74 protein-coding genes and 4 tRNA genes (1 of these 78 running past the window's edge) are annotated in these 84,030 nt (G+C 66.2%); 49 read left to right on the forward strand and 29 right to left on the reverse strand.

Annotated elements, in window-relative coordinates; translation table 11 throughout:
- Positions 1 to 92 carry the 3' end of a DUF4224 domain-containing protein gene (locus tag NMQ16_RS12215; protein WP_257080976.1) on the forward strand. It extends 142 nt beyond the left edge of the window, so only the last 92 of its 234 coding nucleotides appear in the window; the start codon falls outside the window, past its left edge; it ends in the stop codon at positions 90 to 92.
- A gap of 5 nt (positions 93 to 97) precedes the next feature.
- On the forward strand, positions 98 to 1,096 hold the full coding sequence (locus tag NMQ16_RS12220) for a tyrosine-type recombinase/integrase (RefSeq protein ID WP_257080977.1): 999 nt from the start codon (positions 98 to 100) through the stop codon (positions 1,094 to 1,096).
- Between the two features lie 75 nt (positions 1,097 to 1,171).
- Here NMQ16_RS12220 and NMQ16_RS12225 read toward each other — a convergent pair.
- Positions 1,172 to 1,250, reverse strand: a tRNA-Ile gene (locus NMQ16_RS12225).
- An 87-nt stretch (positions 1,251 to 1,337) separates the two neighbouring features.
- Here NMQ16_RS12225 and NMQ16_RS12230 point away from each other — a divergent pair.
- Entirely contained in the window at positions 1,338 to 2,507 is a 1,170-nt protein-coding gene (locus NMQ16_RS12230; RefSeq protein ID WP_257080978.1) for an alkaline phosphatase family protein, read from the forward strand.
- Here NMQ16_RS12230 and NMQ16_RS12235 read toward each other — a convergent pair.
- The 5 genes from NMQ16_RS12235 to rpsU form a co-directional block, all read right to left on the reverse strand.
- On the reverse strand, positions 2,492 to 2,923 hold the full coding sequence (locus NMQ16_RS12235; RefSeq protein WP_257080979.1) for a CBS domain-containing protein: 432 nt from the start codon (positions 2,921 to 2,923) through the stop codon (positions 2,492 to 2,494). The two genes, NMQ16_RS12230 and NMQ16_RS12235, sit on opposite strands and share 16 nt — an antisense overlap.
- A gap of 52 nt (positions 2,924 to 2,975) precedes the next feature.
- Positions 2,976 to 5,030 carry an RNA polymerase sigma factor RpoD gene (gene rpoD, locus NMQ16_RS12240; RefSeq protein ID WP_257080980.1) on the reverse strand — a complete coding sequence of 685 codons (2,055 nt, stop codon included), beginning with the start codon at positions 5,028 to 5,030 and terminating at the stop codon, positions 2,976 to 2,978.
- A gap of 277 nt (positions 5,031 to 5,307) precedes the next feature.
- The gene (gene dnaG / locus NMQ16_RS12245; RefSeq protein ID WP_257080981.1) at positions 5,308 to 7,074 is read right to left on the reverse strand and encodes a DNA primase; all 1,767 of its coding nucleotides are present in this window, start codon (positions 7,072 to 7,074) and stop codon (positions 5,308 to 5,310) included.
- A 12-nt stretch (positions 7,075 to 7,086) separates the two neighbouring features.
- Positions 7,087 to 7,542: a GatB/YqeY domain-containing protein gene (locus NMQ16_RS12250; protein ID WP_257080983.1), complete on the reverse strand. Its 456-nt coding sequence runs from the start codon at positions 7,540 to 7,542 to the stop codon at positions 7,087 to 7,089.
- A 118-nt stretch (positions 7,543 to 7,660) separates the two neighbouring features.
- Positions 7,661 to 7,873: a 30S ribosomal protein S21 gene (rpsU, locus tag NMQ16_RS12255; protein ID WP_008061479.1), complete on the reverse strand. Its 213-nt coding sequence runs from the start codon at positions 7,871 to 7,873 to the stop codon at positions 7,661 to 7,663.
- Between the two features lie 129 nt (positions 7,874 to 8,002).
- On the opposite strand from rpsU, the gene tsaD reads away from it, so the two are divergent.
- Complete coding sequence (gene tsaD / locus NMQ16_RS12260) at positions 8,003 to 9,013, forward strand: tRNA (adenosine(37)-N6)-threonylcarbamoyltransferase complex transferase subunit TsaD (protein ID WP_257080987.1); 1,011 nt, start codon at positions 8,003 to 8,005, stop codon at positions 9,011 to 9,013.
- 10 nt (positions 9,014 to 9,023) lie between these two features.
- On the opposite strand, the gene plsY is transcribed toward tsaD, so the two are convergent.
- Complete coding sequence (gene plsY, locus NMQ16_RS12265) at positions 9,024 to 9,638, reverse strand: glycerol-3-phosphate 1-O-acyltransferase PlsY (RefSeq protein WP_257080988.1); 615 nt, start codon at positions 9,636 to 9,638, stop codon at positions 9,024 to 9,026.
- A gap of 63 nt (positions 9,639 to 9,701) precedes the next feature.
- On the opposite strand from plsY, the gene NMQ16_RS12270 reads away from it, so the two are divergent.
- Positions 9,702 to 10,061 (forward strand): dihydroneopterin aldolase, encoded by a 360-nt coding sequence (locus NMQ16_RS12270; protein WP_069039234.1) that lies wholly within the window; start codon positions 9,702 to 9,704, stop codon positions 10,059 to 10,061.
- On the opposite strand, the gene NMQ16_RS12275 is transcribed toward NMQ16_RS12270, so the two are convergent.
- The gene (locus NMQ16_RS12275; protein ID WP_257080990.1) at positions 10,000 to 10,545 is read right to left on the reverse strand and encodes a methylated-DNA--[protein]-cysteine S-methyltransferase; all 546 of its coding nucleotides are present in this window, start codon (positions 10,543 to 10,545) and stop codon (positions 10,000 to 10,002) included. The two genes, NMQ16_RS12270 and NMQ16_RS12275, sit on opposite strands and share 62 nt — an antisense overlap.
- On the reverse strand, positions 10,542 to 11,123 hold the full coding sequence (locus NMQ16_RS12280) for a chalcone isomerase family protein (protein ID WP_257080991.1): 582 nt from the start codon (positions 11,121 to 11,123) through the stop codon (positions 10,542 to 10,544). The genes NMQ16_RS12275 and NMQ16_RS12280 overlap by 4 nt, the downstream gene beginning before the upstream one ends.
- 198 nt (positions 11,124 to 11,321) lie before the next feature.
- On the opposite strand from NMQ16_RS12280, the gene NMQ16_RS12285 reads away from it, so the two are divergent.
- The 3 genes from NMQ16_RS12285 (at position 11,322) to ybaL (ending at position 15,927) form a co-directional block, all read left to right on the forward strand.
- Positions 11,322 to 12,695 carry a tetratricopeptide repeat protein gene (locus tag NMQ16_RS12285; RefSeq protein WP_257080992.1) on the forward strand — a complete coding sequence of 458 codons (1,374 nt, stop codon included), beginning with the start codon at positions 11,322 to 11,324 and terminating at the stop codon, positions 12,693 to 12,695.
- A gap of 9 nt (positions 12,696 to 12,704) precedes the next feature.
- Positions 12,705 to 14,105 (forward strand): FecR family protein, encoded by a 1,401-nt coding sequence (locus tag NMQ16_RS12290; RefSeq protein WP_257080993.1) that lies wholly within the window; start codon positions 12,705 to 12,707, stop codon positions 14,103 to 14,105.
- Positions 14,106 to 14,268: 163 nt separating this feature from the next.
- A complete protein-coding gene (gene ybaL, locus NMQ16_RS12295) occupies positions 14,269 to 15,927 on the forward strand; it encodes a YbaL family putative K(+) efflux transporter (RefSeq protein ID WP_257080995.1) in 1,659 nt (552 codons plus the stop codon).
- A gap of 13 nt (positions 15,928 to 15,940) precedes the next feature.
- On the opposite strand, the gene NMQ16_RS12300 is transcribed toward ybaL, so the two are convergent.
- The 6 genes from NMQ16_RS12300 to NMQ16_RS12325 form a co-directional block, all read right to left on the reverse strand.
- Positions 15,941 to 16,537 (reverse strand): MarC family protein, encoded by a 597-nt coding sequence (locus NMQ16_RS12300; RefSeq protein ID WP_257080996.1) that lies wholly within the window; start codon positions 16,535 to 16,537, stop codon positions 15,941 to 15,943.
- A 227-nt stretch (positions 16,538 to 16,764) separates the two neighbouring features.
- Entirely contained in the window at positions 16,765 to 18,021 is a 1,257-nt protein-coding gene (locus tag NMQ16_RS12305) for a glutamate-5-semialdehyde dehydrogenase (RefSeq protein WP_257080997.1), read from the reverse strand.
- A 290-nt stretch (positions 18,022 to 18,311) separates the two neighbouring features.
- A complete protein-coding gene (holA, locus tag NMQ16_RS12310) occupies positions 18,312 to 19,316 on the reverse strand; it encodes a DNA polymerase III subunit delta (RefSeq protein ID WP_257080998.1) in 1,005 nt (334 codons plus the stop codon).
- 5 nt (positions 19,317 to 19,321) lie between these two features.
- The gene (gene lptE, locus NMQ16_RS12315; protein WP_257080999.1) at positions 19,322 to 19,837 is read right to left on the reverse strand and encodes an LPS assembly lipoprotein LptE; all 516 of its coding nucleotides are present in this window, start codon (positions 19,835 to 19,837) and stop codon (positions 19,322 to 19,324) included.
- A gap of 14 nt (positions 19,838 to 19,851) precedes the next feature.
- Entirely contained in the window at positions 19,852 to 22,488 is a 2,637-nt protein-coding gene (leuS, locus tag NMQ16_RS12320; protein ID WP_257081000.1) for a leucine--tRNA ligase, read from the reverse strand.
- A gap of 143 nt (positions 22,489 to 22,631) precedes the next feature.
- Complete coding sequence (locus tag NMQ16_RS12325) at positions 22,632 to 23,561, reverse strand: mechanosensitive ion channel family protein (RefSeq protein WP_257081001.1); 930 nt, start codon at positions 23,559 to 23,561, stop codon at positions 22,632 to 22,634.
- Positions 23,562 to 23,716: 155 nt separating this feature from the next.
- Here NMQ16_RS12325 and uvrD point away from each other — a divergent pair, with 155 nt between their 5' ends.
- The 3 genes from uvrD to NMQ16_RS12340 are packed head-to-tail and all read left to right on the forward strand — an operon-like array spanning position 23,717 to position 27,442.
- Positions 23,717 to 25,942 (forward strand): DNA helicase II, encoded by a 2,226-nt coding sequence (gene uvrD / locus NMQ16_RS12330; RefSeq protein ID WP_257081002.1) that lies wholly within the window; start codon positions 23,717 to 23,719, stop codon positions 25,940 to 25,942.
- 1 nt (position 25,943) lies between these two features.
- Positions 25,944 to 26,846 (forward strand): tetratricopeptide repeat protein, encoded by a 903-nt coding sequence (locus NMQ16_RS12335; RefSeq protein WP_257081003.1) that lies wholly within the window; start codon positions 25,944 to 25,946, stop codon positions 26,844 to 26,846.
- Positions 26,843 to 27,442: a poly-gamma-glutamate hydrolase family protein gene (locus tag NMQ16_RS12340; RefSeq protein ID WP_257081004.1), complete on the forward strand. Its 600-nt coding sequence runs from the start codon at positions 26,843 to 26,845 to the stop codon at positions 27,440 to 27,442. The genes NMQ16_RS12335 and NMQ16_RS12340 overlap by 4 nt, the downstream gene beginning before the upstream one ends.
- On the opposite strand, the gene NMQ16_RS12345 is transcribed toward NMQ16_RS12340, so the two are convergent.
- Both NMQ16_RS12345 and NMQ16_RS12350 read right to left on the reverse strand, forming a co-directional pair.
- Positions 27,439 to 27,936: a hypothetical protein gene (locus NMQ16_RS12345; protein WP_257081005.1), complete on the reverse strand. Its 498-nt coding sequence runs from the start codon at positions 27,934 to 27,936 to the stop codon at positions 27,439 to 27,441. The genes NMQ16_RS12340 and NMQ16_RS12345 overlap by 4 nt on opposite strands.
- A 109-nt stretch (positions 27,937 to 28,045) precedes the next feature.
- Complete coding sequence (locus tag NMQ16_RS12350; RefSeq protein ID WP_257081007.1) at positions 28,046 to 28,813, reverse strand: ParA family protein; 768 nt, start codon at positions 28,811 to 28,813, stop codon at positions 28,046 to 28,048.
- Positions 28,814 to 28,921: 108 nt separating this feature from the next.
- Here NMQ16_RS12350 and NMQ16_RS12355 point away from each other — a divergent pair, with 108 nt between their 5' ends.
- The 7 genes from NMQ16_RS12355 (at position 28,922) to NMQ16_RS12385 (ending at position 34,994) form a co-directional block, all read left to right on the forward strand.
- Positions 28,922 to 29,905 (forward strand): quinone oxidoreductase, encoded by a 984-nt coding sequence (locus NMQ16_RS12355; RefSeq protein WP_257081008.1) that lies wholly within the window; start codon positions 28,922 to 28,924, stop codon positions 29,903 to 29,905.
- A gap of 80 nt (positions 29,906 to 29,985) precedes the next feature.
- The gene (locus NMQ16_RS12360) at positions 29,986 to 30,324 is read left to right on the forward strand and encodes a hypothetical protein (RefSeq protein WP_257081009.1); all 339 of its coding nucleotides are present in this window, start codon (positions 29,986 to 29,988) and stop codon (positions 30,322 to 30,324) included.
- 114 nt (positions 30,325 to 30,438) lie between these two features.
- On the forward strand, positions 30,439 to 31,098 hold the full coding sequence (locus NMQ16_RS12365) for an SDR family NAD(P)-dependent oxidoreductase (RefSeq protein ID WP_069039250.1): 660 nt from the start codon (positions 30,439 to 30,441) through the stop codon (positions 31,096 to 31,098).
- Between the two features lie 37 nt (positions 31,099 to 31,135).
- A complete protein-coding gene (locus NMQ16_RS12370; RefSeq protein ID WP_257081010.1) occupies positions 31,136 to 31,762 on the forward strand; it encodes a ParA family protein in 627 nt (208 codons plus the stop codon).
- Entirely contained in the window at positions 31,759 to 32,394 is a 636-nt protein-coding gene (locus NMQ16_RS12375; protein WP_257081011.1) for an NADPH-dependent FMN reductase, read from the forward strand. Before NMQ16_RS12370 ends, NMQ16_RS12375 begins: the two co-directional genes overlap by 4 nt.
- Positions 32,395 to 32,435: 41 nt before the next feature.
- Positions 32,436 to 33,209 carry a fumarylacetoacetate hydrolase family protein gene (locus NMQ16_RS12380; protein WP_257081013.1) on the forward strand — a complete coding sequence of 258 codons (774 nt, stop codon included), beginning with the start codon at positions 32,436 to 32,438 and terminating at the stop codon, positions 33,207 to 33,209.
- A 48-nt stretch (positions 33,210 to 33,257) separates the two neighbouring features.
- Entirely contained in the window at positions 33,258 to 34,994 is a 1,737-nt protein-coding gene (locus tag NMQ16_RS12385; protein ID WP_257081014.1) for a cation:proton antiporter, read from the forward strand.
- 16 nt (positions 34,995 to 35,010) lie between these two features.
- On the opposite strand, the gene NMQ16_RS12390 is transcribed toward NMQ16_RS12385, so the two are convergent.
- Positions 35,011 to 35,514, reverse strand: coding sequence for a hypothetical protein (locus NMQ16_RS12390; protein ID WP_257081015.1), 504 nt, complete (start codon positions 35,512 to 35,514; stop codon positions 35,011 to 35,013).
- A gap of 142 nt (positions 35,515 to 35,656) precedes the next feature.
- Between NMQ16_RS12390 and NMQ16_RS12395 the strand changes: the two genes are divergently transcribed.
- Positions 35,657 to 36,454 (forward strand): alpha/beta fold hydrolase, encoded by a 798-nt coding sequence (locus tag NMQ16_RS12395; RefSeq protein WP_257081016.1) that lies wholly within the window; start codon positions 35,657 to 35,659, stop codon positions 36,452 to 36,454.
- A gap of 69 nt (positions 36,455 to 36,523) precedes the next feature.
- Here NMQ16_RS12395 and NMQ16_RS12400 read toward each other — a convergent pair whose 3' ends face one another.
- The gene (locus NMQ16_RS12400) at positions 36,524 to 38,392 is read right to left on the reverse strand and encodes a PAS domain-containing protein (RefSeq protein ID WP_257081017.1); all 1,869 of its coding nucleotides are present in this window, start codon (positions 38,390 to 38,392) and stop codon (positions 36,524 to 36,526) included.
- 1 nt (position 38,393) lies between these two features.
- On the opposite strand from NMQ16_RS12400, the gene NMQ16_RS12405 reads away from it, so the two are divergent.
- Both NMQ16_RS12405 and narL read left to right on the forward strand, forming a co-directional pair.
- Complete coding sequence (locus NMQ16_RS12405) at positions 38,394 to 39,992, forward strand: ATP-binding protein (RefSeq protein ID WP_257081018.1); 1,599 nt, start codon at positions 38,394 to 38,396, stop codon at positions 39,990 to 39,992.
- Positions 39,989 to 40,639, forward strand: a complete 651-nt coding sequence (gene narL / locus NMQ16_RS12410; RefSeq protein WP_257081019.1) for a two-component system response regulator NarL — start codon at positions 39,989 to 39,991, stop codon at positions 40,637 to 40,639. Before NMQ16_RS12405 ends, narL begins: the two co-directional genes overlap by 4 nt.
- Positions 40,640 to 40,745: 106 nt before the next feature.
- Here narL and NMQ16_RS12415 read toward each other — a convergent pair whose 3' ends face one another.
- Both NMQ16_RS12415 and NMQ16_RS12420 read right to left on the reverse strand, forming a co-directional pair.
- Entirely contained in the window at positions 40,746 to 42,446 is a 1,701-nt protein-coding gene (locus tag NMQ16_RS12415; protein WP_257081020.1) for an APC family permease, read from the reverse strand.
- Between the two features lie 50 nt (positions 42,447 to 42,496).
- Entirely contained in the window at positions 42,497 to 43,288 is a 792-nt protein-coding gene (locus tag NMQ16_RS12420) for a TorF family putative porin (protein WP_257081023.1), read from the reverse strand.
- A 566-nt stretch (positions 43,289 to 43,854) separates the two neighbouring features.
- Between NMQ16_RS12420 and NMQ16_RS12425 the strand changes: the two genes are divergently transcribed.
- From NMQ16_RS12425 to NMQ16_RS12460, 8 genes are all read left to right on the forward strand, one after another.
- Entirely contained in the window at positions 43,855 to 45,216 is a 1,362-nt protein-coding gene (locus tag NMQ16_RS12425; protein ID WP_257081025.1) for an NAD(P)/FAD-dependent oxidoreductase, read from the forward strand.
- Between the two features lie 112 nt (positions 45,217 to 45,328).
- On the forward strand, positions 45,329 to 47,611 hold the full coding sequence (locus NMQ16_RS12430; protein ID WP_257081027.1) for a DUF1989 domain-containing protein: 2,283 nt from the start codon (positions 45,329 to 45,331) through the stop codon (positions 47,609 to 47,611).
- Positions 47,612 to 47,961: 350 nt separating this feature from the next.
- A complete protein-coding gene (locus NMQ16_RS12435; RefSeq protein ID WP_257081028.1) occupies positions 47,962 to 49,080 on the forward strand; it encodes an aminomethyltransferase family protein in 1,119 nt (372 codons plus the stop codon).
- Positions 49,081 to 49,156: 76 nt separating this feature from the next.
- Positions 49,157 to 49,750 (forward strand): dimethylamine monooxygenase subunit DmmA family protein, encoded by a 594-nt coding sequence (locus NMQ16_RS12440; protein WP_257081029.1) that lies wholly within the window; start codon positions 49,157 to 49,159, stop codon positions 49,748 to 49,750.
- Complete coding sequence (locus tag NMQ16_RS12445; RefSeq protein ID WP_257081031.1) at positions 49,747 to 50,706, forward strand: PDR/VanB family oxidoreductase; 960 nt, start codon at positions 49,747 to 49,749, stop codon at positions 50,704 to 50,706. The genes NMQ16_RS12440 and NMQ16_RS12445 overlap by 4 nt, the downstream gene beginning before the upstream one ends.
- Before the next feature lie 10 nt (positions 50,707 to 50,716).
- Positions 50,717 to 51,760 (forward strand): DUF3445 domain-containing protein, encoded by a 1,044-nt coding sequence (locus tag NMQ16_RS12450; protein WP_257081033.1) that lies wholly within the window; start codon positions 50,717 to 50,719, stop codon positions 51,758 to 51,760.
- Between the two features lie 200 nt (positions 51,761 to 51,960).
- Positions 51,961 to 54,759, forward strand: a complete 2,799-nt coding sequence (locus NMQ16_RS12455; protein WP_257081035.1) for an autotransporter-associated beta strand repeat-containing protein — start codon at positions 51,961 to 51,963, stop codon at positions 54,757 to 54,759.
- 25 nt (positions 54,760 to 54,784) lie between these two features.
- Positions 54,785 to 55,489 carry a PEP-CTERM sorting domain-containing protein gene (locus tag NMQ16_RS12460; protein WP_257081037.1) on the forward strand — a complete coding sequence of 235 codons (705 nt, stop codon included), beginning with the start codon at positions 54,785 to 54,787 and terminating at the stop codon, positions 55,487 to 55,489.
- Between the two features lie 80 nt (positions 55,490 to 55,569).
- Here NMQ16_RS12460 and NMQ16_RS12465 read toward each other — a convergent pair whose 3' ends face one another.
- Positions 55,570 to 57,231, reverse strand: coding sequence for a TRAP transporter large permease subunit (locus NMQ16_RS12465; protein ID WP_257081038.1), 1,662 nt, complete (start codon positions 57,229 to 57,231; stop codon positions 55,570 to 55,572).
- Positions 57,228 to 57,734 carry a TRAP transporter small permease subunit gene (locus tag NMQ16_RS12470; RefSeq protein WP_257081040.1) on the reverse strand — a complete coding sequence of 169 codons (507 nt, stop codon included), beginning with the start codon at positions 57,732 to 57,734 and terminating at the stop codon, positions 57,228 to 57,230. Before NMQ16_RS12470 ends, NMQ16_RS12465 begins: the two co-directional genes overlap by 4 nt.
- Positions 57,735 to 58,011: 277 nt before the next feature.
- Between NMQ16_RS12470 and NMQ16_RS12475 the strand changes: the two genes are divergently transcribed.
- The 4 genes from NMQ16_RS12475 (at position 58,012) to NMQ16_RS12490 (ending at position 62,105) form a co-directional block, all read left to right on the forward strand.
- Complete coding sequence (locus NMQ16_RS12475) at positions 58,012 to 58,656, forward strand: histidine phosphatase family protein (protein ID WP_257081043.1); 645 nt, start codon at positions 58,012 to 58,014, stop codon at positions 58,654 to 58,656.
- A 64-nt stretch (positions 58,657 to 58,720) separates the two neighbouring features.
- The gene (locus tag NMQ16_RS12480; RefSeq protein WP_257081044.1) at positions 58,721 to 60,472 is read left to right on the forward strand and encodes a tetratricopeptide repeat protein; all 1,752 of its coding nucleotides are present in this window, start codon (positions 58,721 to 58,723) and stop codon (positions 60,470 to 60,472) included.
- A 104-nt stretch (positions 60,473 to 60,576) separates the two neighbouring features.
- Entirely contained in the window at positions 60,577 to 61,233 is a 657-nt protein-coding gene (locus NMQ16_RS12485) for a GNAT family N-acetyltransferase (protein ID WP_257081045.1), read from the forward strand.
- Positions 61,230 to 62,105: a carbon-nitrogen hydrolase family protein gene (locus tag NMQ16_RS12490; RefSeq protein ID WP_257081046.1), complete on the forward strand. Its 876-nt coding sequence runs from the start codon at positions 61,230 to 61,232 to the stop codon at positions 62,103 to 62,105. Before NMQ16_RS12485 ends, NMQ16_RS12490 begins: the two co-directional genes overlap by 4 nt.
- A 120-nt stretch (positions 62,106 to 62,225) precedes the next feature.
- Here NMQ16_RS12490 and NMQ16_RS12495 read toward each other — a convergent pair whose 3' ends face one another.
- The 4 genes from NMQ16_RS12495 to NMQ16_RS12510 form a co-directional block, all read right to left on the reverse strand.
- Positions 62,226 to 62,963, reverse strand: a complete 738-nt coding sequence (locus NMQ16_RS12495) for an AbiV family abortive infection protein (RefSeq protein ID WP_257081047.1) — start codon at positions 62,961 to 62,963, stop codon at positions 62,226 to 62,228.
- A gap of 198 nt (positions 62,964 to 63,161) precedes the next feature.
- Entirely contained in the window at positions 63,162 to 64,553 is a 1,392-nt protein-coding gene (locus NMQ16_RS12500; protein WP_257081049.1) for a HAMP domain-containing sensor histidine kinase, read from the reverse strand.
- A complete protein-coding gene (locus NMQ16_RS12505; RefSeq protein WP_257081050.1) occupies positions 64,546 to 65,355 on the reverse strand; it encodes a transferase in 810 nt (269 codons plus the stop codon). The genes NMQ16_RS12500 and NMQ16_RS12505 overlap by 8 nt, the downstream gene beginning before the upstream one ends.
- A complete protein-coding gene (locus tag NMQ16_RS12510) occupies positions 65,352 to 66,029 on the reverse strand; it encodes a response regulator transcription factor (RefSeq protein ID WP_257081052.1) in 678 nt (225 codons plus the stop codon). Before NMQ16_RS12510 ends, NMQ16_RS12505 begins: the two co-directional genes overlap by 4 nt.
- Positions 66,030 to 66,204: 175 nt before the next feature.
- Here NMQ16_RS12510 and NMQ16_RS12515 point away from each other — a divergent pair, with 175 nt between their 5' ends.
- Genes NMQ16_RS12515 through NMQ16_RS12535 form a run of 5 tightly spaced genes read left to right on the forward strand, consistent with a single transcriptional unit; the run spans position 66,205 to position 74,207 of the window.
- On the forward strand, positions 66,205 to 67,479 hold the full coding sequence (locus tag NMQ16_RS12515; protein WP_257081053.1) for a TolC family protein: 1,275 nt from the start codon (positions 66,205 to 66,207) through the stop codon (positions 67,477 to 67,479).
- Positions 67,476 to 68,534 carry an efflux RND transporter periplasmic adaptor subunit gene (locus NMQ16_RS12520; RefSeq protein WP_257081054.1) on the forward strand — a complete coding sequence of 353 codons (1,059 nt, stop codon included), beginning with the start codon at positions 67,476 to 67,478 and terminating at the stop codon, positions 68,532 to 68,534. Before NMQ16_RS12515 ends, NMQ16_RS12520 begins: the two co-directional genes overlap by 4 nt.
- On the forward strand, positions 68,534 to 71,596 hold the full coding sequence (locus NMQ16_RS12525) for an efflux RND transporter permease subunit (protein WP_257081056.1): 3,063 nt from the start codon (positions 68,534 to 68,536) through the stop codon (positions 71,594 to 71,596). Before NMQ16_RS12520 ends, NMQ16_RS12525 begins: the two co-directional genes overlap by 1 nt.
- Positions 71,593 to 73,524: an LTA synthase family protein gene (locus tag NMQ16_RS12530; protein ID WP_257081057.1), complete on the forward strand. Its 1,932-nt coding sequence runs from the start codon at positions 71,593 to 71,595 to the stop codon at positions 73,522 to 73,524. Before NMQ16_RS12525 ends, NMQ16_RS12530 begins: the two co-directional genes overlap by 4 nt.
- Positions 73,521 to 74,207 carry a phosphatase PAP2 family protein gene (locus NMQ16_RS12535; RefSeq protein ID WP_257081058.1) on the forward strand — a complete coding sequence of 229 codons (687 nt, stop codon included), beginning with the start codon at positions 73,521 to 73,523 and terminating at the stop codon, positions 74,205 to 74,207. The genes NMQ16_RS12530 and NMQ16_RS12535 overlap by 4 nt, the downstream gene beginning before the upstream one ends.
- A 422-nt stretch (positions 74,208 to 74,629) precedes the next feature.
- Here the strand turns inward: NMQ16_RS12535 and NMQ16_RS12540 are convergent, their stop codons facing one another.
- Together NMQ16_RS12540 and NMQ16_RS12545 are read right to left on the reverse strand one after the other, a co-directional pair.
- On the reverse strand, positions 74,630 to 75,103 hold the full coding sequence (locus tag NMQ16_RS12540; protein ID WP_069039280.1) for a Dps family protein: 474 nt from the start codon (positions 75,101 to 75,103) through the stop codon (positions 74,630 to 74,632).
- Positions 75,100 to 76,086 carry a hydrogen peroxide-inducible genes activator gene (locus tag NMQ16_RS12545; RefSeq protein ID WP_257081059.1) on the reverse strand — a complete coding sequence of 329 codons (987 nt, stop codon included), beginning with the start codon at positions 76,084 to 76,086 and terminating at the stop codon, positions 75,100 to 75,102. The genes NMQ16_RS12540 and NMQ16_RS12545 overlap by 4 nt, the downstream gene beginning before the upstream one ends.
- A 197-nt stretch (positions 76,087 to 76,283) precedes the next feature.
- Here NMQ16_RS12545 and NMQ16_RS12550 point away from each other — a divergent pair, with 197 nt between their 5' ends.
- The 11 genes from NMQ16_RS12550 to NMQ16_RS12600 all read left to right on the forward strand — a co-directional run.
- On the forward strand, positions 76,284 to 77,018 hold the full coding sequence (locus NMQ16_RS12550) for a glutathione peroxidase (protein ID WP_257081060.1): 735 nt from the start codon (positions 76,284 to 76,286) through the stop codon (positions 77,016 to 77,018).
- 104 nt (positions 77,019 to 77,122) lie between these two features.
- The gene (locus tag NMQ16_RS12555; protein ID WP_257081062.1) at positions 77,123 to 78,517 is read left to right on the forward strand and encodes a dihydrolipoyl dehydrogenase; all 1,395 of its coding nucleotides are present in this window, start codon (positions 77,123 to 77,125) and stop codon (positions 78,515 to 78,517) included.
- A 107-nt stretch (positions 78,518 to 78,624) separates the two neighbouring features.
- Positions 78,625 to 79,935 (forward strand): adenosylmethionine--8-amino-7-oxononanoate transaminase, encoded by a 1,311-nt coding sequence (locus NMQ16_RS12560; protein ID WP_257081063.1) that lies wholly within the window; start codon positions 78,625 to 78,627, stop codon positions 79,933 to 79,935.
- Positions 79,932 to 81,086 (forward strand): 8-amino-7-oxononanoate synthase, encoded by a 1,155-nt coding sequence (gene bioF, locus NMQ16_RS12565; RefSeq protein ID WP_257081065.1) that lies wholly within the window; start codon positions 79,932 to 79,934, stop codon positions 81,084 to 81,086. The genes NMQ16_RS12560 and bioF overlap by 4 nt, the downstream gene beginning before the upstream one ends.
- Entirely contained in the window at positions 81,079 to 81,840 is a 762-nt protein-coding gene (locus NMQ16_RS12570) for an alpha/beta fold hydrolase (protein WP_257081066.1), read from the forward strand. Before bioF ends, NMQ16_RS12570 begins: the two co-directional genes overlap by 8 nt.
- Positions 81,833 to 82,618, forward strand: a complete 786-nt coding sequence (locus NMQ16_RS12575) for a methyltransferase domain-containing protein (RefSeq protein ID WP_257081069.1) — start codon at positions 81,833 to 81,835, stop codon at positions 82,616 to 82,618. The genes NMQ16_RS12570 and NMQ16_RS12575 overlap by 8 nt, the downstream gene beginning before the upstream one ends.
- The gene (gene bioD, locus NMQ16_RS12580) at positions 82,612 to 83,310 is read left to right on the forward strand and encodes a dethiobiotin synthase (protein ID WP_257081070.1); all 699 of its coding nucleotides are present in this window, start codon (positions 82,612 to 82,614) and stop codon (positions 83,308 to 83,310) included. The genes NMQ16_RS12575 and bioD overlap by 7 nt, the downstream gene beginning before the upstream one ends.
- 66 nt (positions 83,311 to 83,376) lie before the next feature.
- Positions 83,377 to 83,461, forward strand: a tRNA-Tyr gene (locus NMQ16_RS12585).
- Between the two features lie 109 nt (positions 83,462 to 83,570).
- Positions 83,571 to 83,644, forward strand: a tRNA-Gly gene (locus NMQ16_RS12590).
- A gap of 75 nt (positions 83,645 to 83,719) precedes the next feature.
- Positions 83,720 to 83,794 (forward strand) — tRNA-Thr (locus NMQ16_RS12595).
- Between the two features lie 90 nt (positions 83,795 to 83,884).
- Positions 83,885 to 84,030: GTP-binding protein (locus NMQ16_RS12600; protein ID WP_019915264.1), on the forward strand; the 146-nt coding region annotated here is incomplete at its 3' end.

Here is an 84,030-nt window from a genome sequence, read left to right on the forward strand (position 1 = left end):
AGTATTGGCACGCGAGGATGACCGGAGCAAAATCCACAGCCCCGACCGTGCACGCCGGTACGAAGCACAACTTTTCGGCCATCGCAGCCTGAACCCTATGGGACGTCGTCGCACCGTCAATCGTGGCCTGCCCGAACGCCTCTACCTGAAGCGCGACGGCTACTACTACCGCGACCTGAACCGTCGCGAGACGAAGGTCGCTCCGGCCGACGATCTGCCGAAAGCCTTGATCGAGTGGGCGCAGCGCGAAGGCGTGCGCCTGAACCCTGACGCCGTCACGTTCGGCGCCGTCGCCGGCAAATTCCGCGAGCAGTACATCCCGAGCAAGGCCGCGAAGACGCAGCGCGACTACCTGCGCCAGCTCGATAACCTGATATCGGTGTTCGGGCAGTCGGCTCTGGATAGCGTCACCCCCTCGGACGTCGCCGAGTATCGGCGGGTGCGGTCCGAGAAAGCGCCCATCCAGGCAAACAGGGAGATCGCGCTCCTTTCGGTGCTCTGGAACTGGTCGCGCGAGCACGGCTACACGTCACAGACGAACCCGTGCCAGGGCGTGCGGAAGAACAGGGAGACCGGCCGCAGCGTCTACATGACGGACGCCGTCTACAGCGCCATCCTGCTGGCAGGCGACCAGTCGGTGAAAGACGCGATGCGGATCGGCAAGATGACGGCGGCGGACATCGGGGTCATCCTCGCCGCGACCACGCGGCAGATCGACGGCGACATCCTGCGCATGCAGCGCACGAAGACCGGCACAGCGGTTCGCTTCCGACTGCGCGACGAAGCAGGCGCGCTCAACGAGCTGGGGGCGCTGCTCGAGGAAATCAGGACGCGCAAGCGCACGGCAACGTCCATCTATCTCGTTCAGGACGACGATGGCCAGGCGCTGACGTACGACACCTTCGTGCGGCGCTTCTCGGCTGCCCGCACGCTGTCAGGTGTGGGCAAGGCCTACCAGTTCAGGGACATCCGGCCGAAGGTGGCGACCGACATGGACGACATCAACCGGGCGCAGGCCATGCTCGGACACAAGCAGATTGCGACGACACAGCGCCACTACATCCGACGCGGGAAGCTGGTCGATCCCGCGAAATAGTGCGCTGATAGTGCGCTTAGTGCGCACCTCAGCTTTCCGCCGAAGCCCTGAAACCCGCGTCAGGACTGAGTGTTTTGGTGGGCCCCCCGAGAGTCGAACTCGGCACCAACGGATTATGAGTCCGCTGCTCTAACCAAGCATGAGCTAGAGGCCCGGCAAGGGCGCGTACTATATCAAAGCGCCCTGGGGTTCGGACAACCGGACATCCAGACGGCGTCCCTTGTGGAGGATGCAGCGCGGCATGTGGCCGGATTTCGAAGGCGGGTCGATCGTCGATCTTATGGACAGCGTGGTGCGTGCGCGGGGTGGCATGGCTGCCGGGCAGGGTTTGCGCGAGGTCGTGACGTCGGATTGGCGCGACGCACGCACTATCGTGCTGCTGGTGCTCGATGGCGTCGGCATGAAGCAGCTTGACCTGCTGCCGGACGACAGCTTTCTGCGGCGCCACTGTGCACACGCACTGACATCGGTTTTTCCCTCCACCACGGCGGCAGCGATCACGACCTTCATGACCGCGCGCGCGCCTGCGGTGCACGGATTGACGGGCTGGCACGTACGCTTCGACGAACCGGGGGTCGATGGGCGGGTGCTGGCCATCCTGCCGGTCACGCCACGCGGTTCGCACGACGTTTCTGAGCTGACGCTGACGCCTGACGAAATATTGGCACGGGTGTGCTGCACGCCGTCGATGTTCGCTTCGCTGCCCGGCGACAGCTGCCTCGTTTCCCCGGCCGACATCGTCGATTCGCCGTTCAACCGGCGCCACAGCGCAGGGGCGCGGCGCATCGGCCACAATGGTTTTCCGGACATGCTGGACCAGATCGACTGCGCGCTGCGAGCGCCGTCCCCACCGTCCTACGTCTATGCCTATTGGCCGGATTTCGATCATTGCGCCCATCAGCGCGGCGCGGCGTCTGACGAGGCGGGTGCCCTGCTGCGCGCTGCCGACGCTGCGCTGGGCCGCTGGGTGCAAGCGCAGCCACGACGCGACTCGTTGCTGCTGGTGACTGCCGATCACGGTTTCATCGATGGTCCGCCGCAGCGCTTGATCGACATGGAGGACTTGCCGCCGCTCGCCGATTGTCTCGCCGGTCCGCTGTCCGGCGAACGACGGACGGTGTTCTGTCACGTGAAGCCGGGGCGCGGGCTCGATTTCGAGCGCGCGGTGCAGGCGCTTGATCACGCCTGTACCGTGTGGCGCTCGGCCGATCTGCAGGCGGCCGGGCGCTTCGGGCCCGGTGCGCCCCATCCGAAGCTACTGTCGCGCGTCGGCGACTTCACGCTGGAAATGCGGGATGACTGGACGCTGCGCGACACCATGCCAGGCGAGCGCAGGCACCGTCTTGCAGGCGTCCACGGCGGTACGCACGCCGACGAAATGGGGGTGCCGCTGGTTCAGCTGGTGATATAGCTTTCGAGTTGCCGGATCAGGAACTGCTGGTAAGCGATGGTTTCCTTGACCATGTCGCCGATGGACACGACGCCGACCAGCGTACCGGCTTCGTCGAGCACCGGGAGGTGACGTATGCGCTTGTCGGTCATGAGCTGCATCGCGTCGTCCACCGTATTGACTGGCGTCACGTGGATGAGCTTGCTCGTCATCACCTCGCGCAGTGGTGTCGTCGAAGAGCTTTTTCCTTCGAGTACCACGCGCCGGGCGTAGTCGCGTTCCGAAAAAATGCCGGCAAGCCTGCCGTCATCGGTGATCAGCACCGCGCCGATGCCGTGCTCCGCAAGGAGGCGCAATGCGTCGAGCACCGTGCGATCCGCCTCCATCGTCGCGATCGGGGCGGCTTTTCCTTCAAGTACCTGGGCTATCGTTTTCACGGTGCATCCTCCCTGTTGTCGATCAAGACTCCGGGTGAGGATGCACCCGAAATCAGGTCTCCGTGTCGAGGAAGCTGCGCAGCTTCTCCGAACGCGACGGATGACGCAGCTTGCGCAGCGCCTTGGCTTCGATCTGGCGGATGCGCTCGCGCGTCACGTCGAACTGTTTGCCGACCTCTTCCAGAGTATGGTCGGTATTCATTTCAATGCCGAAGCGCATGCGCAGCACCTTGGCTTCACGTGGCGTCAGGCTGTCCAGCACTTCCTTCGTGATGTCGCGCAGGCTGGCAAACAGCGCGGCGTCTGTCGGCGCCAGCGTTGCGGTATCTTCGATGAAGTCGCCGAGATGGGAATCGTCATCGTCGCCGATCGGCGTTTCCATCGAGATCGGCTCCTTGCTGATTTTCAGGATTTTCCGGATCTTCTCTTCCGGCATTTCCATGCGGATCGCCAGCGTCGCCGGGTCCGGCTCGGCACCGGTTTCCTGCAGGATCTGGCGGGAGATACGGTTCATCTTGTTGATCGTTTCGATCATGTGCACCGGAATGCGGATGGTGCGCGCCTGATCGGCGATGGAACGCGTGATCGCCTGGCGGATCCACCAGGTCGCATAGGTCGAGAATTTGTAGCCGCGACGGTATTCGAACTTGTCCACCGCCTTCATCAGGCCGATGTTGCCTTCCTGGATCAGGTCAAGGAACTGCAGGCCGCGGTTGGTGTACTTCTTCGCGATCGAAATGACCAGACGCAGGTTGGCTTCGGTCATTTCGCGCTTGGCGCGGCGCATCTTGGCTTCACCGGTGGACATCTGCTTGTTGATGTCCTTCAGTTCCTTCAGCGGCAGACCGATGCGGTCCTGGATGTCGATCAGCTTGCCCTGTTCCTCGATGATGGCCGGCGCGGCGCGAAGCAATTGCGCGCCGTTCGACTTGGCAGCGGTGATTTCACCCTTCAGCCAGTCGATATTGACCTCGTTGCCGGGGAACACCTTGATGAAGTGCGAACGCGGCATGTTGCCCTTGTCCACGCACAGTTCCAGAATCTTGCGCTCGTGCTTGCGTGCCGACTCGACCATGCCACGTACCGAATCGCACAACTTTTCGATCATGCGGGCGGTGAAGCGGATGTTCATCAGTTCGTCGGACAGCTGCTTCTGCAGCTTCAGGTAGATCTTGTCCTGCGAGCCCTTCTTGTCCAGCGTGGCCTGCATCTTCGTGTAGAACGCGCGGATGTTCTCGAAGCGTTCGAGTGCGTCGGCCTTGAGCTGGATCAGCGAGGCGCTCATCGCGCCGGCTTCGTCCTCTTCTTCCTCGTCGTCCTCTTCGCTGTCCTCGTCGACGGCCGGCTCCGGCGCCGCCGCGGCTTCTTCCTCGACCGCATTCGGATCGATGAGGCCGTCGATCAGCTCGTCGATGCGCATTTCCTCGCGCGCGACCTTGTCGGCCATGTCGAGGATTTCGGCAATCGTCGTCGGGCAGGCTGAGATGGCCTGGATCATGTGGCGCAGGCCGTCTTCGATGCGCTTGGCGATCTCGATCTCGCCCTCGCGCGTCAGCAGCTCGACCGTACCCATCTCGCGCATGTACATGCGCACCGGATCGGTCGTGCGGCCGAATTCCGATTCCACCGTGGACAGCGCCTGTTCGGCTTCCTCCTCGACTTCCGACGCGTCGACCACAGCCGGGGCGTTTTCGCCCATCAGCAGGTCTTCCGATGCGGGGGCTTCATCAAAGACACGGATGCCCATGTCGTTGAAGGTCGAAATGATCGACTCTATCTGCTCGGCATCGACGATGTCGTCCGGCAGGTGGTCGTTGATTTCGGCGTAGGTCAGGTAGCCACGTTCCTTGCCGAGCGCGATAAGCGTCTTCAGGCGCAGGCGGCGCTGGTCGGCGTCCATCGGCAGTGCATTTGCGACGGCGCCGGCTGCCTTGGCAGCTTTCAGTTCCTTCGCCTTGCTGGCGGCGGTGGCGGCCTTTGCGGGCTTTGCGGCGCGTGCCGCGGTGGGCTTCGGTGCGGCTGCTTCAGTCGGGTTGGCGGCGGCAACAGGTGTTTCTTCGACCGCTACCTGCTTGCGTGTATCCTTCGACTTGTCCTTGGCGACCATGTAATTCCTCAGATCTGCGTGTTACCAACGATCTTCCGACCATCGGAATATCGTCCGCCGGCATCGATGTGACACCCCGCGATGTGGCGGCCCGGAATGCTGCAAGGGCATCCGGCTAACGTTTTTGCGATTCGCTCTACGGTTCGGCTTGCGCTACGGTTCGAGTACGTTGCGCCCGACGAGTTCGGCGATGCCCGGAAGGGCGCCAGCGCCGCCGGCGAACGTTCAATAGGGGAACCCGTCATTATACGTGTTTTAGGGGGCACGTCGGCCTGTTTCAAGTGCCGGCCTTTTCCTTCAGCAGACGATGCAGCTCTTCCTGCTGCGCCGGGGTCAGCCCGGACTGCCGGCTCAGCTCAGTCAAGCGCTTGATCGCATTCGATATTCCGGCACGTCGCAGATGCAGGATGGTGTCGTCGAACATGTGCGGCAGCGCACCTTCGTCGGCTACATCCTCCAGCGAGCTGGCTGCAGCTTCGGTCATCAGGGCTCCGTGCGGGCTGTCCCGGAAGAATTCCATCAGCGCGGCGGCGTTCGGCGATTCGATGTCGCCATGTTCCAGGCAGTCCGCCACGGCCTGCACCGCCTGCAGCCAGCTGTCTTCCTCCACGAATTCCAGATGACCCAGCCGCAGGCTCAGTTCCGGGCGCTGCATCACGATGCACAGCAACTTGCGGGCGGGTGAGGACGGCGCGGTGCGTGGCGCCGCTGCCGGCGCGCGCGCCGGATAGCTGCCGCGCCGAGGCATGCGCAGCCCGCACGCCTCGGCCAGTTCGGCCGCTGACAGGCCGACCGCCGGCGCAAGCAGATGGAGCAACTGCGTGCGCAGTGCGCCGGCCGGCACCTGCGTGACCAACGGCTTCGCCTCCGTCACCAGCTGTGCGCGCCCTTCGGCGCTGTGCGTATCGCAGCGCGCCTCTAGCTCGTGCAGCAGGTATTCGCTCAGCGGCTGAGCCGACAGCGCAAGCTGGCGGAAGCGGTCGGCGCCCTGTTCGCGCACGAAGCTGTCCGGATCGTGTTCTGGCGGCAGGAACAGAAACGATGCCGATCGACCGTCGGCGAGTTCGGTCAGCGCCGATTCGAGCGCACGCCAGGCGGCCTTGCGACCGGCGCGATCTCCATCGAAGCAGAACACGATGCGGTCGGTCTGGCGGAACAGCTTGTGGATATGCTCGGCTGTGGTGGCGGTACCGAGCGTGGCGACCGCGTTGCCGACGCCGAACTGCGCAAGCGCGACGACGTCCATATAGCCTTCGACCACCAGAACGAAGCCGTCGTCGCGGATCGCCGTGCGCGCCTGCGTCAGGCCGTACAGCTCGCGGCCCTTCGAGAACAGGGGGGTTTCAGGGGAGTTCAGGTACTTCGGCTCACCCTTGTCGAGCACGCGACCGCCGAAGCCGATCACGTTGTTGCGGGCGTCGAAGATGGGAAACATGATCCGGTCGCGGAAGCGGTCATAGCGCCGTCCTTTTTCCTGGCCGTCTGACGCCTCGGCGTCGATGACCAGGCCGCACTCGTTCAGCCCGGGCGCCTCGTAGTCGTCAAAGGCGTCACGCAGACCTTGCCAGCCATCGGGTGCATAACCGATGCCGAAACGCGCAGCGACCTCGCCCGACAGACCACGCCCCTTGAGGTAGTCGATGGCGCGCGGCGTCTTCTTGAGCTGCTGCTTGTAGTGATTCGCGGCGCGCGCCATCAGTTCGGTCAGCGAAGCGGCCTGCTGGCGGCGCTGCGCCATTTCGGGCGTGAAATCCTCCCGTGGCACGGTCATGCCGGCCTGGCGCGCCAGTTCCTCTATCGCTTCCGGATACGGCAGGCCGGAATATTCCATCAGGAAACCGATGGCGCTGCCGTGGGCGCCGCAGCCGAAGCAGTGATAGAACTGCTTGGTCGGGCTGACCGTGAAGGAGGGCGACTTCTCGCTGTGGAACGGGCAGCAGGCCTGGTAGTTGGCGCCGGCCTTCTTCAGCGGCACGTGGCGCTCCACCACATCGACGATGTCGACCCGATTGAGCAGTTCCTGGATGAAGGACTGCGGGATCATGCCCGCGCCCGGTCAGCCGCCAGCGCCGCCGAGCGCGGACTTCACGAGTGCCGATGCGGCGGTCATGTCGGTCCTGCCGGCCAGCTTCGCCTTCAACGGACCCATGACCTTTCCCATGTCGGCCGGACCGGTTGCTCCGACCGCCGCAATCACCTCGGCGATGACGGCGCGCACCTCGTCGGCGCCCAGTTGCTGCGGCATGTAGGCAGTCAGGATTTCGAGTTCGGCCTTTTCCGCGTCGACCAGATCCTGCCGGCCTGCGCTTTCGAACTGACTGATCGAATCGCGCCGCTGCTTGAGCATCTTGTCGATGACCGCGGTGACCTGTGCATCGTCGAGCACGATGCGTTCATCGACTTCCTTCTGCTTGATCGCCGCAAGCAGCAGGCGAATCGTGCCCAGACGCGCACTGTCCTTGGCGCGCATCGCCGATTTCATGTCTTCGGTGATCTGGTCCTTCAGGCTCATGGTCGGGTGCTCGCAGCGAAAACGGTTGAAGGGGCGCAAGAAACACAAAAAGCCGAAGGCGCTGTGGAGCGCATCCGGCTTTTTGATTCAAGCCCTGCAGCCTTGCAGGGCCCGGCGATCAGTACAGCTTCGGCGGCAGGGTCTGGCTGCGCAGCCGCTTGTGATGGCGCTTGACCGCGGCAGCCAGCTTGCGCTTGCGCTCGGCGGTGGGCTTCTCGTAGAACTCGCGTGAGCGCAGTTCGGTCAGCGTGCCTGCTTTTTCGATGGTGCGCTTGAAGCGACGGATCGCCACTTCGAACGGTTCGTTTTCCTTGACGCGAATACCCGGCATGCAACAGCCCTCAATGGCGCGCCCACTTCTCTGGATGGAAGCAAACGCATAACGGAAAGCCGGTGAGTATATCGCCTAGTTGGCGGTGTGCCAAGCCTGACCGACGTTGCGCCCCTTACAATATCGGTCATGTGGATACTTGGCATCGAATCGTCGTGCGACGAAACCGGTCTGGCGCTTTACCACGACGTGCGCGGGTTGGCGGCGCACGTCGTGCATTCGCAGATCGATCTGCACCAGGCCTACGGCGGCGTGGTGCCCGAACTTGCGTCACGCGACCACGTGCGGCGCATCGTGCCGCTGTACCGTCAGGTAGTGGCCGAGGCAGGTATCTCCGCAGGCGACATCAGCGCGGTGGCCTATACCGCAGGACCGGGTCTGGCCGGGGCGTTGCTGGTCGGTGCAGCGTTTGCGGAGTCGCTCGCACTTTCGCTGGGTCGGCCCGCGATCCCCATCCATCACCTCGAAGGGCATCTGCTGTCGCCACTGCTGTCGGCCGACCCGCCGGCGTTTCCGTTCGTGGCGCTGCTGGTGTCGGGCGGTCATACGCAGCTGATGCGGGTAACCGGCGTCGGTGCGTATGAGTTGCTTGGCGAAACGCTGGACGACGCGGCAGGCGAGGCGTTCGACAAGACCGCCAAGCTGCTCGGCCTGCCCTATCCGGGTGGTCCGGCGCTCGCGGCACTGGCCGAGCATGGCGTGGCGGGCCGCATCAAGCTGCCGCGCCCGATGCTGGGCAGCGGGGATTTCGACTTCAGTTTTTCAGGCCTGAAGACAGCCGTGCTCAACACGGTCAACAAGGGGGTCGAAGACGCTGCCCGGGCAGACCTCGCGGCTGAATTCCAGGAGGCTGTGGTCGACGTGCTGGTCGCAAAATGTCTTGCCACACTGCGCCACACCCGCCTGAACCAGTTGGTCGTGGCCGGAGGCGTCGGTGCCAACCGGCGCCTGCGCAGCCGGCTCGATGTCGAACTGGCGCAGCGGCGCGGCCGTGTGTTCTACCCGGAGCTGGCGTTGTGCACTGACAACGGCGCAATGATCGCCTTTGCAGGCGCGTTGCGGCTGGCGGCCGGTCTGGTACAGACATCGACGGGCGGCGAAATAACCGTGCGGCCGCGCTGGGCGCTCGATACGATCTGAACGTGTCGCGTCAGCCGGCGGCGGTTTTCTTGCGCCCGATACGGCTTTCGCTGCCATTCATCAGACGGCGGATGTTTTCGGCGTGGCGCCAGATCAGCAGTCCGGCCATCGCGGCGAATGCACCGCACACCACAGCTGAGCCGGTGTAGAGCAGGCCCGTGATCGGTGCGCTGCATGCGGCAAGCAGAGCAGCAAGCGATGAGTAGCGGGTGACTGCCGCGATGGCTATCCAGATGCCGAGTGCGATCATGCCTGCCTGGGGAACAGCAACCAGCATGACACCGGCCGCCGTGGCAACCCCCTTGCCGCCGCGAAAGCTCAGCGTGGCAGGAAAGACGTGGCCGACAAAAGCTGCAACGCCGGCCAGCAGGGCCATGGTGTCGCCCATGCCCAGTGCGCGCACCACCCATACGGCAACGCACCCCTTCAGCGCGTCACCGAGCAGCGTGAGAATTGCTGCCTTCTTGTTGCCGGAGCGCAGCACGTTGGTGGCACCGGGATTGCCCGAGCCGTAGGTGCGCGGATCGGCGAGTCCGAAGATCCTGCTGGTGATGACGGCGAAGGGGATGCATCCGAAGGCGTAGCCGATGACGAGAGCGAGGGCGATGCTTGAAGCGGTATTCACGATATGTGACGGGCCCGACGTAGAATCCGATCATTCTAGTTCCACACAGGCAGCACGCGAGTCATGGACTGCATATTCATCGAAGGCATGAAGGTGACCGCTTCGGTCGGTATTTACGCCCGCGAAAAAGCGCATACGCAACAGCTGGAAATCAGCATGACGTTTGGCGTTCCGGATGCCGCAGCCGAAAACGACGACATCAACGACACCATCGACTACGCCGAAGTGGTCAATCGCATCCGCGCCGAACTGGGCCAGCGCCACTTCAATCTTCTGGAAACGCTGGGCGAATTCGTCATCCACATGATGCTCGAAGACTTCAAGGCGCCATGGGTCAAGATATCGATCGCCAAGACCGGCATCATGAAAGATGTGCGTCAGGTCGGCGTGACGATAGAGCGCGGCCGTTCGCCGACAGCCTGAAGCCGCCCGCGGCGGCCTCGTGCGTCAGCAGCCAGTGCTTGATGCCGGGCAGGAAGCCGGTGGTCGAATGCGCGAAGCCACCCAGCCTGCCGCCGGCCGCAACGATGCGGTGGCAGGGAATCACGACCGGAAAGCGGTTGGCACCGCAGGCGCCGCCGACCGCGCGTGGCGAACTGCCGATCTGCGCCGCGACTTCGCCGTAGGTCAAGGTACTCCCCGGTGAGATCGTCCGCATCACCTGCCAGACCGTGCGTTGATGTGCCGAACCGGCGATGGCAAGCGGCAGGTCGAACGGGGTCAGCGGATCTCGCAGATAGGCCGTGAGCTGGGTTGTGACCTCGCGGCCAAGGGCGCAGCGCGCACTGCGCGTCAGCCCGGCAGCGAGGAATTCGATGCCGGCAACCGTGTCTGCCATCAGCCGAACGCCAAGTGCGAAGCCCGGTGCGCCAACGATGACGTCCCAGTCGTCTTCCGCCGTGCTCATTGCGCGGTATGGCCCGCCAGCAGCTGTACCTTCAGATCGTCCTGCGTGGGCACCGGGCCGATCCATACCGCGAGCAGGCCGCGATAGAAATCTTCGCCCTTGATCAGCGTGGTCGACGGCTGACCATCGACCACGATGCGCGTACCGCGGCCGGGGATCCAGTCCAGCGCCAGCCGGCTGCCAGATTTCACGGATCCGATGGCCAGCACCTGTTCCGAAAAAGCCCTGATGCGCGGCTGCATCGCTTCGTACTCTTCTCGCGGAAGATTTTTCCTGATGCCGCGGATCAACGGCTTGTTGAAGTGCTCGGCCGGTACATCGACCATCGACACGATTTCGATCCGCTTGGCGCCCGGCACTGCCATGGCGCTGTCGAGGCTGTCGGCGGGTGCGCCCAGATAGAGCCCGATGGCGTACGCCTTGAGCGAATAAAGGCTGCGAATGCCTTCGCCATTGAGCTTCAGTGGCGCATCGGCGACGCGGGTAACCGGCTCGAAACGCTGTGCCGCAGGCTCTGCTGCGTACAGCGGAGCGGACAAGAAGACAGTGATGAACAACGCGAGGGCGCGTGACGGCATGCCGGACTCCGTGCGGGGCGAGCGTCGGATTATCCCGCGTCGTCATGCGATGGCAACGCTGAAGCGGCAAAGATGACAGATTTGTTTAGGAAGTAGCCTTAAAAAACGGTTGCAACCTATTGTTTTTCATGTCTTGAGGTGCAAAGATTGAGGGCCTGAATATTCAGTTGCCGCATGTTTCCGCGGCAGGGAGAACACATGAAAACAACGAAAAGGTCAGCGTGGCGTGCCCATCGGGCGTCCGCTTCTGGTTTGCGACGATGGCTCTACCTTCCGGCTGTCGTGCTGTGGCTGGGTAGCCAGGCGCATGCGCAGTCGGTGACCGAACAGGCCGCGGCACACATTGAAGCGGGACGTCATGCAGCGGCCTACGCCTTGCTGGCGCCGCAGGAAAGCGAACGTGCCGGCGACCCGCAATTCGATCTGCTGCTCGGCATCGCTGCGGTCGAAACCGGTCGTCATACGCTGGCGGTGTTCGCACTCGAACGGGTGCTGGCGTTGCAGCCGGATAACGCGCGTGCCCGCGCCGAAATCGGTCGCGCCTATCTCGCGCTTGGCGAATCGGCGAGCGCAAAACGCGAGTTGCAGGCGGTGCGCGGACAGAATGTGCCGCCGGAGGTCGCGCGCTCGCTCGACCGTCTGCTGTCGGCGATCGACCGCGCTCCGACAGAACCCAAGCCGTCATTCGCGGGTTTCATCGAGGCGGCGGTCGGGCGCGATACCAATGTGAACAGCGCCACGTCGGCTGGCTCGGTCGCGATTCCGGGGCTGATCGGCGACTTCACGCTGACCGGCGACAGCCGCAGTCGAGACGCCTGGTTCTCGTCACTCGCCGGCGGCATCAATGCCCGAATTCCGCTCAGTCGAGAGTGGGCGGTGGTGGGTGGCGTGTCCGGGGCCGGTCGCTTCAACGGCGGTGAATCGCGCTTCGACACGACCGCGGTCGACGGCAATGCAGGCGTCGCCTGGACACGTGGCGCGAACCGCGTCACCGCCGCGTTGCAGGGCGGCATCTTCGAGGTGGACAACGACAAGCTGCGCGACTACACCGGCCTGAGCCTGCAATGGCAGCACACGCACGACGCGCGCAACCAGACGACCGCCTTCATGCAGCACGTGCGCCTGCGCTACGACGGCAGCAACGACGTACGCGACGTCAACCGGAACATCTACGGCGTCGGTCACGCCCACGTGCTGCAGGGTGGCAAGACGATGATGTTCGGCAGTTTCTATCTGGGCAGCGAAACCGGTCGCAACGATCTGCCTTCCGGCGTCAATATCGCCGGCAACGATGTCATCGGCTTCCGTGTCGGCGCCCAGCACACGCTCGACCCGCGCTGGCTGCTGTTCGGCGCGCTCGCTCATGAAGCACGTGATTACGAGAATCCCGACCCCTTGTTCCTGCGCGTGCGCGACGATACCTTGACCACGCTGTCGCTCGGTGCAACCTACGCGCTGACCGAACGCTGGTTGTTGACGCCGTCGGTCACGCTGATGCGCAACGATTCCAGTTTCAGCATCAATGATTATCGCCGCGGCGTTGCGCAGTTCGCCGTGCGCCGTACGTTCTAGGAGACCGCCATGATCCGGATTTTCAGGCCAGTTCCGCTGGCGCTCGCCATGGCTGCCGCGTTTCCGCTCGCCGTGAATGCCGACAGTGCGGCACGCGTCGAATTCACCGCCGGCGAAGTCCGCGCGGTCGCGGCGGACGGACGCAGCCGCCCGCTGACGCGCGGCGCCCAGGTGGGCAGTGGCGACACCATCGACACCGGCAGCGGGCGTGCCCAGATGCGCTTCACAGACGGTGCGCTGGTATCACTGCAACCGCAGACACAGTTCCGCATCGACCAGTACGCATTCGCCGGCAAACCGGACGAGGACCGCGGCTTCTTCAATCTGCTCAAGGGCGGTCTGCGCACCATCACCGGGCTGGTCGGCAAGGCGAATCGCAGCAACTACAAGCTCACCACCTCGGTCGCCACCATCGGCATCCGCGGCACCGAGTTCTCCGTGGCCTACGGCAATAGTGTGAATGTCACGACCGGCGATGGCGCCGTCGATGTGTGCAACGGTGCCGGATGCCTGACGGTCGAGGATGGCCAGAGCGCCTACGTTGCAGACCAGAACACGATACCCGTCATCATTGAGGTCAAGACAGACCTGCCGCCGCCGCCGCCATCGAATGCGTCGGGCGGCGTCGAGCCAGCGGTGAGCAATGAAGTGTTTCTCGTTGGCGAGGAACGCGACGACGACGGCGATCTGGTCACGCTTGACGGGCTGGACCCGCAGGGTGACCTGCAGTCGGGCGACGGCTATTACGTGTATGGGCAATACACCGAACAGTACGGCGGCTATGGCGGCCTGGTCACGCTCACCGGTGTCACCACGGTCATCGAGGGCAGCGCACTCAAGTCAGCCGACAACGGCGACAGCGGCGTGCTGACTTCAGGCACCGTCGTGCAGTCGGCACAGGACGGCATCATCGGCTGGGGCCGCTGGGCCAGCGCGTCATGCTCCGGCTTTTCGTGCGATGGCGACGTCATCGCCGACCTGCATTACGTCACCGGCCGTGCCACGCCGGATCTGGCGGCGCTCGGCGGCATCAGCGCGACCTACAGCCTCAGTGGCGCAACGACGCCGACCACCTCGGGAGGCGCGCCGGGTGGCGCGGTCAGCGGTACGCTGCTCGCCGATTTCAGCAGCTACACGGCTGATCTGGATCTCGGCGTCACCGTCAGCGCGGTCACGTTCAACGTCTCCGGTTCGGGATCGATCAATTCGGGTACGGCCGCCTTTGCCGGCTCCTTCGACAGCTGCAGCGGATGCGGCAGCACACCGAACGGCAGCTTCCATGGTTTCTTCGCCGGGCCTGCAGCGGAGCGGGCCGGGGTGGTGTACTCCTTCGACAGCGCCATCGGCGGCATCGACAAGGTGACGGGCGCGGCGGTGTTCGCCAAGGGCGGTTCGAACATGGGCAACTGACGGCGCGCGCCGCGGCCGCGCGCGGCAGTCGTCTTTTCGGCGGCCCGGCACTCCTGGGTCGCCGACCCCTGGCTTTTCGCGTCCTGTTCCGACGCTGCGCGAACGATCCCCGCGCAGCGCGGTCTTGCTCCGTCGGCAGAAAAAAAAACGGACTCCACGCAACATGCCCCATCACACCCCGCTGATCACGACCATCGTCGGCGGTCTCGTGCTCGCGTTCATCTTCGGTTCACTGGCGCATCGGCTGCGCATGCCGCCGCTGGTTGGCTACCTCGTCGCCGGCATCGCGGTCGGTCCGTTCACGCCCGGCTTTGTCGCCGACGTCGCGCTGGCGCAGGAACTGGCGGAAATCGGCGTGATCCTGCTGATGTTCGGAGTCGGGCTGCATTTCTCGCTCAAGGACCTGATGTCGGTGAAGGGCATCGCCATCCCGGGGGCGATCGTGCAGATCGGCATCGCCACGCTGCTCGGCATGGCACTGGCCTGGGCGATGGACTGGACCGTCGGGGCCGGCATCGTGTTCGGGCTGGCGCTGTCGGTCGCCAGCACGGTTGTGCTGCTGACGGCGCTGCAGGAACGGCGGCTCGAAACCACCCGACGAGGGCGCATCGCCATCGGCTGGCTCATCGTCGAAGACATCGCCATGGTGCTGGCGCTGGTGCTGATCCCCGCCTTCAGTGGTCTGCTCGGCGGCCAGGGTGATGCGCTGAGCGGCGATGCGCTGCTGAAGACGCTTGCCATCACGCTGGGCAAGGTGGCCGCTTTCGTCGTCGTCATGCTGGTGGTCGGACGCCGGGTGATCCCCTGGACGCTGGAACGCATTGCCGATACCGGCTCGCGCGAGCTGTTCAGGCTCGGCGTGCTGGCCATCGCACTCGGTTTCGCACTCGGCTCGGCCTATGTGTTCGGCGTGTCGTTCGCGCTCGGCGCCTTCTTTGCCGGCATGATCCTGAGCGAATCCGAACTGTCGCACCGTGCAGCCGAAGAGTCGCTGCCGCTGCGCGACGCGTTTGCGGTGCTGTTCTTCGTGTCGGTCGGCATGCTGTTCGATCCGTCCATCGTCGTGCGGGAACCGCTGCTGGTGCTCGCCACCGTGTTCATCATCGTCATCGGCAAGTCGATCGCCGCGGCGGCCATCGTGCGCGCCTTCGGCCATCCGCTGAGCACAGCGCTGACGGTGTCGGCCAGCCTGGCCCAGATCGGCGAGTTCTCCTTCATTCTTGCCACGCTGGGTCTGTCACTCGGGCTGCTGCCGGAAACCGGGCGCGACCTGATACTGGGTGGCGCCATCATTTCCATCCTTCTCAATCCGTTGCTGTTCGTTGCACTGGACCGGCTCAAGCCCTGGCTGGAAGCACGCGAAGGCGGTGCGAGCGCAGTCGCACCGGATACCTCCGCCGCAACCGGAATCGAAGGTCATGTAGTGCTGGTCGGCTTCGGCAAGGTCGGCCACCGCATCGTGATGGCGCTGCTGGAAAGCGGGCACCAGGTGGTCGTCATCGAAGACCACGCGGAAGTGGTCGAGGCGTTGAACGGTGACGGCATCCCGGCGCTGTACGGTAACGGTGCGGCGCCCGGCATGATGGAGGCGGCGCGCATCGAAAGTGCGCGCTTCCTGCTGGTGGCCATTCCGGATGCGCTGGAAGCGGGCCAGATCATCGAGCATGCGCGGCGCATCAACCCGGACATCGAAGTGATCGCGCGTGCCTACACCGACGCCGAACTGGCGCACCTGGAAAAGCACGGCGCGACCCACACCGTCATCGGTGAAACGGAGATCGCGCGCGGCATGGCGCAGCGGGTCATCGACGCAATGGTCTGAGTCAAAGGGCGTCTCAAAGGGTGTCGATGAAGTTGCGGATGCCGGCCAGCAGCATTTCGATCGAAACCGCACACAGCAGCAGTCCCATCAGACGCTCCAGCGCAGCCGTGCCGCGTTCGCCGAGCCGGCGGATCAGCGGTCCGGCTGCCAGCAGAACGAGCGTGGTGACGGCCATGGCGGCGCTCATCGCGCCCAGCCAGGTGTAGAAGCGCTCGGGCTCGCGCGATACCAGCAGCATCACCATGGCCATCGCCGACGGGCCGGCGATCAGCGGAATCGCCAGCGGCACGATGAATGGCTCGCCACCCGACCACTCGCCGAACACGCCGTCCGGCTGATGGAAGATCATGCGCAACGCGATCAGGAACAGCAGCACGCCGCCGGCGATGCCGAGCGATGTTTCCGAAAGCTGCAGCACGCGCATGACCGATTCGCCGGCATACATGAACAGCACGAGCGCCAGCCAGGCAGCGAAGCATTCGCGCAGGATGACGAGCCGGCGCCGCTCCCGCGGCACGTCCTTCATCAGCACCGTCATCACCGGCGCATTGCCGAACGGGTCGAACAGCAGCAGGAGCAGGATGCTGGCGGAGAGGAAGCTATCGGACATGTTCTTGAATCAGGTGGCGCGCGTGAGGGAGACGTTGGGCATCGCTGCGCTCACCCCAACCTACGGAGTGCGGCACGCAGGTACGGTTAGCGCAGCAATGCCGAACATGACGGTGCCACCCGGCAGATCGGTAGGTTGGGGTGAGCGCAGCGATGCCCAACATGACTCCCCGAAAGACTCGCTCCTCGCCGAAGCACCGATAAGCGCCCCGGTTACGGTACGGACTCTCAGGACCGCACCTGGCCGTCTCCCAGCACCACCCATTTCTGGCTGGTCAGACCGTCCAGGCCGACCGGGCCGCGGGCGTGGATCTTGTCGGTCGAAATGCCGATCTCCGCACCCAGTCCGTACTCGAAGCCGTCGGCGAAGCGGGTCGATGCGTTGATCATGACCGATGCCGAATCGACCTCGCGAATGAAGCGCATCGCCCGCGTGTGATTCTCGGTGACGATGGCGTCGGTGTGCTGCGAGCCCCAGCGGTTGATGTGGTCGATCGCGTCATCGAGCGAATCGACGATGCGCACCGCGAGGATGGGCGCCAGATACTCGGTCGCCCAGTCGTCGTCGGTGGCAGTCGTCATCGCCGGCACCAGCGCCCGCGCGCGCTCGCAACCGCGCAGTTCCACGCCCTTGCCGAGGTAGATGTCGGCCAGCCGGCCGAGCACGCGCGGCGCGGCGGCGACGTGCACCAGCAGCGTTTCCATCGTATTGCAGGTGCCGTAGCGGTGGGTCTTCGCGTTGTCCGCGATGCGTACCGCCTTGTCGTCATCCGCCTGCTCGTCGATGTAGACATGGCAATTGCCGTCAAGATGCTTGATCACCGGTACCTTTGCATCGCGCGAAATGCGTTCGATGAGCCCCTTGCCGCCGCGCGGCACGATCACATCGACGAACTGCGGCATCGTGATCAGCTCACCCACCGCCGCGCGGTCGGTGGTGGCGACCACCTGCACTGCGGTTTCCGGCAGACCGGCAGCGACCAGACCGTCGCGCACGCAGGCTCCGACTGCCTGATTGCAGCGCGCCGCTTCCGAGCCGCCGCGCAGGATGGCCGCGTTGCCGCTCTTCAGGCACAGCGCTGCTGCGTCGGCCGTCACGTTCGGCCGCGCTTCGTAGATGATGCCGATCACTCCCAGCGGTACGCGCATCCGACCCACCGTGATGCCGCTCGGACGACGCTTGAAATCGGTCATTTCGCCGACCGGATCGGGTAGTGCGGCCACCTGTTCCAGACCAGTGGCCATGGCTTCGACGCCCTTTGCAGTCAGCGTCAGACGGTCGATCATCGCTGCGTCCAGGCCGTTTTCACGCGCAGCGGCCACATCTGCGACATTCGCCGCCAGCAACTGCGGTGCGCGGTCGCGCAGCAGCGCTGCGATGCGCATCAGCGCATCGTTCTTCACCGCCGTCGACGCCTGCGCCACGACGCGCGACGCGGCCCGGGCCTGACGGCCCAGCGTGTTCATGTAGTCCTTGATGTCCATCTTGTGTCCTGGAGTGCTCGGTCGCGGTGACTGCGGGTAAAGGCGGATGAAAGCAGAAAGCGCGGCGGCGTGCCACCGGTTTCTGGCAAGCGAGGGGCCGGGGTGTGGTTGTTGGGCATCGCTGCGCTCACCCCAACCTACGGGTTGGGCGCGGGCGGTGATGCTGCGCACGGTTCGGCGATGCGATGCCGTGTCGCGGGTCGGGCTTCTCCTTGTAGGTTGGGGTGAGCGCAGCGATGCCCAACAGCAATCCGTTACTCACGAACGAACACCGGCCCCCGAGGCAACGCTCAGCGTGCGCAGACCCTGAGCGCGATCTGCAGGAACTCGTCCCACACATCGCCGCGCGCAACCCCCTTGATCATGCGGTCGAGCCGGGCCGCCTGCATCAGTGCCGTGCGCGTGGCCCCGGATGACAGCCGCGCCAGCGCACGCCGGTACGGCGACTGCCGGGCGCCGAAGATGCGGGCGGTGGCCAGCGCTTCGTCGGTACTGCGGCCGGCATCCATTTCAGCTCGCGCAGTGGCCAGCGTGCGCAGTTCGGCCACGATGATCCACAGCACCAGTGGTGCCGCCACGCCTTCGGCGCGCAGGCCGTCGAGCAGCCGGCTGGCGCGCGCTGCATCGCCAGCCAGCAGCGCCTGACGCAGGTCTTCCACGTCGTAGCGCGCGACGTCCATCACCGCGTTACGTACCTGTTCCAGCGTCAGCTCGCCCGGCGGATGCAGCAGTCCGAGTTTCATCACTTCCTGATTGGCGGCCAGAAGATTGCCTTCGACATGGGTCGCCATGAACTCGAGCGCCTCTCGATCCGCGCTCTGCTGCTGGCGTGCCAGCCGCGCGGCCAGCCAGTCCGGCAGGCGATCGAGCGGCGGTGCGTTCAGCTCCATCACCACGCCGGTCGCCGACAGCGCGCCAAACCAGGCGCTCTTCTGTGCTTTCCAGTCCATCTGCGGCAGCGTGATCAGCGTGACGGTGCCGGCGGGCGGACTGGCGGCGAAGCGCGTCAGTACGTCACCACCGTCGCGTCCCGGCTTGCCGGTCGGAATGCGCAGGTCGATCAGCTTGTCGCCACCGAACAGCGACATGTTGCCGGCCGCTTCGGCCAGCGCCGACCATTTGAAGTACTGCGTCACCACCAGCACTTCGCGCTCTGTGAAGCCGCGCGCCCGCGCCGCGGTACGGATCGAATCCGCCGCTTCGATGACCAGCAGCGGCTCATCCCCGTGGAGCAAGTAAAGTGGCGCGAGCGAGCCCTTCAGGTGGCTGTCGAGCTGTTCGGCGCGCAGCTGCATGCGCGTCAGGCGGGCTTCTTCTTGATCGCCTGCAGCCGGCGCAGCAGCTGCTGCACGACGTCGCCCTGCATTTCGGCGTACAGCAACTGTTCTTCCTCCTGCTTGGCCAGCACTTCGACGTCATTGGACGTCAGGTCGCGTCGGACTTCGATCGTCGACACCGGCGCGATCTCTTCTCCCTTCACCGTTCTGACCTTGAATCCGAAGCGCTGCCGCAACTGGTATTCGCGCACCCGGCCGGCGGAATTCAGACTCAGGATGACCTTCTCGACCCGGTTTTCCGTGATGTCGATGACCGCCTCGGCTTCCTTGATCTCATCCGTGACGCGGGTCGTGCTCTGGGCGTCGATGGCGCGACGGATCTGCGCCGTCATTTCGGCGTAAGGGCTGGCATTGATGAACACGGTCGCGAATGGCAGGTCTCGCACGCCGCGCAGATGGAAGCCGCAGGCGCCGAGCAGCAGCGCACTGCCGGTGGCGGCGATCAGGCTGCGGCGGGCCTTGAATTCTGGGGCTGTCACACGTTTCTCCCGCATCAGCACACGATGTTGATCAGGCGGCCGGGCACCACGACAACTTTCCTTGCCGGCTTGCCTTCCATGAATTTCTGCGCCGCCTCGCTGGCCAGCGCCTGCGCCTCGATGACGTCCTTCGCCGCATCGGCGGCGATGCGCAGGCTGCCGCGCAGCTTGCCGTTGATCTGCAGCACCAGCTCGACTTCATCCTGCACCAGCGCCGAGTCGGCCGGCTCCGGCCAGGACGCGTTCAGGATGTCGTCGCCGAAGCCGCAGTCGCGCCACAGCACGTGCGTGATGTGCGGACAGATCGGCGACAGCACGCGCAGCAGCATCGACAGGCCTTCGCCGATCACTTCTGCTGCAAGCGCGCCGTCGCGCGGCGCCTTCTCGAGCGCATTGAGCATTTTCATCGCGCCAGACGCGACCGTATTGAACTGCTGCTTGCCCAGATCGTAGCTGGCCTGCTTGAGCACCAGATGCACTTCGCGCCGCAGATCGGCCAGCGCAGTCGGCAGCTTCGCGCCGTCGAGCGTGGGGCGGGCCGGCATCCGGGCGCGCAGGTCGGCGTCGAAGCCCTGTGCGAAGGCCCACACGCGCTTCAGGAAGCGGTGCGCGCCCTCGACGCCAGCGTCGTTCCATTCCAGTGTCTGTTCAGGCGGGCTGGCGAACATCATGAAGAAGCGCGCCGTGTCGGCGCCGAATTCGTCGATGATGGACTGCGGATCGACACCATTGCGCTTGGACTTGGACATCGTGCCCATGCCCTGGAAATCGACCGGCTGGCCATCGGCGATCAGCGTGGCGCCGGTGATGCGGCCGGCGTCGTCGCGCAGCGGCGTCACCTCTTCCGGTGCGTAGTACTCGATGCCGCCCTTGTCGGTGCGGCGCGAATAGATGTGGTTCAGCACCATGCCCTGGGTCAGCAGGCGGCCGAACGGTTCGGTCACCGTGGTCAGCCCCATGTCGCGCATCACCTTGCACCAGAAGCGCGAATACAACAGGTGCAGAATGGCGTGCTCGATGCCGCCGATGTACTGGTCGACCGGCATCCAGTAATTGGCGCGCTCATCGACCATGGCGCCATCGTTGCCGGCCGAGCAGTAACGCGCGTAGTACCAGCTCGAATCGACGAAGGTGTCCATCGTGTCGGTTTCGCGCTTCGCAGGCGCGCCACACTTCGGGCAGGCGACGTGGATGAAGTCATCGCGTTTCAGCAGCGGATTGCCCGAGCCATCCGGAATGCAGTCTTCCGGCAGGACCACCGGCAACTGCTCGTCCGGCACCGGCACGTCGCCGCAGTGGTCGCAGTGGATGATCGGTATCGGACAGCCCCAGTAGCGCTGGCGCGACACGCCCCAATCTCGCAGTCGCCACTGGATCTTCTTCTCGCCGCCTTTTGCGGCGAGATCGGCCGCGACCGCATCGACAGCGGCCTCGTAACCCAGTCCGTCGTAGCGGCCGCTTGCGGTGCACAGGCCGTCCTTCGAGGCGTACCACTCGGCCCATGCGTCGGTCGAGAACACCTTGTCGCCGAGCGAAATCACCTGCCGGATTGGCAGGTCGTATTTCCTGGCAAAGCCGAAGTCGCGTTCGTCGTGCGCCGGCACCGCCATCACGGCGCCGTCGCCGTAGCTCATCAGCACGTAGTTGCCCACCCACAGCGGCACCGCTTCGCCGGTCAGCGGATGCACGACGGTCAGTCCGGTCGGCAGGCCTTCCTTGTCCATGGTCGCCATGTCGGCTTCCATCACCGAGCCGTGCTTGCACCTTTCGATGAAGGCTGCCAGTTCGGGGTTGTCGCGCGCGGCATGCGTGGCCAGCGGATGTTCGGCGGCGACGGCGCAGAAGGTGACGCCCATGATGGTGTCGGCGCGGGTGGTGAACACCCACAGCTTGCCGTCGTCGATCAGCGCGCCCGCGTCATCGCGGATGTCGTGCGTGAAGGCGAAGCGAACGCCGGTGCTCTTGCCGATCCAGTTCGCCTGCATGGTTTTCACCCGCTCGGGCCAGCCTTCCAGCGTGTCGAGGTCGTTCAGCAGTTCGTCGGCGTACTGCGTGATGCCGAGGTAGTAACCGGGAATCTCACGCTTTTCGACCGGCGCACCGGTGCGCCAGCCGCGGCCGTCGATCACCTGTTCGTTCGCCAGCACGGTCTGGTCGACCGGGTCCCAGTTCACGACCTGGGTCTTCTTGTAGGCGATGCCCTTGTCCAGCATGCGCAGGAACAGCCACTGGTTCCACTTGTAGTAGGACGGCTGGCAGGTGGCCAGTTCGCGGCTCCAGTCGATGGCGAAGCCCAGCGACTGCAGCTGCTGCTTCATGTAGGCGATGTTGTCCCAGGTCCACTTCGCCGGCGGCACCGCATTCTTGATCGCCGCGTTCTCGGCCGGCAGGCCGAAGGCGTCCCAGCCCATGGGCTGCAGCACGTTGTAGCCGCGCATGCGGTGAAAGCGGGTCAGCACGTCGCCGATCGTGTAGTTGCGCACATGGCCCATGTGCAGCTTGCCCGACGGGTAGGGGAACATCGAAAGGCAGTAGTACTTCGGGCGGCTCGCGTCTTCGACCGCCCTGAAGGCGTGCGTCGTGTCCCAGTGCTGCCGGGCGGCGGCCTCGACGGCGGACGGCGTGTAGGCGGAGGTCTGTTTCTGTTGCATGGCGCGGGTTTGCAGCGAAGGTGGGATGCAAACCCGCGATTATAGGCTGTGCAGGGGCAGGGTCTGCCGACATTGAATCGAGATTCGCGTTCCTCGGGCTTGCAGCGCGCACACCACGGACCGCGATTCAATGTCATCAGAACCTATGCAGAGGACAGCTTGCGCGGGGCCAGCCGGCCATTCATCTGATCGATCAGCGCCTTTTCGGTCTCGCGCGCAAACGACAGCGTGATCTGCGGATACGGGATTTCGTGGCCGCGCGCATCGAATTCAGCCTTCAGCCGGCGCATGAACTCGCGCTTCACCTCCCACTGCGCCAGTGCCACCACCTTCAGCCGGGCGCGCAGCGTCACGGTGGAGTCGTCCCACGACTGGACGCCTGCGATGTCCAGATCGCCCAGAATCTTCGGCCCGAGTTGTTCATCCTCGCGCAGGCCGGCGGCGACCTCCTTCATGACCTCGAAGATGTCATCCACCCGCTCGCGGTAGTGCACACCGACGTCGAGCACCGCATGGGCGAATTCGCGCGAGCGGCTGGTGACGGTCGTGATTTCACCGTTCGGCACGAAGTGAACATTGCCTTCGTAGTCGCGCAGTCGCACGTAGCGCAAGGTCACTTCCTCGACTGCGCCATCGTGGCCTGCAATGCTCACCACGTCGCCGACCCGGATCTGGTTCTCGAGCAGTACGAAGAAGCCCGCGAACAGATCCTTCACCAGACTTTGCGCCCCGAAACCGATGGCGATGCCGGCGACGCCCGCGGTGGCGAGCAGCGGTGCGACCGACACGCCGATCACACTGAGCACCAGGCCGCCGGCGATGACGAACACCACCACCGACGCAGCGTAGCGTGCCACGCGCACCAGCGTGTCGATGCGCTTGACGTCTTCGATGCAGTCGGTGCGGTTCTTCAGCGCGGCGTACACGAGGTTGATCGCGCGCCGCGCCGCCAGGCGCAGCCCCCACGCCAGCAGCAGGATGAAGCCGAGCCGTATCGACAGGTCAAGCAGCAGCGGCAGGCGTTCCATCGCCCAGCTGTAGAACCACATGGTCCATTGCGTCCATTCGGCCATTTTTAGGTTCTCCCTTGCAGTGAAGTCATCCTTCCCGACACCCTCAAGTCGTGTCGGTTCCCGTCATCACGACATTGAAAGCAGAGGCCGGGCGCGGTTCGCGCCTGCCATCGCCCACCGCTGCAGTGGCGGGCTGCGCGGTTAGAATCAGCCGGATGAACGCAAATCCGCTCCTCGCCGGTCTGAACGAGCCGCAGTTCCAGGCGGTGACGCTGCCCTCGCAATCGGCACTCATCCTCGCCGGTGCCGGCTCCGGCAAGACGCGCGTGCTGACCACCCGGCTCGCCTGGCTGATTTCGACCGGCCAGGTCTCGCCGCACGGCATCCTGGCGGTCACCTTCACCAACAAGGCGGCCAAGGAAATGCTGGCGCGGCTGACTGCCATGCTGCCGATGAATGCGCGCGGGCTGTGGATCGGCACCTTCCACGGCCTGTGCAACCGCATGCTGCGCGCGCACTGGAAGGAAGCCGGGCTGCCGCAGCTGTTCCAGATTCTCGATTCGGCGGATCAACTGTCGGCCATCAAGCGCCTGCTCAAGGCGCTGAACATCGACGACGAGAAATTTCCGCCGCGCGAACTGACCTACTTCATCAATTCGGCCAAGGAACAGGGCCTGCGGCCGCACGAAGTCGAAGCCTTCGACGACTTCGCACGCCGCCGCGTCGAGCTTTATCAGGCCTACGAGGCACAGTGCCAGCGCGAAGGTGTGGTCGATTTCGCCGAACTGCTGCTGCGCTGTTACGAACTGCTGACGCGCAACGAACCGATCCGCGCGCACTACCAGCGGCGCTTCCGACACCTGCTGGTCGACGAGTTCCAGGACACCAATGTGCTGCAGTACCGCTGGCTCAAGCTGCTGGCCGGTCTGGGCACCGAACATCAGGCAGCGGTGATGGCGGTCGGCGATGACGACCAGAGCATCTACCGTTTCCGCGGTGCCGAGGTCGGCAACATGCGCGACTTCGAGCGCGAGTTCCATGTCGACAACGTCATCCGGCTGGAACAGAACTACCGCTCGCACGGCAACATCCTCGACGCGGCCAATGCCGTCATCAAGCAGAACACCGGTCGGCTGGGCAAGAACCTGTGGACGGAAGCCGGCAGCGGCGAGCCGCTGCGCGTCTATGAGGCGTTCAACGACATCGAGGAAGCGCGCTGGGTGGTCGAGGAAATCAAGGCGCTGATCAACGATGGCGCGGCGCGCTCCGACATCGCGCTGCTCTATCGGAGCAATGCGCAGTCGCGCGTGCTCGAGCACGCCCTGTTTTCAGCCGCGATTCCTTACCGGGTGTATGGCGGCCTGCGTTTCTTCGAGCGGCAGGAAGTGAAGCACGCGCTGGCCTACATGCGACTGATCGCCAATCCGCACGACGACACCGCCTTCACCCGGGTGGTTAATTTCCCGACCCGCGGCATCGGCGCCCGCTCGCTCGAACAACTGCAGGACGCGGCGAAGGCGTCCGACTCCAGCCTTTACGGCGCGCTGAACCTGCTGACCGGCAAGGCTGCGCAGTCCGTCGGCCATTTCATCGATCTGGTCGATCAGCTGCGCTTTGCGTGCGAAGGTCTGACACTGCCGGAAATGGTCGAACAGGTGCTGGAACTGTCGGGACTGCGCGCGCACTACAAGACCGAGAAGGAAGGTCAGGAACGCATCGCCAATCTCGATGAAATCATCAACGCGGCGAGCAATTTCATCTCCGAAGAAGGCTATGCGCAGGTGGCGGCCGAAGACGAAGCCGCACCGCCTGATCCGCTCGCCGCCTTCCTGTCGCACGCATCGCTCGAAGCGGGCGAACACCAGGCCGATGCGGGTCAGTCGGCGGTGCAGCTGATGACGGTGCATTCGGCCAAGGGTCTGGAATTCGATGCGGTGTTCCTCGGCGGACTGGAGGAGGGTCTGTTCCCGCACGAGAATTCCATCCTCGAACGCGAGGGGCTGGAGGAAGAACGACGGCTGATGTACGTCGCCATCACCCGCGCGCGCCGCCGTCTTTACCTGTCATTCGCGCAGTCGCGCATGCTGCACGGCCAGACCCGCTACAACCTGCGCAGCCGCTTCTTCGACGAGATACCGGCCGAGCTGATGAAATGGCTGACGCCGCCCGCCACGGCGCGTGGCTTCGGCAGCTTCGGCAACGCGGCGGTGCCGCCACCGCCATCAAGCAGCAACCCGCGGACCTTCGGCAGCGGCCGCAAGTCGTCGTCGAGCAACGACACCGGTTTTCGCATCGGCCAGCAGGTCAGCCACGCGAAGTTCGGCAGTGGCGTCATCGTCAACGCCGAAGGCTCCGGCTCGGATGCCCGGGTGCAGGTCAATTTCGGCCGCGAGGGCGTCAAGTGGCTGGCGCTGGCGGTGGCCAAGCTGAGCGCGGTCTGACATGAACTGGCGCCTCGCCCTCCTGTTGTCGGCGCTGCTGTGCGGCGCGACCGGGCAGGTCTCGGCCAGCGATCAGTGGCGTACCGCGCATCTGCGGGGCGAATGCGAAACAGCGCTGACCGAGGCACGAGCCGCCGCGGACGCGGGCAGCGCAGAGGCCCTGCTGCAATTGTCCGACTGGCATTTTTTCGGCACCTGTCTGGACAAGGATGACATTGCCTCTGCGCGCTTCGCTCTGCAGGCGGCACAGGGCGGCATGGCGCGCGCGCAGACGGTGGTCGGTCAGCTGTACGCCAGCGGTCTCGGGGTCGAACGTGACGACGCCGAGGCGCGTCGCTGGTATCTGCTGGCGGCCGACGCCGGCGATGCCGAAGCCATGCTGTTGCTGGCGCGCCACATCGAAGCCGATACCACCAACCCGGTTGCGGCCGATGTCGCGCTGGCCTGGGCCAACCGATCGGCCGAAGCCGGCTATGCCCCGGCATTTGTCCATCTGGCGCAGCTGTACAGTGGCGGCGGCGCGCAGACCGACTACGCAAAGGCCGCGCAGTGGCTCGACCGGTCCATCGAGTCCGGTTACAAGGACAATGGCGTATGGGTCGCCTATTCATGGGCCTGCCTGAACCTCGGCCGCTACGACGATGTGCTGCATGCCGTCGATCAGGTGCCGAAGGAAGCGGCCGAGTACAAGGCGGCGCAGATCAACCGCGCACATGCACTGTTGCTGAATGGCCAGATCGGCAACGCGCGCGAGGTCTATGCCGCCAACCTCACGATGCGCGGCGAAGACGAGTTCCGTCGCATCCTGCGCGATGACTTCGCCGAACTGCGCCGCTCCGGCCGCGCGCATCCGGCGATGGCGCGCATCGAAAAGCTTTTCGCGATCGGCGCAGCCCCGCAGTGAGCCGTCAGGCGGCGCACCGGGATCGCTATCGGCGCTACGCCGAACTTGCTGCCGAACAGGTCGAGGGGCGCGACTATCGCGTCACCGCAGTGCGTCGTGGCAGCGGCATCGCGGTGATCGCGCCGCACGGCGGGCGCATTGAACGCGGGACGTCCGAAGTCGCGCGCGCCATCGCCGGCGAGGATCTGGACCTGTACCTGTTCGAAGGCTGCCTGCCGTCACTCAATTTCGAAACCCTGCATCTGACCAGCCGGCATTTCGACGAGCCGCGCGCGCTGGCGCTGATCGCCGGCTGCCGCACGGTGCTGGCGGTCCATGGCGTGGCCGATACCGGCGAGCGGGCGCTGCTCGGCGGGCGCGACAGCCTCCTGGCCTGCGCGATCGCCGATCGGCTGTTCGCGCGCGGCGTACGTGCCCAGGTGTCGGGCCACCGATATCCCGGCCGCGATGCCGCGAATGTCTGCAACCGCGGATCGAGCGGGCAGGGCGTACAGCTTGAATTGAGCGACCGCCTGCGCGGCGGGCCATTGGAAACTGCGGTGGTCGAGGCGGTACGACGGGCGCTTCTTGACAGGCTGAGCGCCGGCGAACCCTAGCTGCCGCCGCGCAATGGCGCCGCCAGATCACCGGAGCAATTCAGGTATTGCGCCGTGACGTCGCGCGGTGCCGGACCGGTGAAGGGGATTTCGATGTCGCCGCCGACCTGCCCCAGCACCAGCGTGCCGCCGAAGAACATGAAGTTGCGCATCAGCGTCGCCCAGTCCAGCCGCGCGTCGGCTTCGAAGCCGGGCAGCGTGAGCAGTCCTTCGTTGGGTACCAGCAGCACGGCGGGCCTGAACTGGCCGATTTCGAGCCGGGCCAGCACCGGTAATGCACCGCCGCCGGCTGGTGGCCTGACTTCCACCCGCGCCGCGACGTCGTCACCAACCCGTTCGCGCAGGATCTGGATGTCCCAGCCCTGAATCGACACCGCGCTGCCGCAGCGGCGCGGCCAGCCGCTGTCCAGTCCGACCACCGCGCGATAGCTGCCGGCCGCGCCGGCGGAAACGGTGCCCAGGCAAAGCAGGAGGAAGAGGAGGCTGCGAAGCATGGCCACTCAGACAGGGCGAAGCGGCTGCGAGTTCGACCGCACGGTTACCGCTGCCACCGCCTTCGCAGCCGCTGCGGCGCATCGAACGCAATCATCGCGACCACGGCCATCAGCGGCTTTCGAGCAGTTCGTACAGCGCAACGAATTCCTGGGTCACCTTGTGGCTGGGGGCGAAATGGATCAGCGGCTGCGCCGCTTCGTGCGATTCCTTCACCTTGACCGATGACGAAAGCGCGGCTTCGAGAACCGGCAGGCCTTCGTCGCGCAATTCCTGCACCACGCGCACCGGCAGGCTGGAGCGCGCCTGGAACTGGTTCACCACGATGCCTTCGAGTTTCAGCCGTTCGTTGTGGTCACCGCGGATTTCCTCGATGTTCTCGATCAGCGTGTACAGCGCCTTGCGCGAGAAATCGTCGCAGTCAAACGGAATGAGCACCGACTCCGCAGCGATCAGCGCACAGCGCGAGTAGAAATTGAGCGCCGGCGGCGTATCGATGTAGATGTTGTCGAAGTCGTCGAGCGCTTCCAGCGCCTCGCGCAGCTTGTAGATCTTGTAGCGCGACTCCAGCTTGTTTTCGAGTTCAGCAAGCTGCGGGCTGGCACTCATCACCGACAGACCCGGGTGCCCGGTGTCGCTGATGAATTCGGCCGTGTCGCGTGGCGTGAGCTTGAAATTGAGGATCTGGTCGAAGAAGTCGGCCGCACCCAGCTCCACCTTGTCGGCGGCATCGCCGAGCAGGTAATGGCTCGAATTGCACTGCGTGTCGAGATCGATCACCAGTGTGCGTTGGCCGCGCGTGGCGCTGATGGCGGCCAGATTGCAGGTGATCGTGGATTTGCCGACGCCACCCTTCTGGTTGAACACGACACGACGCATGACGGACTCCGGTGGACTCGAGCCTGCATTCTGCCAAAACCGACGGTGCAGTGCACCATGAACTTGGCCGGTAGAATCCGTGCTCATGTTCAGGAGCCTGCCCTTCCGATGACCGATTTCGCTGTACGCATGCACCGTACCGGTGGCCCTGAGGTGTTGCAGTACGAGGCGGTCGAGCCGTGCGACCCCGCGGCAGGCGAGGCGCGGGTGCGCCAGCACGCCATCGGCGTCAATTTCATCGACATCTACTACCGCTCCGGGCTCTACCCCATGCCGCTGCCCGGCGGGCTGGGCCTGGAGGCTGCCGGCGTGGTCGAAGCGGTCGGTGAGGGTGTGACCGACATCGCACCCGGCGAGCGCGTGGCCTATGCCGGCGGTCCGCCCGGTGCCTACGCCTCGGTGCGCAACCTGCCGGCCGACCGGCTGGTACGCCTGCCCGACGCGATCGATTTCGACACCGCCGCTGCCTTGATGCTCAAGGGGCTGACTGCGCAGTATCTGCTGCGTCGGACCTGCCGCATCGAACCGGGTGACAGCCTACTGCTGCATGCCGCGGCCGGTGGCGTCGGGCTGATTGCCAGCCAGTGGGCGCAGGCGCTCGGCGCGACGGTCATCGGCACGGTCAGTACGCCGGCCAAGGCTGAACTGGCTCGTGCCCACGGTTGCGCCCACGTCCTGACCGATGTGGCACCGGACGACCTGCCGGCGCAGGTACGCGCGCTCACCGGCGGCAAGGGCGTGCGCGTCGTCTATGACGGCATCGGCCGCGACACTTTCATGGCTTCGCTGGACTGTCTCGCCCCGCTCGGCATGATGGTCAGCTTCGGCAACGCGTCCGGACCGGTCGCCGCATTCGAACCCGCGCTGCTGGCGCAGAAGGGCTCGTTGTTCCTGACCCGGCCGACCTTGTTTCATTACGTGGCGCAGCGCGCCGACCTGCTGGCTGCCGCCGGCGAATTGTTCGCCCGGGTGGCCGACGGCACCGTGCGTGTTGCCATCGGGCAGCGTCATGCGTTGAAGGACTGCGCGCGCGCGCAGGAAGCGCTCGCTGCACGGCTTACCACCGGTTCGCTTTTGCTCATGCCGGAGTGAAGGATGAGGAAGGAGCGGGCGGAACACTCTGTGCCCGGCGTGGCACGCCGATTACCGATGGACCTTGCGGAGCATTCCCGATGAAGTTTCTGTTGTCGCTGCTGGCCTGCTGTTGCATGCTTTCACCCGCCATCGCGCAGACGCCTGCCCAGACGGCCTTTCTGAAGGCGGAAACGCGCAGGATCGAAGATCAGTTCGTTCGTCGCATCGTCGACATCACCCGCCTGCCCGACGCGCAGGTGCGTTCGGCGATGCCGGCGGAAGGCCGCATCACCGACCCGGCCGCGCGCGTGGTCGCGGCCATCGAACAGCAGCGTGGACAGCCGCTGAGTGACGAGCAGAAGCAGGCCATCGCGCAGGCCGACGAGGAACGCCGCAGTGCGCTGGTCGCGGCGCGTGCTGCAGCCAAGGAAAAATAGACGCGGCGCGCGAGTGCATCAGGCAAAGGCAGCACAAGGCCAGCAACATGGCCGTGACAGGTAACAGCGACATCAAATAGCCATCACAGCAGCGCTGGCCGGGAGAAAAACGATATGGGATCCAAGGTGTGCGCCATTGTCGGCATGGGAACCGGAGTCGGTGCCGCGGTGGCACGGCGCTTCGGCGCCGAAGGCTATTGCGTGGCGATGATTTCGCGCAATGCCGGCAAGCTCGAGCGCTATGAACACGAACTGGCCGCGCGCGGGGTGACCGCGCAGGGCTTCGTGGCCGACGCGGGGAGCGACGAATCCATCGTGTGCGCCATCGAAAGCATGCGCCACGCGATGCCGCCGCCCGAAGTGCTGGTGTTCAACGCCGCGGTTCCGCGCGAAAGCGCTCCGTCGGTGCTCGACCCGGAAGCCCTAGCGGCGGATCTGCGCATCGGCGTGCTGGGCGCGCTGATCGCAGCGCGCGCCGTGCTGCCGGCGATGCGCGCGGCCGGTCAGGGCAGCATCCTGTTCACCGGCGGCGGACTGGCGATGGAACCGGTCGCCGCGGCGGCTTCGCTGTCGGTGCAGAAGGCGGCACTGCGCAATCTGGTGTTCAGCCTGCATCAGGAGCTGTCGCCAGCCGGCGTGCATGCGGCGATCGTCACGATTGCAGGCGTGCTGCGCGAAGGCAGCCTGCTCGATTCGGCCCGAGTCGCCGACGCGTTCTGGACCCTGCATTCACAGCCCGGCGGCCAGTTCGCGCGGGAAATAGTGCTTTCCTGAGTGTACTTTCCTGAGCGTATTTTCCCGAGATTGCTGCATGTATAGCGTACTGGTTGCAAATCCCAAGGGCGGTGCCGGCAAGAGCACGCTGTCGACCAACGTCGCGGCGCACTACGCCACCCAGGGGGCCCGCGTCATGCTGGGCGACATCGACCGCCAGCAGTCGGCGCGCCACTGGCTGGCCCTGCGTTCGCCTCTGCTCGCGCCCATTTCCGGCTGGGACATCGAACCCGACCTGCCCGCCCGGCCGCCGCGCGGCACCACCCACGTGGTCATCGACACACCCGCGGGTCTGCGCGGAAAGCGGCTCGAAACCATGCTGCGCAGCGTCGACCGCATCCTGGTGCCGGTGCAGCCGTCGATCTTCGATATCCTCGCCACCGGCGAATTCCTGAACGAGCTGGCGCAACACAAACGCATCAGTTCGGCGCGGGTGCGCATCGGCATCGTCGGCATGCGGGTCGACACGCGCACGCGCGCCGCGCAGGAACTGGAGCGTTTCTGCGCCGGGCTCGATCTGCCGGTGCTGGGCTATCTGCGCAATTCGCAGCTGTACGTGCAGACGGCCGCGCACGGCATGAGCATTTTCGACCTGTCCCGCTCGCGCGCTCAGACCGACCGCGAACAGTGGCAACCCATCATCGACTGGCTGGACTCCCCATGAACAACCCGAACAGCAAAAGCCTGGCCGTCGTCCGCAACAGTTCCGAGGAGGAGGGCGTGAAGGCACGCATCCTGTGCTTCGCCGGCAGCACACGCGAGGCATCGTTCAACCGCAGGCTCGCACTGGCGGCAGCCCGTGCGGTCGAAGAGGCGGGCGGTGAAGCCACCTTCATGGACCTGCGCGATCATCCGCTGCCGCTGTACGACGGCGACCTCGAAGCGTCGGCCGGTCTGCCGCTGGGGGTGCGCCCGCTGAAGGAACTGTTCAAGTCGCATCACGGCCTGTTCATCGCGTCGCCTGAGTACAACGGTTCTTTCAGCGCGGTGCTGAAAAACACGCTGGACTGGATTTCCCGCCCGGCCGGCGACGAGGCCGGTACGGTGCCGTATGCCGGCAAGGTGGCCGCGCTCGCCGCGGCCTCACCGGGCGCACTGGGCGGCCTGCGCGGTCTGGTGCATCTGCGGGCGGTGCTGCAGTCGGTCGGCGCACTGGTGCTGTCCGAGCAGGTGGCCGTTGGCGGGGCGTCCACGGCCTTCACGTCCGAAGGCCGTCTGGCCGACGAGCGCCTGCAGCAGATGCTGGACCGCACGGCGATGCGTCTGGTCGACGTGGCGGCGCGCCTGCGCCCCTGATTTCTTTCCGCTGATTTTTTGTCCGATTCCAGGAAGCAACAATGAAATACCTGCGTGTGCGCCATCAGGGCGCCGAACGGCTGGGCCGCATTGCCGGCGACTCTGTTGAATTTCTTGATGGCGACCTGTTCGGCACGCCTCGCGCGACCGGCGAAACCGTGCCCCTGGCCGGCGTCGAGTGGCTGATGCCCTGCGTGCCGTCGAAGATGATCATCATCGTGAACAACTTTCATGCGGCCGTGCAGAAGGCCGGTGGCAGCGTGCCGGCCGAGCCGTTGTTCCTCGTGCGTTCGCCGACCGCACTGAACTGGCACGGTCAGCCGATCCCGAAACCGCTGGCCTTCGACGGTCGCGTGTTCTACGAAGGCGAACTGGGCGTGGTCATCGGCAAGGTTGCCCGCAACCTGGACGAGGCGCAGGCGGCCGACGCCATCTTCGGCTACACCTGCGTCAATGACGTGAGCGCGCTGGAACTGGTGGACAAGGACCCGTCGTTCGCGCAGTGGACCCGCGCCAAAAGTTTCGACGGCTTCGGCTGCTTCGGCCCGGTCATCGAAACCGACGCGCTGCCGGCCGATGCCGAAGTGGTCACCACAGTCGGCGGGCGCGAGCGTCAGCGCTATCCGGTGTCCGACATGATCATTCCGCCGGTGAAACTGGTGGCGATGATTTCGCGCGACATGACGCTGCTGCCGGGCGACGTGATCTGCTGCGGTACCTCGGTCGGCGTACTGCCGATGAAACCGGGCAGCACGGTCGAAGTGACCGTCACCGGGGTCGGTACCCTCAGCAACGTGTACGCGCCCGCTGACTGAACGACCTGCGTCAATACGGCCCGGCCGCGTCTGATGCACGCTTGACGGATGGACGCCCACGCCGGATTGCCCCACCTTCAGCCGCTGCTGCTGTTTCTCGCCATCGCCGGTCTGGTGATGCCGCTGCTGGCGCGCGCCCGGGTCAGCCAGGTCGTGGCTTTCCTCTGCGCGGGCGCCTTGGTCGGTCCGTATGGTCTGGGCCGGCTGGCCGCTGACCAGCCCTGGCTGGGGGCGCTCACCATCGCCGACGGCGAGGGCGTGCGCGGCCTGGCCGAGCTGGGCGTCATGTTCATGCTGTTCGTCATCGGTCTCGAACTGTCGGCACGCCAGCTGTGGTCGCTGCGGCGCTGGGTGCTGGGCGTGGGCAGCGCGCAGTGGCTGGGCACCGGCGCGCTGATCGCCGGCATCGCGCTGGCTTTCGGGCACGGCTACGAGACGGCGCTGGTGCTCGGCCTCGGCCTCGCGATGTCATCGACCGCGGTGGTGATGCAGTTGCTCGACGAGGCCGGTCAGACGCGTTCGACGGTCGGTCGCACGAGCTTCGCCGTGCTGCTGCTGCAGGACATCGCCTTCGTGCCGCTGCTCATCCTGCTCGGCCTGATGGCCGATGATGGCGCAGGCGGCACCGTCAGCGGCTTTGCATGGCTGCTGCTCACCGCGCTGGCCAAGGCGGCGCTGGCGGTGGCGCTCATCCTGCTGCTCGGTCGGCTCGTGCTGACGCCGCTGTTCCGCCGTGTGTCGGTCACCACGCAGGCCGACAGCTTCATGGCGCTGACACTGCTCGCCGCGCTCGGTGTCGCGGCGCTGACGGGCAGCGCCGGGCTGTCGATGGCGCTCGGGGCCTTCCTGGCCGGGCTGATGCTGTCCGAAACCGAGTACCGCCACGCCGCGCTGCAGGCCATCGAACCGTTCAAGGGCTTGCTGATGGGGCTGTTTTTCCTGTCGGTCGGCATGAGCCTCGACCTCATTACGGTGGCAGGCGACGCGCTGTGGCTGGTCGGCTCGGTGATCGGCCTGTACGCGCTGAAAAGCGCCGTGCTGTTTGCGCTGTTCCGCCTGTCCGGCCTGGCACGTGGTGAAGCGGCCGAGGCGGCGCTGTTGCTCGGTCAGGCCGGCGAATTCGCGCTCATCGTCATCGGCATCGCGCTCGGCGCCGGTCTGCTGGATGCCCGTACCGGCAATTTCATGTTGCTGGTGGCCACGCTGAGCATGTTCATGACGCCGCTTGCGGCAAAGGCCGGCCGTGCGCTGCACCGGCGCTTCGATCGCGCTGCGGACACGGCGGGCGAAGGTGCGGCCGCGCGAAGCCTGCCTGCCCAGGACGATGTGGTCATCATCGCCGGCTTCGGCCGGGTCGGGCAGCGGGTGGCGCGCGTGCTGGACCGCGCCGGTCTGCCGTGGGTCGCCATCGAACGACACGTCGCCGCAGCGACGCGCCATCATGCGGCAGGTCGGACGGTGATTGTCGGCGATGCCGGCAGCCCGTCACTGCTGCATCATCTGGGTGCCGGTCGGGCCCGCGCGCTGGTGGTCACGATGGATGATCCCGCCGCGGCACGGCACGTGGTGCGCAGCCTGCACGCCGAATTCCCGGCGCTGCCGCTGATCGCGCGGGCACGCGATGGCGCACATGCTGCCGAACTGCGCGCAGCCGGCGCCAGCGAAGTCATTCCGGAGGCGCTGGAAGCGGCGCTCCAGCTGGGCGATCACGTGCTGGCGCAGCTGGATGTGTCGCCGACACGGCGCGACGAACTGATCGACGCCGAACGCCGCAGCGCCGACTGATCGTTGTCGCGCTGCGTCAGCGCTTCACGCCCGGCGGCAGCGCCGGCTTCATTTCAGTGGCGCTCGGCTGCACGTGGTCGTGGCTTTCGATCGTCGGATGCTCCTGCCCGGCATGTACCTTGCGCTGCGACGGCTGAACGCCGATCGGCATCGCCAGCTTCTGTTCGGTGGCGCTCTGCGGTACGTGGTCGTGACCTTCGATCACCGGGTGTTCGTGGCCGGCATGCACCTTGCGTGTCGACGGCTTGACGCCCGGCGGCAGCGCAGGCTTCATTTCGGTGGCGCTCGGCTGCTCGTGATCATGGCCCTCGATCACCGGGTGTTCGTGGCCGGCGTGCACCTTGCGTGTCGACGGCGTGACGCCGGGCGGCAATGCCGGTTTGTTGCCGACGTTGGCCGGTGCCTTGTCCTTCAGCGCGTCGGCCGGATGTGCCGAGCCGGCATGGCCCGACGCGGCGTCGGCCCATGCGGTCGTACAGGACAACGCGGAAAGTGCCAGAGCGGCCCAGATCCTGTTCATGATTGCTTCCTTCCGGTAGTGAGTGATTGCAGCCAGTGTGCGCCTCTCACGCGCCTGACGCATTGACCTGACTCAAAAGCATTGCGCGCAACCGGTTGTCGCAACACGACGGCCCGGTACGCGGCGTATTCTTCGCCGCGTCATGCCGCCCGCCCGACCTGTCCTGTTCCTGCACGCCAATGGCTACCCGGCCGGCGTGTACCGCCAGTTTCTCGCTGCACTGGCGCGCCGCCACCCGGTCGGGTCGATCGACGTGATCGCCGCCGCGCACGGCCCTGGTCGCGGCTGGCGCAACCTGCTGACGCAGGTGCTGACCCGGGTCGACGCGCTGCCGGATGAACCGCTCGCGCTGGTGGGCCATTCGATGGGCGGCTATCTCGCCGCCATGGCCGCCGCGCGCCGGCCGACGCGCGTGGCGCAGATCGTTCTGATCGATGCGCCGCTGGTCGGCGGCTGGCGCAGTGCGGTGCTGACGGCATCACATGCCAGCGGACTGTCGCGCAGATTCGGCCCGGCGCCGATCGCGGCCCGTCGGCGCATGCACTGGCCATCGCGCGACGACGCCCGGCGACACCTGGCCGACAAACCTTTCGTACAGCGCTGGGCGCCCGGCGTGCTCGACGATTTTCTGGCCGCCGCACTGACCGATCACCCGGATGATGGCGTCACGCTGACCATTGCACGCGAAGCCGAGCGCGACATCTACGCCACGCTGGCGCACCGAGCGGCCCTGCGTGCCGTGCGCACGCTGCGCCGGCGCGGCACGCCCATCGGTTTCGTCGCCGGCAGCCAGTCGGAAGAACTGCGCCTCGCCGGCCGCGACGCCAACCGCGCCTTCTGGGATGAGGACTGGCGCGAGCTGGACACCGGCCATCTGGTACCGATGGAAGCGCCGCAGGCGTGCGCCGCTGCGGTGCAGGCTCTGCTCGGCGAACGTTGAACCAGTGCTGTGTTCTACGTCCTGCGGTGCGTGGGCGTCTGCCCGGCGTAACCGAACGACGGAACGTCCTTATTCGTCAGCGAACTCGCAGTGCCCCGAGCCCAGCTCGACCGCCTGGGTCGCGGCGCGGCGTGCGGCTTCGAACATCGATTCGATGCCGATATAGCGCGCGTCGCCCAGCGCGATGCCGGCCGCTGCGGCGATCACCACCTCGCTGTCGCCCACGCGCAGCGTCGCGGTGAGTTCCTGCATCAGGCGTGCCGCGAGCTTGGATACTGCCGGAATCAGTTCGTTGGAGCCGGCCAGTTCGCGCGCGGCCTGACCGGCCCTGAAGTCGGTCAGCAGCACCGCGAACTGGTGTTTTTCCAGATAGCTCACTGCGGCGCCCGGATAGCTGACCGGACGGAAGCGGCGCGCCACCTCGGCCAGCACCTGTTCGGACACTTCCTGGCTGTACTGCGGCACCAGGTCTTCCATGCCGAACACATCGACCCACAGCAGAGCGAACGGGGCGCCGCCGACCTGGAACTGGTGCAGCGTCCACGCCAGCAGCGCATCGAAGATGGGCCGGCTGGTCATGCCGGTACGCGCTTCGAACCACATGCGGCGGCGCGCGCGTTCTTCGGCGCCGCGCCGCTCGCTGACGTCGGTGATGAAGCCTTCGATCACCAGCAGTTCGCCCTGCGACGAGAACACGCCGCGCCCCTGTTCCCATACCCACAGATAGACGCCGTTGACGTCGGCGATGCGGTAGGAAATCTGATAAGGCTTGTGCTGCGCCAGATTGGCCTGCACCTGTGACCAGACGAATTCGCGGTCTTCCGGGTGAATCAGGCTGCCGAAGGCCACGCGGCGGTTGTCGACCAGCTCCCACGGCTCGTAGCCGGTCAGGTCGACGCAGCCGTCGCTGACGAATTCCATGGTCCAGTCCGGATCGTTGCGGCCGCGATACACCATGCCCGGCACGTTGGCGAGCAGTGTGTTCAGGTAGCGCCGGCTGGAGCCGAGCTCTTCGCTGCGGCGCCGCCGCGTGACTTCGGTCAGCGTGCCGACGACGCCGGCCAGATCGCCGTCGGGCAGGGTGCACGATTGCGCGCGCAGCATGACCCAGAACACGTTGCCGCTGGCGGCCACCAGACGCACTTCGCTGACCAGCTGATCGAGCTGGCCGCTGGCCACCGACAGCAGCGACCTTTCCACACCGTCGCGCTCCTCCGGGTGCACGGCCGCACTGAGCAGACGCCCGCGGCAGTCGGCGACGCTGCGGCCGGTCAGCCGCTCCCAGGCGCGATTCAGATAGGCGATGCGGCCTTCGGTATCGGTCTTGAACAGCACAAGATCGATCTGGTCCAGCACCACTGGAATGTCATGTTCGCTGTCGTCGCGCGCCGGTGCGGCGGCGGCATCCTGGCTGAACTGGATCAGCAGGCTGCCCGGTACCGCCGGCAGGGGCGAAATGCTGGCGTGCAGCTTCACCGGCAGACCGGTCGCGCTGACCATGCGCAACATGCTGTCGGCAGCCGTCGGCGTGCTGCCGGCGGCGATCGCGTACAGCGAAGCGAAGCGGGCATGATCGACCGGGTGCAGCAGATTGGTGAACGGTAGCCCGACCACTTCGTCGGCGCGGCCTCGGTAGTCGAGCAGCGCCAGAAAGGCCTGGTTGGCGAAACTGATGGTCGGTCCTTCTATCGTGACCGAGGGCGATGAAATGTTGTGGCACAGTTCACCCGCCCACTGCGTCTGTTGTGCAGTGGCATCGGGGCGCCGCAGCAGCGGTGCGTCGGACCATGTCTGTCGCCGCAACACCAGCACCAGCAGCAGTCCGCCCAGCCCGACCGCGGCAGGCAGGCCGTAGGCCGCGTGGCCGCCGTGCCAGGTGCCGACCACGGCAGCAAACATCAGGGCGAGCGTCCACGCGGAAAACAGATACAGGGCCATCGTGATTCGTTTCCTTTCAGGCGCCGGCAGGCGCTACCCGCTGTATACCGGATTGACGGCCATGCTGGCCGGCTGTGCGCTGTGCGCGGCGCTGGCCTTCTGGGGCAGCATCGAATTGGAGCGGCAGTTTTCGCAGGTATTCGGCCGCATGGTCGCACTGTGCGCCGCGCCGGCGGCGGCCGAAGGTGCGCTGTGCGACGTGGTGGCCGGCGTCGAGCGTGCGCTGCTCGAGCGGGTGGCGGTCATGCTGCTGCTGCAGGGGCTGTGCGTGCTCGCCATCTTCGTTGGTTGCACGTTGATCGCACACCGGGCGTATCGCCTGCTTGTCTGCCGCAGCGAGACCGCACTGAGCCTGATGCCGGAAAGCAGCCGCGCGCGCGGGCGCGACGAGATCGAACGGCTGGTCGAAAGTCTGGCCGAACTGACGGCGCGCCAGGCCGGGCTGGAGGCGGAAGTGCGCTGGCGCCAGCAGGTCACGGCCGAACAGTTGCGGCGCAAGGCGCTGGAACTGCAGACCCTGCATCAGGTGGCGCGCACCTTCACCAACAGCGAAGTATCGGCGTTCAGCCTGCTTGGCGGCCTTGCCCAGCTTGAATCGGCGCTCGGCGCGCGCACCGTCGCCCTGAGCCTGGGCGCCGCTGCGCGGCAGGCGCTGGGTGCCGACGCCGTACTGGCAACCCACGGCGAGCCTGCCATCATGGGCCAGCTTTCAGACCAGACGGCAGCGCGCGAAATCACCGCGCGCGTGGTGCCGCCCGGTGCAGCCGGTCCGACCTGTTCGCTGGTGCTGCCGGTGTGCCGCGGCGATCTGGCGCTCGGCACACTGGTGGCCGAATTTCCCGAGCATGCGCGGGTCGATGACCCGCAGGTCAAGCTGGCCGAGAGCTTCGCCCATCTGGCAGCGCTCGCGCTGTCCGGCGTCAGCCGCAGCCAGGAGGAAAGGCGGGTGGCACTGATGGAGGAACGCACGGCGATCGCCGGCGAACTGCACGATTCGCTGGCGCAGTCGCTGGCCTACATGAAGATCCAGGTGGCCCGGCTGCAGCGCGGCCTCGATCGCGAAAAGCACCCGGCCGACGTGGCGCAGGCAGCGCGCGAACTGCGCGAGGGGCTGTCGGCCGCCTACCGCGAGGTGCGCGACCTGATCGCCGCCTTCCGCGTGCGTATGGGCCCGGGCGGGCTGCTGTCGTCGGTGCAGGCCACGATCGATGAATTCGCGCAGCGCAGCGGTCTCGACATCAGTTTCGTGCACGATCTGGGCCGCTGCCAGCTCGGCGTGAACGAGGAGTTCCACGTCATGCAGGTAATCCGCGAAGCGGTGTCGAACACGGTGCGTCACGCACGGGCTTACCATGTGTGGGTCAGCATGCACTACGGCCCCGGACATCTGCTGACCGTGATCGTGGATGATGACGGCCGCGGCCTGACCAATCCCTACGCAGAAACGAACCATTACGGCCTGTCCATCATGCGCGAGCGCGCCAGCTCGCTCGGTGGCGAAGTGTCTGTGGTCCACCGGCCGGGCGGCGGCACCCGGGTGCAGCTGGCCTTTGCGCCGCAGAAGCTGCCGGCCGACATTCTTTCCGAAGTGACGACATGAGCATACGCATCCTGCTGATCGACGATCATCCGCTGTTCCGCAAGGGCGTGGCCCAGCTGGTGCGTGCGGATGATGAACTCGAACTGGCCGGCGAAGCCAGCGACGGCACGACCGGCCTCGCACTGGCCGCCGAAACCGATCCCGACCTGATCCTGATCGACCTCAACATGAAGTTGGTGAATGGCATCGAAACGTTGCGCCGGCTCAAGGCTGCAGGCGTGCGCGGCCGCTGCGTCATGCTGACCGTGTCCGACGATGAACGCGACGTGCTGGATGCGATGAAGGCCGGCGCCGATGGCTATCTGCTGAAGGACATGGAACCGGAGGAGCTGTGCCAGCGCATCAAGCAGTCGGTGGCCGGCACGATGGTGCTCGACGGCAGTGTCGCCGGCCTGCTCGCCCATGCGCTGAACGCGCCGCCCGCGGCAACCCACACCGATCTCACCGAACGCGAGCGCGAAATTCTCGGTCTGCTGTCGGACGGGCGCAGCAACAAGGAAATTGCACGAGTGCTCGGCATTTCCGATGCGACGGTGAAGGTGCATATCAAGCACGTGCTCAGCAAGCTCAACATGAAAAGCCGCCTCGAGGCGGCCGTGTGGGCGCTGCAGAACCCGCAGTTCCGGCGGGCCACCGCCCACGACTGAGGCGCGCGGCGCCGTCTCGCGCCGGCCGGACCCTGAAAGGAAAACCGGCAGACGACAGCCCAGGGGCTGCCGCTGCCGGCTGTTCAGCACAACCGCTGGCGAGTACTCAATACACGGCCAGGCTGTGCGACACCACCACCACCACGACACCTGCTGCCAGTGTCACGTAGGGCAGCACCCCGGCACGCTTGCCGCCTGACGGCAGTTGGTCGTTCAGGTGCATGTCCTCGACCATCGCATCCGGGAACTGTCCCTTGTCCTGCACGTAATGGCGATACAGGAACACCGGAATGATCAGCGACGCGAACACCAGACCGGCCGTCAGCGTGCCCGCGCCGTAGATGTCGGCACCCAGACCCATCAGCGCGAGATTGACGAACGCGAGCACGACACCGATGCCGAGGATGATGTTCGGCGCCTTGAACGGACGCTCCCAGTCCGGGCGGTCGATGCGATGGATCCAGCCGGAGTTCAGGTTCAGGAAGTTGAAGATGATGTAGCCCACGTTCGAGCAGGCCAGCACGAAGACATAGTCCGACAGCATCAGCAGGATGAGGTTGAAGCCGAGGTCGGTCCACATCGCCCGCGTCGGCGCGCCATGTTCGTTCACGTGCGACAGGTAGCGCGGCAGCCAGCCATCGACCGACGCCTGATAAAGCGTGCGCGAAGAACCCGCCATCGACGTCATGATGGACAGCAGCACCGCCAGCACCAGCATGACCACCAGCACGTTCGCCACCATTTCGCCGCCGCCCATCATGTGCGACATCACGTTGGCCACACCCATGCCGCTGTACACGTCGGGTGCGAGCATGCCGCTGTAGACCGCGGGCGAGGACACCGTGCCATCCGCCTCGATCACCGGCGGCGTGACCACCTCACCCAGACCGAGGTGACCCTGGAAGGCCAGCGGCACCAGCGTGAACACGACGATGCACAGCAGACCGGAGAACAGGATCGCCTTGAAGGTGTCCTTCTTCGGGTCCTTGAATTCACGCGTGTAGCAGACCGCCGTTTCGAAGCCGTAGGTCGACCACGCGGCGATGAACAGGCCACCGGCCATCAGCGTGACCCCCGCCATGTTCCATGATCCATCGACCACCAGACCGTTTTCCCACGCGATGGGCACCATCGGCGAAAAGTGGGTCGACGGCATGTCGCCGGACAGCAGCGGCACCAGCGCGATCAGCATCAGCGGGATCAGCGCCGTGATGCCGAGCACCATGGTCGTACGCGCCGAGCGCAGGATGCCGCCGTGCTGGATGCCGAACACCGCCAGCAGCAGCACGACACCGACCAGGAAGGTCGCGTTGATGCGCAGCTCGAGGCCGGACTTGATGAATCCGAGATCGACCAGCGTCAGCTGCCAGGTATTGATCGCCGCGTCGGCCGGGAACAGCGCGCCCAGTATGTAGCCCGCCGCCAGCCCGGAACCGATGGCCAGCACCGGCGACCAGGCGAACCAGTTGCACCACACCGATACCGGCGCGATGATCTTGCTGTAGCGCACCCAGGCTACGGCACCATACACCGACGCGCCGCCCGACTTGTGCGGGAACAGGCCGGCGATTTCGGCGTAAGTGAAGGCCTGTATGAAGCCGAAGCCGATCGACAGCGCCCATACCATCCACGATGGCTTGCCGACGGTGGCGGCGATTGCGCCGATCGAAAACAGCACCAGCGCCGGCACACCGCTGGCCACCCAGAATGCACCGGTCCAGTCGATCTTCCGGTGCAGTGAAGCACTTTCGGCACGGCTGGCCGATCGTACCGGCGCCGCTCCGATCACATCCGCATTGCTGCTCATGTCATATCCCCTTTAGCGAAAAGGGCTGCATCGCGGCAGCCCTTCGGTCATCAGAACGTGCGTTTGACGTACAGCAGCCACTTGCTGTCGCCGGTGTCCTTGCAGCGCGTTGCCGCGCCGCCGACGTTGTCGCAGATGGTGTAGAAGTTCTTGTCGGCATTGGTGTCCACATAGGCCACGGCGGCCTGCCAGCCCCCGTCGAAGTTCTTCGTGATGCCGACCTTCCAGTCGGTGAAGTCGTAGTCGTCGTAGTTCTTCACCTTCTGATGACCGACGTGCAGATTGGCGATCCAGCCCGGCAGGAACTCGTAGTTCGCGTTCGCTTCCAGATAGTCGGAGCCGTCCGAATCGGCGCCGAATGCCTTTTCGCTGAAGCCGAAGTAGTCGGTGACGGCGTAGGAGTATTTCAGCTGGATGAACTTCCAGGTCACCGCGGCATTCAGTTCCAGCGTATTCAGGCTTTCACCGGACGGATCGTACTTGCCGCCCGGGAAGATGAACTGCAGGAAGCCGACATCGAACAGGAAGTCGCCCATCGTCTTCGCATATCCGCCATAGACGTCGATCTCGCCGGTGGCGTTCGACAGTGCCAGGTCGCTGACATTGGTCCCCCACACACCGAGATAGAGCCCGCTCTCGTGTGCGAGATCGAAGCCGCCCTGCACGGCCGGCTTTTCCTGCGAGTAGCTGATGCCGCGGAAGATGTACTGCGAGAACACGCCCACGTTGGCGCTGATCGTGTACGACGGCGCCGGCGCCTCTTCCGCCTGTGCGGCGAGCGGTGCTGCGAGCAGGCCCAGCAGCAGCGCGCTCAGGGTCTTGTGACGAAAACGTTCATGCATGGTGCTCTCCTGTGATCCACGGTTGTCGGGCGATCTGTACGACGGATGACGGGCCCAGCGCCGTCCGCCTGTTCTGCGTCACGGCAGCCGGCCGGGAAGCCGGTTGCCATGCGTTGATGCTCGGGAATGAGGGTGCTGCGGGGTGACGCACCGGCCGCGCCAGTGCGCCCGGAGGTCGTGATGTGGGACCGATTATTGAAACGACGCTGCCGCGCGAACAATTCTCACAAGGGATTACCCACTAATGGGTAAGGCGGCGTCCCGTGGGAGCGGCACCGGTTTTGTGGGAGCGGCGGCCTCGCCGCGATCGTGCAGCGATGGTCGCTGATCAAAGTGCATATCGCGGCGAGGCCGCCGCTCCCACAAGTCCGCCGCTCGCACAGGGACAGACCGGCGCCTACCCCCTAATGGGTAACTCCTCTTGAGAATTGTCCGCACCGGTCGCGCTTCGCATCATTCGCCGCACCTGATGTTCGGCGCGATGCCGCGCATCCGGCGGGCGACCCGGCGCATGCGGCGCCGTCGCAGCCGTATCCCGAACGGAACTGACAAGAGGAATCCACAGCATGAAAAAGCGTGTTGCCATCATCGGTGCCGGCCCGAGCGGGCTGGCCCAGCTGCGTGCCTTCCAGTCTGCTGCGGCCACGGGCGCAGACATTCCCGAACTGGTGTGTTTCGAGAAGCAGTCGGACTGGGGTGGCATGTGGAACTACACCTGGCGTACCGGGCTGGACGAGCACGGCGAGCCGGTGCACGGCAGCATGTACCGCTATCTGTGGTCGAACGGCCCGAAGGAATGCCTGGAGTTCGCCGACTACACCTTCGACGAACACTTCGGCCGCCCGATGGGTTCCTACCCGCCGCGCGAAGTGCTGTGGGACTACATCAAGGGCCGCGTCGAGAAGGCCGGCGTGCGCAAGCACATCCGCTTCAACACCGCCGTGCGCAACGTGACCTGGGACGACGACACCCGCCTGTTCACGGTCACTGTGCACAACTACGAGCAGGATCTCACCTACTCGGAAACCTTCGACTTCGTGGTGGTGGCGAGCGGCCACTTCTCGACCCCCAACGTGCCGTATTTTCCGGGATTCGAAACATTCGGCGGTCGCGTTCTGCATGCACACGACTTCCGTGATGCACTCGAATTCAAGGGCAAGGACGTGCTCATCGTCGGTGCCAGCTACTCAGCCGAGGACATCGGCTCGCAGTGCTACAAGTACGGCGCACGCTCGATCACCAGCTGTTACCGCACCAACCCGATGGGCTACAAGTGGCCCGACAACTGGGACGAAAAGCCGCAGCTGCTGCGCGTTGACGGCCATATGGCCCATTTCGCCGACGGCAGCAGCAAGCACATCGACGCGGTCATCCTGTGCACCGGCTACAAGCACCACTTCCCCTTCCTGCCGGAAGAGCTGCGCCTGAAGACCGACAACCGCCTGTGGCCGCTGAACCTGTACAAGGGCGTGTTCTGGGAAGAGAACCCGGCGCTGATCTATCTCGGCATGCAGGACCAGTGGTACAGCTTCAACATGTTCGACGCACAGGCCTGGTACGCACGCGACGTCATCCTCGGCCGCATCCCGCTGCCCTCACCGGAAGCCATGCACGCCGAAGACATGGCCTGGCGCGAGGAGGAACTGACGCTGGAAACCGCGCAGGAAATGTTCGAATTCCAGGGCAAGTACATCGGCCAGCTGATCGACGCGACCGACTATCCGAGCTTCGACATCGCGGCGGTCAACAAGACCTTCCTCGAGTGGAAAAACGACAAGTACGAGGACATCATGGGCTACCGGAACAAGTGCTACGCTTCCCTGATGACCGGCACCATGGCGACGCCGCACCATACGTCATGGCTCGAAGCGCTCGACGATTCGCTCGAGGCCTACCTGAACGAACCGGCCGACCAGGAACACGCCTGACCTGCTGCAGCGTGCGGGCGGCATCAACGCAGATGAGCCCGCATCCGATGAACCCCGTTGCGGTCCGTCGCGCCCCTGCAGCACGGCGCCGGACTGCGGGTGACCGCATCTGATGAACACGATAGTCGAAGCTTCTTTCAACCCGTCGATCGCCGCCCGACCGCGTCCGGCGCATGTCCGCCATGTCGCGCCCGGCGGTGCCTCGGTCGCGTTCGATCTGGCAGCCGGCGACCGGGTCGCGCTGATCGATCCAGAAGGCCTGCAGCCCGGTGACCTCTACCTTGCCGGCCCGGCCGGACTCGCGGCCGCCATGCTGCCGGGCGTGGCACTCGACGCGGTCGATGCCGCCGGCACGCCGGCCGCTGCGCTGATGCATGGCGCGCCCGCCGGCTGGCGCCTGCTGCGCGCCCGCCTGTTCGGGGCGGACAGCCTGCCCGGATCGCGGTGCGACTTCACCGCACCGGGCGCCGTGCGCTGCCTGCTGCACGCGTCGGGCACCGACATGGCGCCCGACGCGCAGGACGCGCTGACCGAACTGATCGCCGACATCCTCCGCGCCGAGCCGCTCAGCGGTCAGGCGCCGCCGCCGCTGGCCGAACCGGTGCTCGACCTGCGGGTCGCGGCCGGCACGGCGCACGCCTACCGCGTGAAGGCCGGCGACTACATCCAGGTGATCGATGTCGATGGCCGGCAGTGCTCCGACTTCCTCGCCTTCGACGCGGCGGCGCTGGCGCGCGGTCAGGAATACGATCTCGACCCGACCACCACGCGCACGCTGACCGGCACCGCCAATCCCGGTCCGGGCCTGCTGTCGAAGTACTACGACGAGCGGCAGGTGGCACTGGTCGAAGTGGTGCGCGACACGGTCGGCCGGCACGACACCTTCATGCTCGCCTGCAGCGCCAAGTACTACGACGACATGGGCTACCCCGGTCACGCCAACTGCAGCGACAACTTCAACAACGCGCTCGAACCGCTGGGCGTGGCGCGCCGGGCCGGCTGGCCGGCGATCAACTTCTTCTACAACACCATCGTCAATCACGACGACAGCATCGGTCTCGACGAGCCGTGGTCGCGCGCCGGCGATTACGTGCTGATGCGCGCGCTGACCGATCTGGTCTGCGCCTCGTCGTCCTGCCCCGATGACATCGATCCGGCCAATGGCTGGTATCCGACCGACATCCACGTGCGGGTGTATGACGCCTCGAACAACTTTTCCAAAGGGATCGCACACCGCATGACGCCCGACGCCACCCCCAGACTGACGCGCGAATCCGGCTTCCACGCCCGCACGTCCGCGCTCACCCGCAACATGGTCGAGTACCGCGGCTTCTGGCTGCAGACCTCGTTCGCCGCCAACGGCCCGATCGACGAGTACTGGGCCTGCCGCGAGCGCGCCGCGATGATCGATCTGTCGGCGCTGCGCAAGTTCGAAATCACCGGCCCGGACGCCGAAGCGCTGCTGCAGCGGGCCACCACGCGCAACATCCGCAAGCTGGCGGTCGGTCAGATCGTCTATGCCGCGCTGTGCCATGAGCACGGCGGCATGATCGATGACTGCACCGTGTTCCGTCTGGCGCAGAACAACTTCCGCCTGGTGTGCGGCGACGACTGGTGCGGCGTGTGGCTGCGCGAACTGGCGGCGCAGCACGGCCTGCGCGCCTGGGTGCGTTCATCCACCGACCAGCTGCACAACCTGTCGGTGCAGGGACCGAAGTCGCGCGACATCCTGCGCGACATCGTGGTCACGCCGCCGACCCACGCTTCGATGGACGAACTGAAGTGGTTCCGCTTCTCGGTCGGCAAGATCGACGGCTGCCCGGTCGTCGTGTCGCGCACCGGCTACACCGGCGAACTGGGCTACGAGGTGTGGTGCCATCCGAAGCACGCCGTGCAGGTGTGGGACGCGGTGGCCCGCGCCGGCGAGCCTCACGGCATCGCGCCGATGGGTCTGGCTGCGCTCGACATGCTGCGCATCGAAGCCGGGCTGATGTTCGCCGAGTACGATTTCTGCGACCAGACCGATCCGTTCGAAGCCGGCATCGGCTTCGCCGTGGCGGCCGACAAGGACGACGACTACGTCGGCAAGGCCGCGCTCGAACGCCGCAAGGCCCACCCGGCGCGCGTCATGGTCGGGCTGGACATCGAAGGCAGCGAGCTGGTGACGCACGGCGACCCGATCTACAGCGGTCGCGCACAGATCGGCCAGATCACCAGCACGACCCGTTCGCCCATCCTCGGCAAGACTATCGCGCTGGCGCGACTCGACGTGTCGTCCGTCGAGCTCGGCGCCACGGTCGAGATCGGCAAGCTGGACGGCCATCAGAAACGCATCCAGGCGAAGCAGGTGCGTTTTTCGCACTACGACCCGGAGAAGGCGCGCGTCCGGGGGTGAGGGCAGGAGCAAGGTTCAAGGTGCAAGGTGCAAGGTGCAAGGTGCAAGGTGCAAGGTGCAAGGTGCAAGGTGCAAGGGGCGCGGGGGAGGGTGGGTCGCGCTGCTTGACCTGAGGAGGTCAAGGGAGCTGCAGGGATGACGGGGATGCGGGCATCGTGCCTGCGTCCCCGTTTTCTTTGGCCGTGCGGTGCAGGGGGTTGTGCCCGACGTGCTTCGTTCGGGCAAGGCCTGCTTCTACCTCCAAGTAGGTAACCCCTCGTGAGAATTGTCCCGCACCCACCCGGACAACAGAATCAGTCCCGGATCGACCGCGCTGCGCGGCGACATGTCAGACAGGGAGACACCGGGAAATGCAGAGGAATTCGATTCTGAACGAGCGGCACCGCCAGCTCGGCTCCAAGCTCGACGGCGACACGTGGAACTTCATGCCCATCCCTTGGAGCTACAGCAGCTGTCCGCACGATGAAGTGGTCGCCACGCGCACGCGCGCCGGGCTGTACGACGTGTCGGCGCTGAACATCGTCAACGTGACTGGCCCGGACGCCGAATCCGTCATCGACCGCATGGTCACCATCGACGTCACGAAGCTGAAGCCGGGCACGGCGCGTCTCGGCGGCGAAGTGAACGAAGCCGGCGCGCTGGTCGACGACATCATGATCATCCGCGACGCTGCCGACCGGTTCCGCATTTCGCACGGCAGCGGCGCCACGCCGAAGACGCTGGCCGCGCTGGCTGCGGGCAGGAATGTGACCATCACGTCCGATCAGGACGTGCACATCCTGTCGCTGCAGGGGCCAGTTTCGCTCGACGTGCTGAAAGCGCACACGCCGGCCGACCTGGCTGCGCTGCCCTACTTCAACCACGTCGAAACCACACTGTTCGGCAAGAAGGTGACGCTGGGCCGTGGCGGCTACTCCGGCGAACGCGGCTACGAGGTGTATTGCAGTGCGGCCGACGCCGTGTTCCTGTGGGACACCATTCTCGAAGCGGGCAAGCCGCAGGGCGTCATCCCGTGTTCATGGACCGCGCTCGATCTGACGCGCGTCGAAGGCGCGCTGCTGTTCTTCCCGTTCGAAATGCCGGAAGGCGACACCACGCCGTGGGAAGTGAACATGGACTGGGCGGTCGACCTCGACAAGGCGGGCGACTACATCGGCAAGGCTGCGGTGCTTCACCTGAAGGGGCGAGAGCGCGTCAAGCAGGCCGGCATGACGGTGCTGCACCACGCAGCGGTCGAAGCGGGCGCGAAGGTCTATGACGGTGACACGGAAGTCGGCGTGGTCACGTCGGCCTCGTACAGCCGCCTGCTGATGCAGTCGCTGGCGATGGTGCATCTGAAGCCGGCGAAGTCGTCGATAGGCACCCGTCTGACGATCCGCAGCGAGGCCGGCAATCTGGCCGCACTGGTGGTGCCGACGCCGTTCTACGACCCGCTGCGCCAGCGCACCCATCCCGACAGGAAGCGCTGATCGCGCATCGACGCCAGCCCGCAGCGCCCATGCGCGGCGGGTCGGCGAGCTCCCTCCCCTTGCCACGAGACGCCGCATGCCCACCCCTGCCATCAAAAGCCAGCCGGTCTACCCCGCGCTCGAATGGGACCGCGCCGGCACCCATCACGTGCTGTTCGTCGCAGCCGACGAGGCGGCGCTGGCGCGCCGACTGTGGGCGCAACCGCCCGCCGGCCCGATCACGCTCATCCTCCAGCACGCCGATGGCGCGCCGATGACCGGCTGGCTGGCCGAACGGCCAGCCAGCGTTCACACCATCGCCGCCGCGACGCTGGAGCTTGCATTGAAGGCGCTGGGCGATACGCTGCGCGCCGCGCAGATGGGCACCCGGCTGTATCTGGTCGGACCGGAAGATGCCATCTGGCAGGCGGCGCGCCTGGCTGACGGCTTCGGCATGAGCCGCGACGAAATGCGCCTGATGCAGGCGGGCACGCGCGCCCGGCCGGTGTTCTGCGTGCATTGCCGCACCGTCACGCGCGGCGTGCACACCCATATCGTTCCATGCAGCGGGTGTGGGCGGGCGCTGTTCGTGCGCGACCATTTTTCGCGTCGTCTGGGTGCCTACATGGGCTTCCAGATCGACGCCGAAGCGCCGGGCGACATCCCGGCCGCGGAGGTGATCTACCCATGAGCCACGCATCCCTGAACGTCGAAATCGGTCGCATCCGCGATCTGGCGCCCGGCATCCGGGAGTTCAGTCTCCGGCGCAGCGACGGCGCCGATTTCCCGGTCTTCTCCGGCGGCAGCCATACTGTGCTGTCGCTGCCGCTGGGCGAGCGCGTGCACCGCAACCCGTATTCGCTGCTGGGCGACCCGTCGGTGCGTGACACCTGGCGCATCGCGGTGCGCCTGCAGGAGGCGTCGCGCGGCGGTTCGCGCTGGCTGCACGAGGACGCGCGCGAGGGCATGCGTCTAGACATTTCGGCACCGGTCAATCTGTTCGCGCTGAACCGCACCGGTCGGCGCCACATCTTGGTGGCCGGTGGCATCGGCATCACGCCGATCCTTTCGCAGGCGCGCGAACTGGCGCGCCTGGGCGCAGATTTCGAAGTGCATTACGCCTACCGCGCGCCGGAGTTCGGCGTGTTCGCCGACGAACTCGAAACGCTGGCGCCCGGCCGCATCCACCACTACGTGCAGTCGCGCCGCGAACAGATCGAATTCGGCTCGCTGCTGGCCGGCCGCCCGCTGGGCACCCACTTCTATATCTGCGGCCCGGCCGGCATGGTGGCTGCCAGCCTGAATGCCGGCAAGTCGCTGGGCTGGCCCGACAGCCATCTGCACAGCGAACAGTTCCTCGCGCCGAGCGGCGGCGAACCGTTCGACGTGAAGCTCGCCCTCAGCGGCCACCGTTTCAGCGTACCGAGCGACCTGTCGCTGCTGGAAGCGATCGAACAGCAGGGCGTCGACGCGCCCTACCTGTGTCGCGGCGGCGCCTGCGGCCAGTGCGAACTGGAGGTGCTCGGCGCCGACGGCGAGCTGATCCATCACGACCTGTATCTGAGCGCCGACGAGCGCGCGTCGGGCACGAAAATCATGCCCTGCGTGTCGCGCCTGAAGGGCGGCTGCCTGACCCTGAACCTGTGAGGACGACGACATGACCATAGCCTTCAAGCCGGACGAAACCTTCCGCGACGACTACACCTATCGCAACTCGCCGGCCGCCATCCGCCGCTTCCCCTTCCCCTTCCATCAGGACCAGTACATGTACTCGGTCAACATGGAGCCGCACGCGCCGGGTCCGGCAGGCTCGGTCAATGAGCATGCGTTCGACATCGACGAGCACTACATCGCCGAAATGCGCGACCGCGCGATCACGCTGGAGCGCGACCCGGGCCGCTGCGTGTCGCTGCCGCACATGATGGACGCCGAGTGGGACACACTCGAACTGCTGATGGAATCGCTGGCGCGCGACTACCCCGATCTGTTCGTGCTGAACAAGGACGGCGAGCGCTGGCACTGGGTCAACAAGCCGCTGGGCATCGACCAGTCCTTCACCTTCGGCGACGCCGCCACATTGCCGTGCCCGCCGTTCGAATACATCACGCGCCAGACCCAGGGCGATTTCGTCATCATGGATCAGCGCAACGGCGACCTGTTCGCCGATGCCGGCATGATCACGTCGCAGGCCGACTGGTCGCTCACCTTCGACGTCGGCATGAGCTTCATGGAATGGCACGGCCCGGTGCCGCTGGCGCACGAGCTGGGCGTGTTCGAGCGCGCGCTCAAATACCTGCTGATGCTGCAGCAGGGCCGCCCGGTGCGCCGCCTGAACTGGACCATGACGATCAACCCGCGCCTCGACACTGCGCCCGAAACCTATCCCGAATGGGGACAGGACCGCGCCAGCGTCACGCCGGACAATGTCGGCGCCAAGGTGCATCTGCGGGTGGAACTGCAGACCCTGTTCCGCCTGCCGCGCAGCAACGGCATGCTGTTCTCGATCCGCGGCTACCTCGCCAGCATGGAAGAACTGGCCACCTACCCGCGCTGGGCCAGGCGCCTCAACCGCGTGCTCGGCTCGTTGCCGAACGAACTGGCCGAATACAAGGGCCTGGTGCGCTACCGCCAGACCACCCTCGACTGGCTGGCCCGCCACGACGACGGTGCCCCGCTCGCGGTGGGTACGCATCCGGAATAGGGCGGCGGGCGGACTTGACGCGCCGCAACTTCGCCGGCGCGCGATGCCAGTCTTGTAGATCGCCATTGCCGGGCCGGATGTCACATCGGTCCCGGTGTCATGCAACTGTCACGCCCGGGTAGCGTACCCGGTCGAAACTGGTACGCATTAAATATGCGTACGGGTTCGACATGTTTTCGGGAAAATACCCCTGCCTTCTAATGGCGCTGGTCCTCGCGGCGCCCCTGCCGGTGGCGGCGGGGCTTTACGATGGCCCGGTCGATCCGACGTCGCTGGCGGCCGCGTATGAGGGTTGGCGCAAGCTCAAGGACGAGGTGTACCTCATCGTCCCGAACAACGGCGCCATTTACGGCGGCGGGTTCAACCTTTGTTGCAGTTCCGGCGTCGTTTTCCACGGCGTATCCTACGGGCCCGACTACTGGCCGTGGTTCCACTCCTGGTCCGCCTTCAGCGACGCCGATCTGGGCGAACCCGGTGCAACGCTCTACCTGGGTTCGGAGCTGCTCGTCATCGGGGCAAGTTTTGACACCTTCCGCGATGTCGTCATCGGCTACACCACTTCGCAGTCTGGCGTCGATTACGTCGAACTTCCGATTCTGACGCCTGATGGCACGCCGGTGCCTGCGCCGACGCCGATGCCTGTCGTACCTCGACCGGCCGGGCCGGCCTGGATCGACACGCAGGGCAACACCTTCGGCATCCACGGCCAGGTCACGGCTCACCAGACGCTGTACAAGCAGGGGGCGGGCACGCTTCGCCTGACGCACGCCAATAATGTCTGGCATGCCGCGCCTGTGGTCAGTTACGGGGTGCTGGCTGCAAACGCCGGGAGCCTGCGGACGGATGTGCTGCTGCGTGGCGGCGCGTTGATGTTCGAACAGTCGGACGCCGGACACTTCGATCACGTCGTGTCGGGCACCGGCACGGTGGTCAAGGCGGGCAGCGCCGAACTGCTGCTGACCCGCGCTCAGACATTCACCGGCGATCTGCATGTAGCCGAAGGTCGTCTGACCTTCGCCGCAGATGCCGACCCCGGTCAGAGCCCGCGCATCCTTGTTGCGCTGGATGCCACACTGGACCTTGCCGCCCGGACGACGACGACCGAAGCGGCCAGTCTGGCGGGTGCCGGCGATGTGGTTCTCGGTGGCGGCGCGCTGCTGATCAGCGGCGTACCACAACCGGGCGACACCTTCGCCGGTCGGCTGTCCGGCGCCGGCATGCTTGAGGTGGGCAACAATGCACGCATCGAATTGACCGGGCACAACACGCAGGCCGGCGGCACCCTGGTGCGCGGCACACTGATCGCCGGCCGCGATGCCAGTCTGGGCGCTGCCGGGCAGGCCTTGCGTCTCGATGGCGGCCGGCTGCAGTTGTCGTCGGCGCTCGAACTGGCGCGTGCGCTGCACAGCATCGGCGGCAGCGCCGTCGATCTCGGCGATCACCGGCTCACCCTCGCCGAAGGTCTGTCCGGCAGCGGTGTGCTCGACAAGACCGGCAGCGGCGAACTCGCGCTGACGCAGGCTGGCCGCTTCACCGGCACGGTGGATGTGCGCGCCGGCACGCTGGCATTGCAGGGGCGCGGCAGCACCGGCGATGCAAGCCATATCGATCTGGCGCGCGACGCGGTGCTTGACCTCGCTGCAGCCGACGGCGCGCGCACGCTGGCCGGTCTGTCGAACGTCGAAGGTGGCGCCACGGTCAGGCTGGGCAACAACACCCTGCGCGTCCATGAATCCACGGGTACACAGTTTCACGGTCGCATCGAAGGCACCGGTGCATTCGAGAAGGACGGCAGCGGCACCCTGGTCGTCGGTGACGCGGCCTGGACGGGCACCACGCGCGTCCTTGCAGGCGAATTGTCGGTCAGCCCCGGGCTCGCCAGCCAGCGCGTGCAGAACGAGGGTGTGCTGCGCATGACAAACGCCGACACCACTGCGTGGTCGGGCGAGTTCTCCGGCGCTGGCCGCTTCGTGAAATCCGGTGAAGGGCTGCTGTGGCTGCGCGGTGCCAGCACGCAGGCGTTTGTCGAGGTTCAGCAAGGCGCGTTGGTCGGTCGCAGCAGCACGCTCGGCCGCGACATCGACGTGGCTCACGGTGCCGGCGTGGGCTTCTTCATCGACGAAGATGACACGCACCATGGCACGGTCCGCGGCGCGGGCGTGCTGTACAGCTATGGCAGCGGTGCGCTGACGCTGGCCGGCACCTACGCGCACAGCGGAGGCACCGCCATCAGCAACACCTTGCATATCGACAGCGACGCCCGGCTGGGTGACGCACGCGGCGGCCTGCTCATCGCCGGGGGCACGCTGCAGGCGCTCGACGACCTCACACTGCGCCGGCATATCGCGCTCGGCGCCGACGGCGGCACGCTCGACAGCAACGGCTTCGACATCACGCTGATCGGCCGCATCGACGGGCCGGGCGGCTTGACCAAGGCGGGTAGCGGCCGGCTGACCTTGCTGGGTGATTACGACTACGCCGGTCACACCGTGGTCGCCGCCGGTGAACTGGTATTCGGCGGTGCGCTCGAGGGCAGCTTCGAAGTGCTGGCCGGCGCCCGGCTGGTCGCCTCGGGCGTCCTCGGTGGCGACATCTCGGTCGCCGAAGGCGGCAGCCTGTTGCTGACCAGCGATGTCCTGTCGGTAACCGGCCTGATCGACCTCGGCGGAACGCTGAACTTCGACTTCGCCGGTGGCTTGCGCACCGGGCCCCTGCTCGCCGCCGGCACGCTGATGATTTCGCAGGTGGTCGACCTTTCTCTGAGCGGCTTCGATCCTGCACACCGCGCGCAACGCATCGAGTTGGCCCGGGCCAACGAAGTAGTGTTCGCCCAAGCCGGCCGGCTAACGCTGTCCGGCGACCTGACGCAGGCGGGTTACCGACTTGATGTGTCCAACGGCACGCTGGCCCTCATTGCGGCGCCGGTGCCTGAGCCTTCGACCATTTCGTTGTTGTTGGCAGGGCTGGGACTGATCGCTTTCCGGAGCGGTCGCTGCTGACAGATTCATCAACTGGCTTTGAAGCATGGCAAAGGTATCTTTTAAGGAGGCAATGATGCGGTACATCACACATGGAGCCGGTTTCGCATTTGCACTTGTTTTTTCCGTTTTTTCTGGTCAGGCAAGTGCAGCAGTATTGAGTGCCGACTACACGCCGGGATCCGGTGATGGCTGGATAACGATCGACTCATCAACAGGTCTGAAATGGCTGGATGTTTCCCTCACCATCGGGCAGACCTTTGATGAGGTGCGAACGGGGGCGTGGTACTCGAAGGGATTCCGTCATGCCACGAAGGAAGAGCTGAGGACGCTATTCGCGAACGCGGGTACGCCTGACGACGGATTCAATCTGGCGATCAGTCACCCCGCGGAAACGCTTGAACTGGCACAACTACTTGGGCCCACCCTAGTCGACCGTGACCGCGTGACAGTAGCGGGCTTTCTCGGTACCGACTTTCTCGGCCAAGACATAACGCTTGCGAGTCATCCTGTTGGCCAATCATTCAGCGCGCAACTCGGCAAGATCGATTATCTGACGACATACGGGGAAGCTCATTTCACAGGTGGGCATCCGTTCAGCAATCAAGCGAACAACGCATACGGAAGTTTTTTGGTCAGTTCCGTTCCAGAACCAGGTACTTATGCAACGATGCTGCTCGGTCTTGTCGGCGTTTTGACGCTCGCGCGAAGGCGGAAAGCGACAGCTCACCGGCACATTCGGAATTCATGAAGAAACATCGAGTCGACGACTTCGATGCGCTCGTTGCCTTTGAATACCGTCGCTGAACTGCGCGTCAGGACGCGGCCTGATCACTCCACGTCCTCGCCTGCGATCGACTCCGCCTTCTCGATCGCCGCTTCCAGTGTGGCGTCGGGATGGGCGGCCGGCAGTCGGGGGGCGCTCGAACTGCGCCGGTAGTCGGCGTCGGTCGTCACCGAATCGCCGGCCGCGCGCTGCGCCGACCCCAGATTGGCCGTGACCAGCTGCGGCACGGCCAGCACCAGCGCGACCATGACGATCTGGATGCCGACGAAGGGCACGGCGCCCCAGTAGATATCGCGTGTCGGCAGGGTTTTCGGGGCGACCGAGCGCAGGTAGAACAGCGCGAAGCCGAACGGCGGGTGCATGAATGAGGTCTGCATGTTCACCGCCAGCAGCACGCCGAACCACACCAGATCGATGCCCAGCTTGTCGGCCACCGGCGCGAGCAGCGGCACGACGATGAAGGCCAGTTCGAAGAAGTCGAGGAAGAAGGCGAGCACGAACACCAGCGCCATGACGACGATCAGGAAGCCGGTCTGGCCGCCGGGCAGGTCGAGCAGCAGGTGTTCGACCCACAGGTGGCCGTCGATGCCGTAGAAGGTCAGCGAAAACACGCGCGAGCCGATCAGGATGAACAGCACGAAGGTGGTCAGCCGCACCGTGCGGTCGAGCGCCTGCTGCAGCAGGTCGCGGTTCAGGCGCCGGCGCGCGGCGGCCATCAGCAGCGCGCCGGTGGCGCCCATCGCGCCGCCTTCGGTCGGCGTCGCGAGTCCCAGGTAGATGGTGCCGAGCACGAGGAAGATGAGTGCCAGCGGCGGCATCAGCACGAAGGCGACGCGGCGCGCGAGGTCAGGCAGCAGATTGAGGCGCAGCAGGCGGTCGGCCACGGCGATCAGCCAGGCGACGCTGCCGCCAGCGGTGACCGCGAACAGCGCGCGCGCGTCGGCGGTGTGCGCCTGCAGCGCCGGCAACTGGCTGGCGGCGATGCCGGCCAGCACCGCCACGGCGAAAAGCGTCCACACGCCGCGTCGTTCGGCCGCATTGTGGTCGTCGGCTTCGGGCAGCGCGGGCGCCTTGTTCGGCCGCAGCCAGGCGACGGCCAGCACGTAGATCAGGTAGAGGCCGGTCAGCACCAGGCCGGGTAGCAGCGCGCCGCGGTACATGTCGCCGACCGGGCGGCCGAGCTGGTCGGCCAGCACGATGAGGACGAGCGATGGCGGAATGATCTGCGCCAGCGTGCCCGAGGCGCAGATGACGCCGCTGGCCAGTCGCGCGTCGTAGCCCGCGCGCAGCATGATGGGCAGCGAAATCAGGCCCATCGAAATGACCGACGCGGCGACCACGCCGGTCGTTGCGGCGAGCAGCGCGCCGACCAGCACCACCGCCACCGCGAGCCCGCCGCGAAGCGTGCCGAACAGCCGGCCGACCGTGTCGAGCAGGTCTTCGGCCATGCCCGAGCGTTCCAGCACCAGGCCCATGAAGGTGAAGAAGGGGATGGCGAGCAGGGTGTCGTTGCTCATGACACCCCACACGCGGTCGGGCATGGCCTGCACCAGCGACGCCGACAGCAGCCCGAGTTCGATGCCGATCAGCCCGAATACGATGCCGCAGGCGGCCAGCGCGAACGCCACCGGCACGCCGGACAGCAGGAACAGCACCATCGCCGCGAACATGACCGGTGCGAGGTTGGCGGCCAGCCAGGCGCTCATCCGGCGGGCTCCGACAAGGCGGCGATGCGGCGGATCAGCAGCGCGACGGCCTGGGCGGCGAGCAGCGCGAAACCCACCGGCACCAGCAGGCGCGCCGGCCACAGCGGCAGGCCACCGGCGCTGGCCGACACTTCGTGGCTGGTCCATGAGGCGACGAACCAGGGCCAGGACAGCCACAGCATCAGCAGTGCCACCGGCAGCACCATGGTCAGCAGGCCGGCGATGTCGGCCCACAGCCTGCCGCGCGGACCGAGCCGGGACGTGATGAGGTCGATGCGCACATGTTCGTCGAGCTTGAGCACGCGGCCGGCGCCGAGCAGGAATACCGCGGACACCAGATACCACTGTGCTTCGAGCAGCGCGTTTGACCCGGCATCGAACTTGCGCGCCAGTGCGTTGCCCACGGCGAGCAGCACTGCCGCCAGCACCGCCCAGGGCAGCACCCGGCCGCAAGCTTCGTTGAGGCGGTCGATCAGGTCGGCGAGCAGCAGCAGCGGGCGCATCTTAAGGCGAGAGAGCGGCGGGTGAGCGATGGTAACCGGCCGCGGTGGTTCCAGTGGCGCGGGTGGGAGCGGCGGCCTGTGGGAGCGGCGGCCTCGCCGCGATCAGTGCAGCGATGGTCGATGATCAGCGTGCGTATCGCGGCGAGGCCGCCGCTCCCACAGCACAGCAGCCCGGAACCGTAGCCCCAGTGCAGCGGCCTGAACCCTGGATGCTGCGCTTCACCTCCACTTCGTGCCGGCCCCTGCAGGTAACATCCGGCTTCTACAAGGAACACTCATGACTGCACGCACGCGCTTCTGTCTGGTCCGGCACGGTGAAACGACGTGGAACGTCGATCGCCGCATCCAGGGCCAGGTCGACATTCCGCTCAACGATACCGGGCTCGCACAGGCGCAGGCCACGGCGCAGGCGCTGCTGGGCGAGCGGATCGACACGATCTACGGCTCGGATCTCGGCCGGGCCTGGGTGACGGCGGGACGAATCGCGGTGCCGCGCGGCCTGCCGGTGATGCCGGAGCCGGCGCTGCGCGAGCGCCACTACGGCGGCTTCCAGCGCCTGACCTATGCCGAGGCGCGCAGCCAGCATCCGGAGGCCTTCGCGCGCTTCGAGGCGCGCGAGCCGGAGGCCGGCTTTCCGGGGCGCGGCGGCGAGTCGCTGGCCGCCTTCGACGCGCGGGTGTGGGCTTTCGTCGAGTCGCTGCGCAGGCGCCATACCGGCCAGACGGTGCTGCTGGTGACGCACGGCGGCGTGCTCGACATCGTGGCGCGGCGGGTGCGCGGGCTGGGGCTCGTCTGTGCGCGCGATTTCGACATCGCCAACTGCGCGCTGAACTGGGTGAGCCACGACGACGGCGGATGGCGCGTCGAACGATGGGGCGACGTGTCGCATCTCGATGGCGCACTGGATGAACTGCCGGTCTGATTCCGCACGACATATATATATGCAGTGTCGGTTCCGGCCGTGCCCTGACCTGAAGACCTGAGCGATGAAGAACAAGCCCACCCAGACGCGCCAACCGTCGCCGGCCGAACTGCAACCGGTGTTCGCGGCGTACAACGGCGGCCGGCTCGCCGATGCGGCCAGCGCCGCGCAGCAGTTGCTCAGGCGCTACCCGGCGGCTGTCGTGCTGCACAGCGTGCGGGGTTCTGCGCTGGCCGGGCTGGGCCGGCTCGACGATGCCGAGCAGGCGTTTCGCGAGGCGGTGGCGGCAGACCCGCGCTCGGCCGAACTGTTGAGCAATCTTGGTCTGGTGCAGCAGCAGCGCGGCCGCAACGAACAGGCGCTGGCAACCTATCGCCGCGCCTTCGCGCTGAAGCCGGACTTTCCGGAGCTGCTGTACAACATGGGCGTGGTGCAGGATGCGCTCGGTCAGCCCGATGACGCAGCCGCCAGCTACCGTCGCGCGCTGAAGCTGCAACCCCGTTTCGCGGTCGCCTGGTTCAACTTCGGTACGGTGTGCGAACGTCTGCAGCGCACCGACGACGCGCTGGCCGCCTACCGCGAAGCCGTCGCGGTCGAGCCCGGTTTCGTCGAGGCGCACGCCAATCTGGGTGCGGCGCTGCAGAAGCAGGGCCGGCATGACGAGGCGGTCGCCGCCTATCGCAAGGCACTCGCTATACAGCCGACGGCAACGGCCTGGTTCAGCCTGGGCACGGCGCAACGCGATCAGGGTCTGCTCGGCGACGCGGCAGCCAGCTACCGACAGGCACTGGCGCTGGCGCCCGGGTACGCCGATGCGCACAGCAACCTCGGCGAAATCCTGCGCGACCAGGGTGATGCGGCGGCCACGATCGCTGCCTTCCGCGCCGCGCTGGCGATCGACCCGGCGCATGGCGAAGCCAATTACAACCTCGGCCTGCTGCATTACGACATGGGCGAACTGGCCGAGGCGATGCCGTACTTCGAGCGTGCGCAGATCCGCGACTGGCAGGAGCGGGTGCTGTACTGCCTGTACAAGACGCGCCGCTTCGATGCTTTCCGCGCGCGGCTGCTGGCCATGATCGGCGCTCAGGCTGAAGCTGGCCAGCCCGGCGTTCGCGATGATTCGCCGATGCTGGCGACCTTGTCGGCGCACCACGCCGCCAACTTCGGTGTCGCCGACGACTACGGCTTCTGCCCGGCGCCGCTCGACTTCGTGTTCCACAGCCACATCGACGCGCTGTCCGATGCGTCCGACGCCTTGCTGGCCGACCTGTTGCGCGACGTGACGCACGCCGAGATCGAGGCGCGCAAGCAGGGCCGGCTGCATCACGGCATCCAGTCGGCGGGCAATCTGTTCCGGCGCAACGAGCCGTCGTTTGCGAGGCTGGCCGCGTTGATCGGCGAACAGGTCGCGCGCTACCGCGCGCGGCTGGCCGGCGAGACCTGCGTGTTCGCACAGGATTTCCCGCCCGATACGATGTTCAGCAGCGCCTGGTACGTGAAGATGAGCAAGGGCGGCCATCTGACGTCGCACATCCACGAAACCGGCTGGTTGAGCGGCGTGGTGTATCTCGCGATTCCGCGCGACCGGCCGGCCGGCAGTCTGGCCGGCGGCATCGAATTCAGCACCGACGGCGACGACTACCCGCGCGAGCACGACGACTTTCCGCGCAAGACCCTGCTGCCGGTTGCCGGCGACATCGTGCTGTTCCCGTCCTCGCTGTTCCACCGCACGATTCCGTTCGAATCGAACGAAGAACGCATCTGCATCGCCTTCGATGTGAAGCCGGGAAGGGCGGCACAGACCGCCGGGTAGTCGCCGTCCGACATACAGGCGGCGGGACGCTGCCTACACTGTCTCCTGATTGTTGAATGCCGGCGGCGTCCGCCGACCGGTGTCCGACTGGACGGGAGAACAGCGTGACCACACCACGCATACGCCATACCCAGCCGGCTGACATCCCCGCGTTGATCGCCCTGCAGGCGCGCGTGTATCCGACCATTCCGCCGTGGAGTCGCCGCAAGCTGGGCGAACAGCTCGACGTGTTTCCGCAGGGCCAGATCGTCGCCGAGATCGACGGCGCGATCGTCGGCTGTGCCAGCGCGCTGGTCGTGCTGTGGGACGACTGGTGCGATTCGCACAGCTGGCAGGACATCACCGGTGCCGGCACCTTCGAGCACCACAATCCGGACGGCCGCACGCTGTACGGTGCGGAAGTGTTCGTCGATCCGGATCTGCGCGGATCCGGCGTCGGCCACCTGCTGTACGAAGGGCGGCGCATGCTGTGCCGCGCGATGAACCTGAAGCGCATCATCGCCTGCGGCCGCCTGCCGGGCTATCACCGCCACGCCGCCGACATGACGGCCGACCTGTACGCCCGCAAGGTGGTGTGGGGCGACCTGCGCGACCCGGTGCTGAGCTTCCAGCTGAAGGAAGGCTTCAGCTACCTCAGCGTGGTGCCGGACTATCTGCCCGAAGACACCGAATCCCTGGGTTACGCCTCGGTCATCGTCTGGCTCAACCCGGACCACGATCCGGCCCGCCCCACCCATTTTCCGGAGCACATCCTGCCATGATCGTCCGCATCGCCGCCGTACAGTACCTGCTGCGCCCCATTCACGACTGGTCCGGTTTCGAGAACCAGGTCCGCTTCATCATGAAGGCCGCCGGCGACTACAAGCCGCAGTTCGTGCTGCTGCCCGAAATCTTCACGACGCAGCTGCTGTCCTTCATGGATACCGGCGACCTGAATGCAGCCGTGCGCAACATGCACGACTACACCAAGCGCTACCGCGACCTGATGCTGGAACTGGCCGCGCAGTGGAATGTGCATCTGATCGGCGGCAGCCATCCGACGGTGCGCGAAGACGGCCGGCTGACCAACACGGCCTACTACTTCACGCCGGGCGGCCAGGTGTTCGAGCAGGACAAGATCCACCGCACGCGCTGGGAACGCGAAAAGTGGGACACCGACGCCGGCGACCAGCTGCGCCTGTTCGACACGCCGTTCGGCAAGATCGCCATCCTGATCTGCTACGACATCGAATTTCCGGAGCTGTCGCGCATGGTGTGCGAGGCGGGCGCCGACATCCTGTTCGTGCCCTCATGCACCGACGACCGGCAAGGCTTCCTGCGCGTGCGCTACTGCTGCCACGCGCGGGCGATCGAGAATCAGGTGTTCGTCGTGCAGACCAGCACGGTGGGCAATCTGCCGGTCGAGGGGCTCGGCATGCACTATGGTCAGGCCGGCATCATCACGCCGTCGGATTTTCCGTTCGCCCGCGACGGCATCGCCGCCGAAGGTACGCCGAACATCGAACAGATCATCGTCGCCGAAGTCGATCTGAACGACCTGCAGGGCAACCGCCTGAACGGGACGACCATACCGTTGTACGACAAGCGCAAGGATGTCTACGAACACCCGGTGGAAGTCATCAAGGTGAGCTGAACAGCGCGGTCCACACCAGCGCTGCGCCGTCCGCCCTGTTACGAGGCCATATAAGAAGCCATCTGCATGCCTGCAGGTGGCTTTTTTCGTGATGCGGGGTGGCGCGGGGAAAGCGCCGGCTCAGGCTTCCTCGTCGTCGTAGCCGTTGCGCACTTCCGAGCCGCCGCCGGTCTGCGCGCGCACGTAGTCGGCCACGGCGGCTTCGAAGGTCGCGTTGCCGGTCTTCATGCAGGAAATGTAGTACTCCCAGAACTCCGGACTGCTGGTCACCGCGGCAAGCGCGGCCGACTTCATCGCGAACACTTCGTCTTCCGCCTTGGTGCGGATCTTGGTCGGCGCGAAAAGCACGTAGGCTTCGGCGTGGGTGTAGATGTCCTTCGCAAGACGCAGCCAGATCTCGGCGTCGGTCAGCGTGACGCGATAGTTCGGGGTGTTGATCTGCGGGCCCTGCGGCCCCTTGCCGTCAAGTTCGGTGTGGATGGCATCCATTTTCGGAATCTGCCGCTTGATCATCTTGCTGATGTAGGGCATCACCTCGTCGCGCCGGCCCGGCACGATCAGCAGCCACGGAAACACGGCTGCCGTCACCTTTCGCGCGTAGTCGCCGAGGTTGAGCACGACCCGGTTCGCAACGTCCGGGTCGCGCACATTGCGGCCGAGCGCGTCGAACACCTGCACCGAGGTGCCGACCTCCTCGATCGCGGCGACCGATGAGTAGTAGGCGCGGGCGAAGTGGTTGTGCTTGAGCAGCAGTTCCGCCTCGTACAGCAGCTCGCGTGCGTTGTCTATCGAGGCGTCGCGGTAGCGTCGCAGCAGCTTGGATGTGAGCGCGATGCTCGGCTTGTTTGTTTTCGGCACTGAAGTGACTCCATAGCTCAAAATCAACCGTTGCGACGAGGGCGCAGCGCGCGCTGTCGTCCATGGCCGCAATCCGCCGAGGCCATCCGCACACGCCCCTTCAAGGGTAGGTTCGCGCACGCATTGATCGCATCGTCTTTGCGTTGTCGCTTCGTGTCAACTGCGTGACAGTCCCCGGATGTCTCCCCGGTGTACCCGCTATGTGCCGGTCGGCAAAGTCAGTACGGCGCGCAGACCGGGCGTCGCGGTGCCCAGTTCGATCCGCCCGGCGTGCAGGCGTGCCACCGACTGCACCAGACTGAGCCCGAGCCCCAGGCCGGGTGTGTTACGCGCACCTTCAAGCCGGTACAGCCGCTCGAACACGCGCGCCCGCTCGCTGTCCGGAATGCCCGGCCCCTGATCGGCGACCTCCAGTCGCCAGCCGTCCTGCGCCGGCTGCAGGCTGATCGTCACCGTGCCGCCAGCCGGGCTGAACTTGATCGCGTTGTCGATCAGGTTGATGACGGCCTGGAACAGCAGGTCGCGGTGGCCGCTCATCGACGCCTGTGCCGGCACGTCGGCCGACAGCGAAATGCCGCGTTCGTCCGCCATCGGCTCCATGAAGTCGATGGCGTCGCGCGTCAGCGCCGCGAGGTCGAGGGCGCGGAACTCGCTGCGCAGCAGGCCCGATTCGACATTGGCGATGCGCAGCAGCGACTGGAAGGTGGACAGCACCTGATCGATGTCAGCCAGATTGCGTTCCAGCAACGCCGGCAGCTCTTCGCCTGTCGGCGGCAAGGCCAGCGCGGCTTCGATGCGCGCGCGATGGCGGGTCAGCGGCGATCGAAGGTCGTGTGCGATGTTGTCGGTGGCGCCTCGCACCGAGGCGATCAGCCGATCGATGCGGTCGAGCATGCCGTTGAGCGTCTGCGACAGGCGGTCGAACTCGTCGGCCGTGCCGCGCACCGGAATGCGGTGGCGCAGGTCGCCATCCATGATCTGCTGCGCCGCGCGGCGCATCGTTTCGACCGGCCGCAGCGCGGCGCGGGTGATCAGGAAGCCGCCGATGAGCGACGCAATCAGCATGACGCCGAAACTGGCGAGCGCGGCGCGCCGGATGTCGCGGCGTACCTGTTCCACCTCGTATTCGTCGAAGCCGACCAGAAGGCGGCTGCCGTCCGGCAGACGCGCCCAGCGTGCGACGACCTCGGTGAGGCCCGGATGGCGCAGGCTGGGCAGCCGCACCAGCACGCCATCGCGCGTCGCCGCGGCGGGCCACGCATCGAGGTTGCCGATCAGCATGACGCCGTCGGCACTTTCCAGCCGGTACAGGCGGTCGTGATTGGGCGAGCGCATGTCCAGCCGCTGGCGGATCAGGCCGCTGACGCCGCGCACGCCGTCGACCCGGTACTCGGCGCTCAGGATGTCCAGCTCGGCGTCCACGCTCTCTTCGACGTGACCCAGCATGTACTGCCCGGCGAGCCAGGTCACCAGCAGCAGCATCAGGCCGAAGCCGGTCGCCAGCAGAACGCTGTTGGCCAGCGCCAGTCGCGCAGTCGTGCTCAGGCCGCGCGTCGCGCGGGGCGCGACCGGAGGTGTCGGCTCAGTCATCGGCATCTAGGCCGTGCCGTACCGCCGTCCGCCCGGCGGGCGCAAAGTCGCGTCGCCGGCCTTCGACCAGCGGGTGTGCCTGCGCGCGCAGGTCCAGCCCCAGGCGCTCATGCAGTGCCGCCGCGCGCTGGAACAGCTGCTTCTCCGACAGCCTGAACGCGTCGCCGCGTGCGGCGAACACTATTTCATTCACACCGTCTTCGGTGGCGACGACACTGACCGAATTGGCAAAACTCGCACGCACGCGTCCGATGTAGGCGCCGTGCAGCGCGTCGTCGGCATGCATGTTGATCGCCAGCAGGCCGTTCCGCGTCAAGGCGGCATGGCAGTCGTCGTAGAAGCGCTGCGTGCACAGCGCGCCGGCCTGCCCGCCGATGTCGAAGCCATCCACCAGCAGCAGGTCGAATGCTTCGTCATGGCGCGCGATCCAGTCCGCGCCGTCGACGCAATCGATGCGCAGCCGTTCGTCGTCCGGCGGAATGCGGAAGCGGCTGCGCAGCGCGATCACCTCGGCCGAAATCTCGGCCACTTCGATGCGCGCGCCCGGCAGGTGGTGGTGGCAGTACTTGACGAGCGATCCGCCGCCCAGGCCGATCATGCCGATGCGCGAGGGCGCCGGCACGAAGAGCAGCGCGGCCATCATCAGGCGCGAATAGTCGAGCACCAGATCGACCGGTCGCGCCGGATCCATGCTGCTCTGCACCGCGGCGCGGTCGAAGTGCAGCGTGAGCATTCCCTCGTCATCCTGCACGAAGGGTGCGCCCGGCACGCTGCCGGCCCACGGCGATCGGCGGTCGTTCATGCCGGCGCCCGCATGCAGTAGCCGGCGCCGCGCAGCGTATGGATCAGCGGCAGCCAGCCTGCGCGGTCGACCTTGGCGCGCAGGCGGGAAATGTGGACGTCGATGACATTCGTCTGCGGATCGAAGTGATAGTCCCACACGCCCTCGAGCAGCATGGTACGGGTGACCACCTGACCGGCGTGGCGCATCAGGAATTCGAGCACCCGATATTCCTGCGGCTTGAGCGTGATGTCCTCGCCGGCGCGGCGCACGATGTGCGTCATGCGGTCGAGTTCGAGATCGGCCACCCGCAGCACGCTTTCGATCGCCGGCATCAGGCCGCGCCGCGTGATCACGTCGAGCCGCGCCTGCAGTTCCGACATCGCGAATGGTTTCACCAGATAGTCGTCACCGCCGGCGCGCAGGCCGCGGATGCGTTCGTCGACATGGCCGAGCGCACTGAGGATGAGCACCGGCACGCGCGAACCCGTGGCGCGCAGTGCGGCCAGCATGGCCAGACCGTCCATCTGCGGCATCAGCCGGTCGAGCACGATGGCGTCGAACGCTTCGCCGGTCGCCAGAAACAGCCCGTCGCGGCCATTGGCGGCGTGGTCGACGACGTGCCCGGCCTCGCGCAGGCCGCGGCAGATGAAGCCGGCGATTTCGGGGTCGTCCTCGACCACGAGGAGGTGCATGTCGGACCTTCTCCGGAAGCGGGGCGCACCGCCCGGGTCGGGGTGCGCGAGCCGTGATTCTGCCTGCGTCGAACCACCTTGCCGCAACATGAACGGATGTTCATGTTGTGTCCACCTGCCGGCAATCCGTCGCTGTGCAAGCTGTTGCATGTCTTCCTCCGCCCGTCGTGCGCCCATGCGTTCCGCCCTGCTGTGCTGCCTGCTGTCCGCCCTGTGGCTGACGCCACCGGTTTATGCGCAATCTGTGCCCCTCGCCGCGGCTTCGCACGCCGAAGAGCATGAGCAGACGGTCGAGCGTGACGCCGCACTCACGCTGTCGGGCGCCTTTTCTGCCGCGCTTGGCCGGGCGCCCGGCACCCAGCTTCCGCAGGCCAGGCTGTCCGAATCCCGGGTGCTGACCGAACGTGCCGGCAGCGTGCTGTCGGCACCGCCGGCGCTGCACATGCGCTACCAGACCGATCGCCTGCCCGGCCGCGCGGCCGGCGTGCGCGAACTGGAAGCCGGGCTGGACCTGCCCTTGTGGCGATCCGGCCAGCGCGACGCGCTGCGCCGCGAGGCCGACGCCGGTCGCCTGCTGTCCGACGAGGAACTGCGCATCCACCGCTGGCGCGTGGCGGGCGATCTGCGGGAAACCCTGTGGCGCGTCTTGCAGGCGGAAACCGAGGTGAAGCTGGCTGATGCCGATGTCGAGCTGTATCGCGCGCTGGAAGACGATGTGTCGAAACGCGTTCGCGCCGGGGACGCGGCGCCGGTCGAAGTATTGTCGGCCGAAGCGGCCCGGCGCGAGCGCGACGCCGCCCGTTACGAGGCTCAGGTCGAACTGGCGCACAGCGTGTTCGGCTGGGCCACGCTGACCGGCTTGCCGGCGCTGCCGGCGACGGCACGTGAGCCGGTTGCGCGCGCGCCAATGGCGGACGCGGCGACCGGCTATCCGCCGGTGCTGACGGCGCAGGCTGCGCTCGAACGGGCGCGCAGTGCGCTGGCCAGCGTGCAGGCCCAGGGCAGCGGTGCGCCGCGCATCCTGGTCGGCATGCGGTCCGAAAAGTCGCCCGACAGCCCGGTGACCGACAGCGTCGGCGCCACCCTGTCGATTCCATTCGGCGGCGAGGTGCATCGCGCAGCCACCCTGTCGCCACTGCAGCTCGATCTGGCCCGCGCCGAGGACGATCTTGCGCTGGCGCTGCGCATGGCCACGTTGGTGCTGCACGAAGCCGAACATGAACTGCACGCCCGCGAACAGGCGCTGCAACTGGCCGCCGGGCAGAAGGCGGTCGCCGAACGCGAAGTCGAGCTTGCCCGCCGCGCCTACCGGCTCGGTGAAAGTTCGCTCGCCGAGCGCCTGCTGGTCGAGGCGCGCGCCGCCAACGCACGCCGTGCGGCCGCGTTGGCCGACATCGCCCATGAGCGCGCCGTGGCGCGCTACAACAACAGTCTGGGAATCCTGCCGTGAAACATGTGTTCGTTGTGTCCTGTCTGCTCGCGCTGACGTCCTCCCTCCATGCGGCCGACATCGCGCTCGATGCGACACAGATCGAACGACTGGGCATCCGCGATGCGGCACCGGTACCGGCGGCGCAGGCCAGCGCGGCGCCCTGGTCGGCGCGCGTCGTGGCGTCGGCCGACGGCGAATGGGTGGTGACCGCTCCCGCCGGTGGCGTCGTGGTGCGCGTGCCGGTGGTCGAAGGCCAGCAGGTCGCGGCGAATGCCGTGCTGGTGGAACTGCGCAGCGCCGGTCTGCCCGAACAGGGCGCTGCGCTGGCCCAGGCGCGTTCCGCTGCGGCGCTTGCGCGCAGCAATCTGGAGCGCGACCGGGCGCTGCATGCCGAAGGCCTGATCGCCGAGCGCCGTGTGCGCGAATCCGAAAATGCGGCCGCGCAGGCCGATGCCGCATACGGCGCCGCGCAGTCGCGACTGCGCCTGCTGGGCGTGTCGGCCGCCGACGCATCGAGCGGTCGCGTGCAGGTGCGTGCCGAAGCGGCGGCAACCGTGCTCGAACGCATGGTGCTGCCCGGTCAGCGCGTGGACGAGGCCGATGCGCTGCTGCGGCTGGCCGATGCACGCAAGCTGATGCTCGAACTGAACCTGACGGTGGCGCAGGCACAGGACGTGCGCGAAGGCGACGTCCTGCTGGTGGAGCCGTCGGGCGAGCAGGCGCGCGTGACGCAGATCGGCTGGGGCGCTGCCGACACGACGCAGACGGTGCGCGTCCGCGCCGCACTGCCACCTGCGCCGTCTTCGCTGCGGCCGGGCCTGTGGGTCAAGGCGCGGCGCTCACAGCCGGCGACCGATGCATGGACCGTGCCGGCTGCGGCAGTCACCCATCACGACGGCCGGACCTGGGTGTTTTCGCGCACCGCGCAGGGCTTCCGCGCAGTCGAGGTGCAGGCGCTGTCGCAGGACGCGGGTCGCGCCACGGTCAGCGGCGCACTGGACGCAAAGGCCGCGGTCGCGGTCAGCGGAGTGGCCGCGCTGAAGGCGGTTTGGCTGGGCAAGGGAGCGGAATGATGCTCGACGCCCTGACGCGCGGCGCGCTCGCGCGACCGCTGCTGACGATACTGGCCGCGCTGTTGCTGATGGCGGCCGGTGCCTGGTCGATGACGAAGTTGCCGATCGATGCCTTTCCCGACGTGTCGGCCCCGCAGGTCAAGATCATCGTCAAGCTGGCCGGCATGACGCCCGAAGAGATGGAGGCGCGGGTGACCACACCGGTCGAGATCGAAATGCTCGGTCTGCCGAAACAGACCATGCTGCGCTCGACCAGCAAGTACGGCCTGACCGACATCACCATCGATTTCGAGGACGGCACCGACATCTACTGGGCGCGCAATCAGGTCAGCGAGCGGCTCACCGGCATCATGGGCGACCTGCCGCCCGGACTGACCGGGGGTCTGGCGCCGATCACCACGCCGCTGGGCGAAATGTTCATGTTCACGGTCGAAGGCGACCTGTCGCTGGCCGAACGGCGTGGCCTGCTCGACTGGGTGATCCGTCCGGCGCTGCGCACGGTGCGCGGCGTGGCGGACGTGAATGTGCTGGGCGGGCTGGCCACGGCCTACGAGGTGGTGCCCGACGCGGCGCGCATGGCGGCCACCGGCATCACGCTGGACGAGCTGCGTGCCACGCTGGAGCGCTTCAACCGCAACGACGGCGCCGGTCGCATCAACGAAGGCGAGGAAACCTTGCTGGTGCGGGTGCAGGGGCGGCTCGAATCGCTCGACGACATCGGCCGGCTGGTGGTGCACGCGACGCCTCAGGCGCAGGTGCGCATCGCCGACGTGGCCGAGGTGCGGCTCGGCGCGCTGACCCGCATGGGCGGCGTGACGCACAACGGTGAGGGCGAAACCGTGCAGGGACTGGTGCTCGGCCTGCGTGGCGCCGATGCGCAGGAGGTGGTGCGCGGCGTGCGGGCGCGGCTCGACGAGATCGCGCCCAGCCTGCCGGCAGGCGTGAAGGTGATCCCGTTCTACGATCGCGGCGAGCTGGTATCGAGTGCGGTCGGCACGGTGACCAAGGCGCTGATCGAGGCGGTGGTGCTGGTGCTCATCCTGCTCTTCCTGTTCCTCGGCAATGCGCGCGCGGCGCTGGCCGTGGCGGTGGTGCTGCCGTTGTCCGCGCTGTGGACCTTCCTGCTGATGCACTTCGCCGGCCTGTCGGCCAACCTGATGAGTCTGGGCGGGCTGGCGATCGCCATCGGCCTGCTGGTCGACGCGGCGGTGGTGGTGGTCGAGAACGTGGTCGCCCACCTGCACGAACCCGGTGCGGCGGACCGGCCGCGTCGTGACGTGGTGCTCGAGGCGGTGCGCGAGGTGGCGGTGCCGACCACTGCCGGCATCGTCATCATCGCGCTGGTGTTCGTGCCGCTGCTGAGCCTGCAGGGACTGGAGGGCAAGCTGTTTGCGCCGGTTGCACTGACCATCGTGTTCGCACTGGCCGGCTCGCTGCTGCTGTCGCTGACCGTCATTCCGCTGCTGGCGCGCATGATGCTGAACGCGCGCTCGCACGCCGACCCGTGGCTGCCGCGCACGCTGTCGAAGCTGTACGCGCCGCTGCTGCAGCGCGCGCTGGCCGCACCACGCATCGTCGGCGGCATTGCCGGCCTGCTGTTCGTCGCCGCCGTAGTCGTCTACGTGGGGCTGGGCAAGACCTTCATGCCGACCATGGATGAGGGCAGTCTCATCGTGCAGCTGGAAAAGCTGCCGTCGATCAGCCTCGATGCCTCGCTCGACATCGACACCCGCTTCCAGAAGGCGCTGAAGGACATCGTGCCCGAGGCGACGCAGATCGTGGCACGCGCCGGGTCGGATGAAATCGGTCTCGACCCGATGGGCCTGAACCAGACCGACACCTTCATCAGTCTGGCGCCCGGCGCCGACAAGCCCGCCATCATCCACCGCATCCGCGATCTGCTGGCGGAATTCCCCGGCGTGGCCTATGCCTTCACCCAGCCGATCGAAATGCGCGTGTCGGAAATGATTCTGGGCGTGCGCGGCGATCTGGCGATCCGGCTGTTCGGGCCGGACATCGACACGCTGAACCACAAGGCGGGCGAAATTGCCGACGTGCTGCGCGCCATTCCGGGCGCCGAGGACGTGTTCTTCGTGCGCAACGAGGGCGTGCAGTATCTGCGCGTGCTGCCGGACACCGACGCACTGGCGCGCGCAGGCCTCGACGTCGATGCGCTGGCGGCCACCCTGCGCATGCAGATCGAGGGCGAGCGGGTCGGGTTGATCCAGAAACTGGATCGGCGCTACCCGCTGATCATCCGCTCCACCGGCAGCGCCGGCGCGTCGGAAGAGCTGGTCCAGATGCCGGTGGCACTGCCGGGCGGCGGCCGCATCGCACTGGGCCAGCTGGCGCGCTTCGAACGCGTGGGCGGACCGGTGCAGATCAACCGTCAGCTGGGCAGTCGCAACATGGTCGTGATCGCGAATGTGGGCGGTCGCGATCTGGTCGGCTTCGTCGAGGATGCGCGCGCCCAGGTGCTGCAGAAGGTCGAGCTGCCCACCGGCTACCGACTCACCTGGGGCGGCGAGTTCGAGAACCAGCAGCGCGCCGCGCAGCGCCTCGCCCTTGTTGTGCCGCTGGCGCTGGTGCTGATTTTCCTCATCCTGTACAGCACCTTCGATTCGCTGCGACAGGCGGCACTGGTGATGGCCAACGTTCCGTTCGCGATGATCGGCGGCGTATTCGCGCTGGGCATCTCAGGCGAGTACCTGTCGGTGCCGGCGTCGGTCGGCTTCATCGCGCTGCTCGGCATCGCGGTGCTCAACGGCGTCGTGCTGGTGAGCTACTTCAATCAGCTGCGGGCGGCTGGCCAGAGCATGCTCGACGCGGTGGTCAATGGCGCCCAGCGCAGGTTGCGCCCGGTGCTGCTGACTGCGTCGATGGCCGCACTCGGTCTGGTGCCGCTGCTGTTCGCCACCGGCCCCGGGTCGGAGATCCAGCGGCCGCTCGCCATCGTGGTCATCGGCGGGCTCATTTCTTGTACGGCGTTAACACTTCTGCTGCTACCCATCCTGTACAAAAGGTTCGGTGAGCGTCCTGCCACGGTATCCGCCCCTTCATGACATCGATACGACCTGCGCCGCGCCGGCGCGCACTGCCCTTCCTGCTCGTTGCGTCCCTGCTGACCGTCACCATCTGGACCTTGCTGCGTCTGCTGCTCTGGGGCATCGCCGGCCCGGGCGACATCAGTGCGGCCACGCCGCACGTGTTCGTGCGTGGACTGTGGTTCGACCTGGCCGTGCTCGCCTGGCTGGTGGCGCCGCTGCTCGTGCTGTCGGCACTGCTGCCGGCCCGTCTGCGGGCGAGCCGGTTCATGGGCCGGCTGCGCTGGGGGGCGCTGTGGCTGATGGCCGCGTTGCTGCTGTTCGGTGCAGTGTCCGAAGTCGTGTTCTGGGAGGAGTTTTCGACCCGCTTCAACTTCATCGCGGTGGATTACCTGATCTACACGCAGGAAGTGATCGGCAACATCATGCAGTCCTACCCGGTCGGACTGATCGTCGGCGGCATCGCGCTTGTCGCGGCACTGATCGTGTTCGGGGTGAGCCGTCTGGTCGGGTTCGTCGCCGCGCCGCGCCGGCCCGCTGTGCGGCTGGCGATGCTGGCGGGCGCACTGGCGCTGCCGGCGGCTTCCTGGAGCTTTGCGGCGCTGGAACAGATGGAAGGCAGCGGCAACGCCTATGCCGACGAGCTGGCCGGTAACGGGTTGTACGCATTTGCGGCCGCGATGCGCCGCAACGAGCTCGATTACGAGCGCTGGTATGCCACCTTGCCGCAGGAAGAAGCCGACGAGGTGCTGCTCGACCTGCATGTCGAACGACTGCCGCTGTCGTCGCCGGACAGGCCGAGTGCGATGGACGATCCGCCGCACGACAAGGTGCCGTTCAGCCGCAGGCCGCGCAATGTCGTGCTGGTGACGATCGAAAGCATGTCGGCGGAGTTCGTCGGCGCATATGGCTCGACCGCGGGCTTGACGCCCGAACTGGACCGTCTGGCGGCCGATGGGCTGCGCTTCACGGAGGTGTATGCCACCGGCACGCGTACGGTACGCGGGCTCGAAGCGCTGTCGCTGGGCACGCCACCGGTACCCGGGCAGGCCATCGTCCGCCGCACCCACAACAACAATCTGTCCACGCTGGGCGAGTTGCTGGAGCCACAGGGTGTCGTGCCGATGTTCATTTATGGCGGCTATGGCTACTTCGACAACATGAACAGCTATTTCCGTGGCAACGATTACGTGATCGTCGACCGGACCGACTTTCCGAAGGACAGCATCGTTTTCGAGAACGTGTGGGGCGTGGCCGACGAAGTGCTGTACGCCAACGCCCTGAAGGCGCTGAATGACAAGGCCGCCGCCGGAAAGCCGTTCTTTGCGCAGATCATGACGACGTCGAACCATCGCCCCTACACCTATCCGGACGGGCGCATCGACATTCCGTCACCGGGCGGGCGGCGCGGCGGCGTCAAGTACACAGACTGGGCGATCGGCGAATTCATCCGCGAGGCGAAGAGGCAGCCCTGGTTCGCCGACACGCTGTTCGTGTTCGTAGCCGACCACTGCGCGTCCGTGGCTGGCCGGACCCGCCTGCCGGTCGCCAAATACCGCATTCCGCTGATCTTCTATGCGCCGGACATGCTGCAGGCGGGCGAGTACGTGCAACGGGTGAGCCAGATCGATCTTGCGCCGACGCTGATCGAGGTCATGGGCAAGAACGGCGACGATCATTTCTTCGGCCGCTCGTTCTTTGAGGCGGATGAGCCGCTCGACCGTGCCTTCATTTCCAACTATCAGGATCTGGGCTATCTGCGCGGCGACCTGCTCACCGTGTTGTCGCCGCGCCGTGTGGTGCGCGCTTTCAAGGTCGATCCGGTCACGCTTGAGTCGACGCCGACGGAAGTGGATCCGCAGCGTGCGCGCGAGGCAATCGCCTACTACCAGACGGCCGCGTCCGCGTTCAAGCAGGGGCGGCTGCACGCCATCGAGGTCCGGTGAGCCGGTGGCTCGGGGCGCGCGACGCCGATCTGCTGGTGGTCGCGCTCGTCTGCGCCGTGCTGGCCGTGTGGAGCAACCGCTGGAGTGGTACGGACCTGTCGCTTTCGGCGCACTTCTACGACGCTGCAGCCGGCGGTTTCACGCTGCGCCGCGACTGGCTGTGGTCGGTACTGCTGCACGACGGCGTCAAGTGGCTGTCGGTGGCGGCATGGCTGGCGCTGTTCGCGGCCGGATTCGTGTTGCGGCTGCGGGCGCGCGAACCCGGCCGTTTCGTGCGCGTGGCGTTCGTGCTCTGTGCTTCGCTGGCGGCGGTGGTCGCGGTGAACCTGCTGCGCATGCAGTCAGCACACAGTTGTCCATGGTATCTGGCCGATTTCGGCGGTCAGGCGCAGTTTTTCCGGCTTTTCGACAGCGTGCCGACGAATTCCGGTCCGGGCAAATGCCTGCCCAGCGGCCATGCAGCGAGCGCCTTCATGTGGCTGGCCGTGCTGCCGGTGCTGCGCGGCGCAGCGCGGCGGCGCGCGCTGTTCGCCGTGCTGACGCTGGGTGGGCTCGCGGGTGTGGTGCAGGTCGTGCGCGGTGCGCATTTCCCGTCGCATATCCTGCTGGCTGCCGCCGCGTGCGCCATCGTGGTGCTGGGCGCGGCAAGCGTTATGCGCCCGCCGGCCAGGCGACGACGGTAGATGTGTGGCCATTGAACGGAGGGTGACGGAGCCCCGGGCGCATGCAGGGGTCGTTGGGCATCGCTGCGCTCACCCCAACCTACGGACACCTCACGCCGTTGTAGCCGCAGGTTCGGGTGAGCCGAAGGCGATGCCCAAAACCCGTCCCCGTAGGTTGAGGTGAGCGCAGCGATGCCCAACATCCGCAGCAGGCAAACCCCCGATTGCGACGCAGATACGATCTGCCCGTCACCCGTGGGTTGGCTCGGGCTGAGCGGAGCAATGCCCCCACGGCTGCGCCCGGCNCAGGCAAACCCCCGATTGCGACGCAGATACGATCTGCCCGTCACCCGTGGGTTGGCTCGGGCTGAGCGGAGCAATGCCCCCACGGCTGCGCCCGGCGCTGTCGGGCGGCCGTGCGCGGTGCAGTCGCTTCGCCGATGTCAGCTCTCGAGCAGACTGCGCAGCATCCAGGCGTTCTTCTCGTGCACCTGCATGCGCTGGGTCAGCAGGTCGGCAGTCGGCTCGTCGTGCGCTTCTTCAACCGCCGGGAAAATGCTGCGAGCGGTGCGCGTCACGGCTTCCTGGCCAGCGACCAGCTGGCGGATCATGTCGGTGGCTGACGGTACGCCTTCCGGTTCCTTGATCGACGTGAGCTTTGCGTAAGCCGAATAGGTGCCCGGTGCCGGGTAACCCAGCGCGCGGATGCGTTCCGCCACCAGGTCGACCGCCAGCGCCAGTTCGGTGTACTGCGCCTCGAACATCAGGTGCAGCGTGTTGAACATCGGGCCGGTGACGTTCCAGTGGAAGTTGTGCGTGGTGAGGTAAAGCGTGTAGGAATCCGCCAGCAGGCGCGACAGGCCGTCCGCGATGGCCCGGCGGTTTTCTTCGGAAATGCCGATGTTGATGCTGCTCATGATGCTTTCCTTTCTCGGTTCTCGTATTCGTGCACTTGGGAGCCCGGACTCCGCCCGGCGGTTCCGCTTCCGTCGCCCGAGTCTGACAGGTGCAACGGTGCCTGTGCGGCGATCAGCTCGGCAATACGTTCGAATGATTCCTGCCGTGCATTCGAACTGCGGGCAACCAGCGCGATGGTACGGCGTGGCCGGGGCTCGGAAAAGCGTCGCGACACCAGTTTCATATGCGAAAGGATGTCCGAGCGCAAACTCATTTCCGGCAGCAATGCGAGGCCCAGACCGCCCTCGACCATCTGTGCCAGGGTAAACACGCTGGTAGCTTCCATTCCGCGGGTCCTGGGTTCCCGCAGACCGCAGCCACCCAGGGTGTGACCGCGCAGGCAGTGCCCTTCTTCGAGCAGCAGCAGTTCATCCGGATCGATCCTGGAGATTTCGCCCGGCATGTCCGCCTCACGATCGGCCGGCGCAATCAGGTGCAGTTCCTCATCGAACAGCGGCTTCACCTGCAGATTGCCCGTGTCGTAGGGCAGCGCGATCAGCGCGAAATCCAGCTGGCCGGCCGTCAGGCGGGTCAGCAGATGACTGGTCAGGTCTTCGCGCAGCGCGAGCCGCAGCGACGGATAGCGCTGGCGCAGCGCCGGCAGTACCGTCGGCAGCACGAAGGGCGCGACGGTCGGGATGACGCCGAGCCGCAGCAGGCCGCTCATCGGCTCCGCTGCGCTGCGCGCCCATTCGCTCAGGTCTTCGGCTTCGGACAGCAGGCTGCGCGCACGGTCGACGATTTCGATGCCGATCGGCGTCATCACCACCGAGTGACGTTCGCGCTCGACCAGATGCGCGCCCAATGTAGCCTCCAGCTCCTTGATGCCGGCGGACAGCGTGGACTGGGTGACGAAGCAGGATTCCGCGGCCTGCGTGAAATTGAGCTTTTCGGACACCGCAATCAGATAGCGCAACTGGCGAAGAGAGGGCAGTGCAGACATGTGGCGCGGACCTTTGGTGGAAGACGTCGGCTGTGAAATCAGATCTTCATCGAAACATTCGATCAATACGACAAGTTTAATCCATTGGACGATTGAAGTGTATGCGCCCACACTGCACTTCGTCGATGCGCTGAACCGGTACATAAAACGCCCGGCGCATCTCCGGATAACGATTCATCCCTCTGAAAGGAACAGCAATGAGCCAGCACAACCAGGAAGGCAAGCGCGTCCCGAACGTCACATTCCGCGTACGTCAGAACAACGAATGGACCAATGTCACGACCGATGATCTGTTCAAGGGCAAGACCGTGGTGGTGTTCTCGCTGCCCGGTGCCTTCACGCCGACCTGCTCGTCGACCCACCTGCCGCGCTACAACGAACTGGCGCCGGCCTTCAAGGCGAATGGCGTCGACGGCATCGTGTGCATGTCGGTCAACGACACCTTCGTGATGAACGAGTGGGCGAAGGACCAGGAGTCGGACAATGTGACGTTGATCCCAGACGGCAATGGCGAATTCACCGAAGGTATGGGCATGCTGGTCGACAAGTCGGATATCGGCTTCGGCAAGCGCAGCTGGCGCTACTCGATGCTGGTGAAGGACGGTGTCGTGCAGAAGGTGTTCTCCGAGCCGCAGGAGCCGGGTGATCCGTTCAAGGTGTCGGACGCCGACACGATGCTCAACTTCATCAATCCGAACGCGAAGAAGCCGGATCAGGTCGCCATCCTGACGCGCGAAGGTTGCGCCTTCTGCGCCAAGGCCAAGGCACTGCTGACCGAACGCGGCTACCACTACGCGGAAATCAACCTGCCGCACACCGAGCGCTCCCGCGCACTGGGGGCCATCGCCGGTGCCAGGACCGTGCCGCAGGTGTTCATCAACGGCCAGCACATCGGCGGCTGGGAAGAGCTGGAAAAGTGGTCGGCCAAGTAAGGTCGCCGACCTGATCTGACCGGATGACGGGGCAACCCGTCGTCCGATCAGGCCTGCACATCGAACGGTGTGCAGGCCTGATCGAGCGCTACAGGGAGAACGACATGAATGAAGTGAATGTGGATGTGGCCGTCATCGGAGCCGGCACTGCCGGCCTTGCAGCCTATCGCGCGGCCATCGCCGCCGGCCGTCGTGCCGTGATCATCGAAGGTGGCCCGTACGGCACGACCTGCGCGCGCGTCGGCTGCATGCCGAGCAAGCTGCTGATCGCCGCTGCCGAAGCGGCCCATGCGACAGAAAAGTGGGACACCTTCGGCATCCGCCTCGAAGGGACGGTGCGCATCGATGGCGCGGCCGTGATGGCGCGCATCAAGCGCGAACGCGACCGCTTCGTCGGCTTCGTGCTCAAGGGCGTCGACAACATTCCGGCCGATCACAAGCTGCGCGGCCATGCGAAGTTCGTCGATGACCACAGCCTGCAGGTCGATGACCACACGGTCGTCACCTTTGGCCGCGCGGTGATCGCGACCGGCTCGTCACCGTCGATACCTCCGGTGCTGAAGGGTGCTGGCGACCGCTTGATCGTGAATGACGATGTGTTCGACTGGGACGACCTGCCACCGTCGGTGGCGGTATTCGGTCCGGGCGTCATCGGTCTGGAAATCGGTCAGGCGCTTCACAGGCTCGGCGTGCGCACCGAGGTGTTCGGCCGCGGCCACTTCGTCGGCCCGTTCTCGGATCCGGCTCTCAAGGCCTACGCCACGCAGACCTTCGGTGATGAGTTCCCGCTGTTCACCGACGCACGCGTCAGCTCGATCGAACGCGTCGGCGACGGCGTACGCCTCATGCAGGACTTCGACGATGGTTCCTCGGCCGTCAAGGAATTCGACTGGGTGATCGCCGCGACCGGCCGGGCGCCGAATGTGAAGCATCTCGGCCTCGAGAACACTTCGGTGACGCTCGGCGCGAATGGCGTGCCGGAGTTCGACCGCACGACGATGCAGTGCGGCAGCACCGGCATCTTCATCGCCGGCGATGCGAACAACGATGTGCCACTGCTGCACGAAGCCGCGGACGAAGGCCGGATTGCCGGCGAGAACGCGGCGCGCTTCCCGCAGGTGCAGCCCGGTCTGCGGCGCGAGCCGATCGGCGTGGTGTTTTCCGATCCGCAGCTTGCAACGGTCGGCCGCCGCTTCGTGGATCTGGCGCCCGACAGCTTCGTCACCGGCGAGGTGTCGTTCGAGGACCAGGGCCGTGCGCGTGTCATGCTGCGCAACAAGGGGTTGCTGCACGTCTATGCCGAAAAGGGCTCCGGACGCCTGCTGGGCTGCGAAATGATCGGGCCGGACGTGGAACATCTTGCCCATCTGCTGGCATGGGCGATGCAGTCGGGCATGACCGTGCAGCGTGCTCTCGAAATGCCCTTCTATCACCCGGTGGTGGAAGAAGGCCTGCGCACCGCACTGCGCGACGCAGCGGCGAAGCTCGCCGACGCGTGATGTACCCGTCCGCCCGGACGACACGCCGGGCGGACGGTTAGAATGTGGGCCTCGATGCGCCGGTGATCGCCCATGCCCTTGTGCCGGCGCGCAGCCGGTATCCGCACGTGTCCGCACCAGAACCCTCGCTCGTATCCCGCAGCCTTTCAGCCGTCTGGCACCCGTGCACGCAGATGCAGTGGCACGCGGACCGTTCCCTGCCGCTGCTCGCCATTGCGCGCGCGCAGGGCGCGTGGCTGTACGCGCCCGATGGCCGTCGCTATCTCGACGGCATCAGTTCCTGGTGGACCAATCTGTTCGGGCACAGCCATCCGGCGATCGTGCAGGCGGTGCGCGATCAGCTTGATACGCTGGATCACGTCATGCTGGCTGGCTTCACGCACGAGCCGGTCGTGGCGTTGTCGGAGCGACTGTCGGCACTGACCGGCGGCCGGCTCGGCCACGCCTTCTATGCATCGGACGGCGCGTCGGCGACCGAAATCGCACTGAAGATGTCTTTGCACTACTGGCGCAATGCCGGGCAGGTCGACAAGAACGAGTTCATCTGCTTCGCCGGCAGCTATCACGGCGAAACGGTCGGTGCGCTGTCGGTGACGGATGTCGCGCTGTTCCGCGACGCCTATGCGCCGATGGTGCGCGGCGCGCATGTGCTGCCCAGCCCGGCGGCGGGCGGCGCGGCGGCGCTGTCGGCGCTGGACGCCTTTCTTGCGCTTCACCACGGCCGTATCGCCGCGCTGATCGTCGAGCCGCGCGTGCAGTGTGCCGGCGGCATGGCGATGCACGAGGCCGCCTGGCTGCGCGACGCGCGCCGGCTGTGCGATCGCTACGCCGTGCATCTGATCGCCGACGAGATCGCGGTCGGCTGCGGCCGCACCGGAACCTTCTTCGCCTGCGAACAGTCGCTTGACGCCGACGGCGGCGGTTGGCCCGACTTCATCTGCCTGTCCAAGGGCATCACGGGCGGCACGCTGCCGCTGTCGCTGGTGCTGTCGGCGCCGGCGGTGTTCGACGCCTTCCTCGACGACACGATGGCGCGCGGCTTCCTGCATTCGCATTCCTACACCGGCAATCCGCTGGCCTGCCGCGCCGCGCTGGCGACGCTCGAGCTGTTCGACAAGCTCGACATCCTGCAGCGCAACCGCGTCTGGGCTCAGCACTTCACCGATGCGCTGACGCCGCTTGCGGCACACCCCGCAGCGCGAAATTTCCGTCAGGCCGGCATGATCTGGGCGCTCGACATCGACGCCGGACACGACGACTTCAGTCGCCGCTTCTACCGCGAGGCGCTGGCGCGCGAACTGCTGCTGCGGCCGATAGGCAACACCCTGTATTTCATGCCGCCCTACGTGCTCGACGACGCGCAGACCGCATTGCTCGCGCGCGGCGCGCTGCAAGCGCTGGACGCCGCACTCGCATGAGCGCCTTCGACTTCCGCGCACGTCTGGCCGCGCTGGCGCGCGACGATCTGACGCGCACGCGTGGAGTGCTCGACGCGCCCTGCGGCCCGGAAGCCGTCGTCGACGGGCAGCGCCTGATTGCCTTCGCCGGCAACGACTATCTCGGTCTTGCGAATCATCCCGAGGTGGTGGAGGCGCTGCGCGAAGGCGCGTCCCGCTGGGGCGCCGGCGCCGGTGCATCGCATCTGGTGAGCGGTCACCAGCGGCCGCACGAGGCGCTGGAGCAGGCGCTTGCCGCCTTCACCGGGCTGGCGCGCGCGCTGTTCTTTTCCACCGGCTACATGGCCAACCTGGCATTGCTGCCGGCGCTGGCCGGTCGCGGCGATACGCTGATCGCGGACCGCCTGAACCACGCGTCGCTGGTTGATGCTGCGCTGTTGTCGCGCGCAACCGTGCGGCGCTATCCGCACGGCGATCTTGCAGCCGTGGCGCGCATGCTCGACGCCGCGCAGGGACGCAAGGTCGTGGTGACCGATGGCGTATTCAGCATGGATGGCGATATCGCACCGCTGGCTGAACTGCTGGCGCTGTGCGAACGGCACGACGCGCTGCTGGTGGTGGACGACGCGCACGGTTTCGGCGTGCTGGGCGAGCAGGGCCGCGGCGTGCTGTCGCACTGCGGACTCGCGTCGGAGCGCATTGTCTATATCGGCACGCTGGGTAAGGCGGCTGGCGTGGCGGGCGCTTTCGTCGCCGGGGGCACGGACCTGATCGAGTGGCTGATGCAGACCGGTCGCAGCTATCGCTACACCACGGCGGCCCCCCCGGCGCTGGCCTGCGCACTGATGGCCAGCCTCGGCCTGATCGGGGAAGCCGATGACAGGCGGGCGACGCTGGCGGCTCACCGCGAACGGCTGCAGCGGGGGCTGACCGGTGCGCGCTGGACCTTGATGCCCTCGCACACCGCCATCCAGCCACTGCACGTGGGCACGAATGCCGCTGTGCTGGCGCTTGCCGGGCAGTTGCGGGCGCATGGTCTGTGGGTGCCGGCCATTCGCCCGCCCACAGTGCCGAGCGGCACGGCACGCCTGCGCATCTCGTTGAGTGCCGCACACACGGCCGGGCACCTCGATGCGCTGTGCCATGCGCTGAGCGAGGCCGGGCATGACTGAGCCGCTGTCCACACGGGCCTTCGGCGACCGCGGACCGCGCGTTGCGCTGCTGCACGGCTGGGGCTGGGACGGCCGCCTGATCGCACCGCTTGCCGAGGCGCTCGGCCGACATGCGCGCGTTGTGCAACCTGATCTGCCCGGTTACGGGCTGAACGCTGAACGTGACTGTACGGGATTCAATGACTGTGTCGACCACCTGATGGCGACGGTACCTGATGCCGACGTCGTTGTCGGCTGGTCGCTTGGCGGCCTGCTCGCGCTGGCCTGGGCCACCCGTGCGCCGCTGCGCAAGCTGGCGCTGATCGGCGCGACGCCGTGTTTCATGCAGGCATCCGACTGGCCGCACGGCATGAGCGCCGAACGCTTCGACGCCTTTGCCGATGCGTTCGACGATGCGCCGATGAAGGCGCGCACGCGTTTCGCCGCGCTGTCTGCAATGGGTGATGCCGATGCGCGTCAGGTGCGCGCCGCGATGGCCGGTCTGGTCGAACAAGCGCCGCTGCCGAGCCGCAAGGCGCTCGACCAGGGTTTGCACTGGCTGCACGACGTCGATCTGCGAGCGGCCGTGCAGGACGTGTCTGCGCGCATGCTGTGCCTGCACGGCGTGGAGGACCGGGTGGTCGATGTCGCGGCATGCGACTGGATGTCGACCGCGGCGCCGGCGTGCTGCGTGCGCATTCCGGGCGCAGCGCATCTGCCCTGGCTGCAGGGCGGTGTCGCGGATCTGTGCGAGTGGGTGGTTGCCGATGACTGACCTCACTGCTGTTCGCCGCAGCTTTTCACGTGCCGCCGACCGCTACGCCGCGGCGGCACGTCTGCAGCGACAGGTCAGCGACCGCTTGCTCGACATGTTGCCGCCGATTGCGGCGGGACGCGTGCTGGATGTCGGCTGCGGCACCGGATTCGCGTCCGCCGGACTGCGTGGCCGCTATCCGGATGCGCTGCTGCTGTCGGCCGATTTTTCGCCAGCCATGCTCGGCGCACACGCACCGATGGCTGACAACGCCCGTGTGTGCGCCGACGCGCACGCGCTGCCCCTGCGTGAAGGCAGCGTCGATCTGATCTTTTCCAGCCTTATGCTGCAGTGGTGCGACCCGTCGCGATCGTTGCCGGAATGCCGCCGGGTGCTCCGGCCGGGCGCTCCGATGTGTTTTGCCACAGTGCTCAACGGGACGTTGCGAGAAATCGATCAGGCTTTTGCCGCGGTTGATCGGCATCGCCACACGTTGCCCTTTCTTGATGAGGCGGGCCTGCGCGAAGCGCTGGGCGCAGCCGGACTGGTCGTCGATCATGTCGAGCAATCACGGCAGGTAGAGTATTTCGATGACGTGCGCAGACTGCTTCAGTCCAACCGCGATATCGGCGCCTCGCGTGTGCCGCTGCAGGCCCGGCATGCGACGCTGGGCCGCGCTGCCTGGCAGTCAGTCTGTGCCGCGTTCGACGCCCAGCGGACGCCGCTGGGCATTCCCCTTACCTATGAACTGGCCTGGGTGGTCGCGCATCGCCCGGAGAACGGAGATTTTGGATGCTGAAGGGCCGCGCTCATTTCGTGACCGGAACGGACACCGGCATCGGAAAGACCCTGGTGGCATGCGCGCTCGTGCATACGCTGCGTTTGCGCGGATTGGACGCGGTCGGCATGAAGCCGGTGGCGTCCGGTGCCTGGCGCGATGCGCACGGGGTGATGCGCAACGAGGACGCCGATGCGCTGGCGGCTGTCAGCGGGGCGCAGCTTCCGCAGGCGCTGACCAGTCCTTACCTGTTCGAGGCACCCCTTGCGCCGCATGTGGCGGCGCAGCTCGAAGGACGGACAATAGCGTCAGCGGTCATCCTCGACGCCTTCCGCTCGCTGTCGATGCGCGCGCAGCATGTGGTGGTCGAAGGCGTCGGTGGTTTTCAGGTGCCCTTGAACGACGATTACACCACCGCCGATCTTGCGGCTGCGATTGCTGCACCCGTCATTCTGGTGGTGGGGCTCAAGCTGGGCTGCATCAACCATGCGCTGCTGACAGCCGAATCTATTCGTGCAAGGGGCTTGTGTCTGGCGGGTTGGGTAGCCAATGCCATGCCTGACGGGATGCTGGAGCAGGGCGCAACGATCGCAACGTTGACGTCCCGGCTCGATGCGCCGCTATTCGGAGCGCTGCCTCGCCTGGCTCGGGCCGACCCGCAAACGGCCGCTGCAGCGCTCGATTTCAGCGTGCTGCGCGACGGCGCCGACTGAAATTTTCGAAGCAGTGTTTGACAGAGCACGAAACGCTCACCATAATCGCGGGTTTCGCTGGTCGCCGGAGGGGTTCCCGAGCGGTCAAAGGGATCAGACTGTAAATCTGACGGCTCTGCCTTCGAAGGTTCGAATCCTTCCCCCTCCACCATAACCTTTTGTATTTGAAGGCTATATTGAGGCGACCTCGAAAAACGTGCAAGTGAAGGTTCCGATCATGGTGGCCGGTTACGGCGGGCCAGCGTGTTTGGAATGGTCGGGCGGGAGTAGTTCAATGGTAGAACCCTAGCCTTCCAAGCTAATGACGCGGGTTCGATTCCCGTCTCCCGCTCCACGAATTGAAGCGTGCATATATATAAGGCGTTTGTCGGGGCGGTGTTCTCGATGAGTGTCTGCAGGTAGTTTTCGTGCCCATGTAGCTCAGTGGCAGAGCACTCCCTTGGTAAGGGAGAGGTCGGCAGTTCAATCCTGCCCATGGGCACCACGGTATTTGGCGTGCGGCATGCCGCGTAAAGGCGCGGTTGCCTGTCGAGGTTTGACGCAGATCTCTAATCAGTTATCAGGGTGATCAAAAATGGCAAAGGGAAAGTTTGAGCGTACCAAGCCGCACGTGAACGTGGGGACGATTGGGCACGTTGATCATGGCAAGACGACGCTGACGGCGGCGATCACGACGATTCTGTCGTCGAAGTTCGGTGGCGAGGCGAAGGCGTACGACCA

It is taken from the genome of Methyloversatilis sp. XJ19-49, assembly GCF_024580145.1.
In the GTDB taxonomy this organism is placed as follows: Bacteria; Pseudomonadota; Gammaproteobacteria; order Burkholderiales; family Rhodocyclaceae; genus Methyloversatilis.

Excerpts from the sequence above, each read along its gene's own strand:
- NMQ16_RS12355 (WP_257081008.1), top strand. The coding sequence starts at position 28,922 with ATGACCGATTTCGCTGTACGCATGCACCGTACCGGTGGCCCTGAGGTG.
- NMQ16_RS12360 (WP_257081009.1), top strand. The coding sequence starts at position 29,986 with ATGAAGTTTCTGTTGTCGCTGCTGGCCTGCTGTTGCATGCTTTCACCC.
- NMQ16_RS12400 (WP_257081017.1), bottom strand. The coding sequence starts at position 38,392 with ATGGCCCTGTATCTGTTTTCCGCGTGGACGCTCGCCCTGATGTTTGCT.
- NMQ16_RS12345 (WP_257081005.1), bottom strand. The coding sequence starts at position 27,936 with ATGCTTCGCAGCCTCCTCTTCCTCCTGCTTTGCCTGGGCACCGTTTCC.
- NMQ16_RS12490 (WP_257081046.1), top strand. The coding sequence starts at position 61,230 with ATGATCGTCCGCATCGCCGCCGTACAGTACCTGCTGCGCCCCATTCAC.
- NMQ16_RS12440 (WP_257081029.1), top strand. The coding sequence starts at position 49,157 with ATGCCCACCCCTGCCATCAAAAGCCAGCCGGTCTACCCCGCGCTCGAA.
- NMQ16_RS12290 (WP_257080993.1), top strand. The coding sequence starts at position 12,705 with ATGATCCGGATTTTCAGGCCAGTTCCGCTGGCGCTCGCCATGGCTGCC.
- rpsU (WP_008061479.1), bottom strand. The coding sequence starts at position 7,873 with ATGCCGGGTATTCGCGTCAAGGAAAACGAACCGTTCGAAGTGGCGATC.
- NMQ16_RS12415 (WP_257081020.1), bottom strand. The coding sequence starts at position 42,446 with ATGAGCAGCAATGCGGATGTGATCGGAGCGGCGCCGGTACGATCGGCC.
- NMQ16_RS12230 (WP_257080978.1), top strand. The coding sequence starts at position 1,338 with ATGTGGCCGGATTTCGAAGGCGGGTCGATCGTCGATCTTATGGACAGC.
- NMQ16_RS12430 (WP_257081027.1), top strand. The coding sequence starts at position 45,329 with ATGAACACGATAGTCGAAGCTTCTTTCAACCCGTCGATCGCCGCCCGA.
- NMQ16_RS12540 (WP_069039280.1), bottom strand. The coding sequence starts at position 75,103 with ATGAGCAGCATCAACATCGGCATTTCCGAAGAAAACCGCCGGGCCATC.
- NMQ16_RS12455 (WP_257081035.1), top strand. The coding sequence starts at position 51,961 with ATGGCGCTGGTCCTCGCGGCGCCCCTGCCGGTGGCGGCGGGGCTTTAC.
- NMQ16_RS12445 (WP_257081031.1), top strand. The coding sequence starts at position 49,747 with ATGAGCCACGCATCCCTGAACGTCGAAATCGGTCGCATCCGCGATCTG.
- NMQ16_RS12550 (WP_257081060.1), top strand. The coding sequence starts at position 76,284 with ATGAGCCAGCACAACCAGGAAGGCAAGCGCGTCCCGAACGTCACATTC.
- uvrD (WP_257081002.1), top strand. The coding sequence starts at position 23,717 with ATGAACGCAAATCCGCTCCTCGCCGGTCTGAACGAGCCGCAGTTCCAG.
- NMQ16_RS12435 (WP_257081028.1), top strand. The coding sequence starts at position 47,962 with ATGCAGAGGAATTCGATTCTGAACGAGCGGCACCGCCAGCTCGGCTCC.
- NMQ16_RS12390 (WP_257081015.1), bottom strand. The coding sequence starts at position 35,514 with ATGAACAGGATCTGGGCCGCTCTGGCACTTTCCGCGTTGTCCTGTACG.
- NMQ16_RS12475 (WP_257081043.1), top strand. The coding sequence starts at position 58,012 with ATGACTGCACGCACGCGCTTCTGTCTGGTCCGGCACGGTGAAACGACG.
- NMQ16_RS12480 (WP_257081044.1), top strand. The coding sequence starts at position 58,721 with ATGAAGAACAAGCCCACCCAGACGCGCCAACCGTCGCCGGCCGAACTG.
- NMQ16_RS12505 (WP_257081050.1), bottom strand. The coding sequence starts at position 65,355 with ATGAACGACCGCCGATCGCCGTGGGCCGGCAGCGTGCCGGGCGCACCC.
- NMQ16_RS12570 (WP_257081066.1), top strand. The coding sequence starts at position 81,079 with ATGACTGAGCCGCTGTCCACACGGGCCTTCGGCGACCGCGGACCGCGC.
- NMQ16_RS12460 (WP_257081037.1), top strand. The coding sequence starts at position 54,785 with ATGGCAAAGGTATCTTTTAAGGAGGCAATGATGCGGTACATCACACAT.
- NMQ16_RS12280 (WP_257080991.1), bottom strand. The coding sequence starts at position 11,123 with ATGCCGTCACGCGCCCTCGCGTTGTTCATCACTGTCTTCTTGTCCGCT.
- NMQ16_RS12270 (WP_069039234.1), top strand. The coding sequence starts at position 9,702 with ATGGACTGCATATTCATCGAAGGCATGAAGGTGACCGCTTCGGTCGGT.
- NMQ16_RS12380 (WP_257081013.1), top strand. The coding sequence starts at position 32,436 with ATGAAATACCTGCGTGTGCGCCATCAGGGCGCCGAACGGCTGGGCCGC.
- NMQ16_RS12375 (WP_257081011.1), top strand. The coding sequence starts at position 31,759 with ATGAACAACCCGAACAGCAAAAGCCTGGCCGTCGTCCGCAACAGTTCC.
- leuS (WP_257081000.1), bottom strand. The coding sequence starts at position 22,488 with ATGCAACAGAAACAGACCTCCGCCTACACGCCGTCCGCCGTCGAGGCC.
- NMQ16_RS12300 (WP_257080996.1), bottom strand. The coding sequence starts at position 16,537 with ATGTCCGATAGCTTCCTCTCCGCCAGCATCCTGCTCCTGCTGCTGTTC.
- NMQ16_RS12250 (WP_257080983.1), bottom strand. The coding sequence starts at position 7,542 with ATGAGCCTGAAGGACCAGATCACCGAAGACATGAAATCGGCGATGCGC.
- rpoD (WP_257080980.1), bottom strand. The coding sequence starts at position 5,030 with ATGGTCGCCAAGGACAAGTCGAAGGATACACGCAAGCAGGTAGCGGTC.
- NMQ16_RS12515 (WP_257081053.1), top strand. The coding sequence starts at position 66,205 with ATGCGTTCCGCCCTGCTGTGCTGCCTGCTGTCCGCCCTGTGGCTGACG.
- NMQ16_RS12285 (WP_257080992.1), top strand. The coding sequence starts at position 11,322 with ATGAAAACAACGAAAAGGTCAGCGTGGCGTGCCCATCGGGCGTCCGCT.
- holA (WP_257080998.1), bottom strand. The coding sequence starts at position 19,316 with ATGCAGCTGCGCGCCGAACAGCTCGACAGCCACCTGAAGGGCTCGCTC.
- NMQ16_RS12305 (WP_257080997.1), bottom strand. The coding sequence starts at position 18,021 with ATGGACATCAAGGACTACATGAACACGCTGGGCCGTCAGGCCCGGGCC.
- NMQ16_RS12555 (WP_257081062.1), top strand. The coding sequence starts at position 77,123 with ATGAATGAAGTGAATGTGGATGTGGCCGTCATCGGAGCCGGCACTGCC.
- NMQ16_RS12275 (WP_257080990.1), bottom strand. The coding sequence starts at position 10,545 with ATGAGCACGGCGGAAGACGACTGGGACGTCATCGTTGGCGCACCGGGC.
- NMQ16_RS12525 (WP_257081056.1), top strand. The coding sequence starts at position 68,534 with ATGCTCGACGCCCTGACGCGCGGCGCGCTCGCGCGACCGCTGCTGACG.
- NMQ16_RS12420 (WP_257081023.1), bottom strand. The coding sequence starts at position 43,288 with ATGCATGAACGTTTTCGTCACAAGACCCTGAGCGCGCTGCTGCTGGGC.
- NMQ16_RS12500 (WP_257081049.1), bottom strand. The coding sequence starts at position 64,553 with ATGACTGAGCCGACACCTCCGGTCGCGCCCCGCGCGACGCGCGGCCTG.
- NMQ16_RS12325 (WP_257081001.1), bottom strand. The coding sequence starts at position 23,561 with ATGGCCGAATGGACGCAATGGACCATGTGGTTCTACAGCTGGGCGATG.
- NMQ16_RS12425 (WP_257081025.1), top strand. The coding sequence starts at position 43,855 with ATGAAAAAGCGTGTTGCCATCATCGGTGCCGGCCCGAGCGGGCTGGCC.
- NMQ16_RS12510 (WP_257081052.1), bottom strand. The coding sequence starts at position 66,029 with ATGCACCTCCTCGTGGTCGAGGACGACCCCGAAATCGCCGGCTTCATC.
- NMQ16_RS12385 (WP_257081014.1), top strand. The coding sequence starts at position 33,258 with ATGGACGCCCACGCCGGATTGCCCCACCTTCAGCCGCTGCTGCTGTTT.
- NMQ16_RS12470 (WP_257081040.1), bottom strand. The coding sequence starts at position 57,734 with ATGCGCCCGCTGCTGCTGCTCGCCGACCTGATCGACCGCCTCAACGAA.
- NMQ16_RS12365 (WP_069039250.1), top strand. The coding sequence starts at position 30,439 with ATGGGATCCAAGGTGTGCGCCATTGTCGGCATGGGAACCGGAGTCGGT.
- NMQ16_RS12530 (WP_257081057.1), top strand. The coding sequence starts at position 71,593 with ATGACATCGATACGACCTGCGCCGCGCCGGCGCGCACTGCCCTTCCTG.
- ybaL (WP_257080995.1), top strand. The coding sequence starts at position 14,269 with ATGCCCCATCACACCCCGCTGATCACGACCATCGTCGGCGGTCTCGTG.
- NMQ16_RS12370 (WP_257081010.1), top strand. The coding sequence starts at position 31,136 with ATGTATAGCGTACTGGTTGCAAATCCCAAGGGCGGTGCCGGCAAGAGC.
- NMQ16_RS12220 (WP_257080977.1), top strand. The coding sequence starts at position 98 with ATGGGACGTCGTCGCACCGTCAATCGTGGCCTGCCCGAACGCCTCTAC.
- dnaG (WP_257080981.1), bottom strand. The coding sequence starts at position 7,074 with ATGATCCCGCAGTCCTTCATCCAGGAACTGCTCAATCGGGTCGACATC.
- NMQ16_RS12465 (WP_257081038.1), bottom strand. The coding sequence starts at position 57,231 with ATGAGCGCCTGGCTGGCCGCCAACCTCGCACCGGTCATGTTCGCGGCG.
- bioF (WP_257081065.1), top strand. The coding sequence starts at position 79,932 with ATGAGCGCCTTCGACTTCCGCGCACGTCTGGCCGCGCTGGCGCGCGAC.
- NMQ16_RS12545 (WP_257081059.1), bottom strand. The coding sequence starts at position 76,086 with ATGTCTGCACTGCCCTCTCTTCGCCAGTTGCGCTATCTGATTGCGGTG.
- narL (WP_257081019.1), top strand. The coding sequence starts at position 39,989 with ATGAGCATACGCATCCTGCTGATCGACGATCATCCGCTGTTCCGCAAG.
- NMQ16_RS12335 (WP_257081003.1), top strand. The coding sequence starts at position 25,944 with ATGAACTGGCGCCTCGCCCTCCTGTTGTCGGCGCTGCTGTGCGGCGCG.
- NMQ16_RS12350 (WP_257081007.1), bottom strand. The coding sequence starts at position 28,813 with ATGCGTCGTGTCGTGTTCAACCAGAAGGGTGGCGTCGGCAAATCCACG.
- tsaD (WP_257080987.1), top strand. The coding sequence starts at position 8,003 with ATGTGGATACTTGGCATCGAATCGTCGTGCGACGAAACCGGTCTGGCG.
- NMQ16_RS12395 (WP_257081016.1), top strand. The coding sequence starts at position 35,657 with ATGCCGCCCGCCCGACCTGTCCTGTTCCTGCACGCCAATGGCTACCCG.
- NMQ16_RS12575 (WP_257081069.1), top strand. The coding sequence starts at position 81,833 with ATGACTGACCTCACTGCTGTTCGCCGCAGCTTTTCACGTGCCGCCGAC.
- NMQ16_RS12450 (WP_257081033.1), top strand. The coding sequence starts at position 50,717 with ATGACCATAGCCTTCAAGCCGGACGAAACCTTCCGCGACGACTACACC.
- bioD (WP_257081070.1), top strand. The coding sequence starts at position 82,612 with ATGCTGAAGGGCCGCGCTCATTTCGTGACCGGAACGGACACCGGCATC.